This is a genomic window from Erythrobacter donghaensis (assembly GCF_002155425.1).
GTDB classification, from domain to species: domain Bacteria; phylum Pseudomonadota; class Alphaproteobacteria; order Sphingomonadales; family Sphingomonadaceae; genus Erythrobacter; species Erythrobacter donghaensis.
In genome coordinates this window covers 399,155-511,660 of the sequence record NZ_MUYG01000011.1, presented here as the reverse complement: position 1 = coordinate 511,660, position 112,506 = coordinate 399,155, and the positions used below count along the sequence as shown (strand labels likewise).

General features: G+C 66.7%; 105 protein-coding genes, 2 tRNA genes and 1 other annotated feature (2 of these 108 only partly in view). Of the genes, 59 read left to right on the top strand and 48 right to left on the bottom strand.

Features of this window, described 5'->3' with window-relative positions:
- The 3 genes from nusA to pspF form a co-directional block, all read right to left on the bottom strand.
- A protein-coding gene (gene nusA, locus BZF59_RS13990) for a transcription termination factor NusA (RefSeq protein WP_086608849.1) crosses the window boundary here: on the bottom strand, positions 1-712 show its beginning. Its footprint begins 917 nt before the window's first position; 712 of the gene's 1,629 nt are visible here — the first part of the coding sequence; it begins with the start codon at positions 710-712; its stop codon lies off the left edge, out of view.
- Entirely contained in the window at positions 709-1,275 is a 567-nt protein-coding gene (gene rimP, locus BZF59_RS13985) for a ribosome maturation protein RimP (RefSeq protein WP_086608848.1), read from the bottom strand. The genes nusA and rimP overlap by 4 nt, the downstream gene beginning before the upstream one ends.
- Before the next feature lie 215 nt (positions 1,276-1,490).
- Positions 1,491-2,549 (bottom strand): phage shock protein operon transcriptional activator, encoded by a 1,059-nt coding sequence (pspF, locus tag BZF59_RS13980; RefSeq protein WP_086608847.1) that lies wholly within the window; start codon positions 2,547-2,549, stop codon positions 1,491-1,493.
- A 159-nt stretch (positions 2,550-2,708) separates the two neighbouring features.
- On the opposite strand from pspF, the gene BZF59_RS13975 reads away from it, so the two are divergent.
- From BZF59_RS13975 to BZF59_RS13930, 11 genes are all read left to right on the top strand, one after another.
- Positions 2,709-2,894 carry a hypothetical protein gene (locus BZF59_RS13975; protein ID WP_086608846.1) on the top strand — a complete coding sequence of 62 codons (186 nt, stop codon included), beginning with the start codon at positions 2,709-2,711 and terminating at the stop codon, positions 2,892-2,894.
- 151 nt (positions 2,895-3,045) lie between these two features.
- Positions 3,046-3,885: a phage shock protein PspA gene (gene pspA, locus BZF59_RS13970; RefSeq protein WP_169712083.1), complete on the top strand. Its 840-nt coding sequence runs from the start codon at positions 3,046-3,048 to the stop codon at positions 3,883-3,885.
- A gap of 3 nt (positions 3,886-3,888) precedes the next feature.
- The gene (pspB, locus tag BZF59_RS13965; protein WP_086608845.1) at positions 3,889-4,194 is read left to right on the top strand and encodes an envelope stress response membrane protein PspB; all 306 of its coding nucleotides are present in this window, start codon (positions 3,889-3,891) and stop codon (positions 4,192-4,194) included.
- The gene (gene pspC / locus BZF59_RS13960) at positions 4,191-4,565 is read left to right on the top strand and encodes an envelope stress response membrane protein PspC (protein ID WP_086608844.1); all 375 of its coding nucleotides are present in this window, start codon (positions 4,191-4,193) and stop codon (positions 4,563-4,565) included. The genes pspB and pspC overlap by 4 nt, the downstream gene beginning before the upstream one ends.
- A gap of 35 nt (positions 4,566-4,600) precedes the next feature.
- Positions 4,601-4,912: a hypothetical protein gene (locus tag BZF59_RS13955; RefSeq protein ID WP_086608843.1), complete on the top strand. Its 312-nt coding sequence runs from the start codon at positions 4,601-4,603 to the stop codon at positions 4,910-4,912.
- On the top strand, positions 4,912-5,223 hold the full coding sequence (locus BZF59_RS13950) for a hypothetical protein (RefSeq protein WP_086608842.1): 312 nt from the start codon (positions 4,912-4,914) through the stop codon (positions 5,221-5,223). The genes BZF59_RS13955 and BZF59_RS13950 overlap by 1 nt, the downstream gene beginning before the upstream one ends.
- Positions 5,223-5,582, top strand: a complete 360-nt coding sequence (locus BZF59_RS13945; protein WP_169712075.1) for a hypothetical protein — start codon at positions 5,223-5,225, stop codon at positions 5,580-5,582. The genes BZF59_RS13950 and BZF59_RS13945 overlap by 1 nt, the downstream gene beginning before the upstream one ends.
- Entirely contained in the window at positions 5,582-5,896 is a 315-nt protein-coding gene (locus BZF59_RS13940) for a hypothetical protein (RefSeq protein ID WP_086608840.1), read from the top strand. The genes BZF59_RS13945 and BZF59_RS13940 overlap by 1 nt, the downstream gene beginning before the upstream one ends.
- Positions 5,893-6,144, top strand: a complete 252-nt coding sequence (locus tag BZF59_RS13935) for a hypothetical protein (protein ID WP_086608839.1) — start codon at positions 5,893-5,895, stop codon at positions 6,142-6,144. The genes BZF59_RS13940 and BZF59_RS13935 overlap by 4 nt, the downstream gene beginning before the upstream one ends.
- Complete coding sequence (locus tag BZF59_RS16320) at positions 6,141-6,317, top strand: hypothetical protein (protein WP_169712074.1); 177 nt, start codon at positions 6,141-6,143, stop codon at positions 6,315-6,317. The genes BZF59_RS13935 and BZF59_RS16320 overlap by 4 nt, the downstream gene beginning before the upstream one ends.
- Positions 6,318-6,361: 44 nt before the next feature.
- Positions 6,362-6,772: a SufE family protein gene (locus BZF59_RS13930; RefSeq protein WP_086608838.1), complete on the top strand. Its 411-nt coding sequence runs from the start codon at positions 6,362-6,364 to the stop codon at positions 6,770-6,772.
- 31 nt (positions 6,773-6,803) lie between these two features.
- On the opposite strand, the gene BZF59_RS13925 is transcribed toward BZF59_RS13930, so the two are convergent.
- The 6 genes from BZF59_RS13925 to BZF59_RS13900 form a co-directional block, all read right to left on the bottom strand.
- The gene (locus tag BZF59_RS13925) at positions 6,804-7,193 is read right to left on the bottom strand and encodes a hypothetical protein (protein ID WP_143738179.1); all 390 of its coding nucleotides are present in this window, start codon (positions 7,191-7,193) and stop codon (positions 6,804-6,806) included.
- Positions 7,194-7,211: 18 nt separating this feature from the next.
- Positions 7,212-7,751 carry a sterol desaturase family protein gene (locus BZF59_RS13920; protein WP_086608836.1) on the bottom strand — a complete coding sequence of 180 codons (540 nt, stop codon included), beginning with the start codon at positions 7,749-7,751 and terminating at the stop codon, positions 7,212-7,214.
- Positions 7,748-8,533, bottom strand: a complete 786-nt coding sequence (locus tag BZF59_RS13915) for a fatty acid desaturase (protein WP_086608835.1) — start codon at positions 8,531-8,533, stop codon at positions 7,748-7,750. Before BZF59_RS13915 ends, BZF59_RS13920 begins: the two co-directional genes overlap by 4 nt.
- Before the next feature lie 84 nt (positions 8,534-8,617).
- On the bottom strand, positions 8,618-9,283 hold the full coding sequence (locus tag BZF59_RS13910; RefSeq protein WP_086608834.1) for an HAD family hydrolase: 666 nt from the start codon (positions 9,281-9,283) through the stop codon (positions 8,618-8,620).
- 12 nt (positions 9,284-9,295) lie between these two features.
- Positions 9,296-10,123, bottom strand: a complete 828-nt coding sequence (locus BZF59_RS13905) for a hypothetical protein (protein WP_086608833.1) — start codon at positions 10,121-10,123, stop codon at positions 9,296-9,298.
- 50 nt (positions 10,124-10,173) lie between these two features.
- Complete coding sequence (locus BZF59_RS13900) at positions 10,174-10,590, bottom strand: acyl-CoA thioesterase (RefSeq protein WP_086608832.1); 417 nt, start codon at positions 10,588-10,590, stop codon at positions 10,174-10,176.
- A 141-nt stretch (positions 10,591-10,731) separates the two neighbouring features.
- Here BZF59_RS13900 and leuC point away from each other — a divergent pair, with 141 nt between their 5' ends.
- The 11 genes from leuC to BZF59_RS13845 all read left to right on the top strand — a co-directional run bounded on the left by leuC (position 10,732) and on the right by BZF59_RS13845 (position 22,196).
- Positions 10,732-12,162, top strand: coding sequence for a 3-isopropylmalate dehydratase large subunit (leuC, locus tag BZF59_RS13895; protein WP_086609228.1), 1,431 nt, complete (start codon positions 10,732-10,734; stop codon positions 12,160-12,162).
- A 20-nt stretch (positions 12,163-12,182) separates the two neighbouring features.
- On the top strand, positions 12,183-12,944 hold the full coding sequence (locus BZF59_RS13890; RefSeq protein ID WP_158094331.1) for a hypothetical protein: 762 nt from the start codon (positions 12,183-12,185) through the stop codon (positions 12,942-12,944).
- A gap of 27 nt (positions 12,945-12,971) precedes the next feature.
- On the top strand, positions 12,972-13,148 hold the full coding sequence (locus tag BZF59_RS13885) for an LPXTG cell wall anchor domain-containing protein (RefSeq protein ID WP_086608830.1): 177 nt from the start codon (positions 12,972-12,974) through the stop codon (positions 13,146-13,148).
- 8 nt (positions 13,149-13,156) lie between these two features.
- On the top strand, positions 13,157-13,759 hold the full coding sequence (gene leuD / locus BZF59_RS13880; RefSeq protein ID WP_086608829.1) for a 3-isopropylmalate dehydratase small subunit: 603 nt from the start codon (positions 13,157-13,159) through the stop codon (positions 13,757-13,759).
- Between the two features lie 24 nt (positions 13,760-13,783).
- Complete coding sequence (locus BZF59_RS13875) at positions 13,784-14,782, top strand: NADPH:quinone oxidoreductase family protein (protein WP_086608828.1); 999 nt, start codon at positions 13,784-13,786, stop codon at positions 14,780-14,782.
- Between the two features lie 89 nt (positions 14,783-14,871).
- The gene (locus tag BZF59_RS13870; protein ID WP_086608827.1) at positions 14,872-15,195 is read left to right on the top strand and encodes a DUF1476 domain-containing protein; all 324 of its coding nucleotides are present in this window, start codon (positions 14,872-14,874) and stop codon (positions 15,193-15,195) included.
- Between the two features lie 3 nt (positions 15,196-15,198).
- Positions 15,199-15,432, top strand: coding sequence for a BolA/IbaG family iron-sulfur metabolism protein (locus BZF59_RS13865; protein ID WP_086608826.1), 234 nt, complete (start codon positions 15,199-15,201; stop codon positions 15,430-15,432).
- Between the two features lie 41 nt (positions 15,433-15,473).
- Complete coding sequence (gene grxD / locus BZF59_RS13860; RefSeq protein ID WP_086608825.1) at positions 15,474-15,800, top strand: Grx4 family monothiol glutaredoxin; 327 nt, start codon at positions 15,474-15,476, stop codon at positions 15,798-15,800.
- Between the two features lie 607 nt (positions 15,801-16,407).
- Entirely contained in the window at positions 16,408-17,190 is a 783-nt protein-coding gene (locus BZF59_RS13855) for an NUDIX hydrolase (RefSeq protein ID WP_086608824.1), read from the top strand.
- A 249-nt stretch (positions 17,191-17,439) separates the two neighbouring features.
- Positions 17,440-19,968, top strand: a complete 2,529-nt coding sequence (locus BZF59_RS13850) for a glycoside hydrolase family 3 protein (RefSeq protein ID WP_086608823.1) — start codon at positions 17,440-17,442, stop codon at positions 19,966-19,968.
- 59 nt (positions 19,969-20,027) lie between these two features.
- Positions 20,028-22,196 (top strand): glycoside hydrolase family 5 protein, encoded by a 2,169-nt coding sequence (locus BZF59_RS13845; RefSeq protein WP_086608822.1) that lies wholly within the window; start codon positions 20,028-20,030, stop codon positions 22,194-22,196.
- A 22-nt stretch (positions 22,197-22,218) separates the two neighbouring features.
- Here the strand turns inward: BZF59_RS13845 and BZF59_RS13840 are convergent, their stop codons facing one another.
- Positions 22,219-23,865 (bottom strand): glycoside hydrolase family 43 protein, encoded by a 1,647-nt coding sequence (locus tag BZF59_RS13840; protein ID WP_086608821.1) that lies wholly within the window; start codon positions 23,863-23,865, stop codon positions 22,219-22,221.
- A gap of 88 nt (positions 23,866-23,953) precedes the next feature.
- Between BZF59_RS13840 and BZF59_RS13835 the strand changes: the two genes are divergently transcribed.
- The 5 genes from BZF59_RS13835 (at position 23,954) to BZF59_RS13815 (ending at position 29,623) form a co-directional block, all read left to right on the top strand.
- On the top strand, positions 23,954-25,078 hold the full coding sequence (locus BZF59_RS13835; protein ID WP_086608820.1) for a fumarylacetoacetate hydrolase family protein: 1,125 nt from the start codon (positions 23,954-23,956) through the stop codon (positions 25,076-25,078).
- 98 nt (positions 25,079-25,176) lie between these two features.
- The gene (gene xylB / locus BZF59_RS13830; protein WP_086609227.1) at positions 25,177-25,935 is read left to right on the top strand and encodes a D-xylose 1-dehydrogenase; all 759 of its coding nucleotides are present in this window, start codon (positions 25,177-25,179) and stop codon (positions 25,933-25,935) included.
- Positions 25,926-26,810: an SMP-30/gluconolactonase/LRE family protein gene (locus tag BZF59_RS13825; protein WP_086608819.1), complete on the top strand. Its 885-nt coding sequence runs from the start codon at positions 25,926-25,928 to the stop codon at positions 26,808-26,810. The genes xylB and BZF59_RS13825 overlap by 10 nt, the downstream gene beginning before the upstream one ends.
- Entirely contained in the window at positions 26,807-28,717 is a 1,911-nt protein-coding gene (locus BZF59_RS13820) for a sialate O-acetylesterase (protein WP_086608818.1), read from the top strand. The genes BZF59_RS13825 and BZF59_RS13820 overlap by 4 nt, the downstream gene beginning before the upstream one ends.
- A 60-nt stretch (positions 28,718-28,777) precedes the next feature.
- Positions 28,778-29,623 (top strand): aldose 1-epimerase, encoded by an 846-nt coding sequence (locus tag BZF59_RS13815; RefSeq protein ID WP_158094330.1) that lies wholly within the window; start codon positions 28,778-28,780, stop codon positions 29,621-29,623.
- Between the two features lie 210 nt (positions 29,624-29,833).
- Here BZF59_RS13815 and BZF59_RS13810 read toward each other — a convergent pair whose 3' ends face one another.
- Together BZF59_RS13810 and BZF59_RS13805 are read right to left on the bottom strand one after the other, a co-directional pair.
- Entirely contained in the window at positions 29,834-31,618 is a 1,785-nt protein-coding gene (locus BZF59_RS13810; protein ID WP_086608816.1) for an IlvD/Edd family dehydratase, read from the bottom strand.
- The gene (locus BZF59_RS13805; protein ID WP_086608815.1) at positions 31,615-32,739 is read right to left on the bottom strand and encodes a LacI family DNA-binding transcriptional regulator; all 1,125 of its coding nucleotides are present in this window, start codon (positions 32,737-32,739) and stop codon (positions 31,615-31,617) included. Before BZF59_RS13805 ends, BZF59_RS13810 begins: the two co-directional genes overlap by 4 nt.
- Before the next feature lie 193 nt (positions 32,740-32,932).
- Between BZF59_RS13805 and BZF59_RS13800 the strand changes: the two genes are divergently transcribed.
- The 3 genes from BZF59_RS13800 to BZF59_RS13790 are packed head-to-tail and all read left to right on the top strand — an operon-like array spanning position 32,933 to position 38,947.
- Positions 32,933-35,341 (top strand): glycoside hydrolase family 3 N-terminal domain-containing protein, encoded by a 2,409-nt coding sequence (locus tag BZF59_RS13800; RefSeq protein ID WP_425429581.1) that lies wholly within the window; start codon positions 32,933-32,935, stop codon positions 35,339-35,341.
- A gap of 29 nt (positions 35,342-35,370) precedes the next feature.
- Positions 35,371-37,725: a glycoside hydrolase family 3 N-terminal domain-containing protein gene (locus BZF59_RS13795; protein WP_086608813.1), complete on the top strand. Its 2,355-nt coding sequence runs from the start codon at positions 35,371-35,373 to the stop codon at positions 37,723-37,725.
- 1 nt (position 37,726) lies between these two features.
- Positions 37,727-38,947, top strand: coding sequence for an endo-1,4-beta-xylanase (locus tag BZF59_RS13790; protein ID WP_086608812.1), 1,221 nt, complete (start codon positions 37,727-37,729; stop codon positions 38,945-38,947).
- 162 nt (positions 38,948-39,109) lie between these two features.
- On the opposite strand, the gene BZF59_RS13785 is transcribed toward BZF59_RS13790, so the two are convergent.
- Positions 39,110-42,604, bottom strand: coding sequence for a TonB-dependent receptor (locus BZF59_RS13785; protein ID WP_245806167.1), 3,495 nt, complete (start codon positions 42,602-42,604; stop codon positions 39,110-39,112).
- 152 nt (positions 42,605-42,756) lie between these two features.
- Here BZF59_RS13785 and BZF59_RS13780 point away from each other — a divergent pair, with 152 nt between their 5' ends.
- From BZF59_RS13780 to BZF59_RS13770, 3 genes are read left to right on the top strand one after another with little or no spacing between them, the layout of a single operon-like run.
- A complete protein-coding gene (locus BZF59_RS13780) occupies positions 42,757-44,316 on the top strand; it encodes a tryptophan halogenase family protein (RefSeq protein WP_245806166.1) in 1,560 nt (519 codons plus the stop codon).
- The gene (locus tag BZF59_RS13775; RefSeq protein WP_086608811.1) at positions 44,313-45,851 is read left to right on the top strand and encodes a tryptophan halogenase family protein; all 1,539 of its coding nucleotides are present in this window, start codon (positions 44,313-44,315) and stop codon (positions 45,849-45,851) included. Before BZF59_RS13780 ends, BZF59_RS13775 begins: the two co-directional genes overlap by 4 nt.
- A 29-nt stretch (positions 45,852-45,880) precedes the next feature.
- Positions 45,881-46,870 carry a cupin-like domain-containing protein gene (locus tag BZF59_RS13770; RefSeq protein ID WP_086609224.1) on the top strand — a complete coding sequence of 330 codons (990 nt, stop codon included), beginning with the start codon at positions 45,881-45,883 and terminating at the stop codon, positions 46,868-46,870.
- On the opposite strand, the gene BZF59_RS13765 is transcribed toward BZF59_RS13770, so the two are convergent.
- The 3 genes from BZF59_RS13765 to BZF59_RS13755 are packed head-to-tail and all read right to left on the bottom strand — an operon-like array spanning position 46,848 to position 51,266.
- On the bottom strand, positions 46,848-48,317 hold the full coding sequence (locus BZF59_RS13765) for a tryptophan 7-halogenase (RefSeq protein ID WP_086608810.1): 1,470 nt from the start codon (positions 48,315-48,317) through the stop codon (positions 46,848-46,850). The two genes, BZF59_RS13770 and BZF59_RS13765, sit on opposite strands and share 23 nt — an antisense overlap.
- Positions 48,314-49,837 carry a tryptophan halogenase family protein gene (locus tag BZF59_RS13760; RefSeq protein ID WP_086608809.1) on the bottom strand — a complete coding sequence of 508 codons (1,524 nt, stop codon included), beginning with the start codon at positions 49,835-49,837 and terminating at the stop codon, positions 48,314-48,316. The genes BZF59_RS13765 and BZF59_RS13760 overlap by 4 nt, the downstream gene beginning before the upstream one ends.
- Positions 49,838-49,862: 25 nt before the next feature.
- The gene (locus BZF59_RS13755; protein WP_425429584.1) at positions 49,863-51,266 is read right to left on the bottom strand and encodes a sugar porter family MFS transporter; all 1,404 of its coding nucleotides are present in this window, start codon (positions 51,264-51,266) and stop codon (positions 49,863-49,865) included.
- Between the two features lie 121 nt (positions 51,267-51,387).
- Here BZF59_RS13755 and BZF59_RS13750 point away from each other — a divergent pair, with 121 nt between their 5' ends.
- Both BZF59_RS13750 and BZF59_RS13745 read left to right on the top strand, forming a co-directional pair.
- A complete protein-coding gene (locus BZF59_RS13750) occupies positions 51,388-52,956 on the top strand; it encodes an aldehyde dehydrogenase (NADP(+)) (protein WP_086608807.1) in 1,569 nt (522 codons plus the stop codon).
- A 22-nt stretch (positions 52,957-52,978) separates the two neighbouring features.
- Positions 52,979-54,175: a Gfo/Idh/MocA family protein gene (locus tag BZF59_RS13745; RefSeq protein ID WP_245806164.1), complete on the top strand. Its 1,197-nt coding sequence runs from the start codon at positions 52,979-52,981 to the stop codon at positions 54,173-54,175.
- 48 nt (positions 54,176-54,223) lie between these two features.
- Here the strand turns inward: BZF59_RS13745 and BZF59_RS13740 are convergent.
- Positions 54,224-54,300, bottom strand: a tRNA-Arg gene (locus tag BZF59_RS13740).
- 61 nt (positions 54,301-54,361) lie between these two features.
- Between BZF59_RS13740 and BZF59_RS13735 the strand changes: the two genes are divergently transcribed.
- Positions 54,362-55,237 carry a queuosine precursor transporter gene (locus tag BZF59_RS13735; RefSeq protein WP_086608805.1) on the top strand — a complete coding sequence of 292 codons (876 nt, stop codon included), beginning with the start codon at positions 54,362-54,364 and terminating at the stop codon, positions 55,235-55,237.
- Here BZF59_RS13735 and BZF59_RS13730 read toward each other — a convergent pair.
- From BZF59_RS13730 to BZF59_RS13680, 11 genes are all read right to left on the bottom strand, one after another.
- The gene (locus BZF59_RS13730; protein WP_086608804.1) at positions 55,234-56,781 is read right to left on the bottom strand and encodes a Ppx/GppA family phosphatase; all 1,548 of its coding nucleotides are present in this window, start codon (positions 56,779-56,781) and stop codon (positions 55,234-55,236) included. The genes BZF59_RS13735 and BZF59_RS13730 overlap by 4 nt on opposite strands.
- On the bottom strand, positions 56,778-58,922 hold the full coding sequence (locus tag BZF59_RS13725; protein ID WP_245806191.1) for an RNA degradosome polyphosphate kinase: 2,145 nt from the start codon (positions 58,920-58,922) through the stop codon (positions 56,778-56,780). The genes BZF59_RS13730 and BZF59_RS13725 overlap by 4 nt, the downstream gene beginning before the upstream one ends.
- 210 nt (positions 58,923-59,132) lie before the next feature.
- Positions 59,133-60,143, bottom strand: a complete 1,011-nt coding sequence (virB11, locus tag BZF59_RS13720) for a P-type DNA transfer ATPase VirB11 (RefSeq protein ID WP_143738178.1) — start codon at positions 60,141-60,143, stop codon at positions 59,133-59,135.
- A gap of 4 nt (positions 60,144-60,147) precedes the next feature.
- Complete coding sequence (locus tag BZF59_RS13715; RefSeq protein WP_245806163.1) at positions 60,148-61,278, bottom strand: TrbI/VirB10 family protein; 1,131 nt, start codon at positions 61,276-61,278, stop codon at positions 60,148-60,150.
- A complete protein-coding gene (locus BZF59_RS13710) occupies positions 61,278-62,093 on the bottom strand; it encodes a TrbG/VirB9 family P-type conjugative transfer protein (protein WP_086608802.1) in 816 nt (271 codons plus the stop codon). The genes BZF59_RS13715 and BZF59_RS13710 overlap by 1 nt, the downstream gene beginning before the upstream one ends.
- Positions 62,090-63,292, bottom strand: a complete 1,203-nt coding sequence (locus tag BZF59_RS13705) for a TrbL/VirB6 family protein (protein WP_086608801.1) — start codon at positions 63,290-63,292, stop codon at positions 62,090-62,092. Before BZF59_RS13705 ends, BZF59_RS13710 begins: the two co-directional genes overlap by 4 nt.
- Positions 63,289-65,727 carry a VirB4 family type IV secretion/conjugal transfer ATPase gene (locus tag BZF59_RS13700; protein WP_086608800.1) on the bottom strand — a complete coding sequence of 813 codons (2,439 nt, stop codon included), beginning with the start codon at positions 65,725-65,727 and terminating at the stop codon, positions 63,289-63,291. The genes BZF59_RS13705 and BZF59_RS13700 overlap by 4 nt, the downstream gene beginning before the upstream one ends.
- Entirely contained in the window at positions 65,717-66,001 is a 285-nt protein-coding gene (locus tag BZF59_RS13695; protein WP_086608799.1) for a VirB3 family type IV secretion system protein, read from the bottom strand. The genes BZF59_RS13700 and BZF59_RS13695 overlap by 11 nt, the downstream gene beginning before the upstream one ends.
- A 4-nt stretch (positions 66,002-66,005) precedes the next feature.
- Positions 66,006-66,317 carry a TrbC/VirB2 family type IV secretion system protein gene (locus tag BZF59_RS13690; protein ID WP_086608798.1) on the bottom strand — a complete coding sequence of 104 codons (312 nt, stop codon included), beginning with the start codon at positions 66,315-66,317 and terminating at the stop codon, positions 66,006-66,008.
- A 37-nt stretch (positions 66,318-66,354) separates the two neighbouring features.
- Positions 66,355-67,002, bottom strand: a complete 648-nt coding sequence (locus BZF59_RS13685) for a lytic transglycosylase domain-containing protein (protein ID WP_245806162.1) — start codon at positions 67,000-67,002, stop codon at positions 66,355-66,357.
- Between the two features lie 209 nt (positions 67,003-67,211).
- Positions 67,212-67,625, bottom strand: a complete 414-nt coding sequence (locus BZF59_RS13680; protein WP_158094329.1) for a tetratricopeptide repeat protein — start codon at positions 67,623-67,625, stop codon at positions 67,212-67,214.
- A 346-nt stretch (positions 67,626-67,971) separates the two neighbouring features.
- Here BZF59_RS13680 and BZF59_RS13675 point away from each other — a divergent pair, with 346 nt between their 5' ends.
- From BZF59_RS13675 to BZF59_RS13660, 4 genes are all read left to right on the top strand, one after another.
- Complete coding sequence (locus BZF59_RS13675) at positions 67,972-69,510, top strand: hypothetical protein (RefSeq protein WP_245806161.1); 1,539 nt, start codon at positions 67,972-67,974, stop codon at positions 69,508-69,510.
- A gap of 98 nt (positions 69,511-69,608) precedes the next feature.
- Positions 69,609-72,317 carry a TonB-dependent receptor domain-containing protein gene (locus BZF59_RS13670; RefSeq protein ID WP_086608796.1) on the top strand — a complete coding sequence of 903 codons (2,709 nt, stop codon included), beginning with the start codon at positions 69,609-69,611 and terminating at the stop codon, positions 72,315-72,317.
- Positions 72,318-72,552: 235 nt separating this feature from the next.
- Positions 72,553-73,500: a fatty acid desaturase gene (locus BZF59_RS13665; RefSeq protein WP_086608795.1), complete on the top strand. Its 948-nt coding sequence runs from the start codon at positions 72,553-72,555 to the stop codon at positions 73,498-73,500.
- Between the two features lie 117 nt (positions 73,501-73,617).
- Positions 73,618-73,672: a sequence feature (sul1 is cis-regulatory element that is thought to sense ions involved in sulfur or methionine metabolism; They are found in Alphaproteobacteria), on the top strand.
- Between the two features lie 37 nt (positions 73,673-73,709).
- Entirely contained in the window at positions 73,710-75,194 is a 1,485-nt protein-coding gene (locus tag BZF59_RS13660; RefSeq protein WP_086609219.1) for a SulP family inorganic anion transporter, read from the top strand.
- Positions 75,195-75,428: 234 nt separating this feature from the next.
- Here BZF59_RS13660 and BZF59_RS13655 read toward each other — a convergent pair whose 3' ends face one another.
- From BZF59_RS13655 to BZF59_RS13640, 4 genes are all read right to left on the bottom strand, one after another.
- Positions 75,429-76,103, bottom strand: a complete 675-nt coding sequence (locus BZF59_RS13655; protein WP_086608794.1) for a response regulator transcription factor — start codon at positions 76,101-76,103, stop codon at positions 75,429-75,431.
- A 95-nt stretch (positions 76,104-76,198) separates the two neighbouring features.
- Complete coding sequence (locus tag BZF59_RS13650; RefSeq protein ID WP_086608793.1) at positions 76,199-76,939, bottom strand: SDR family NAD(P)-dependent oxidoreductase; 741 nt, start codon at positions 76,937-76,939, stop codon at positions 76,199-76,201.
- Complete coding sequence (locus BZF59_RS13645; RefSeq protein ID WP_158094328.1) at positions 76,936-77,865, bottom strand: retropepsin-like aspartic protease; 930 nt, start codon at positions 77,863-77,865, stop codon at positions 76,936-76,938. The genes BZF59_RS13650 and BZF59_RS13645 overlap by 4 nt, the downstream gene beginning before the upstream one ends.
- Before the next feature lie 75 nt (positions 77,866-77,940).
- Positions 77,941-79,083, bottom strand: coding sequence for an acyl-CoA dehydrogenase family protein (locus tag BZF59_RS13640; RefSeq protein WP_086608791.1), 1,143 nt, complete (start codon positions 79,081-79,083; stop codon positions 77,941-77,943).
- Between the two features lie 154 nt (positions 79,084-79,237).
- Here BZF59_RS13640 and BZF59_RS13635 point away from each other — a divergent pair, with 154 nt between their 5' ends.
- On the top strand, positions 79,238-79,711 hold the full coding sequence (locus tag BZF59_RS13635) for a hypothetical protein (protein ID WP_086608790.1): 474 nt from the start codon (positions 79,238-79,240) through the stop codon (positions 79,709-79,711).
- 267 nt (positions 79,712-79,978) lie between these two features.
- Here BZF59_RS13635 and BZF59_RS13630 read toward each other — a convergent pair whose 3' ends face one another.
- The 4 genes from BZF59_RS13630 to BZF59_RS13615 all read right to left on the bottom strand — a co-directional run bounded on the left by BZF59_RS13630 (position 79,979) and on the right by BZF59_RS13615 (position 83,525).
- Entirely contained in the window at positions 79,979-80,347 is a 369-nt protein-coding gene (locus BZF59_RS13630; protein ID WP_086608789.1) for a hypothetical protein, read from the bottom strand.
- 80 nt (positions 80,348-80,427) lie between these two features.
- The gene (locus BZF59_RS13625) at positions 80,428-81,243 is read right to left on the bottom strand and encodes a ferredoxin--NADP reductase (RefSeq protein WP_086608788.1); all 816 of its coding nucleotides are present in this window, start codon (positions 81,241-81,243) and stop codon (positions 80,428-80,430) included.
- A gap of 144 nt (positions 81,244-81,387) precedes the next feature.
- Positions 81,388-82,437, bottom strand: coding sequence for a Fe(3+) ABC transporter substrate-binding protein (locus tag BZF59_RS13620; RefSeq protein ID WP_086608787.1), 1,050 nt, complete (start codon positions 82,435-82,437; stop codon positions 81,388-81,390).
- 68 nt (positions 82,438-82,505) lie between these two features.
- Positions 82,506-83,525 carry an ABC transporter ATP-binding protein gene (locus BZF59_RS13615; RefSeq protein WP_245806160.1) on the bottom strand — a complete coding sequence of 340 codons (1,020 nt, stop codon included), beginning with the start codon at positions 83,523-83,525 and terminating at the stop codon, positions 82,506-82,508.
- On the opposite strand from BZF59_RS13615, the gene BZF59_RS13610 reads away from it, so the two are divergent.
- From BZF59_RS13610 to BZF59_RS16265, 5 genes are all read left to right on the top strand, one after another.
- On the top strand, positions 83,525-85,237 hold the full coding sequence (locus BZF59_RS13610) for an ABC transporter permease (RefSeq protein ID WP_086608785.1): 1,713 nt from the start codon (positions 83,525-83,527) through the stop codon (positions 85,235-85,237). The two genes, BZF59_RS13615 and BZF59_RS13610, sit on opposite strands and share 1 nt — an antisense overlap.
- 69 nt (positions 85,238-85,306) lie before the next feature.
- The gene (bchI, locus tag BZF59_RS13605; protein ID WP_086608784.1) at positions 85,307-86,308 is read left to right on the top strand and encodes a magnesium chelatase ATPase subunit I; all 1,002 of its coding nucleotides are present in this window, start codon (positions 85,307-85,309) and stop codon (positions 86,306-86,308) included.
- Positions 86,305-88,026: a magnesium chelatase subunit D gene (locus BZF59_RS13600; RefSeq protein ID WP_086608783.1), complete on the top strand. Its 1,722-nt coding sequence runs from the start codon at positions 86,305-86,307 to the stop codon at positions 88,024-88,026. Before bchI ends, BZF59_RS13600 begins: the two co-directional genes overlap by 4 nt.
- A complete protein-coding gene (bchO, locus tag BZF59_RS13595) occupies positions 88,023-88,895 on the top strand; it encodes an alpha/beta fold hydrolase BchO (RefSeq protein ID WP_086608782.1) in 873 nt (290 codons plus the stop codon). Before BZF59_RS13600 ends, bchO begins: the two co-directional genes overlap by 4 nt.
- 10 nt (positions 88,896-88,905) lie before the next feature.
- On the top strand, positions 88,906-89,073 hold the full coding sequence (locus tag BZF59_RS16265; protein WP_158094327.1) for a hypothetical protein: 168 nt from the start codon (positions 88,906-88,908) through the stop codon (positions 89,071-89,073).
- On the opposite strand, the gene BZF59_RS13590 is transcribed toward BZF59_RS16265, so the two are convergent.
- Genes BZF59_RS13590 through BZF59_RS13580 form a run of 3 tightly spaced genes read right to left on the bottom strand, consistent with a single transcriptional unit; the run spans position 89,070 to position 91,689 of the window.
- On the bottom strand, positions 89,070-89,615 hold the full coding sequence (locus BZF59_RS13590) for a GNAT family N-acetyltransferase (protein WP_086608781.1): 546 nt from the start codon (positions 89,613-89,615) through the stop codon (positions 89,070-89,072). The genes BZF59_RS16265 and BZF59_RS13590 overlap by 4 nt on opposite strands.
- A gap of 13 nt (positions 89,616-89,628) precedes the next feature.
- Positions 89,629-90,807, bottom strand: coding sequence for an amino acid aminotransferase (locus tag BZF59_RS13585; RefSeq protein ID WP_086609218.1), 1,179 nt, complete (start codon positions 90,805-90,807; stop codon positions 89,629-89,631).
- A 60-nt stretch (positions 90,808-90,867) separates the two neighbouring features.
- Entirely contained in the window at positions 90,868-91,689 is an 822-nt protein-coding gene (locus BZF59_RS13580) for a DUF1134 domain-containing protein (protein WP_086608780.1), read from the bottom strand.
- A gap of 278 nt (positions 91,690-91,967) precedes the next feature.
- Between BZF59_RS13580 and BZF59_RS13575 the strand changes: the two genes are divergently transcribed.
- Positions 91,968-92,058: transfer RNA gene (locus BZF59_RS13575), tRNA-Ser, on the top strand.
- Positions 92,059-92,116: 58 nt separating this feature from the next.
- Here the strand turns inward: BZF59_RS13575 and BZF59_RS13570 are convergent.
- Both BZF59_RS13570 and crtD read right to left on the bottom strand, forming a co-directional pair.
- On the bottom strand, positions 92,117-92,932 hold the full coding sequence (locus BZF59_RS13570) for a hydroxyneurosporene dehydrogenase (RefSeq protein ID WP_086608779.1): 816 nt from the start codon (positions 92,930-92,932) through the stop codon (positions 92,117-92,119).
- Between the two features lie 23 nt (positions 92,933-92,955).
- Entirely contained in the window at positions 92,956-94,518 is a 1,563-nt protein-coding gene (crtD, locus tag BZF59_RS13565) for a 1-hydroxycarotenoid 3,4-desaturase CrtD (RefSeq protein WP_086608778.1), read from the bottom strand.
- Between the two features lie 98 nt (positions 94,519-94,616).
- Between crtD and BZF59_RS13560 the strand changes: the two genes are divergently transcribed.
- The 9 genes from BZF59_RS13560 (at position 94,617) to pufM (ending at position 103,300) form a co-directional block, all read left to right on the top strand.
- The gene (locus BZF59_RS13560; protein ID WP_086608777.1) at positions 94,617-95,741 is read left to right on the top strand and encodes a methyltransferase; all 1,125 of its coding nucleotides are present in this window, start codon (positions 94,617-94,619) and stop codon (positions 95,739-95,741) included.
- A 125-nt stretch (positions 95,742-95,866) separates the two neighbouring features.
- Positions 95,867-96,814 (top strand): chlorophyll synthesis pathway protein BchC, encoded by a 948-nt coding sequence (gene bchC / locus BZF59_RS13555; protein ID WP_086608776.1) that lies wholly within the window; start codon positions 95,867-95,869, stop codon positions 96,812-96,814.
- On the top strand, positions 96,814-97,803 hold the full coding sequence (locus BZF59_RS13550; RefSeq protein WP_086609217.1) for a chlorophyllide a reductase iron protein subunit X: 990 nt from the start codon (positions 96,814-96,816) through the stop codon (positions 97,801-97,803). Before bchC ends, BZF59_RS13550 begins: the two co-directional genes overlap by 1 nt.
- On the top strand, positions 97,800-99,347 hold the full coding sequence (gene bchY, locus BZF59_RS13545) for a chlorophyllide a reductase subunit Y (protein WP_086608775.1): 1,548 nt from the start codon (positions 97,800-97,802) through the stop codon (positions 99,345-99,347). Before BZF59_RS13550 ends, bchY begins: the two co-directional genes overlap by 4 nt.
- Positions 99,344-100,789, top strand: coding sequence for a chlorophyllide a reductase subunit Z (gene bchZ, locus BZF59_RS13540; RefSeq protein WP_086608774.1), 1,446 nt, complete (start codon positions 99,344-99,346; stop codon positions 100,787-100,789). Before bchY ends, bchZ begins: the two co-directional genes overlap by 4 nt.
- 174 nt (positions 100,790-100,963) lie before the next feature.
- Positions 100,964-101,113 (top strand): light-harvesting antenna LH1, beta subunit, encoded by a 150-nt coding sequence (gene pufB / locus BZF59_RS13535; RefSeq protein ID WP_086608773.1) that lies wholly within the window; start codon positions 100,964-100,966, stop codon positions 101,111-101,113.
- Between the two features lie 93 nt (positions 101,114-101,206).
- Positions 101,207-101,392 carry a light-harvesting antenna LH1, alpha subunit gene (pufA, locus tag BZF59_RS13530; protein ID WP_086608772.1) on the top strand — a complete coding sequence of 62 codons (186 nt, stop codon included), beginning with the start codon at positions 101,207-101,209 and terminating at the stop codon, positions 101,390-101,392.
- A 97-nt stretch (positions 101,393-101,489) separates the two neighbouring features.
- On the top strand, positions 101,490-102,314 hold the full coding sequence (gene pufL / locus BZF59_RS13525) for a photosynthetic reaction center subunit L (RefSeq protein ID WP_086608771.1): 825 nt from the start codon (positions 101,490-101,492) through the stop codon (positions 102,312-102,314).
- 14 nt (positions 102,315-102,328) lie between these two features.
- Positions 102,329-103,300 (top strand): photosynthetic reaction center subunit M, encoded by a 972-nt coding sequence (gene pufM, locus BZF59_RS13520; protein WP_086608770.1) that lies wholly within the window; start codon positions 102,329-102,331, stop codon positions 103,298-103,300.
- A gap of 102 nt (positions 103,301-103,402) precedes the next feature.
- Here the strand turns inward: pufM and BZF59_RS13515 are convergent, their stop codons facing one another.
- The 7 genes from BZF59_RS13515 to BZF59_RS13485 all read right to left on the bottom strand — a co-directional run bounded on the left by BZF59_RS13515 (position 103,403) and on the right by BZF59_RS13485 (position 110,346).
- Positions 103,403-103,696 carry a hypothetical protein gene (locus tag BZF59_RS13515; protein ID WP_245806159.1) on the bottom strand — a complete coding sequence of 98 codons (294 nt, stop codon included), beginning with the start codon at positions 103,694-103,696 and terminating at the stop codon, positions 103,403-103,405.
- A gap of 21 nt (positions 103,697-103,717) precedes the next feature.
- Positions 103,718-104,200: a TspO/MBR family protein gene (locus tag BZF59_RS13510; protein ID WP_211277401.1), complete on the bottom strand. Its 483-nt coding sequence runs from the start codon at positions 104,198-104,200 to the stop codon at positions 103,718-103,720.
- Between the two features lie 54 nt (positions 104,201-104,254).
- Positions 104,255-105,448, bottom strand: a complete 1,194-nt coding sequence (locus tag BZF59_RS13505) for a geranylgeranyl diphosphate reductase (protein ID WP_086608769.1) — start codon at positions 105,446-105,448, stop codon at positions 104,255-104,257.
- On the bottom strand, positions 105,445-106,803 hold the full coding sequence (locus BZF59_RS13500; RefSeq protein WP_086608768.1) for a BCD family MFS transporter: 1,359 nt from the start codon (positions 106,801-106,803) through the stop codon (positions 105,445-105,447). The genes BZF59_RS13505 and BZF59_RS13500 overlap by 4 nt, the downstream gene beginning before the upstream one ends.
- On the bottom strand, positions 106,803-107,735 hold the full coding sequence (gene chlG / locus BZF59_RS13495) for a chlorophyll synthase ChlG (protein ID WP_425429580.1): 933 nt from the start codon (positions 107,733-107,735) through the stop codon (positions 106,803-106,805). The genes BZF59_RS13500 and chlG overlap by 1 nt, the downstream gene beginning before the upstream one ends.
- 303 nt (positions 107,736-108,038) lie before the next feature.
- Positions 108,039-109,460, bottom strand: a complete 1,422-nt coding sequence (ppsR, locus tag BZF59_RS13490; protein ID WP_086608767.1) for a transcriptional regulator PpsR — start codon at positions 109,458-109,460, stop codon at positions 108,039-108,041.
- 13 nt (positions 109,461-109,473) lie between these two features.
- Positions 109,474-110,346 carry a cobalamin B12-binding domain-containing protein gene (locus BZF59_RS13485; protein WP_086608766.1) on the bottom strand — a complete coding sequence of 291 codons (873 nt, stop codon included), beginning with the start codon at positions 110,344-110,346 and terminating at the stop codon, positions 109,474-109,476.
- A gap of 268 nt (positions 110,347-110,614) precedes the next feature.
- Here BZF59_RS13485 and bchF point away from each other — a divergent pair, with 268 nt between their 5' ends.
- The 3 genes in view from bchF to bchB are tightly spaced (at most 3 nt apart) and all read left to right on the top strand, a layout consistent with a single transcriptional unit that may run on beyond the window.
- Positions 110,615-111,163 carry a 2-vinyl bacteriochlorophyllide hydratase gene (bchF, locus tag BZF59_RS13480; protein ID WP_086608765.1) on the top strand — a complete coding sequence of 183 codons (549 nt, stop codon included), beginning with the start codon at positions 110,615-110,617 and terminating at the stop codon, positions 111,161-111,163.
- Entirely contained in the window at positions 111,160-112,464 is a 1,305-nt protein-coding gene (locus BZF59_RS13475; protein ID WP_086608764.1) for a ferredoxin:protochlorophyllide reductase (ATP-dependent) subunit N, read from the top strand. Before bchF ends, BZF59_RS13475 begins: the two co-directional genes overlap by 4 nt.
- 3 nt (positions 112,465-112,467) lie before the next feature.
- Positions 112,468-112,506 carry the start of a ferredoxin:protochlorophyllide reductase (ATP-dependent) subunit B gene (bchB, locus tag BZF59_RS13470; RefSeq protein WP_086608763.1) on the top strand. Its footprint extends 1,533 nt past the window's final position, so the window shows 39 of its 1,572 coding nt (coding positions 1-39); it begins with the start codon at positions 112,468-112,470; the stop codon falls past the right edge of the window.

Genomic DNA, 112,506 nt, shown 5'->3' with positions numbered 1-112,506 from the left:
TGCCCGGGTCGCGGGCGGCGGCCTTGATCTCGATGATGTTGTCGTAGATTTCGGGCACTTCCTGCGCGAACAGCTTCTTCATGAAGTCGGGGTGCGCGCGGCTGAGGAAGATCTGCGGGCCGCGGTTGTTGCGTTCCACCTTGGTGATGAGCGCGCGGACACGCTCACCGGTGCGGGCGGCTTCGCGCGGGATCTGCTGGTCGCGGCGGATCACGCCTTCGGCACGGCCGAGGTTGACGATCACGTGGCCGAATTCGACCGACTTGATCACGCCGGTGATGACTTCACCCTGACGATCCTTGAATTCCTCGAACTGGCGCTCACGCTCGGCATCGCGGACCTTCTGGAAGATCACCTGCTTGGCCGACTGCGCATCGATGCGGCCGAGATCGACCGGGGGCAGCGGGTCGACGATGAAGTCACCGACCTTGGCACCCGGCTGCAGCTTTTCGGCCTGCTTCAGATCGACCTGCTTGAAGTAGTCCTCGACCTCTTCAACCACCTCGACCACGCGCCACAGCGTCAGATCGCCGGTCAGCGGATCGAGCTTGGCGCGGATGTCGTTTTCAGCGCCGTAGCGGTTGCGCGCGGATTTCTGGATCGCTTCTTCCATCGCCTCGATGACGATCGACTTGTCGATCATCTTTTCCGAGGCGACCGCGTTGGCGATCGCAAGCAGTTCGGCCTTGTTGGCGGAAATGGCACTCATCAGTCGTCTGCCTTCTCTGTATCTTCTTCGATGAGTTCGTCAGCCCCACTGGTATCCAGCGGGCGGGTGGCGGCGATGAGCGCGTCGGTAAGGACGAGCTTCGCGGAATGAATATCTGCAAGCGGCAGGCGGACATCGCCCGCCTTCACTTCCTTGACGAGGACCATACCATCCTCAAGCCCGCCGAGCACGCCCTTGTTGACGCGCTGGCCATCATAGGACTTGTCCATGACGATGCGGACTTCGTGGCCGGCCCAGTTGGTAAAGTCCGTTTCGCGGGTCAGCGGTCGGTCGATGCCGGGCGAGCTGACTTCGAGGTGGTAGGCCCCTTCGATCAGCACGTCGCCCGCTTCTTCGGCGGCGTCGATCACGTCCGACACGCGGCGCGAGAGCGCGGCGCACTGGTCGATCACCAGCTGACCGGTGGCGGGGTCTTCGGCCATGATCTGCAAGGCCATGCCGCCATCGCCCGCTTCGGACGGAAGCATCGCCACGCGCACCAGTTCAAAGCCCAAGGCAGCAGCCTCGGGTTCGATCAACTGGGTCAGACGCGCAATATCGGCCATTCATGCTCCGTAGCGAATCGGCATTGCGGAAACGCGGTTTCGGGCCGGCCCCCGCAGGCGCCAGCACCCTAACCTTGTCGCGACAATGTCGGGATTGGCGGGTCAGTTAGTCGCTCGGGCCGGATTTGGCAAGAGCGAAGCGGGGCAGGCTGACGGCAAGGCCACTTTTCTCCGGCAACCAATGCTGCATCGTTTCCGGAGCCATGGTCCGGTGTTCAGGCGCTTTCTTCCTCGCCCTCCATCAGCCCGTGCTTGCGAATGCAGTGGCGCAGCTGATCATAGGTGAGGCCCAGCGCCTTCGCGGTCTGGCGCTGGTTCCAGCGGTGCTTGCCCAGCGCATGGGCAAGGATCGCGCGTTCGTGCGCGTCGACCGCGGCGCGCAGGTCTTCGATGGTGTCGAAATTGACGCTGGCGGGCCCCGTCGCCGCCGGGCCGCCGGGTGCGGGAGCGGCATGGGCAGCGGGCGCGCTGTTGCGGCGATGTTCGGGCGGACGCGGGCGCCAGGGGCTGTCGAAAGGATCGAACTGGACATGCGCAATCGGCATGTCCGGCACGTCCCAGCGATAGACCGCGCGCTCCACCACATTGCGAAGCTCACGCACATTGCCGGGCCAGAGGTGATCCTCCAGCGCGTCCATCACATGCGGCGCGAAACCCGGCCAGCGTTCCCAATCGAGCTCGGCCGCCATGCGCCGCCCGAAATATTCGGCCAGCACACCGATATCGCCCTCGCGCACGCGCAACGGGGGGAGCGTGATGACCTCGAAACTCAGCCGGTCGAGCAAGTCGGCACGGAACTCTCCGCTCGCGGCGAGCGCGGGCAGATCGTCGTTGGTCGCCGCCACGATCCGCACATCGACCCGGATCGGACGCGAGGCGCCGATGCGGGTGATCTCGCCATATTCGACCGCGCGCAGCAGCCGCTCCTGCGCGCCCATGCTGAGCGTGCCCAGCTCGTCGAGAAACAGCGTGCCCCGGTCGGCCTCTTCAAAGCGCCCCGCGCGGGCCTTGGTGGCGCCGGTAAAGGCCCCCGCCTCGTGCCCGAACAGCTCGGCCTCGATCAGGGTTTCGGGAAGCGCGGCGCAATTCATGGTGACAAGCGGCTCGTCCCACCGGGTCGACAGGCGATGAAGGCGTTCGGCGATCAGTTCCTTGCCCGTCCCGCGCTCGCCGATCACCAGCACCGGGCGGTTCATCGCAGCGGCACGCGAGGCCCGTTCGACCGCGTCGAGGAAGGCCCCGGATTGGCCGATAAACTGGCTCTCGAACTTCATGTCCGAACTTATAGTGAAAATCCCCAATGCTTGGCAATAGAGACCAACGCCCTCACCTCACCACACCGCAAGAATGGCCGATTTCCGCCATTTCCGCAGTTTGGCACGGCCCGTGCAAAATCATTGGCAACACCACGGACACCTTTTGGGAGGCCCACTATGATCAACCGCACCGTCGCAAATGCCAGCTTCTGGAACAGCAAGCTCGGCCACGCCGCCATGGCCAGCATCGCCGCGATGGTGATGATGATCGCGATGTCCTCGCAGCTTCAGCCGGGCGCGGCCTACGCCGCTCCCGTCGCCCATCCCGCTGGCGCAGCCGGCGCGATGATCGAGATCGCCTGAAGTGGCCGACCGCCACACCAACCCCCTCGGGCCGGAGCGCTCTCTGCGGGATGCCCCCCCCGCTGCCGCTGACCGCATCGCGACACCCACGCGCGCTGCGTTCGACAGCGAAGCTCCGGCCCACCTTTCGCCGCTGCTGTCGCCGACCGGCCTGTCGCGGCTCGATGCCGAAATCGAGGCCTTGCGGCAGAGCCCCGGCAAAGCGCAGTCTCGGCCTTACACCACCCCCACCCGCGAGGAGCGAGTCGCTCCGCTCGACCGGGTCAATTCGTTTCTCGATGGAGTAGCCTTCATGGGCATTTTCAGCCGCACCCGCGATATCATCGCTGCCAATTTCAACGACATGCTCGACAAGGCGGATGATCCGTCGAAGATGATCCGCATGATCATCCTCGAAATGGAGGAAACCCTGGTCGAAGTCCGCGCCAGCGCGGCGCGCACCATCGCCGACCAGAAGGAAATGCACCGCCATTGCGTAAAGCTCGACCGGCTCCAGGCCGACTGGGGCGAAAAGGCGCAGCTTGCGCTCAGCAAGGACCGTGAGGATCTCGCCCGCGCTGCCCTCGTCGAGAAGAAGAAGGCAGGCGACATGGCCGATCAGCTCAAGGGCGAGATCGCCGTGCTCGACGATGCCCTGCGCGCCTACGAGGAAGACATCGCCAAGCTGCAGCACCGCCTGCGCGAGGCCCGCAGCCGCCAGACCGCGATCGCCGCGCGCCTCGAAAGCGCCGAGAACCGCGTCAAGCTGCGCACCCTGATGAGCACCGAGCGCACCGACGAGGCGCTGGCCCGCTTTGACCAGCTCGAACGCCGCGTCGACTATGCCGAAGGCCGCGCCGATGCGCTGCAGATCGCCGAGAACAAGGCACCGTCGCTCGCCGATGAAATTGCCGCGCTCGCCGGTTCGGACGCGATCGACGACGAACTTGCCGCCATGAAGAAGGCGCTCGGCAAGGCCGACGACAACGCCAATGCCAAGGGAGGGGAATAAGCCATGGATTTGGAAGTCATCATGGTCGTCGGCATGCTGTTCATCGGCCTGCCCTGGGTGATCCTCCACTACATGACCAAGTGGAAGACCGCCGCCACCATCACCTCCGACGACGAAGTGCTGCTGGAAGAGCTCTACAACCTCGCCAAGCGCCTCGATGAACGCATGGACACGGTTGAACGGCTGGTCGCCAGCGACGATCCGGCCTTCACCCCGGCCCGCCGCCTGATGGCCGATCAGGAGAAAGACAACCAGCAGCTACGCGAACTCGAAGCGCTGCTCGCCGAGAAGAAGGGAACCCGCGCATGAACAGCCCCCGCACCACGCTTTACCGTGACAAGCACAACGCCAAGCTGATGGGTGTTTGCGCGGGGATCGCCGATTACACCGGGATCAATGTCTTCTGGTTCCGGATCGGCATGGTGATCCTTGCCATCACCATGGGCTGGCCGATCCTCGCCTACTTCGTCGCCGGGTTCCTGCTCAACAAGAAGCCGCCCTACCTCTACCGCGACGCAAGCGAGCAGAAGTACTGGCAATCCGTGCGGCAGAGCCCGAAGCGCACCGCCCGCGAAATCCGCTCCAGCTTCCGCGATATCGACCGCCGCCTCGCCGCAGTCGAAGCCCACTATGTCAGCAGCAACCCGCGCTTGACCGCCGAGATCGAGCGGCTGCGCTGAACCAACCCGAATTTGTTTGAAGGGGGAATACCGTCATGGAAGGCTACCTGGCTCTCATGATCCCGATCATCGCGCTGATGATCCCGGTGATCGCGCTGTGGACCAAGCACCAGCAGAAGATGGCCGAAATGCAGGTCGGCGCCGCCGCCGAGCAGACCGCCGAAAAGGCCGCACAATATGTCGGCCACATCCAGCGGCTCGAAGCCCGGGTGCAGGTGCTCGAACGGATCGTCACCGACCGCGGTTACGACATTGCCACCCAGATCGAAGCGCTGCGTGACCAGCGCCGGGTCGATGAGGATGCCGCCGGCGTGCCGCTCGGCATCGAGAAGAAGGAGCGCGTGTGATGGATTTCGGTGGACCCGCTTTCGTAATCGCCATCATTGCGCTGAGCACTGGCGGCTGGCTGATCAACAACTGGATCCGCGCCAAGCACGGCTATTCGCTCGAAGACGAATGGGGCGGCAAGACCGACCGTTCGGACACCGCAGAGACCCAGCGTCTCAAGGCCGAGAACAAGGCGCTGCACGACAAGCTCGACGCCATGCAGGACCGCATGATCGTGCTCGAGAAGATCGTCACCGACCGCGGCTATTCGCTCTCCGCCGAGATCGAGGCCCTGCGCGATACGCCGGCCCTGGGCAAGGAGCGCGTGTGATGGGAGAGTTCAACGCCATTTTGCCCTATGTCGGGTGGATCATCGCCGGGGCCTTCACCCTCGGCGCGGCCGGGATCGCCGTCTCGTTCCAGACGACGCGGATGAAGATCAAGAACGGCTATCCGCTCGAAGGGATGTGGGGCCAGTCATTGAAGCCGGGCTCCGACAAGCAGACCGCCGAACGCGTGGTGCTGCTGACCCAGGAAAACGCGCAGCTGCGCGCCGAGCTGGGGGCGATCAAGGATCGGCTGGCCAATGTCGAACGCATCGTCACCGACGGGGGCTACCACCTCGGCGCGGAAATCGATGCCCTGCGCGACCGCGCGCTGACCAGTCTCAAGGACAAGGGAGAAGCGTAATGAGCGGCTGGGCCATAGTCGCGCTGGTGGCGGTGATCGTGTGGGGCGTGGTGGAATATGCCAAGGCCCGCGCCGGGATCGTCACCGACGAATACGGCAACGAAAAACTCGCCCCGCGCGACGATAGCCGCACTATTGACGCGCTGGAAGCGGCCACCGCCGAGATCGCCAATCTCAGGGAACGGGTTGAGGTGCTCGAACGCATCGCCACCGACGCCAACACCGGCGATGCGCGCGAAAGAGCGCGGATCGCCGCCGAAATCGAAGCGCTGCGCGCCGTGCCCGCAGCCATCAAGGAGGAGCAGGCCCAATGACGACTGTCTTTCTCGATCCCACCATCGTCCTGACCTTCGGCCTCTTGGTTGCGGTGATCGTGATCGCGGGAGCCACCTTGCGCGCCTGGCAGGGATGGCTCGAACTCAAGCGGCAGGAGCTCGACCGTTCGGGCGGACGGGCCCATGCGGAGGAAGGCTCGGGGCTCGGCACCGCGCGCATCGAGCTGGCCGACCTCAAGGAACGCATCCGCAAGCTTGAAGCCATCGCCAGCGGGGTGGAGCTGTGAGCAGCGCCAAGGGCACCGCCACGCAGGCCGGGATCGGCCTCGGCAGCGCGATCGCGGTGGCAATCAGCTGGAGCCTGCACCAGTCGATCATCTGGGCGATCGTCCACGGTTTTCTGGGCTGGCTCTACGTGATCTGGCACGCCTTCACCCGGCCCGGCGGTCTCGGCGGGTAATTGCCCCCTTCCGTTTCGCGCCGCGCCTGCGTAACTGCGCCGCCATGCGCACACTTTCCGACATTCTCGAAGAATATGAATTTCTCGATGGCGATGACCGTTACGGCTTGCTGATCGAACTCGGCCGCGCGCTGGAGCCGATGCCCGATGCGCTCAAGACCGATGCGACGCTGGTGCGCGGCTGCTCGGCGGCGGTATGGGTCTATCCCGCCGCGCAGGAGGAGGACCGGCTGCATTTCCTCGCCGACAGCAACGCCGCGATCACCAAGGGCATCGTCGCCCTCGTCATCGCCGCGGTGCAGGACCGGCCCGCCGCCGAGGTCGCGCAGATGGACGTGATGGGCGCGCTCGCACCCTTCGATCTCAAGAATCAGCTGTCTAGCAACCGCACCCAAGGCGTGCCGAACATGATCGCACTGGTGAAGGAACACGCGGCACGGCTGGCCGCAGGCTGAGCGGCGCGCCGGCCCCGCCGCAGGGATTGCCTCACGGATCGACTTCGACTTCCGCCAGCGCCTCACTCGCGGTTGTGACCTCGATATGGCGTACCATCTCGAAGGTGCCGCTCCATTCCGCCATGATCCAGCGTCCGGTAATGACATTGCCGTCATCGCTGAGGCTGCCGGAATAGACGACCGGTTCGTCATATTCCTCGCCAGCCCCGTGGTAGATCTTGAGGAAATCGACCTTGCTGTCGGAGCGCATCCCTTCCAGCGTCGCCCGGGCGGTCTCCGGGCGGAATTCGTTCGGCTCGATGATGGTCCCGCTGAGGCGCCCGGCGACGTCGGCAATCTCGGCGAGGAAGGGCGTCACCGGCCCAGCACCGGGAATGGGCGGATAGGCGTAAGTGCCGTCCCATTTGCCCGAAAGGTCCAACCCGGTGCTCCCGTCCCTTTACAGGTTGCGGCCCACGACCTCGAAGCTGTCTTCGCTCGCAGCGCCGACACTGTCGCGCACCACCGCGACCCCCGCTTCCTTCTGCGCCTTCAGCTCGGCCTTGAGCTTGGCCGGATCGCGCGCGAAGACGAAGCCGAAGCTGACCCCGCCTTCCTTGCCGATGGTCGCATGGTGGAGCTTGTGCGCCTGCACCAGCCGCTTGGCGTAGCCCTTGCGCGGCACCCACTTCCAGTAGCGCTGATGGACGAGGCCATCATGCACCAGTGTGTAGATCACCCCGTATAGGGTTATCCCGACCGCGAACCACCACAGCCAGTCCCAGTAGAGCGAGCCGTAGATATACATCGCGGCGTTGATCGTGCCGAAGACGACCGCGAAGAGATCGTTCTTCTCCAGCACGTTATTGTGCGGTTCGTGATGGTCGCGGTGCCACGCCCAGCCCCAGCCGTGCATGATGTATTTGTGCGCGTACCAGGCGAACAGCTCCATCCCGATCAGCGAGGACATGACGGTCAGGAATATTTCGAGCCAGCTCATGCGGGCACCTTCTTGGTCAATTCAACACGGCCCACCCCGGCCCGGCGCGCGGCCGGGAGCGCCCACCATGGCACGTCAGGGCGGCGGTGATGTTCGAGATGATAGCCGAAATGGAAGCACGAAGCGAGGCTCGCCAGCGTGCCGAAATCCTCCGAGCGCGTGTTGTGACGGTCCGCAAAGGCGCTCGCGTCTTCGCCCGGCATGTGCCGGTGCGGGCGGAAGGTACCGAAGTAGAACAGCTGAAGCGACGATCCCAGCGCCGGAAGGCCATAGAGCAGCACGATCTGCACCATCGGAATGTCCAGCACCAGCCAGTAGATGCCGACCACGGTGTGCACGAAGAGCAGCGAACGCCAGCCGAAATAGCGTCGGAAGAAGGTGCCGTACCAGCGCCAGAAATTGTCCGGGTGATGCTCGTCGAAATCGGGATCGCCCGCGCGGCCCGCGAGCTTGTGATGCGCGAAATGCGCGTCCCGCAGCTGCTTCCACGCAAAGCCCGCATAAAGCGCCAGCAGCACCGCGCCGATCGCGCCGTTCACACGCGGATGGCCGGGCACCAGACTGCCGTGCATCGCATCGTGGCAGACGATGAACACGCCGACGCTGAGCCAGCACTGCACCACCGCCACACCCAGCGCGAGCGGCCAGTTGCTCCAGCTGATCTCGAAGACGAACATCCCCCAGGCGTGGATTGTCAGCCAGCTTCCGGCAATAGCCAGCGCCAGCGCAAGGCCGGCAGCGCGCTGGAAGCCACGCTCGGGAAGGGCGAAATGCGGGTTCATGCCGAAAGGGTTACGCGCGCTGCGGGCATGGGGATGCGTATAGGCTTGCGGCGGAAAACGGCAATCGGCTTTGCGCTGTGCCGATCAGCCCCCGTGCACCAGTTGGACCGCTTCCTCCCATGAAGGCACGAGATGATCGGCCCCGGCGGCGCGCAGCCGCTCGGAATGGCCGGATTTGATGTGACTGCCCGCGAGAAGCCCGATCACCTGCATCCCCGCCGACTTGGCCGCCGTCACGCCCGAGGGGCTGTCCTCGATCACCAGACAGGTTTCCGGGCTGACGCCGATGCCGCGCGCGGCGAGCAGGAAGATATCGGGGTGCGGTTTGCCGCGCTCGACCATCTCGGCGCTGAAGACGTGCACGCCGAAGGCCTCGCCCAGTCCTAGCACTTCCAGACATAGCGCTAGCCGGGCGGGCGAACTGGACGAGGCGATGGCGCGCGGGCGCGTGCCCAGCCCGGCGATGAAAGCCCCCGCCCCCGGCACCTCGGTCAAATCCCGTTGGAAGCGCGCCATCATGGTGTCGGAGAGATGGTCGCCCCACCCGGCGGGCACCGGGCGACCCAGCTGCCCCTCGATCAGCGCGATCATCTCGCCCCAGCGGGTGCCGACATAGCGGGCATAGCTTTGCTCGAGCGTGGTCGGCAGGCCCAGCCGGGTCAGCTCCTCGGCCAGCACCCGGTTGGCGAGCATCTCGCTGTCCGCGATCACGCCGTCGAAATCGAAGATGATCGCGGCGGGATCGCGCATCGCGGGCCGCGCTTACCGGACGATGCGGATGCGCGGGCGGCCGCCGGACACCTCGACCGCCCAGACCCGGTCGTTGTCCGGCGTGATGACATAAACGGACATGTTGGCGGCATAGGCCGAAAAGACGTGCAGTTCGGTCGGAGTAGCATCAAGAATGTGCGACACCGTGAGCCCGACGGGCCGTTCGCCCTTTTTCCCGGTACTGGCGGGCAAAGTGATACGGGATTTCGTGAACTGGCGGCTGTCCGTGATCTTGCCGTCAACGATCTCGAAGCGGTGGTGCCCGCCAAACGGAATCTCGCCAACCTTTTCCTGCGGGGTGAGCAGATAGGCATAAAGCCCGCCATCGGGCTTGCCGGTGGGAAAGATCACGCTGTTGAACGGACTGGCGGAGCAACGCTCGGGCCGCTGGCGGCGCAGCAGCAGATTGGCCTCGACCAGCGCCACCTCGTCCGGCACCAGCGCCCGCTCTCCCGGCGCGTAGGTGGTACGACGGATGACCTTTCGGCCATTATAGACCCCCGCCCATGCCGCCTCGAAACCGGCATCGGTGGGGCGGAAGAACACCGTCTCCCAGCCGTCCGCGATGTCGTTGACGATCCACCCGGCGATCCCCCGCTCGCTCGCGTCGGGAAGGTCTTCGAGCATCGCGTCGGTGCCGTGCCAGGCGGCCTGATCGTAGGAATAGACGCGCCACCCCAGATCGACGGCCTGCTGCACCCCGGCCTGCTCGGCCTCGGTCATCTCCGGTTTGGGCGGGGCCGCGTCCTGCGCAGCCAGCGGCGTTGCGGCGAGCGCATAGCTGCCGGCGAGAATGGCAAAGCCCTTGAACCTGTTCACGATTGCGTCCCTCCCGTCCCCGTCATCGGGACGCGAAAGAGACTATCGGCTCACTCGCCCTTGGGGAAGAAGAATTCCCGCAGGTGCTCGCCGATCCGCGCGGGGCGCAGGGTTTTTGCGTCGATGCAGCACCAGGATGATTGCACCTCGGCCAGCACTTCCTCGCCGCGCTTGATCAGCGTCGAGTAGAATGCCCGCGCGCCGTTGAAGCGTTCGAGCACGGTCGATGCGATCACGTCGTCATCGAGGAAAGCGGGCTTGCGATAGGTGATCTCGTGCTTGAGCGCGACCCACGCCTTCGTGGCGATATCCTCTGCCGGGGCGAGGTTGTTCCAGTGCGCCAGCACCGCGTCCTGAACCCAGTTCAGATAGCGCGCATTGTTGACGTGGCCCATGAAATCGATGTCAGCCGGTTCGACCGTAATTGGGTGCAGAAAGGCAGGCGAAGAGGATTCGTTTGCTGACATGCCTTTAAGCTAGCGCAAGATTATGACAAATTCCACTACGGCCTGCCCATAAATCGCCGCAATCTTGCAACGGCTCGGCAAAGATGATTAGGGAACGTGACAAAGGGGCATCACCCCTCCCCCCCAATAATGGATTCCGCCATGGCCAGCCGCCCCCGCACGCTCTACGAAAAGATCTGGGACGCGCATGTCGTCGAAATGCGCGATGACGGCACGGCGCTGATCTATATCGACCGCCATCTGGTGCATGAAGTGACCAGTCCGCAGGCGTTCGAGGCGCTGAAGGTGGCGGGTCGCCCGGTGCGGCGGCCCGAATTGACCCTCGCCGTACCTGACCACAACCTGCCGACCACCGCGCGGCGCGATGCCAACGGCCTGCCGATACCCATCGCCGATCCCGAAAGCGCCGCGCAGCTTGCCGCGCTCGAGGCCAACGCGCCCGCTTTCGGCATCCGCTACATCCCCGCGACCGCCAAGGAGCAGGGGATCGTCCATGTGGTGGGGCCGGAACAGGGCTTCTCGCTCCCCGGCACCACGATCGTCTGCGGCGATTCGCACACCGCCTGCCACGGCGGGCTCGGCGCGCTTGCCTTCGGGATCGGGACGAGCGAGGTGGAACACGTATTGGCGACGCAGACGCTGCTGCTTCAGCAGTCACGCCCGATGGAAGTGCGGGTCGAGGGCGATCTCGGCCCCGGCATCAGCGCCAAGGATCTGATCCTCCACATTATCGGCACCATCGGTGCGGCGGGCGGTTCTGGTTATGTGATCGAATATCGCGGCAAGGTGTTCGAGGCGATGACGGTCGAGGAACGCCTCACCGTCTGCAACATGAGCATCGAGGCCGGCGCGCGTGCCGGGCTGATCGCGCCCGACGATGTCACCTTCGCCTATCTCAAGGGCCGCCCCATGGCCCCCAAGGGCGCCGAATGGGACGCAGCGGTTGCCTATTGGCGCACGCTCCATTCGGACGAGGGCGCGGTGTTTGCCAAGAGCGTGACCATCAACGCCGCCGATGTCGAACCCAGCGTCACCTGGGGCACTTCCCCTGAGGACGTGGTGCCCATCGGCGGGCGCGTGCCGCACCCCGAAGACTTCGCCGACGAGAGCAAGCGCGTAGCTGCGCAGAAGAGCCTTGATTACATGGGCCTCACCCCCGGCACGCCGATGACCGAGGTGCCGATCGAGAACGTCTTCATCGGCAGCTGCACCAACAGCCGCATCGAAGACCTGCGCGCTGCCGCGGCCGTGTTGAAAGGCCGCCACAAGGCAGACAATGTGCGATGGGCGATTGTCGTCCCCGGATCGGGTTTGGTCAAAGCACAGGCCGAGGAAGAGGGCCTCGACCGCATCTTCACCGAAGCGGGCTTCGAATGGCGCGAGCCGGGCTGTTCGGCGTGCCTCGGCATGAACCCCGACAAGGTCCCGCCGGGCGAACGCTGCGCCTCCACATCGAACCGCAATTTCGTCGGTCGGCAGGGGCCGGGCGCGCGCACCCACCTCGTCTCGCCCGCGATGGCGGCGGCGGCGGCGGTGGCCGGGCGCCTCGCCGACGTGCGCGAGCTGGTGTGAGGATGGGACGCAGAGGGCTCTTGAGTGGCGGTCTCGGCGCGCTGCTGGGCGGGCTGTTTCGCCCCGGCAAGGCACAGGCGAGCGAACAGGCCCAGCCCGGCATCATCACCCTCGACGACCCCCGCTACGAACGCTTTTTCGCGGCCAGAGCGCAGGTGTGGTCCACCATCGGGACGGTCGATGACGATGTCATAGCCTATCTCATCAGCCCGGAATTCCAGGGCGCGCCTGCATGGCCTACCAACCGCCAAGCGTTCCGCACGGTTCGCCCGGCAGGAAGCCTGATCATCGTCTCGGACGGCCTGAGCGACCTGTTTGTCGACACCGACAGCCAGGAACCGGGCTTCGGCTGCGAGGTCTTCATCGAGTGCCCCGATCTGGCAGGCGCGCAGTTCGCGGATATCCGCAGTAGTTGGCAATTCGACCTGATCGAAACCCTTGCCCGAAACGTCGCCCATCTCGGCGGGATACAGGCGCCGATCAGGCAGCACGGGATATTCTCGATGGAGTTGCCCGCTCCCGCCACCATGCCTGCACATTGGCTGACACAGCGCGGCACTGTCGGCGCGCTGATCAACGTCACGGTGCCGGGCCGGCCATCATACATCGAGATCGATCAAGACGTGGAAATTCGCCTCGTCGCGCTCACCATTCTGCTGCCCGACGAAACCGAATATGTGGTGGCGGGCGGGGCTGAGCGGCGGGCTGACATCGCGCAAAGGCTCGTTTCATCGGGAACCGGTCTGGCATCGCCTGCAAATCGCCGCTCGATGCTTGCGTAACGCGGCAGTTGGGACCATCTGGAAATCATGACCGACAAGCCCAAGAACAACACCGCCCGCAACGCCGCGCTCGCTGCGGCGGGTGCCATCGGATCGGCCGCCGTGGCCGCAGCGCTGCTCTATGCGGGCAAGCGCAAGAAGAAGCCGAACGAGCCGACCCAGCCCGGCCCGATCCCCTCGGGCGAGCCGCCCGAAACCGACTGAGGAACCCCATGCAGCCCCTCACCCGCGTCGAAGGCCGCGCCATTCCGCTTGGCCTCAAGAATGTCGATACCGACATCATCATCCCGGCCAAATGGCTCAAGACCATCAGCCGCGAAGGTCTGGGTGCGGGGGCGTTCGAGACGCTGCGCGCGGAACCCGGCAATGTCTTCGACGATCCCGCCTACAAGGGCGCGCCGATCCTGATCGCGGGCGACAATTACGGCTGCGGATCGAGCCGCGAACACGCCGCCTGGGCGATGCTCGATCTCGGCATTCGCGTGGTGATCGCGCCGAGCTTTTCCGACATTCATTCGGGCAATGCGGTCAAGAACGGCATCTTGCCGGTCGTGCTGCCGCAGGACGCGGTCGACCGGCTGCTGGAAGTGGCGCGCGAAGGGCTGGCAATCACCGTCGATCTCGAAGCGCAGACCGTCACCACCCCCTATCAGGACCGCTTCACTTTCGAGATCGACCCGTTCCGCAAGCACTGCCTGCTGAACGGGCTCGACGAGGTCGGGCTGACCATGGCGCGCGGGGAGGCGATCGGCGGGTTCGAGGCGCAGCGCACCGCTGCCCAGCCGTGGCTGATGCGCGGCACCGAAGCCGCATAAAACGACCATACCGGGAGAGACACCATGAAAGCCATTCGCACCCACCAGACCGGCGGGCCCGAAACCCTGACGCTCGACGAGATCGACGCGCCCACCCCCGGCAAGGGCGAGGTGCTCGTCGCGGTCAAGGCCTGCGCGATCAACTATCCCGATGGCCTGATCATCCGCGACATGTACCAGTTCAAGCCCGCCCGCCCCTTCTCGCCCGGCGGCGAGATCAGCGGCGTGGTCGAGGCGCTTGGTGAAGGTGTCGAAGGCTTTGCCGTGGGTGATCGCGTGCTCGCCGGGATCGGCAATGGCGGGCTGGCCGAGAAGGTCGTCGTGCCTGCCGGACGCATGTTCAAGGTGCCCGATGGCGTGCCCTTCGAGAAGGCTGCCAGCCTGCTGATGACCTACGGCACCACCATCCACGGCCTCAAGGATCGCGGCCATATCAAGCCGGGCGACACCGTGCTGATCCTCGGCGCGGCGGGCGGCGTGGGCCTCTCGGCCGTCGAGCTCGCCAAGGCCTTCGGTGCGCGCGTGGTTGCCGCCGTCTCGTCCGAGGCCAAGGGTGAAGTCGCCCGCAAGGCCGGAGCCGACGAGGTGGTGATCTACCCGCGCGAGGCAATGGACAAGGATGCCTCCAAGGCGCTCGCCGAGGCTTTCAAGAAAGCCTGCGGGCCCGAGGGCGCGAACATCGTCTACGACATCGTCGGCGGCCAATATTCCGAGCCTGCATTGCGCTCGATCGCGTGGGAGGGCCGCTTCCTCGTGGTCGGCTTCCCGGCGGGAATCGCCAAGATGCCGCTCAATCTCACCCTGCTGAAGTCCTGCGACATCTGCGGCGTGTTCTGGGGCGCCTTCACCGCGCGCGACCCGAAAGGCTTCCATGCACAGGTGAACGAGCTGTTCGACCTGATGCGCGAAGGCAAGATCGACCCGTTGGTGTCCAAAACCTTCCCCCTCGCCCGCGCGGGCGATGCCATCGCCAAGCTTGAAGCGCGCGAGGCGGTGGGCAAGCTCGTGGTGACGATGGATTAAGAACTTGTGTGCGCGGCTTCCCGCTTGAAGCCGCGCGCCCACCCCTCTATCGCTGCCCCAAGGATCGTATCCGAAGGGACACACAGCACATGACCGATTTCAAGGACCGCGAACGCGCCGAGGAGGCCCATTTCGCGCTCGAGGGTGAAACCGCCTTCCGCATCGCCGCACGCCGCAACAAGCTGCTCGGCGAATGGGCGGCGGGCCTGATGAACCTCACGCCGGAAGAAACCGACGCCTATCGCAAGGCGGTGGTGCAGGCCGATTTCGAGGAATCGGGTGACGAGGACGTCGTGCGCAAGCTGCTGGGCGATCTCACCGCCGCGCAGACCGACATCACCGAGGCCGATATCCGCGCCAAGCTGGAAGACATGACGGTCGAGGCGCGCCGCCAGCTGTTCGGCGAGGTCTGAGCCATGCCGATGACGGCGACCCAGATCGAAGAGGCGATCCTCGCTGCCCTGCCCGGCGCGACCGTGGAACTGCGCGATCTGGCAGGCGATGACGATCACTGGGCCGCCACCGTCACCGCCCCGCAATTCGCCGGTCTGAGCCGGGTTGCTCAGCACAAGCTGGTCTACAACGCGCTCGGCGGGCGGATGGGCGGGGTGCTGCACGCCTTGCAAGTCACCACCGTGGTCCCCAAGTAACCTTGCATAGTCACCCACACGCATCAGGGGCTCAAGCCGCCATGTCCGACGCCAATTCCCGCATTTCCGATCTCGTCACCAGCAATGACGTGGTGCTGTTCATGAAGGGCACCCCGCTGTTCCCGCAATGCGGCTTTTCCAGCCGCGCGGTTGCGATCCTCGATCATTGCGGCGTCGCCTATGAAAGCGTGGACGTGTTGCAGGACATGGAAGTGCGCCAGGGGATCAAGGCCTTCTCCGACTGGCCGACGATCCCGCAGCTTTATGTAAAGGGCGAATTCGTCGGCGGCAGCGACATCATGATGGAGATGTTTGAGGCGGGCGAATTGCAGCAGCTGCTCGATCAGAGCGGCGTGAAGACTGCCTGAGTTTTCGCACCCCCATCCGGGGGTGCGTCCTCGTTTTTTGTTTGAGCCCTCAGACGCCGGGCGGCGGACATCCGTCCGCCTTGGCTTCCGCGCCATAAGGCGCGACGGCCGGTCGGCCTTGCGGTCGCTTCGCGACCGGAATCAGCACATCCTTCGATTGGGGCGCTTTTTCGGCCCGCAGGGCCGCAAGCGCGACCGCGCGCCCGGAGGGGTGGCCCTGAAAGGGCCGGGCCCCCGTAGGAAGGCCAAGCGGGCCGGATGGCCCGCGCCGGCGCCTGAGGCTCTAACAAAAACACCCCACAAACAAAAAAAACGCTCCGCAGGACCAGTGCGGAGCGTTTTTTGTTTTTCGCGGTTGGCGCAACCCGGAGACCAGGAAGGGTCGCGCCTCGCGTCGAAGACCATTTGGGACCGCTCCATCCAATGCACAGCGCGTGCCAAACGCGAGAAACCACGGAAATCCGCCATTTTTCGACTTCAGCCTGAGGTGAACGAGGAGGCATGTGTAAAGCAGCCCGACACATCTTCGCACTTCCGGGACGATGAAGCGGCAGGAACGCGCCTTGGCTCTTGGCAAGGGCGTGCCGCAGGGCCATTCTTTGCCGCAATGACCAGCGATTCCGGCCGAGAGGGCATTCCCGCCGCCACCATCATCATCTTCCGCAACGCGCCCGACGGGGCCGCGCCGGAAGTGCTGATGACCGTGCGCTCTCGCAACATGACCTTTGCGGGCGGCATGGCAGTGTTTCCCGGCGGGCGCGTCGATCCAGCGGATTATGCGCTGGGTGAGACGGTTGCGACAGTCGCAGGCCTCTCGCCGGATGAAGCCGCGCACCAGATCGCCGCGGTGCGCGAGACGCTGGAGGAGACCGGCCTCGCGCTCGGCCTCGCGGGCGACATCACCGCTGCCAGCGCCGCCGCCGCGCGGGCGATGCTGGCCGAGACCGGCGCGCTGGCCCCGGTGCTCGCGGCGTTCGGCTGGCAACTCGATCTGGCGCAGATCACGCCCTTCGCGCGCTGGTTTCCCAAGAATGAGAACATCGGGCGCGTCTATGACACCCGCTTCTACCTCGCCAATCTCGGCACCGGCGACGTGGACGTGTCGATCGACCATGCCGAGAACACCCACTTGTTCTGGACGACCGCGCAGGGCGCGCTCGATGCGGCGGCGCGCGGCGAGATCAAGCTGATCTTCCCCACCCGCCGCAATCTCGAACGGCTTGCGCTTTTCGCCAGCTACGAAGAAGCGCGCGCGCAGGCCGAGGCGATCCCCGTTCGCACGATCATGCCGCAAGTGGTCGAAGAAGGCGGGCAATCCTGGCTGACGATCCTCGGCGATGCTGGCTATCCGGTCACCGCCGAACTGCTGGAGAACGTCGCGCGGGGTTGAAACGGGCGAATCGCGGGAGGCGCGCGGCAGCATATGGTATCGCTATCATTTTATCATCCAACACGCTGCATTCGTATTTCTCTCGCGCGCATTCCTCTGTTTACACGAACCTTTTGTGGAATGCGCTGCGCGTAACGTAAGATGCTCTCGCGCAGCCGCATTGACTTCGCGGGCGAGATTTTCCAACATTGATGTTAGCGTTAGCAAACAGCGCGGGCATGGCGGGCATCGCCGCCACGGGAGAGGGATATGACGGGCCATTCGGGTCGCACACAGCTGCGCCTTGTTGCGGGATTGCTCGCTGCGGCGAGCATCGCTCCGGCCGCGCTGGCCGAAACGGCGCATCCGCACGCCTCGGAGCCAGCCACGCCTGAAGCGCCGGGCACGGCCCATCCCGAACTATGGCCAGCCTACACCTACCCCGTCCCCACCCGCCCCGCTGCCGAGGCGCGCATCGCCGATCTGATCGCGCGCATGACGATCGAGGAGAAGGTCGGCCAGTTGGTGCAGGCCGATCTGTGCTGCGTCACGCCGGAGGATTTCCGCAAGTACAAGCTCGGCTCGCTGCTGGTGGGCGGCAATTCCGGGCCCAACGGCAATGACCTGTCGCCCGCGCCCGACTGGCTGAAGGCGGCGGACGAATTCTACCTCGCGTCGGTCGACCGCTCGGACGGCGGGGTCGGCATACCGATGATCTGGGGCACCGATGCGGTGCACGGCCATTCGAACATCATCGGGGCGACGATCTTCCCGCACAATATTGGCCTTGGCGCGATGCGTGATCCGGCGCTGATCGAGCGGATCGGCGCGGTCACCGCCAAGGAAATCCGCGTCACCGGGCAGGAATGGACCTTCGCGCCGACCGTCGCGGTGCCGCAGGACTTCCGATGGGGCCGCGCTTATGAGGGCTATTCTTCGGACCCCGATCTCGTCGCCTCCTATGTCGGGGCGATGGTGCGCGGGCTTCAGGGGCCGCCGACGGGCGACAACCTGCTCGCCGGGCCTTATGTGATCGCCTCGACCAAGCATTTCCTCGCCGATGGCGGCACCGACCGGGGCGTGGATCAGGGCGACAGCTCGATCAGCGAAGAGGCTCTGCGCGACATTCATGGGCGTCCCTATGGCCCCGCGATCGCCGAGGGCGTCTCGACCGTGATGGTCAGCTTTTCGAGCTGGCAAGGGGTCAAGATGACCGGCAACCACTCGCTCGTCACCGGCGTGCTCAAGGAGCGGATGGATTTCGGCGGCTTTGTGGTGTCGGACTGGAACGCCCACGGACAGGTCGCAGGCTGCACCAACGAATCCTGCCCGCAGGCGCTGATGGCGGGGGTCGACATGTATATGGCGCCCGATACGTGGAAGCCGATCTACGAGGATCTGCTGGCACGCGCCAAGGCGGGCGCGATCCCCATGGCCCGGATCGACGAGGCGGTGGCGCGGATCCTGCGGGTGAAGGAACGGCTCGGACTGTTCGAGGCGGGCAAGCCGTCTGATCGGGCTTTCTCTGGCCAATACGAGTTGCTCGGCGCGCCCGAACATCGCGCCGTGGCGCGCGAGGCGGTGAGGAAGTCGCTGGTGTTGCTCAAGAACGAGGGCATTCTTCCGCTCGCGCCGGGCAAACGGCTGCTGGTCGCGGGCGACGGGGCGGACGACATCGCGCGCCAATCGGGCGGATGGACGCTGAGCTGGCAGGGCACCGGGGTGGACAACAGCCACTTCCCCGGCGCGACCTCGATCTGGAGCGGGCTGAAGCAGACGGTTGAGGCGGGCGGCGGCAGCGCGGTGCTCTCCCCCGATGGCAGCTACGCCGAGAAGCCCGATGCCGCCGTGGTGGTGTTCGGCGAGACCCCCTATGCCGAATTTCAGGGTGACCGGGCCGCGCTGGTGCTCGATCCCGAACTGACCAAGCCCTACGACACCATGAAGAAGCTTCAGGCCGAGGGCATTCCGGTGGTCGCGGTGATGATCACCGGCCGGCCGCTTTATGTGAACCCCGCGTTGAACGCCGCCGATGCCTTCGTGGTCGCTTGGCTGCCCGGCAGCGAGGGCGGCGGGGTCGCCGATGTGCTGGTGGGCGATGCCAGCGGCAAGCCGCGTTTCGACTTCACCGGAAAGCTCCCCGCTGCATGGCCGCGCACCACGCAGATTGCGGAAGGGACGCTCTATCCCTTCGGCTACGGCCTCGATTACGCGGTGCCATCAGGCAGATGGACGCCGCTGCCCGAACTCGATGCCAGCGCCGTTGGCGGTGACAGCCGCCTGTGGTTCAACGCCGGAAACCCGGCGGCGCGCTGGTCGCTGTGGGTCGCGGGTTCCGCGCAGGAGGTCGAGACCCGCGTCACCACCCTCCCCGCCGATGCACTCGGCGGGCGGGCGCGGGTCACTGCGGAAAACTTCAAGGTTCAGGAAGGCGCACGCCGCTTTACCATCGCGGGCGGCACGGCGAGCGTGCAGCTTGGCAATCTCGATCCCGTCGACGTAGCGCGCGAGACCAATGCCGATGTCATGGTGCTGGTGACGATGCGGGTGTGGGATGCCCCCGCCACCGCCCGGATCGGCGCACGCGGGCCGAAGGGGAATGGCTACGCGGCCGTCACCCTGCCCGCGACCGAAAGCTATGTGCGCTACGGCCTGCCGCTCAAGTGCCTGAGGGACAAGGGCGCGGACGTGACCGGGCTCGATCGGCCCTTCGTGCTCGAAACCGAGGGCCGGGCCGATTACGCCATCGCCGAAGTGCGGCTCGGCAGCGATGCCGAGCAGGTCTTGCCGTGCCGCTGACCGCTTAGACGAGGATCGACAGGCAGGCTGGACAAGCGGCTGCCAAGAGGGAGAGAGAGATGAAACGCAAACTGCTCACCGCTTTGCTGCCGGTGGCCGCGATCACGCTGGCGCCGCTGGCCTCGTCCGCCGCCGTGGCACAGGCCGTGCCTGCCGCAAAGCCCCTGCCGGTGGGCACCTGCATCAACATGGGCAACACGCTCGAACCGCCGACCGAGGGCGCGTGGGGCGGCAAGCGCGCCAGCAAGGCCGATTTCGCGCGGATCAAGGCGGCGGGGTTCGACACCGTGCGCATCCCCGTGCGTTGGCACAACAAATCCTCCGACAAACCGCCCTACACGGTCGATCCCGACTGGATGAAGCGGGTGCAGCAGATCGTCGACTGGGCGCTGGCCGAGGATCTCAACGTCATCCTCAACAGCCACCACTTCGACCCGATCCACGATGATCCGCTGGCCGTGGCCGCGTGGCATGGGGGCGTGTGGAAGCAGATCTCCGAACGCTTCAAGGGCTATCCCGAGGACACGCTCTGGTTCGAGCTCGAGAACGAGCCGCACAAGAACTTCACACACGCCAATCTCTTGCAGACCCTCGCTCCGTCGCTGGCCGAGGTAAGGAAGCTCCACCCCACCCGCGCGGTGATCATCGGGGGCGAGAACTGGAGCGGGATCAAGTCACTGGAAACCCTGCCGCTGCCGGATGATCGCAACATCCACCCGACCTTCCACTACTATGACCCCTTCGCCTACACCCATCAGGGTGCGGAATGGACCGCGCCCGACATTCCGCCGGTCGGCCGCAGCTTCCCCACCGCCGAAGACCGCGCGCAGCTGGAGCGGGACGTTGCCAGTATCGAGGCCTATATCGCCCGCACCGGCAAAACCCCATTCATGGGTGAAGTGGGGGCCTATGATAAGCACATCCCGCTCGCCGACCGGGTGACCTATCATCGCATGATCACCGAAGCCTTTGCCCCTACCGGCATTGGCATCTGCATGTGGGCCTATAGCAACACCTTCCCCTTCTATGATTCCAACAAGAACCGCTGGCTGCCGGGGCTGCTCGGCGCAGTCGGGTTAGCAGAACCGGCGGGCGGATCGGCAGCGCCTGCCCCTGCTCCTGTTGCCGCGCAGGCACCCGCGCCCGCTGCATCGTCAGGCAGCAAGGCCAAGCTGCCGCCCGAACTCGCCGCGCTGGATGCGCAAATCCCGGGCGATCTCATCAACGATCCCACCCGCATCGACTGGGCCAGCTACGGCCCCGAACTTGAAGGAGGGACGCGGCAATCGGCGGATATTCCCGGCGGCGGCGCGGCGCGGGTGTTCGATGTGAAGGCAAAGGGCGCGTTCCCTTACACCGTCGCCACCAACATTCCGCTGCTCGACGAGATCAAGTCCGGCGATCAGGTGACGGTCGGCTTCTATGCCCGCGCGGTCAGCACCGAGCGGTCGGACGGCAAGGGCGTGATCGGCGTGCGCTTTCAGGAAAACGCTGCGCCCTATGGCGGGTTCGGCGACACCAATGTCCTCGTCGGCACCGATTGGGAGTGGTACGAAGTCACCGCCCGCGCCGACAAGCGCATCCGCAAGGCCGATGCGATCGTGACGCTGCAACTGGCAGGCGCGAAGCAGGTGCTGGAGATCGGCCAGACCATCGTGGTCAAGGGCGCATCGAGCATCCAGTCCACCACGACCACCGCTGCCGCCAAGCCTGCGCCGAGCCTCAAGGATCCGGCCAGCATCGAAATGCCCGATGCGCTGCGCAGTGTCGGCCAGCTGGTCAATGATCCCACCAATCGCGCCTGGGCGCATGGCGGGACCGCCGGGCGCTGGGAGGGGCTCGATATCCCCGAAATCTGGCTTCAGAAAGCGACCCGCTTCACCACCACGGCGGTCGGCGAAAACCGCTGGGATCTGACCACCGCGATCCCGATCCTGCCCGAAGTGAAGGAAGGCGAGCAGTTCATGGTCGCGGTGGTTGCGCGCACGATCAGCGCCCAGACCGACGACGGCAAGGGCCTGATCTACGCGCGGATGCAGAGCGCGACCCCGCCTTACGAGGGCTTCGGCGACAAGGTCTTCAAGATCGGCGACAAGTGGCAGATGGTGAACCTGCCCTTCACCGCCACGCGCGGTTTCGGCGCGGGCGATGCGACCGTCACGCTGCATTTTGCCGGCGCAGCGCAGAACGTCGAGGTGGGGCCGGTCTACATCTTCAAGACCAATTGAGGCCCCGCCCCCGGCGCGGCCCCTATCCCGGCGAAAAGGCATAGGGGCCGACCACCAGCCCGGTGAACAGCCCGGCATGGACCGACGCGAGCGGCTCGACATTGATCGGGCCGCCGACCGGTTGCCATGCCTCGGCCCCCTCGGCGCGCCAGAACACCGCCGCGCTCCCGCCATCAAGCGCGAGGCGCAGCTCGATCGGGCCGTCGGTGGGCAGTGGGGCCGAGGCGACCTCCCGGCCGGAAGCCCCTTGCTCCGCGCTGTCGCGCAGCCGCACCACGATCCGCCCCTGCTCCTTGCCTGCGGCGAGGAAGTGGCTTTCGTCCATGAAGGCTAGCAGCCCGGCAAAGTCTCCGCGCCGCTCAGGCGTGAAGGCGAGCCGGGTGGTGATGTCGGCGGTATGGTGCCGCAGCCGTCGCCCGGTAAAGGCGGGGCGGCCGAGGCTCCCCGCCGCTGCCGGGCCTGCCGTGACGTGCAGCGCACCATCTGCGACCTGCCACAGCGCCCCCTGCCCCGGCGTGCGCAAGCCGATCCATTCATCGGACAAGGCACCGTCGAACTCCTCGCGCCAGCTCTGCCAGGCAGAGGCGGGCGAGGCGGGAAGCTTGGGCGCCGTGGTCACCATCGGCACCGCCTCCTGCCGACCCAGAAAACGCGGCCAGCCATCGACCCAGCGCAAGGGCAGCAGAAAGGTCTCGCGCCCCAGCAGCGTCGATTGCCCGGCAAAGGGCCGCGTGGCGAGGAAGACGCCCCACCAGCTACCATCGTCAAGCTGCAGGATATCGGCATGGCCGGTCGCCTCGACCCGGTCGGCGCGCTCCGCCGGCAGATCGCGCTGGGTGAGGATCGGATTGAACGGCCCCGGCGCATAGGGCCCGGTCACCGCGGGCGCGCGGTAGATCGTCTGCGAGTGCTGGTCCGCTGTGCCGCCCTCGGCGGTCAGGAGGTAATACCAGTCCCCCACCTTGTAGATATGCGGCCCCTCGGCCCAGATCGGCTTGGTCGAAGGGTCGACGCCCTTGTCGACCAGCAGCGTGCGCTGCGGCAGAACCGTCATCGCCACCGGGTCGAAAGCCTGAAGCCATAGTGCGCGGTGGCCCTCGTATTCCGGCTCACCCGGGGGCGCATCATTGTAGACGATCCACGCCTTGCCATCGGCGTCGAAGAACAGCGAAGGATCGATCCCGCCGAAATCGAGCCACACTGGATCGCTCCACGGCCGCGCCGGATCCTCGGCGGTGATGACGAAATTGCCGCCGCATTCGATGCAGGTGTTGACGATCCAGAACTTGCCATCGTGATGTGTGATCGCAGGCGCAAACAGCCCGCGATTTGTCCCCAGCCCGCTGAAATCGAGCTGCGTCGGGCGGTCGATCGCGTTGCCGATCAGCCGCCAATTAACCAGATCGGTCGAATGCAGGATCGGCAGGCCCGGAAACCAGCTGAAGGTCGAGGTGACGGCGTAGAAATCATCGCCCACCCGCACGATCGAGGGATCGGGGTGGAAGCCGGGAATGACCGGATTGCGATATTGCCCCTTGGCCACCGGCGCCTCGGCAGGGGCCTCGTAGGCGAGATAATCGAACCGCGCGACCACATCGCGCGCCGCCGCCGCCGTGCCCGTCGCTGCCAGCACACACGCGCCCGCCAGCGCCGTTAGATGCCTCGTCATCGCCTCTCCTCCCGTGTTTTTGGGGGCTTGTCGGCCCGCCATTGTGCTCTTATGGTAGCGCTATCAGAGCGGAGGGCAAGAGCCAGAAATGGCCGAGAGGATACTGGAAAGTCTGCCGGCGGATTACCGCGAGGGGCACTTCATCGGCCGGGCGTTGTCGCCCGAGGGGCCGTGCGTCATCACCATTGCCGAAGGTCAGATCCACGATCTCACCGGCGTCGCCAGCACGGTGGCGGGCGCGGTCGCCCGGCGCGCCTTTGCGGGTGGCCGCGTGATCGGCTCGGTGGAGGACGGCCTGCCTGCAGGCTGGTCGCTGCTCGCCCCGATCGATTTGCAGGCAATTAAGGCCAGCGGCGTCACCTTCGCGCTCTCCGCGATCGAGCGCGTGATCGAGGAGCGTGCGCGGGGTGACGCCTCCGCCGCCGCCAGCATCCGTGCGCAGCTCGAAGACAAGGTCGGCAGCGGCATCCGCTCGGTCGTCCCCGGCAGCGCGGCCGCCGCGCAGTTGAAGGCGGCGCTGATCGAGGAAGGGATGTGGTCGCAATATCTCGAAGTCGCGATCGGCCCGGATGCGGAGATTTTCTCCAAGGCGCCCACGCTTTCGGCGGTCGGCACGGGCGCGCAGGTCGGCGTGCGCTCGGATTCGGACTGGAACAACCCCGAACCCGAAGTCGTGCTGGTATGCGATGCACATGGCGCAGTGGTCGGAGCGACGCTCGGCAATGATGTGAACCTGCGCGATTTCGAAGGCCGCTCGGCGCTGCTGCTGTCCAAGGCCAAGGACAATAACGCCAGCTGCGCCATCGGCCCCTTCATCCGCCTGTTCGACGACACCTTCACCATCGACGACGTGCGTCGCGCCGAAGTGGAGCTCGTCATCGAAGGGCCCGAAGGCTACCGCCTCGAAGGGCGCAACGACATGAGCCAGATCAGCCGCGATCCGCTCGATCTGGTCGCGCAGTGCCTCTCGGAACATCACTACCCCGATGGCTTCGTGCTGTTCTGCGGCACGCTGTTCGCGCCGACGCAGGACCGCGACACGCCCGGCGCCGGTTTCACCCACAAGGTGGGCGATGTCGTGACGATCCGCTCGGCCCGGCTGGGCACACTTACCAACACCGTCACCACGTCGCGCGATGCGCCGGCCTGGACGATGGGATTCACCGCTTTCGCTCGCAATCTGGCCGAACGGGGCCTGATCGCGGCGATGTGACCGGCTTATAAGAATTGACACAGGCCGCCGGAGGGGGATCATCCCGGCCGCCACAGGGATGGGGAATGGACTTGGACGCGCAAACCAGCAGCGCCGGGGTGCACAGCGCGCTCTACCCGAGCTTGACGGGCAAGCGGGTGATCGTCAGCGGTGGCGGCTCCGGCATCGGCGAAGGAATGGTCGAGGCCTTTGCGCGTCAGGGCGCGATGGTGGGCTTTGTCGACATTCAAGAGCACCCCAGCGAAGCGCTGATCGGGCGGCTGGCGGGCGCGGATCATCCGCCGCACTTCCTCCCCTGCGACATCACCGATTGCGAGGACTACACCGCCAAGATCGGCGCGCTGATGGATCAGATCGGTGGGTGCGATGTGCTCATCAACAACGCCGCCAGCGATGACCGGCACAGCCTCGATGACGTCACCCCTGCCTATTGGGACGAGCGGATGGCGGTGAACCTCAAGCACCAGTTCTTCGCCGCACAGGCGGTGGTTCCCGCGATGCGCGCGGCGGGCGGCGGGTCGATCGTCAACATGGGCTCGATCAGCTGGCATCTGGGGCTGAAGGATCTGGTGATCTACCAGACCGCCAAGGCCGCGATCGAGGGGCTGACCCGCAGTCTGGCGCGTGAGCTGGGTCGCGATAACATCCGCGTCAACACCATCGTGCCCGGCAACGTCCAGACCCCGCGCCAGATGCGCTGGTACACGCCCGAAGGCGAGGCCGAGATCGTCGCCTCGCAATGCCTCGACGGGCGCATCCAGCCTGCCGATATCGCCGCGATGGCGCTGTTCCTTGCGTCCGACGATGCGCGCTTCTGCACCGCGCATAATTACTGGGTGGATGCCGGATGGAGATGACACTTCCGGTCAAGGCGGTGCTCGCCGCCGACAGCCTGCTGGGCGAAGGCGCGGTATGGGATGCGGGTCGCCGCATCCTGTGGTTCGTCGACATCAAGCGCCACCGCTTGTGGCATTTCGATCCGACCAACGGCAGCAACGGCTTTGCCGAAGCGCCCGACCAGATCGGCTGGGCCGTGCCTGCCGAGGGCGGGCTGCTGCTGTGCGGCTTGAAGGACGGGCTCTACACCTTCGCGCCCGAGACCGACACCTTCACCAAGCTTACCGGCATACCGGGGGAACCGGCGACCAATAGGCTCAACGATGTCTGCACCGATCCGTGGGGCCGGGTGTGGTTCGGATCGATGGACGATGGCGAGCGCGAGGGCTCGGGCCGGTTCTACGTCTTCGACCGGGGCTCGATCCGCCCCGCCGGGCCGAGCGGGATCACGATCACCAACGGCCCTGCCGTCAACGCTGCGGGCACCCGCATCTATTTCACCGACACCGGCGCGCAGAAGATCTTCGTCGCCGACCTGTCGGAAGACAGCGTGGGCGAGGCGCGGCTGTTTGCCGATACGGGGGCGCTGTTCCCCCATGCCTATCCCGATGGTCCGGTGGTCGATGCCGAGGATTATCTGTGGACCGGGCTCTATCTCGGCTCCTGCGTCGCGCGGTTCTCGCCCGAAGGCGCGCTGGTCGCCACGGTGCCGATCCCGGCGCGCGACGTGACCAAGCTCGCTTTCGGCGGGCCTGACCTCGGCACCGCCTTCGTCACCACCGCGATCAAGAATATGACCGACGCTGACATGGCGCAGATGCCCCTGTCGGGCAGTCTGTTCGCCTTCCCCGCTCCGGTGGCAGGAGTCGCCCAGACCCTCGCGAAACTGGGATGACGCGCTGGCCGATCATGGCCGTGCCGCTCGCCGCGGTGATGGCGGTGCCGGCTGCGGCGCATCCGGTGCTCGATCCCGGTTTCGGCGACAACATGGTGCTTCAGGCCGGCCACCCGCTGGTGCTCTCCGGGCAAACGCAGGCGGGGGTGACGGTCACCGCACGACTGGGCGCGAGCGAGGCGCGTGCGGTCAGCGACCCGGCGGGCGACTTCGTCATCACCCTCCCCGCGCAGAACACCGCCGCCGCCCCGAGCGCGCTGACGGTCAGCGACGCGACCGGCACGACGACCTATGCCAACATCCTGATCGGCAATGTCTTCCTCTGCGGCGGGCAGTCCAACATGGAACTGCCGGTGACGCGCGCGCTCGATATCGACAACCAGCTCCGGCAGGCGGCGGATGACGGCATCCGCCTGCTGATGGTGCCGAAATCGACCGCGCCGGTGCCGCAGGCGCGCTTCGCTGCGCCGACCGGGTGGAAGGCCGCCACCGCCGAGACGGTCGCGCCCTTCTCCGCAGCCTGCTTCTACATGGCCAAGGCGCTGCGCCGCAAGGATCCCGCAACGCCAGTTGGGCTGATCCACGCCAACTGGGGCGGCAGCGCTGCGCGGGCGTGGTACGATCCCGCAGGTGGCAAGACGATCGAAGGCGCCGAAGCGCTGGAACTGCTCGCGCTCTACAACCGCGATCCCTATGCCGCCACGCAGGCCTTCGTGCCGGGCTGGTTCGATTTCTGGCGCGCGCGCGACGGGGGCCGCGAGCCTTGGAAAAACCCGGCGCTGCTCGACTGGAAGCCGATCCCCAAGTTCACGATGTGGAACGAGTGGGAAGGCACCGGGCTCGACACCAATCCGCGCGCCAATGTGTGGCTGAAGCAGACCATCACGCTCACCGCCGAGCAGGCGCGCGGCGACGGCAGCCTCGCGATCGGTGCGATCGACGACATGGACCTGACCTTCGTCAACGGGCATCCCGTCGGCTACACCTTCGGCTGGGGGGTGGAGCGCACCTACCGCGTGCCGGCCAAGCACCTGAAGGCGGGCGAGAACGTCATCCTGATCGCCGCCAACAACATGTGGGACACGGGCGGCTTTTTTGCCGGGCCGGAGCGCCTCGCTTTCACCGCCGCCAATGGCGAGATGGTGCCGCTGGGCGCGAACTGGCAATATGCCACCACCACCGTCACCGACATTCCTCCGCGCGCGCCGTGGGATGCCAATGCCGGGATCGGCGTGATGCACAATGCGATGATCGCCCCGCTCGGCCGGATGCGGCTCGCCGGCGTGGCCTGGTATCAGGGCGAGGCCGATGCGGGGCAAGGCCCCTACCATCCCAAGCTCGCCGCGCTGTTCGCCGGGTGGCGGCGGCAGTTCGGCCCGCAGGCGCGGATGCTGGTGGTGCAGCTCGCCGACTGGGGCGAGCGCCGCTCCGAACCCGGCGAATCCGGCTGGGCGCAGCTGCGTGACGAGCAGCGCCGCGCCGTCGTGGCCGATGCCAACGCCGCGCTCGTCACCGCGATCGACATTGGCGAGCCCACCGACATCCACCCCGCCAACAAGAACGACCTCGGCAAGCGCCTCGCCCAAGCCTTCGATGGCCGCGCCATGCCCATGCCCGAGCGGGCAGAGCGTGATGGCGCGGCGGTGACGATCAGCTTCACCGGGATCGCGGGCGCGCTTCAGGTGCAAGGCGGACCCTACCCTCTCGGTGTCGAGCTGTGCGCGGCGGGGCTTGGCACCTGCCGCTTCCTACTCGCCCGCGCCGAGGGCGACCGCCTGATCCTCCCTGTGCCCGAGGGCATGGCCCCGACCCGGGTGCGATATGCCTGGGCCGATGCGCCGGTGGTCAATCTGGTCGACGGCGAAGGGATGCCGGTTCCGGGCTTCGGGCTCGACATCGCGCCATGACGATCCCGCGCCGCGATGCGCTGGCGGCGGCAGCCTGACCGCGGTGAGGCTCCGAAGTTCATGACCGACATCCTCCTCCAATCCGGCGCGTGGCAGGCGCGGCTGCTTCCCGAGGCGGGCGGGTTGATCGCCGCGCTGACCTGCGGCGGCCTGCCGATCCTGCGCACGATGCCGCCGGGCGCGACCGACCCGCTGGCGGCGGCCTGCTTCCCGATGGTGCCGTGGTGCAACCGCATCGGCGCGGGCCGCTTCGGCTGGGAGGGCCGCGTCGTCGCGCTCGCCCCCAACTTCCCGCCCGAGCGCCACGCCATCCACGGCCACGGCTGGCAATCGCCGTGGCAGGTCGAGAGCCAGACGCCCGAGGCTTGCGTGCTGCTCCACCGCCACGACGGTGCCGCACCCGGCTGGCCCTGGGCCTACGAGGCGCGGCAGGCGGTCGCTCTCACCGACGCCGGCTGCCGGATCACGCTGTCGCTCACCAACCGTTCCGAGCGGTTTATGCCGGGGGGGATCGGCCTCCACCCCTATCTGCGCCGCCGCCCCGAAAGCCGCGTGACCTTCAGCGCCGAGCGCGTGGTCGATGTGGGCGCGGACATGTTGCCGACCGGCGCGATGCGCGCTGCCGACCACTTCGCCGACTTCGCCCGCGGCGCGCCGCTGCCCGAGGCGACGATCGACCACTGCTTCACCGGCTGGGCCGGGCGGGCCGAGGTGCGCGACGACCTCGGCACCATCACGCTGGCCGCCGAGGGAGCGGAGCATCTCCACCTCTACGCCCCCGAAGCGCCCGACATCCTGTGTCTGGAGCCGGTCAACCATGCGCCCGACGCGGCCAATACCGGCGCCATGCCGCTATGCGCGCCGGGCGAATCGATCAGCCTCACCCTGCGAATCACCGCCACCTGACACCCCCTGCCAGATCCGCCCGCGCCTCCGTGTTGGAGACACATGAGACACTGTCCAAAAGCAAAACTCCGGCCCGCGCAAAAGCCCCCCGCAACGGGCGGAATAGTACGGAGCGGATGGCGAAAGACGCAGGCATGGCGGCGATCCTGTCAGGTCGCAGCGCAGCAGGAGAGCCATCTCAGGGCGCGGGTGCCGTGACCTCGGCCTGCGTCAATGATTATGCCGCGGCAGCTTCCTTGCGGTTCCGCGATATTTGAGCGCGAAGTCCATTACGCCGCCTTCGGCCAGTTGCCCGGTCTTCTCGCGGTAGAGTTCCTCCCACGGGGTCTGGCTTTCGGGCACCGGCGGGCAGGTTTCCTCGGCGCGGCGGCGGGCGATTTCCGCTTCGTCCACCAGCGCGTTGCAGGTGCGCGCATTGAGATCGACGCGGATCACATCCCCGGTGCGCAGCCACGAGAGGCCTCCGCCGACCGCGCTTTCGGGGCTGACGTTGAGGATCGAGGGGCTGTCGCTCGTCCCCGATTGCCGCCCGTCGCCCAGCGTCGGCAGCCACGGCTTGCCGGCGCGGATCATCGCATCGGGCGGCTGCATGTTGACGACCTCGGCGCTCCCCGGCCAGCCGATCACGCCCGAGCCGCGGATCACGAGAATGCAGTCCTCGTCGATGGCGAGCGCGGGGTCGTTGATGCGGTGGTGGTAATCGTCCGACCCGTCGAACACGATCGCACGGGCTTCGAACACGCCTTCCATGCCGGGGCGCGAGAGGTAGCGCGCGCGGAAGGCGGGGCCGATCACGCTGGTCTTGAGGATCGCGAAGTCGAACAGGTTGCCCGACAGCACCATGAAGCCCGCCTTGTCGATCAGCGGATCGGCGAAGGGGCGGATCATCTCGCGGTCGGGGCTTTCAGCGTGTGCGAGGTTTTCGGCCATTGTCTTGCCGGTGCAGGTGACCACATCGCCGTGGAGCCGTCCGGCGTTGAGCAGTTCCCACAAGGCCGCAGGCACGCCGCCCGCGCGGTGAAAGCGCTCACCGAGATATTCGCCCGCGGGTTGCATGTTGACCAGCAGCGGCAGATCGTAGCCGTGGGTCTGCCACACATCCGTTTCCAGCGGCACGCCCGCGTGGGCGGCCATCGCCATGATGTGCGGCTGAGCGTTGGACGAGCCGCCGATGACGCTCACGCAAGCAATTGCGTTTTCAAAGGCTTCGCGGGTGAGAATGTCGGAGGGCTTGAGGTCTTCGAGCACCATCTCGACGATGCGGCGTCCCGTGCGATAGGCCATCTGCCCGCGCTCGCGATAGGGCGCGGGGATCGCGGCGCAGCCGGTGAGCGACAGGCCCAGCGCCTCGGCGACCGCGTTCATCGTGCTCGCCGTGCCCATCGAATTGCAATGGCCCGCAGAGGGCGCGCTGCCGGTGGCGCGCTGGAGGAATTCCTCCTCGTCGATCTCGCCTGCCGCCAGCTTGCGGCGGCTGCGCCAGATCACCGTGCCGGAGCCGACCAGCTCGCCTTCATGCCAGCCGTCGAGCATCGGTCCGCCACTGAGGACGATGGCGGGAATATCGACCGTCGATGCCGCCATGATCTGCGAGGGCGTGGTCTTGTCGCACCCCGTCGTCAGCACCACGCCATCGAGCGGATAGCCGTTGAGCAGCTCCACCAGCCCCAGATAAAGCAGGTTGCGATCGAGCGCGGCGGTCGGCCGGCGGCAGTTCTCGAAGATCGGGTGGACCGGAAACTCGATCGGAATCCCGCCCGCATCGCGGATCCCGTCACGGGTGCGCTGGGCCAGATCGACATGGATGCGGTTGCAGGGGGAAAGGTCGCTGCCCGACTGCGCGATACCGATGATCGGCTTGCCGCTTTGCAGTTCCTCGGGCGTCACCCCGTAATTCATGAAGCGTTCGAGATAGAGCGCCGTCATGTCCATGCGTTCGCGGTTGTCGAACCAGTCGCGCGAACGCAGGCGGCGGGGAGAGGCTTGGTCGGTCATGTATTCCCGGGTGGTTTGCTGAAAGAGGAGGCGAGGCTGGGCCCCGCGTCGGAATTGCGGCGGATCAGCTGGTAGGCGAGCGTCAGCTGTTCGGGCTTGGCGCGCGCGGTGCGGCCCTTCTGCTTGTGGACGCGCGCGATCATGGCGACAGCCTCGGCGGTCATCTCGCGGATCGGCTGGCGGATGGTGGTGAGCTCGGGCCAGATCGAACTGGCAAGCTCGGTATCGTCGAAGCCGCAGACGGTGATATCGTTGGGCACGTCGAGATGGCGACGGTGCGCCATGGCGACAGTGGCGGCGGCCATGTCGTCGTTCGAGGCGAAGATCGCGGTCGGCGGCTTGGCAGCGCCCAGCAGCTTCTCTGCCGCGACCATGCCCGAACGGTAAGTGAACTGGCCCTGCGCGATCAGGCCTTCGTCGATGGTCAGCCCGGCATCCTTCATCGCCGAGCGATAGCCCAGCAGGCGGCGGCCCGAGGCGACCTGATCGGGGTTGCCGATGATGAAGCCGATGCGTTCATGACCCAGCCCGATGATGTGCCGGGTCATGTCGTAGGCGGCCTGAAACTCGTCGATCAGCACCGCGCCGTGGCTGCCCGTCGCGCGACCCGGCCCGACCGCAACCGCGATCCCGCCGGATGAGCGGATCAGATCGAGCACGCTCTGGTCGTCGCACAGCGGCGGGGGGAGGATGAAGCCTTCGATCCCGCCATCGAGCAGTTTCTTGATCACCTTCTGCGCGTCGGCCACGTTCTCGCAGGCCTGCACCACCAGATAGATGTCGCGACGGCTGGCTTCTTCCAGCGCGCCCATCAGGAATTCGCTGAGGTAGGAGGCCGAGGGGTTGTCGAACAATAGCGCGATACGCAGCTGCGATCCCGCCGCGAGCGAGCGTGCCGCGCGGTTGGGGACGTAATTGAGCTTGGCGATCGCGCCCAGGACCTTCTGCTTGGTGTCCTCGCGCACGTTCTCCTCGCCGTTGATCACGCGGCTCACCGTCATCGGCGAACATTGCGCCTCCTTGGCGACATCGGTGATGGTGGGCGCGGCGTTGCTGCGCCGGGCGGCGCGCTTGCGGCCGGAGGTGGCGGGCGGGGCGAGGGTTTCGGCCTTGGTGCTCATGCCACCCGCCATACTGCGACGAGCCGAGTGTCAGCAAGCGCGTTCGTAGCCGCGGTGAGACCCGCTACCATCGCCCCCTGTGACCCAGCGGCCATGATCGCAAGCCGGTTGACAAGCCCTCTCCCTCTCATCATGGTAGCGCTACCACAAACATGGCGACAGTCAAGCGGCCGTGCAGGGAGAGGGACATAGCATGAGAGGGATCAAGCGGGCCGCGCTGGCGGCTGGCGTGTGTCTGGCGGCATTCGGGATGGTGGCTGCCGAATCGGGCCATGCGCAAACCGTCGCGGTCGAGCGCGCGATGAAAGACGCGCCCTACTGGAACGCCAACCTGCCGGTCGAACAGCGCGTCGAAGACCTGCTGGCGCGCATGACGCTGGAAGAAAAGGTCGCGCAGATCATCACCATCTGGGACTCCAAGCCCAAGATCCAGAGCGAAGGCGATGTCTTCGATCCCGCCAAGGCTTCGGCCATGTTCCCCGACGGGATCGGCCAGATCGCGCGGCCATCCGACCGCTTGGGGCCCTCGTCCCCGCGGGTCGTGCAGCGCCGCTCGATCGAGGATTCGATCCAGTATGTGATCGACGCGCAGCGCTGGGCGATGGAAAACACCCGGCTGGGCATCCCGATCCTGTTCCACGAGGAATCGCTCCACGGCCTCGCCGCCAAGGATGCAACCGCCTTTCCGCAGGCGATCGGCCTCGCCAGCACATGGGACCCGGCGCTGGTGCGCGAAATCAACGCCCTGATCGCTGACGAGACCAGTGCGCGCGGCGTGCATTCGGTGCTCTCTCCCGTTGTGGATGTCGCGCGCGATCCGCGCTGGGGGCGGATCGAGGAAACCTTCGGCGAAGACCCCTTCCTCGTCGGCGAGATGGGAGTCGCCTCGGTCGAAGGGCTGATGGGCACGGGCACCGCGCGCAAGCTTGCGCCGGGCAAGGTGCTGGCGACGCTGAAGCACATGACCGGCCACGGCCAGCCCGAAAGCGGCACCAACGTGGGCCCCGCCCAGATCAGCGAGCGCACGCTGCGCGAAGCCTTCTTCCCGCCCTTCGAACAGGTGGTGAAGCGCACCAAGATCGACGCGGTGATGGCGAGCTATAACGAGATCGACGGCGTGCCCTCCCACGCCAACCGCTGGCTGCTGGAAGACGTGCTGCGCGGGGAGTGGGGCTACCGCGGCGCGGTTGTGTCCGATTACTATGCGATCGAAGACATGGCGCGCCTCCACAACATCGCGCCCGACAATGCCCGCGCGGGCGAGATCGCGCTGCTGGCCGGGGTCGATGTCGACCTGCCGGAAGGCGCAGGCTTCAAGGATCTCGCCACAAGCGTGCGCGAAGGCCGCGTATCGCAGGCGGCGATCGACACGGCGGTGCGCCGGATGCTGACCAGCAAGTTCAACGCCGGGCTGTTCGACAATCCCTGGCCCGATCTCGCCAAGGCCAAGACCTCCAATGGAGCCGAGGGCGTGGCGCTGGCGCGGAAGGCGGCGGAAAAGTCGCTGGTGCTGCTCAAGAACAACGGCGCGCTGCCGCTGGCGGTGCCTGAGAAGGCTGGCGGCAAGACGCCCACCATCGCGGTGATCGGCCCCAATGCCGATGTGGCGCGGCTGGGCGGCTATTACGGCGAACCGCGCACCAGCGTCACCCCGCTCGCGGGCCTTCGCGCCGCAGTCGGCAACCGGGCGAACATCGTCCACGCGATGGGCGTCGACATCGTCAAGGGCGACAGCGACTGGTGGGACGATCCGGTCGAACTCGCCGACCCGGAAGAAAACCGCCGACGCATCGCTCAGGCCGTCGAGGTGGCGAAGGGTGCCGACACCATCGTGCTCTTCATTGGCGACACCGAGAAGACCAGCCGCGAAGGCTGGGCCACCGGGCACCTCGGCGACCGCACCAGCCTCGATCTCGTCGGCGAGCAGAACGAGCTGTTCGCTGCGATGAAGGCCTTGGGCAAGCCCGTGGTGGTGGTGCTCGTCAATGGCCGCCCGCCGAGCTATCCGACCATTGCCGCCGAGGCCGATGCGATCCTTGAGACGTGGTATGCGGGCGAACAGCAGGGCACCGCGATTGCCGATGCGCTGCTCGGCACAGTCAACCCCGGCGGCAAGCTGCCGGTGACGGTGGCGCGCAATGTCGGGCAGCTGCCGATGTTCTACAACCACAAGCCGAGCGCGCGGCGCGGGTATCTGTTCGACACGACCGCGCCGCTGTTCCCCTTCGGATACGGGCTCAGCTACACAACCTTCCAGCTCGGCGCGCCGCAGCTGTCGAAGGCGACGATCCGGCCCGGCGAAGGCGTGACCGTAACGGTGCCCGTGACCAACACCGGAAAGCGCGCGGGCGATGAGGTGGTGCAGGTTTACCTGCGCGACGACATCAGCTCGGTTACGCGCCCGGTGAAGGAGCTGGCGGGCTTTAGCCGCGTCACCCTCGCCCCCGGCGAGACGCGCAATGTCGCCGTCACCCTGCGCCCCGATGCCTTCATGCTGTGGAACACCGACATGAAGCAGGTCACCGAGCCCGGCACCTTCACGATCATGAGCGGCGCGAACTCGGCGGAGGTGCAGAGCGTAACGCTGACGGTGGCGGAGTGAACCTCTCCCGCCGTCATGCGCTGCGCCTGATGGCGGGTGGCAGCCTCGCTGCGCTGGCGCTGGGATCGGGCCCGGCGGCATGGGCGGCACAGGATCGCCTGATCTACAAGGACGCCGCCGCCCCCATCCCGCTGCGGGTCGCCGACCTGATGGCGCGCATGACGCTGGAGGAGAAGGTCGCGCAGATCCGCACCGCATGGGCGGCGAAGGGTGACATGATCGACGATCTGGCCTTCAATCCGAAAAAGGCCAGCGCCGCCTTCCCCGACGGGATCGGCCACGTCACCCGCCCCAGCGACAAGCGCGGCGTGCCCGGCATCACCGGCGCGGCGGGCGGCACGGCGGCGCGCTGGCGCACCCCTGCCGAAACCGTGGCGTTTATCAACGCGCTGCAACGCTGGGCGCTGGAGGACACCCGCCTCGGCATCCCCGTGCTGCTGCACGAGGAATCGCTCCACGGCTACATGGCGACCGAGGCCACTATGTTCCCGCAGGCGATAGCGCTCGCGGGCAGTTTCGACACCGATCTGATGCGCCGGGTGCAAGGCCAGATCGCCCGCGAGGTGCGCGCGCGCGGCGTGCCGCTGGTGCTTTCGCCCGTGGTCGATATCGTGCGCGATCCGCGCTGGGGGCGGATCGAGGAGACCTGGGGCGAAGACCCCTACCTTGCCGCCGAAATGGCGGTCGCGGCAGTCGAGGGTCTGCAAGGGCCGGGCAAGTTCGAACGCCTTGGCGATGGCAAGGTCTTCGCAACGCTCAAGCACATGACCGGTCACGGTCAGCCGGAAAGCGGCAACAATGTTGCGCCCGCGCAGATTTCCGAGCGCGAGCTGCGCGAGAATTTCTTCCCCCCGTTCCGCGAGGTCGTGCAGCGCTGTTCTGTCGGCGCGGTGATGCCGAGCTACAACGAGATCGATGGGGTGCCCTCCCACGCCAATGTCTGGCTGCTGGGCGAGGTGCTGCGCGGAGAATGGGGCTTCGACGGGATCATCGCCAGCGATTACGGCGGCGTGCACGAGTTGGCGACGCTGCACCATGTCGCGCGCGATCTGGAGGATGCGGCGCATCAGGCGCTGCTGGCGGGTGTGGACAGCGAACTGCCCGAGGGGCTGGCCTTCGCCACCCTGCCTGATGCCGTGCGCGCGGGCCGCATCCCGCAGAGCCTTGTCGACACCGCCTGCGCGCAAATGCTCGCCCTCAAGTTCCGCTGCGGGCTGTTTGAGAACCCCTATGGCGATGCCGCGTTGGCGGAACGCATCACCGGCAACAACGAGGCCCGCGCGCTGGCGCTAGAGGCGGCGCGCAAGGGCGTGTGCTTGCTTACCAATAACGGTGCGCTGCCGCTGAACCGGGCCACGATGGGCCGCGTCGCGGTGATCGGCCCCAACCATGCCATCGCCCGCCTTGGCGGCTATTCGAGCGTGCCCAACCAGACCGTCAGCCTGATCGAAGGGCTGCGCATGGTCGCACCGGAGGCCGACTTCATCACCGCGCAAGGCGTGTTCATCACCACCAGCGAAGACCGTTCGGCCGACGAGATCACGCTCGCCGACCGTGCCGAGAACCTGCGGCTGATCGCGCAGGCGGTGGAGGTCGCACGCGGTGCCGACACGATCATCCTCGCAATCGGCGACACCGAGCAGACCAGCCGCGAGGGCTTTGCCAAGAACCACCTCGGTGACCGCACCGGGATCGACATCATCGGCGAACAAAACGAACTGGTCGATGCGCTGGCGGCGCTGGGCAAGCCGCTGATTGTCGCCGCCTACAATGGCCGCCCGCCCAGCTGGCCCAACGTGGTCGCCAAGGCCGATGCCGTGCTGGAATGCTGGTATCCGGGGCAGGAAGGCGGACAGGCCGTCGCCGAGGCGCTGCTGGGGGACATCAACCCCGGCGCGAAGCTGCCCGTCAGCGTGGTGCGCAATACCGGCCAGATCCCGCTGTTCTACAACCACAAGCCCTCCGCGCGGCGCGGCTATCTGTTCGACGACGCGGCCCCGCTGTTCCCCTTCGGCCATGGGCTCAGCTACACTAGCTTCGCCATCTCCGCCCCGCGCACCGCCAAGCCGCGCTTTGGCCGTGAGGAGGATGTCCGCGCCGAAGTCACGGTCACCAACACCGGCGCGCGCAGCGGCGACGAGGTGGTGCAGCTCTACATCACCCGCACCGGCCTGTCGGTCACGCGCCCGGTGCTGGAGCTGAAGGGCTTCCAGCGCGTCACGCTCCAGCCGGGCGAGAGCCGCACCCTCACCTTCACCATCCCCGCACGCCATCTGGCGGTGTGGGACGACACCCTCACCGAGACCAATCCGCCCGGCCCATTGCGGCTGTGGGCGGGGAGCAGCTCGGCCAGCCTTGCCCCGCTCGACGTGGAGATCATCTGACATGGACCCCAAGACCTTCACCCTCTCGCGCCGCGCCGCGCTCGCCGGGATCGCCGCATTGCCGCTGGTCGGCTGCGGCGGCGGATCGTCGGGGACGACGCCCGCACCCGTCGCCAGCCCTCCCCCGCCCCCGCCCAGCGCCGGCCCCACAGGCGTGCCGCAGCCCGGCCTCAACACCATCGCCGCGCGCGGTGGGCGCAAGTTCGGCAGCGCCATTGCTTCGACCCCGGGCAACACCAATGCCGGGTCGGTCCAGAACCCGGCCTACACCGCCATCGTCAAGGGCGAGTGCGGCATCGTCGTGCCCGAGAACGAGATGAAGTGGCAGGCCGTCCGCCCCTCGCCCACCGCCTACAATTTCGACCGGATGGACGAGATCGTCGGCTGGGCGCAGCGCGAAGGGGTGGCGGTGCGCGGCCACACCCTGCTGTGGCACCGCCCGCAGTGGTTCCCCAACTGGCTCAACACCTATGACTATGGCGCCAATCCGGTGCAGGAGGCCGAGCGCCTGCTGACCGAGCATATCCAGACCGTCACCCGCCGCTACAAGGGCGTGATAACCTCTTACGACGTGGTCAATGAGGCGATCGACCATGATCGCAACGCCCCGATCGAGACCAGCATGAGCCGCGCGATGGGCAGCCCCGAAGCCGTGCTCGACCTCGCCTTCCACACCGCGCGCGCCGAACTGCCGGACGCGCAGCTGGTCTACAACGACTACATGAGCTGGGAGCCGCAGCATCAGCGCCACTGCGCGGACGTGCTGCGCCTGCTGGAAGGCCTCAGGAAGCGCGGCACCCCGGTCGATGCGCTGGGGATCCAGTCGCATATCGAGATCTTCGCGATCGATCCCGCCAATGGCGTCGGGCCCTATGCGGAGCGCGAATGGCGCGCCTTCCTCGATGAAGTGACCGGCATGGGCTACCGCCTGCTGATCACCGAATTCGACGTGAAGGACAAGGCGCTCCCCGCCAACATCGCCCAGCGCGACGAGAAGGTGGCGGACTTCGCGCGGCGCTATTTCGAACTGATGCTCGAATACAACGCGCATCTGGGCGATGTGCTCGCCTGGGGCATGGTTGACCGGTTCAACTGGTTGCAGGGCTTCGATCCCGCGAAGCGCGCCGACGGGCAGGAAGTGCGCGGCACACCCTATGATTCCCAATACCGCGCCAAGCCGCTTCGCACGGCGCTGGCCAATGTCATGGCTGCTGCCGGCTGATCCTCGCGCCGGCTAGCGCCTCTTGTGGCCCGGGCAGCGATGCCCGGGCCCTTTTTTGTGCCTCACTCCCTGCCCGCCCCGCAACGGAAAAGGGCCCTCCGACCGAAGCAGGAGAGCCCTTTCCCTGGGGAGCCCATGCGCCGGGAGAGGTCGGCTCGCAGGTTAGAAGTTGCCTCTGACGATGAAAGAGAAGCGCCGGTCGTTCATGAAGAACGAGCGTGGAGCCAGCACGTCCGGATCGCCGGTATAGGCCTGCGTGGTGCGGGTCACCTCGTTGAGCAGGTTCACCCCCTGCACCCCGACACGGATCTGGTCGGTGACGTTGAAGAAGATCGACGCATCGAGCTGCCCGGTCGATTCGTTGAAGATCGAATAGTACGGGAAGATCACGTCCGCCGGGGTCAGCAGGAAGCGCGAGCGCCAGTTGTAGGCGGCACGCATGCTGATCGGCCCCTTTTCGTAGAACACCGTCGCATTGACGTTGTGCTTCGACAGCTGCTCGAGCGGGAGGTTGCCCGGCGGCACGGTGGACTGGTCGACCGGCTCTCCGGTGTTGAGGAAGGTGTTCGGCAGCCCCTTGCTCTCGATATAGGTGTAGTTGGCCGCGATCCCCAGGCCATCGAGCGGCTTGGGCAGGAAGTCGTAGGTCTGCTGGTAGGCCAGCTCGAAGCCCTTGATCTTGCCGTTGTCCTCGAAGTTGGCCGGACCGCGGACCAGCACTTCCTTGGTGATCCCGTTGCTGGTGATCTGCCGCGAGAAGATGTCCTGGAAGAAGAAGTCCTTCACATCCTTGTAGAAGGCGTTGAAGGTCAGCGATCCGACCGTGTCGAAGTACCATTCGGCGGTGAGGTCAAACTGCCAGGCGGTGGCCGGCCTGAGGAACGGGTTGCCCGCGGTCGCGGTCAGCTCGCTGCCCTCAAGGCCGATGTTCAGGAAGTTGCGGATATTGGCATTGTCCGGCCGCGTCAGCACCTTCGATGCTGCGAACCGGAAGATCACGTCCTCGGTCACGCCAAGCTTGAGGTTGAAGCTGGGCAGCCAGAAGTCGTAATTCGTGTCCGCCACGCTGCGCTGACCGCCATCGGCTGTCCCGGTCCCGGCGAACTGCTGGAGATCGGCATAGCCCTGCGGCCCGAGGTTGCAGACCCCGCCCGGCGTGGTCGGCGGCGTTCCGGGAGGCGCACCGTCGGGCACGCCCGCCTCGCAGCGGCCGGGCGTGATGATTTCGCCCGTGTTCGGATTGACCACGTTGAAGAACGGCTGGTTAATCCCCAGCGCCTGCTGGCTCGGCACGCCGAGGAAGCCTTCGGACCGCACCCGGGTGTCGACATAGCGCACGCCGATATTGCCCGAAATGCGCATCGACGAGCCGAAAATATCATCCGCGCCGAAATCGAGCTGGAGATAGGCCGCGGCGTCCTGCTGCGTCAGCGGCTGGATATCCTCGCGCAGATAGGGCGTCCCCGCGATGGCACCTTGCCGCCCTGACAGCGGCACCCAGTTCGGCGAGCTGCCGAAAGTGCGCGAGACATCCTGCACCGACTGGAAGTCGGCAATCGCGCCCTCATAGTCACCGATCAGATCGCCGCTGTAGTAGAACCCGCCCGGAGGCCCGGCGACCTGACCGCGGAAGAAGTTGGGGAATTCGTAGCGTTCCGAAAGCTCTGCGGGCGTATCGGCGAAGTTGGTCGGGCGCGAGCCGGACCACACCTCGCTCAGCATCCCCCAGTTATAGGTGGTGTAGCGCACCGTCTGGTCACGGTCCTGATAGCGCGCGCCCCACTTTGCCCGGCGAATGAAGGAATCGTCGTCGAACTCGTAGGCCATGTCGGCCTGGAAGGCATATTGCTTGCCGGTCGAATCCTCGATGTGGTCCATCGCCGCGCGCCAGAACTGGAAGCGCGGATCGCTGAAATACTGCTCTTCGGTCGCGCTGCCCAGCGCATCGCTCGGGGTCGACCAGTTGTAGCCCAGGAACTGCGGCTTGCGCGGCACGATGACCGGCAGATCGCCGGAAATGTCGAGCTCCTGATCGGCGAAGATCGAACCGAACACGCTGAAATCGAGGTTCTGCTTGCGCGATGTGGCATATTGCGCGTCGAGCCGCAGCGAGAGGCGATCGGTCAGCTCGGTCTTGAGGTTGAGCGAGTAATCCTCGTTGGTGATCCGGTCATCGACCTGTCGCCGCGCGAGCGACTGCTGCAAGCCGCCGATCGGCACGAAGGGCGACCCGCCGCCGAACGCGTTGCCATCGCCATCGATACCCGCCGGGCGGGGATCGAAATTGTTGACCGGCCCGCGCCAGCCATTGTTGGCGTTGACGATATAGCCCGACTGGAACAGCCCGGTGTCGTTGTAGATGTAATCGGTGAATCCGCCGACCGGGCACTGCGCGCGCGCGGTGGGATCGCCCAGCGCACCGCCGGGGTTGATCACGTTGGGGCCATTGCCGTTCTGCTGGCAGCCAATCGGATAGGTGTTGTATTCCGCCTGATCGGGGGCGGTTTCGTAGGTGTATTCGCCCCACTTGTTGGTCGAGGCCGAGCGGATGAATTCCGCGGTGATCACGGTCTTCTCGTCGATCGATTCGAACTGGGCCGAGACCGCGAGGCCGTTGCGTTCACGGTCGAATTCCTGCGTGCGGAACTGCCCGCCGACCGGTGCCACGCGCGAGGCGGCGTAATCGGCGAAGCCATCGGCGCCCGCCGCGCCGAAATTGCCGCAAAGCGATCCGCCCGGCGGCAAGGTGAAGTTGTCCACACTGCTCGGCAAGGGATTGCGGCACACCAGCACACCATCGGTGTTGGCAGCGTTCACCAGCTGACCGTCGCGCGTCTGATAGTTGGCGACCTGAAGACCGTCAGCACGGCTCTTGATGCGCGAGTAGGAAGCACTCGCCAGCAGGCCGAAGCGCCCCTTGTCGGTGTCCCAGGTGTTGCTGATCAGGCCTGAAAGCGTCGGCGTCCATTCCTTGCGGAAATCGCCATAGTTCGCCTCGGCGCTGAACGCGATCTTGAGGCCGTTATTGTCGAACGGCTTGCGGGTGTTGAGATTGACCGTGCCCGCAAGGCCCCCTTCAATCATCTCTGCCGTGGAGTTCTTGCTGATCACCACCGAGCCGAGCAGTTCGGCGGGCACGTCGGCAAAGTTCAGCGCCTGCCCGCCCACGCCCGAGGAAAAGGCGGTGCGACCGTTGAATTCCGAACGCACGAAGTTGAGACCGCGAATCACGACGCCCGAACCTTCGACCGAGAAGTGGTCGGGATCGTTCGAACCGGCGAAGCGGTTGATGGCGATGCCGGGCACGCGCTGGAGCGCTTCGGTCACCGAACGGTCGGGCAGCGCGCCGATATCCTGCGCGGTGATCGCGTCAACCACGGTGTCGGAGTTCTTCTTGAGGTTCTGGGCGTTGGCGAGCGAAGCACGCAGGCCGGTGACGAGGATCTCGTTGACGTTGGCGTCTTCGGCGGGAGCCGCATCCTCGACATCAGGGTCCGGCTGCTCGGCATCCTGCGCGGCGGCCAGCTGACCACTCAGCGCACTGCTGACCACCAGCACCGAAGCCCCGGCGCGCAAGGCCCCCTTCAACCAGCCGCTCTGGCCCCCAGCCTGAACGACACGGTGCTGCATCGCGATGCGCATAAGATCCCTCCCCATGTTAGCGCTATCATTTATAGTCAGATAGCTTGCCCTGTTGTGGGGGTATGGATTATCGGTGGCTGAGCCGCTTGACAATAGGCCTTCGCATTTTTGCAGGGACAGTGTGGCAATTTGCCAACAATGGCCGAACGCGGTAGGATCGGGAGAGGATGATGAGGGGCCATGGTATCGGTAACGTAAGCCGCCTTGCGCGGGTCGTGATCGTCGGCGGTGGCACCGCCGGATGGATGGCGGCGGCCGCTTTGTCGCGGTTCTTCGACGATGGCCGCCGGACGGTCACGCTGATCGAATCCGACGCGATCGGCACGGTCGGCGTGGGCGAGGCGACCATTCCGCCGATCCGCAGCTTCAACGCCATGCTCGACATTCCCGAGGCCGAATTCCTGCGCGAAACCCGCGGCACCTGCAAGCTGGGGATCGAATTCGTCAACTGGGGCCAGCAGGGCGACCGCTATTTCCACCCCTTCGGCACCTATGGCCAGGACCTGCACGGCATCGCCTTCCACCAGCTGTGGCTGCGCGAACAGGCGCGCTCGGGCACTGCGGGGGCAGGCCCGATCGGCGCCTATTCGATGAGCACCGCAGCCGCCGCCGCGGGCCGCTTCGCCCGCCCCGCAGCAGGCGCGCAGTCGGTGGTGCGCGAGATCGCCTATGCCTATCATTTCGACGCGGGGCTCTATGCCGCCTATCTGCGCCGCCTCGCCGAACGGCAGGGCGCGGTGCGGATCGAAGGCACGATCACCAACGTCACCCGCGACGGCGAGACGGGCGATGTCGCCAGCGTCACGCTGGCAAGCGGCGCGACCGTTGCGGGCGATCTCTTCATCGACTGTTCGGGCTTTCGCGGGTTGCTGATCGAGGAAGCGCTGGAAACCGGATACGAGGACTGGAGCCGATGGCTGCCAATGGATCGCGCGCTCGCCGTCCCCTCGCGCTCGCCCGGCCCGCCCGATCCCTTCACCCGCGCCACCGCGCACAGCGCCGGGTGGCAATGGCGCATCCCGTTGCAGCACCGCACCGGCAACGGGCACGTCTATTCGAGCGCTTTCATGGACGAGGACGAGGCGCGGCGTATCCTGCTCGCGAACCTCGAAACCGAGCCGCTGGCCGAACCGCGCGGGCTGAAATTCCTCACCGGCATGCGGCGCAAGGCGTGGAACCACAATGTCGTCGCGCTCGGCCTGTCCTCAGGCTTTATCGAGCCGCTCGAATCGACCTCGATCCACCTCATCCAGAACGGCATCCAGCGCCTGTTCGCGCTGTTCCCCGACCTGCCGATCAGCCCGCTGGAGCGCGACGAGTATAATCGCGGGATGCACGAGCTGTATCAGGACGTGCGCGATTTCGTGATCCTCCACTACAAGGCGACGCAGCGCGAGGACTCCGAGTTCTGGCGTTACGTCAAGCACATGGAGGTGCCCGACAGTCTCGCACGCAAGATCGCGCTGTGGCAGCACCGCGGCCGCGTGTTCCGCGAGAATGCCGAGCTGTTCAGCCTGCCGAGCTGGGTCGCGGTGATGCTGGGGCAGAACATCTGGCCCGAGGCGCATGATCCCATCGCCGACACGCTCGATCCCGACAAGGTCGCCGCCGCGATGGCCCAGATGCGCGCGGCCTATGCCGATGTTGCCGCGCGCCTGCCCGGGCATGGCGATTTCCTGCGCCAGTCGGGCAGCTGGCATTTGGCCGCTGAGGCGGCGGTCGCATGAGCGCAGCTCCGCCCGTCACCAAGATCGTCATCGTCGGCGGCGGCACCGCCGGGTGGATGACGGCGGCCGCGATGGTGCGCGTGCTCGGCCAGATGCCCGGCCTTTCTGTGACCCTGATCGAGAGCGAGGCGATCGGCACGGTCGGCGTGGGCGAGGCGACCATCCCGCAGATCATCGGCTTCAACCGCCTGCTCGGCCTCGACGAGATGACCTTCATGCGCGAGACCCGCGCGACCTACAAACTCGGCATCGAATTCGTCGACTGGCTGCGGCCCGGGCACTCTTATGTCCACCCTTTCGGCAGCTTCGGGATCGACATGCTGGGGATCGAATTCCAGCATTTCTGGCTGCGCGGGCAAGAGGTGGGCGATAGCTCGCGGATCGACGATTATTCGATCGCGGCGGTCGCGGGCAAGGCGGGGCGTTTCGCCTGGCCGCGGCCCGACCAGCCCAAATCGCCGCTGTCGAAGCTCAGCTACGCCTTCCAGTTCGATGCGGGCCGCTATGCCCGCTTCCTGCGCGGTTATGCGGAAAGCGCGGGCGCGGTGCGGGTCGAGGGGCGGGTCGTCTCTGTCGCGCAGGACGGTGAAAGCGGCTTTGTCACCGGCGTAACGCTGGAAGACGGACGCGAAGTGGCGGGCGAATTGTTCATCGACTGTTCGGGCTTCCGCTCGCTGCTGCTCGGGCAGACCTTGGGCGTGCCTTTCACCGACTGGAGCAAGTGGCTGCCCTGCGACAGCGCGGTCGCCATCCCCTGCACGCTGGGCGGGGCGAACGAGCCGCTCACCCGCTCGACCGCGCGAACCGCAGGCTGGCAATGGCGCATCCCGCTCCAGCACCGGATCGGCAATGGCCACGTCTTTTCCTCCGCCCATATCGACCGGCAGGCGGCGACCGATCTGCTGCTCGCCAATCTCGACGGCGCGCCGCTGGCCGATCCCAATCATCTGGCGTTCAAGGCCGGGCACCGGGCGCGGGCGTGGGACAAGAACGTGGTGGCGCTGGGGCTGGCGGCGGGCTTTCTCGAACCGCTCGAATCGACCTCGATCCACCTCGTGCAATCCGGCATCGCGCGGCTGCTCGCGCTGTTCCCCGACACGGGCTTTGGCGCGGTGGAACGCGACCGCTTCAACGCCGAAACGGAGCGCGAATATATCAACATCCGCGATTTTCTGGTGCTCCACTACCGCGCGAGCGAGCGCGACGATTCGGAATTCTGGCGCTATTGCCGCCATCTTGAAGCGCCCGAGGGGCTTGCCGAAAAGCTGGACATGTTCCGCTCCTCGGGCCGGATCATCCGCGAGAACAACGAGCTGTTCACCGAAGACAGCTGGCTGTCGGTGATGCTGTCGCAAGGCGTGACGCCTCAAGGGTATCACCCGGCGGCGTGGATGCTCGACGAGGCTGAAACCCGCCAGCGGCTGGCGCATATCCGCGGGGTGATCGCCCAGACGGCCCAACAATTGCCGACGCAGGCGGAGTTCCTGCGCCAGAACGGCGGAGCAATTGCCGCGGCCGAGCACCTGACCGCGTGACCGCCGCCGCGCTCCCACCGCCCGCTCCGATGAAGGAGATCGCAGGCCCGCTCACGGAGGCGGGGCTCGCATCGCTTCGGGCGGAAGGGCAACCGGTTGTGCTACGCGGCCTTGTCGCCGATTGGCCCGCGGTTGCGGCGGCGCGGCAAGGCGATGAAACGATAATCGCCTATCTCGGCCGCGAGCCGACCACGCGCCCCGTCGGAGCGATCGCCGCTGCGCCATCCGAGCAGGGGCGGTTCTTCTATACGCCCGACGCCACGAAGCTGAATTTCGTGCGGGGGAACGGGCGGCTGGAGACCTTCCTTGCCGATCTGCTGCGTGCGGCGGCCATGCCCGATCCCCCCGCGATGGCGGTGCAGTCGGAAATGATCGACGACCTGCTCCCCGCCTTCGCGCGCGAGAACCGGCTGGCGGCACTGCCCGATGTTCGAGCGCGCATCTGGATCGGCAACCGCATCCGCGTCGGCACACATTGGGACGCCAAGGCCAATGTGGCCTGCTGCGTCGCCGGCCGGCGGCGCTTCACGCTCTATCCGCCCGACCAGATCGCCGCGCTCTATCCCGGCCCTTTCGAAGTGACCCCGGCGGGCGTGCCGGTCAGCATGGTCGATCCGCACGCGCCCGATCTGGAAAAATATCCGCGCTTTGCCGAGGCAGCGCAGCATGCCAGCACCGGGACGCTGGAGCCGGGCGATGCGATCTACATTCCCTATGGCTGGTGGCACGGGGTGGAATCGCTCGAGTCCGTCAGTATCCTCGTCAATTACTGGTGGACACCCGACTGCCCCGAGGGGATCGGCAGCCCCTATGATGCGCTGATGCACGCGATGTTCGCCTTCCGCCATATGCCCGACGATCAGCGCGCCGTGTGGCGGGGGCTGCTCGATTACTATGTCTTCGGCGCCGAAGGCGATCCGGGCGCGCATCTGCCGGCGCAGGCAAAGGGCGTCCTCGGCCCGCCTTCGCGCGAGAACCTCGCGGCGATGCGCGATTTTATCCGGAAGGTGCTCGGCTAGCGACGCGCGACAACCATTGATCGTAGGGCGGCGCGAAGGCGAGTGCGGCGCGGGCTTCGGCCTCGAACGCGGCGCGCGCCGCGCCTTCGCCCGCAGCATCGGCGGCCTGCGCGGCGGGCGGCATTCCAGGTGTCCAGCCGAGCGCCACCAGCAGCGCGAACTGCTCCTGCCCCAGCAAGGGCAATTCCTCGCGAAAGGGGATGCGGCCGCGCCGCAGGAACTGGTCGATCACTGCCGCCACCCGGCCCGGCAGAGGCGGCGCGCCGAACACGCGCTGGGCTTCGATTCCGGCAAAGTGCAGCGCCAGCACCTCGCGCACCCCTTCCATCATCAGTCCCGAGCGGCGGTTATATTCCTTCCGCTCGAGCGGCGAAATGTCGCGGCCCGGCAGCATCTCGAGCAGCAGCGCGAGCTGGCGGTGGGCGAGGTCGAGGTGCAGCGGCCCCAGCGGCTCGAACCGCGCAGCGGCATCGCCCAGAGCGATGATATTGCCGATCCACGGGCGCTCGGCGCGCCCCGGCGTCAGCGCGATCACCGTGCGCGCAGGGAGACGCAGCAGCGCCAGCGCATCCTCGCGCGGGACATGGGCCGGGGTGCCGAGCATGATCTGCAACCCGTCCCGCCCCGCGATCTCGCTGACCCAGCCGAGGCCGGTCAGCGTGATCCGGTCCTCCAGCGCCGCCATCGGCGCGCCGGGCTGGCTGCAATAGATGCGGCGGGTGGGCAGGCTCGCCGACCAGTCGGTAAAGGCAAAGGCCGGGTGCGCGGCGATCAGACTGGCCTCGGGGCCGGAGCAGTCGAGAAACAGATCGGCGGGGATCATCCCTCCGCCCGCCAGCCCGACCGCGGCAATGTCCTCGCCCTCGCCCGGCTCGATCCGGTCGATCATGCCTTCGACATAGCCGACCCCGAGCGCCTCGGCACTGTCGATCAGCAGCCCGCGATAGGCTGCCGGATTCCAGCGCAGGGCATAGTCGACAGCCGACAGCGGCGTTGGCTCGCCCGGTGGCGGGGGCGCGAAGCGGCCGGCCTCGGCAAGCACCTGCGCAAGACTGCCCACTGGCGGCGCCCCCGCACCCGGCAGGCGCACCGCGCCCCAATCGCGCGCGAAGGCGGTCTTGAGCGCGGGGTCGAGCGTCTCGCCATAGGCCACCGCACCCGCCTGCCCCTGCCCGCCCCATCCGGAAAACCGCGTGATCAGTCGATAGGAGCCCCCGGCGCGGGTGACGATATCGGCCTCGGCCAGCCCCAGCCGATCGTGCAGCTTGTTGGTGAAGGGCATCGCGGTGGCGGCGGTATCGGCGAAGGCAGCCGGGCTCGGCGGCGTGCCGATCACCAGCACCTCGCAACCCGGAAGCGCGCGGCGCAGCGCGATGGCGGCGAGCACGCCAAGCTGGCCGCCGCCGACCACGACGACGCGGCGCAGCGGCTCGCGCGGGTTACTCACGCCGCCTCGGCGAGCCGGGCGGCCTCGCGCATCAGATAGTCGCGGTGGCCGGGCATGGCCGCAACCTCGCCGGTCACCGCCATCCGCAGCCGTTCGGTGGCGCGGGCGAGCGCATCGGGCGCAATCATCGCTGCGCGCGGATCGTGGGCTTCGGGCAGCATCCCCTGTCCGACATAGACCGCGATCCAGCTGGCATCGTAGAACAGCCCGTCGGAATATTTCTCGACTCGGCCCGCGCGCCGCCACAGTTCGAGCTTGCCGGCAAGGCTATCGGGCACCTGCATCGTGCGCACATGGTTCCAGAACTCGGAATCGTCGCGGGTGGTGGCGTGATAGTGCAGGATCAGGAAATCACGCACGCGGTCATATTCCATGTCGACCAGCCGGTTGAACTCGTCGCGGTCGCGCGGGTCGACCGCGCCGGTGGTGGGGAACAGCTCGATCAGATAGGTGATCGCCATCTGCGCGAGATAGATCGAGGTGGATTCCAGCGGTTCGAGGAAGCCGCTCGCCAGCCCGACGCCGATGACATTGTGGCTCCACGATTGCGCGCGGCGGCCGGGGCGGAACTTGAGGATGCGAGGATCGGCCAACGGCGTGCCCTCGGCGGCAGCGATGATCGCCTCGCAGGCCTGCTCCTCGGAGATATGCGCGCTGGAGAAGACGTAGCCGTTACCCATCCGGTGCTGGAGCGGGATCTGCCAGCGCCACCCGGCGGGCATGGCGGTGGCGGTGGTGTAGGGGCGCAGGTCTTCGGTCGCATGGGTGCAGGGCATGGCCGCCGCACGGTCGCACGGGAGCCAGTGGGTCCAGTCCTCCCACGCCACGCCCAATTCCTGCCCAAGCAGGATCGAGCGGAAGCCCGAGCAATCGACGAATAGATCGCCTTCGATCCGCCGCCCGTCGGCGAGGATCAGCGCGGTGACATCGCCGCTGGCTCCGTCACGCTCGACCGTGACGACGCGGCCCTCGTGCCGCTCCACCCCGATCCCGCGTGCGAACTCGCGCATGAAGGGGCCGAACAAGGTGGCGTCGAACTGGTAGGCATAGCCATAGGTCGAACCGAGGCTGTCATCCTGCGAGGGCGGGCGGAAGCGGTTGGCCTTGGCGGCCGCCACCGCCAGCGAATAGTCGCCGATCTCGCGCGCCTTGCCGTGCCGGGCAAGCTCCAGCCACCAGTGGTGGAAGCCCACCCCCTGCACTTCCTCGCCGAAGGAGCCGAAGGGGTGAATGTAGCTTTCCCCGATCCGCCCGAAGTCGCGGAAGTCGATCCCCAGCTTGTAGGTCGCGTGGGTCGCCTTCATGAAGGCTGCCTCGTCGATTCCGAGCCGTTCGACAAAGCCGCGGATGTGCGGCAGCGTCGCCTCGCCCACCCCGACGATGCCGATCTCCTCGCTCTCGACCAGCTGGACACTGGCGAGACCGGGGAGCAGCCGGGCGATCCCCGCGGCGGTCATCCACCCCGCCGTGCCGCCGCCAAGCACGACGACACGGACGGGGGAGGATTCGGGTGCAGTCATGCCGCCCACGCTATCACCGCTCGCCTCAGCCGACCATCTCCTCCAGCTCCTTGCCCTTGGTTTCGACGATGAAGCGCTGGACGAGGAAGAAGCTGATCGCGGCACTGACCGTGTAGAACAGGTAGGTCGGCGCAAGGCCCAGCCCGCTTGCCATGCTGGGGAAGCTTTGCACCACGGCATAGTTTGCGCCCCACTGCGCCAGCCCCGCGACCGCGAGGGCGGACCCGCGCATCTGGTTGGGGAACATCTCGCCCAGCATCACCCACATCACCGGGCCCCAGCTGAAGTTGAAGAAGATCACGTAGAGATTGGCTGCGACCAGCGCGACCCAGCCGGCACTCTCGCTCAGCATCAGGTTGCCCGCTGCATCGGTGCCCGCGCCCGAGAAGGCCCAGGTCATCGCCCCCAGCGTCGCCGCCATTCCCGCCGAACCGATCAGCAGCAACGGCTTGCGTCCGATCTTGTCGATCAGCAGCAGCGCCGCGAACACCGCGGCAATCGAGGCGAGGCCGGAGATGATGTTGCGCTCCAGCGCGACTTCCTCGGACACGCCCGCGAGCCGCCACAGCGTCTCGCCGTAGTAGAAGATCACGTTGATGCCGACGAACTGCTGGAAGGTCGCAAGCAGGATGCCGGCCCACACGATCGGGCGGAAGATCGTGCCCGGCGCGAGGACATCGGACAGGCGCGGGCGGTGGTCGTCGGCGAAGGAGTCGCGGATTTCGACCACCTTGCGCTCTGCCTCGTCGGTACCGAACAGGCGGGTCAGCACGGTGCGCGCTTCTTCCTCCCGGCCACGGTTGATGAGGTAGCGCGGGCTTTCCGGGATGAAGAGCAGCGCGACGAGGAAGACCGCCGCAGGCACGGCCTGGGCGAGATACATCCACCGCCAGGCGGGCATGCCGCCCACCTCACCCAGCGAATCGCCCGCCGCCTGCGCGAGGAAATAGTTGACGAGGAACGCCGCGGTCAGCCCGGTGATGATCATCACCTGCTGCACCGTCGTCAGCCGCCCGCGGATCTTGGCCGGCGCCACTTCGGAGATATAGAGCGGCGAAAGGACCGAGGCCGCCCCCACCGCCATGCCGCCCGCGAAGCGCGCGATCACGAACAGCGTGTGGCTGTCAGTCTCGCCCTGCACGATCGCGCCGATCAGGAACAGCAGCGCGGCGACAACCATCACCCGCTTGCGGCCCAGCGCGTCGGCCAGTCGCCCGGCCAGAAACGCGCCCGCCGCGCAGCCGATCAGCAGCGAACCGACGGTGAAGCCCAGCCCCTTGTCGTCGAGCGCGAAAGCCTCCTTGAGGCCCGCCTGCGTCCCGTTGACCGCCCCGCTGTCATAACCGAACAGCAGCCCCCCGATCGTTGCCACAGCCACGATCGCCGAAATCAGCACCATGTTGGTGCCGCCACGCGTTGTTTCCAAGATCCCTCTCCCGGTTGCGTTGTTGCAACCCTCGCCATTTATGGTAGCGCTACCTTTGACTGAAAATCGCGCCATGGCAAGCCGCGTTTTCACAGACGAGATTCGAAAGTTCAGGAGAGTGACGATGTTGACGGGCAAGAACCTGATTGCAGGCGAATGGCGCAATGGCGCGGCGCAGTTCACGGCAGTGGAAGCGGCGAGCGGTGCGGCGCTGGAGCCTGCCTTTGCGCAAGGCTCGGCGCAAGACGTGGCCGACGCCTGCGCTGCGGCGGCGGCGGCGCAACCGCTCTACGCTGCCCTCCCCCTGTCACAGCGCGCGGCCTTCCTGCGGTCCATGGCGGCGAAGATCGACGCGCTGGGCGATACCCTCACGCAGCGCGCCATGCTGGAAAGCGGCCTTCCCGAAGCGCGCCTCAATGGCGAGCGCGGGCGTACCGTGGGACAGCTTCGTCTGTTTGCCGAGGAGGTCGAGAACGGCGGCTGGCAGGGCCTGCGCATTGACCACGCGCAACCGGATCGCGCGCCGCTGCCCAAGCCTGACCTGAGGATGCGCAAAATTCCCGTCGGCCCGGTCGCGGTGTTCGGCGCGTCGAACTTTCCGCTCGCCTTCTCGGTCGCGGGCGGAGACACCGCGTCCGCGCTCGCCGCGGGGTGCTGCGTGGTGGTGAAGGGCCACCCGGCGCACCCCGGCACGTCGGAGCTGGTGGCAGGCGCGATCCTTGCGGCGATACACGAGGCCGGGCTGCCCGAGGGCGTTTTCAGCCTCGTGAACGGCACCGAAAATGCGCTGGGCGAAGCGCTGGTGAAAGACCCGCGCATCGCTGCGGTCGGCTTCACCGGATCGCGCGCCGGGGGCCTCGCGCTGATGGGCCACGCCGCCGCACGGCCCGTGCCGATCCCGGTCTATGCCGAGATGAGCAGCGTCAACCCGGTGGTGCTGATGCCCGCCCGGATGGAAGAAGCCGCCGAGGCGCTCGGCAACGCCTATGTCGGGTCCCTCTCGCTGGGTGCGGGGCAGTTCTGCACCAATCCGGGGATCGTGCTGGCGATCGAGAGCGCGGCGACCACCCGCTTCATCGCCACCGTCGCCGAGGCGCTGGCCGCCATCCCCGCGCAGACCATGCTGACGCCCGGCATCCAGAGCGCCTATGCCAAGGGCATCGCCGCCATCGCCGGGCATGGTGCGACACTGGTCGGCACCGGCGCGGAAGGATCGGGCACCTGCGGGCGCGCGCAGGTCTTCACCGTCAGCGGCACCGATTTCCGCGCTAATCCGGCCTTGGGGCACGAAGTGTTCGGGCCCTCCTCAATCATCGTCACCTGCGCCGACATGGATGAAGTCGCCGCGATCCTCGCCGGGATGGAGGGTCAGCTGACCACCACCCTTCACATGGCCCCCGGCGATTACCCCGCCGCGCGCGATCTGATGCCGATCCTCGAAGGGCTCGCCGGACGGATCATCGCCAATGCCTGGCCGACGGGCGTGGAAGTGACTCACGCGATGGTTCACGGCGGCCCCTTCCCCGCGACTTCGGACGGTCGCAGCACCTCGGTCGGCACGCTCGCGATCGATCGCTTCCTGCGCCCGGTCAGCTATCAGGACTTGCCAGCCGCCCTGCTCCCCAAGGCCTTGCTCGACGGGCCGAGCACGGTACTGCGGCGGGTGGATGGGCGCTTCGAGACACAGGGGTGAGGGCCGGATGGGAAGGAAAGGCATGACGCGCCGACAGGCGATCGAAGCGGGCGCGGCGACCGCAGCAGCCGTGGCGGCAAGCGGCGCGCTGGCGCAGGGCGCGCGGCCCATCGCGGAAGGTCAGCCGATGCCCGATGGCGTTACGCTCCCCGCCTCCCCTCCCCCCGCGCCGCACCCCGGCAGCGTGGGCTTCGCGATCATCGGCCTCGGCGATTATGCCTTGAAGCAGATCATGCCGCGCTTCGTCCAGTCGGGGCGCTGCCACATCGCCGCGCTGGTCTCGGGCAATCCCGAGAAACTGGCGCGTGTGGGAGATGCCTACGGCGTGCCCCCCGAAGCGCGCTATTCCTACGACAATTTCGCCGCCATTGCCGCCAATTCTGCGGTCGAGGCGGTCTACATCATCCTTCCCACCGGGCTCCATGCCGATTGGGCCGAACGCGCCTTTGCCGCCGGCAAGCACGTGATGTGCGAAAAGCCGATGGCGCTCTCGGCATCCGAATGCGAACGGATGATCGCCGCCAGCGAGCGTGCGGATCGCAAGCTGATGATCGGCTATCGCTGCCATTTCGAGCCCTACAATCGCGCCGCGATGGAGCTGACGGCGACCAAGGCGCTGGGCGATTTGCGGCTGATCCGCACCGAGCATTCCTATCGCCTCGGCCCGGCGACGCCTGCGACCAATTGGCGTATCGCCCGAGCCCAGACCGGCGGCGGCCCGCTTGAGGATTACGGCATTTATGGGCTTCAGGCCGCGCTCTACCTGTCGGGCGAAATGCCCGAACAGCTGAGCGCTTCGGCCTTCCGGCCCGAAGGCGACCCGCGCTTTGCCGAAGTGTTCGCCCATGTGGCGGTGCAGATGCACTTCCCCTCCGGCACGGTAGCGCAGATTGTCACCTCCTACGATTCGGCCGGGATCAACATGGTCGAGGCACGCGGGACCACGGGCGCGCTCAGGATGCATCCGGCGACCGGCTATGGCGGCAACACGCTGGTGCTGGAGACCGGGCGCGAGCGCCGCGCGATGGAGCCGGGCGATCCCGAGGTGCAGTTTGCCGCGATGCTCGATCACCTCGCCGCCGCGATCCGCGAGGGCACGCCGATCCTCACCCCCGGCGAAATGGGCCTGCGCGACGTGCGCCTGATGGAAGCGATCTATGCCTCAGCCGCGAGCGGGCGCAGCGTGGTGCTGAAGCCGGACGGGACGATGCGGGGATGAACCGGCGCGCCCGCCAATCCACCCCACCCCTGCGGGGATGGAGTGGCTTGGCGCGCCCGGCAGGACTCGAACCTGCTGCCTCAAGATTAGAAGTCTCGCGCTCTATCCAGATGAGCTACGGGCGCGCGCCGGGTGCGTCATTAGCGCGCTTTGCGGGCCACGCAAATCGCGCTAACCGTCCCGGCGATGGAAAACACCGATCCCGCCGCCGCTTTCGATCGCGATCCGACCGACGGGATCGTCGCCACCAGCCACGCGCCGGTGACGTTCCGCTACTATGATCTGGTGATGGCGGCCTTCGTCGCGATCCTGCTGCTGTCGAACATCATCGGTGCGGCCAAGCTGACCTTTGTCGACGTGCCCTTCTGGCCGCAGGGCTGGTGGCCCGCGCCCGACGGCGTGTTCATCTATGGCGCGGGGATCCTGTTCTTCCCGCTTGGCTATGTGATCGGCGACGTGCTCACCGAAATCTACGGCTTTGCCAAGGCGCGCCGGGTGATCTGGGTGGGGACGGGAGCGATGATCTTCCTCGCCTTCATGTCCTATATCGTCACCGCCCTGCCCCCGTTTGGCGGGTGGGAATGTGCCGCGAGCGGCTTTGGCGGAGAGCGTCCGCTCACCTCGACCGGCGATCCCACGATCCCCGGCGGCGCGATCTGCCAGATGACTTACGAGAGCGTGTTCGGCAGCACCTGGCGCATCGTCGTCGCATCGATCACCGCCTTCTGGGCGGGCGAGTTCGTCAATTCCTTCGTCATGGCCAAAATGAAGGTCTGGACCAAGGGCCGCGCCCTGTGGACGCGCACCATCGGATCGACCTTCGTCGGGCAGGGTGTCGACAGCCTGATCTTCTACCCCGTCGCCTTCTACGGCATCTGGACGACCGAGGCGGTGCTGACCGTGATGGTCACCAACTGGGCGCTGAAGGTGGTGTGGGAAGCGGTGCTGACCCCTGTCACCTATGCGGTGGTGAACAAACTGAAGGCGGCAGAAGGCGTCGACCTGTTCGATCTCGACACCGATTTCTCGCCCTTTGCGAAAGGCGACCCGAAAGCCGCCTAGAGCGCGCTTTCCGGCACCACGTCCAACCGCCAGCCCAGCCCCAGCCGCTGGCTGAGCAGCTTCATGTCCTTTTCGGTCGGCTGGCCGAACAGCGCAGCGTGGCTTTCGGCAAGGCGCAGCACCAGCGTGTCATCCTCCACCATCAGCCGGCTAACCTCCAGCGAGCGGGGCGATTGCGCACCCAACCTGCGCGCCAGCCGCAGGGCGAGGCCCCAGCGCACGGCTTCCTCCAGCGCCTCGGCACTGGTGAGCGCGCGCACTTCGGCGGGCAGGCCCAGCTGGTTGCCATTGGCCGCGATCGCCGCAGCGAGCATCGCGCGGCCCTTGCCGTCGATCCCCACCCAGCGCTTGTGCAGCGCCCAGTTGATCGCCTGCGGCAGGCGGATGTTGGGCTCGATCTGCATCGCCGCGAGCGCCAGCATGGTCGCGGCCAGCCGCAGCCGCTCGCTGCCATGTTCGCGCGCTGGCGCCGCATCGAGCGTCCAGGCCGCCATCCGGGTCGCCAGCGTCGCTTCCGACCCGCGATGCGTGGCGAACACCGCCACCCCGGCGAGCAGCGGATCCTGCGTCCGGGTGTGCCCGGGCAGGCGATCATAGAGCAGCCCTTCGCGCAGGCCCCATGACGAGAACACCACCTTTTCGGGCGCAAGCCGCACCAGCAGCGCCTGAAGCAGCACCGCCGCATCGGGGAGCTTTTCGGCGCGCATTGAGGAGATGCGGTCGCGCGACTTGATCGTGTCCGCATCGGTCGCCGCCAACGCCGCGACCAGCTGGCGGGCGGTCGCCGCGTCGACTTCGAAACCGTGCGGATCGCTCAGCGGATAGCGCTGAACGGCCATCGCGAAGACCGCCATCGCGCGCCAGGTGCCGCCCACCAGATAGAGCGTGCCGTTGGCCTCAGGCGGATTGCCGGACAGGTCCCACCCGCCCTTGCGGATCGCCTTGTCGAGCGATTTCATCATGTCCGCCCGCGCGGCGTCGCCCTTGCGACCCGCGGGGCGATAGTCGGGCAGCCGCAGCGTGCCGAGCGGCAGGCTGGTGGCGCTTTCGGTGACACCCGCGGCCACCTTGACGAGTTCGAGACTGCCGCCGCCCAGATCGGCCACGATCCCGCGCGCGTCGGGGAAGGCACCGATCACGCCATGCGCGCTGAGCAGCGCTTCCTCCTCGCCCGATATCACGCGCGGCTTCAATCCCAGCGCGCGCAGCTGGTCGACGAATTCGCCGCCATTGGCGGCATCGCGCACCGCCGCTGTCGCCACGGTGTCGATATCGGTCACGCCAAGGTCGGCGAGCAGCAGTGCAAACCGCTTCAGCCCCCGCAATGCGAGCGCCATCGCCTCATCCGCGAGCCTGCCGGTGGCGGCAATCTCGCGCCCGAGCCGGGCGGTCACCTTCTCGTTGAGCAGCACCGTGGGCGCGCGCATCGTGCCGCCATAGATGACGAGCCGCACCGTGTTCGACCCGATGTCGATAATCGCGCGTTCGCCCGCAGCGCCGCCCAGCCCGCCATCGCGCCCTTCGCGCCGCCTGCGCCAGATCATGCCGACGCTCCCCGGCGCAAGCTGAGCTTGGGCACGGCGCCTGCCTCCAGCGCCCCGCCGCGCCCGGAGAGCGAGGGGTTGGTCATGAAATAGCGGTGACAGTTGAAAGGCCGCGCGCCCTCCTCGGTCTCGACCCGCGAATAGCTGCCGTCGGAATGCAGCCACCAGCTCTGTTCGGTGTCGAGCATGTTGGCGAGCAGCACCTGCTGCAACACCTGATCGTGCACCGTGCGGTTGAGGATGGGGATCAGCGTCTCGATCCGGCGGTCGAGGTTGCGGCTCATCATGTCGGCAGAGGCGATGAACACCGCCGCCTGCGCGCTCGGCAAGCCGTGGCCGTTACCGAAGGCGTAGATGCGGCTGTGTTCGAGAAAGCGCCCGATGATGGATTTGACGCGGATGTTTTCGCTCATCCCCGCCATGCCCGGACGCAGGCAGCAGATGCCCCGCACCACCAGTTCCACCCGCACCCCGGCATTGCTCGCGGCATAGAGGCGGTCAATCACGCCTTCGTCGGTCAGCTGGTTGCACTTCATCCAGATCGCCGCCGGCTTGCCCTTGCGGGCATGGGCGATCTCGGCGTCGACGCGGTTGTAGATTTCCTGCCGCAGGTCGATCGGCGCGATGTGGATGCGCTCCAGCTCGTGCGGTTCGACATAGCCGGTGATGAAGTTGAACATCTTGGCCGCATCGCGCGCCAGCTTGGGATCGGCGGTGAAGAAGCTGAGATCGGTGTACACCCGCGCGGTGACGGGGTGATAATTTCCGGTGCCGAAGTGGCAGTAGCTACGAAAGCCATCGCCCTCGCGCCGCACCACCATCGCCACCTTGGCGTGGGTCTTCCAGTCGGTGAAGCCGTAGATCACCTGCACCCCGGCACGTTCGAGCTTGCTCGCCCATTTGAGGTTCTGTTCCTCATCGAAGCGAGCCTTGAGCTCGACGACGGCGGTCACCGATTTGCCCGCCTCGGCCGCCTCGATCAGCGCGCCCACCACCGCCGACTGCGAGCCCGCGCGGTAGAGCGTCTGCTTGATCGCGACCACGTCCGGGTCGAGCGCGGCTTGCCGGATGAAGTCGACCACCACCTCGAAACTTTCATAGGGGTGGTGAATGATGATGTCCTTCTCGCGGATCGCCGAGAAGGCATCGCCGTCATGCTCGCGGATACGTTCGGGAAAGCGCGGGGAATAGGCATCGAACTTGAGATCGGGGCGATCCTCGCCGACGATTTCTGCGAGGCCGTCGATCCCGATCATGCCATCGGTCTTGATGACGGCGGCCTCGTTGATGCCGAGCTGTTCCAGAAGCAGCGCCTCGGCGGCGGGATCGAAATCCTCCTCCAGCTCGAGCTGGATCACCTGACCCCGGCGACGGCGCTGAATCGCGCTGCGGAAGGTGCGGACGAGGTCTTCAGCCTCTTCCTCGATCTCGATATCGCTGTCGCGCAGCACCCGGAACAAGCCGTCGCCCTCGATCGCGAAGCCGGGAAACAGCGCGGCGGCATAGCGCTGGATCAGGCTGGCGATCGAAATGTAGAGCGCCCCGCTGCCGCCCGTCACCTCGTCAGGCACGCGCACGAAGCGCGGCAGGGCGCTGGGGATCAGCACCATCTCGATCAACTGTTCGCGCGTGGCATCGCGGGTCAGGGTGAAAAGCAACCCCAGCCCGCGGTTCTGGACGAAGGGAAAGGGGTGCGCCGGATCGAGCGCCTGGGGCGTGATGATCGGCAGAATCTCGTTGAGGAAATAGCCCTTCAGCCACTTGTGCGCCGCCGCGCTGACGCGCTGTTCATCGGCGATGTGGATGTCCGCGCCCGCCAGCCCGTCACGCACCTTGCGCCAGATTGTCTGCTGGATGCCGCTGAGTTCGGTCAGCTTTTCGCGGATCGCGGCAAGCTGCTGCGTGGGGCTGCGCCCGTCGATCGAGGGCGTCGCCAGCCGCCGCTGCACCTGCCCGACCAGCCCGGCGACGCGGATCATCATGAATTCGTCGAGATTGCTGCCCGAAATCGACAGGAACCGCAGCCGTTCAAGCAGCGGATAGGCGGGATTGTCCGCCTCGGCCAGCACGCGCTGGTTGAATTGCAACCAGCTCAATTCGCGGTTGAAATAGGGGGATTCGTCAGGCCCGAGTTCGGCCATCGGCACCGGCCCTGCAATGGCTGATGCGTCCATGCTGCCCTTGGGTGACGTGCTCATCGCTTTCCTGTTCTGCCATGCCCGCCAAGCGGGCGCGCGTGGTCCCGCCTGTGTTCGCTTGGCGCGAAGGTGTAAATCACCAAGCGGTGCTTGTCACACCAATGTCAAGCGGCGGGGCGGGCGGTCTGCGTCGCACACCAGCACGACACCAAATCAGAAAAGCGTCTTGCTGTCCGCGATTGCGGTGATCCCGCGCTTGCCATTGGCATCGCGGCCCAGCTGCACGATCACGTCGATCACGCCTGCGGCATAGGCGATGGTGTCCTGCCGGGTCAGCCCGATCCCGGTCTGCATCACCATCAGCGAGAGCTGCTCGAGCGCGCCGCGCAGCGAATTGGCGTGGATCGTCGAGAAGCTGCCGGGGTGGCCGGTGTTGATCGCGCGCAGGAAGCTGACGCTCTCCGCGCCGCGCAATTCGCCCAGCACGATGCGGTCGGGGCGCAGGCGCAGCGCGGCTTGCAGCAATTCGTTGGCGGTGACCTTCGCCTCCCCCAGCTCGCCCTTCACCGCGACCAGCCCCACGGCATTGGCGCCGGGGAACTTCAGTTCCGGCGTATCCTCGACCAGCACCACGCGCTCCTGCGGCGGAATTTCGCCGAGCATGGCGTTGAGGAAGGTGGTCTTGCCGGTGCTCGTCCCGCCCGAGATCAGGATCGTGCGCCGCGCGCGGATCGCGGCGCGCAAGAAGGTGATGGGCGAGGCCTTGGGATCGGGCAGGTCGGGCACGGCCTCGCCCGCCAGCGGGCCGGTGTCATAGGCGTCGAGCGGCAGGTCCAAGCGGCGGTGGCGGCGGATCGCCATCACCCAGTGCTTGCGCGCGGCGGGCGGCCCGCAGAACTGCACCCGCGCGCCATCGGGCAGGGTCGCGCCGAGCAGGGGATGCTCGCGGTTGATCCCTTGGTGCGAGACGCGCGCCACCTGTTCGGCCAGACGCTGCACCAAGCGGTCGTCGATCTCGGGCGTGTCGATCCGCTGCATGCCGGGGCTGGCGGCATCCTCGATCCAGACCTCGCCCGGGCGGTTGACCATGATCTCGGTCACCGTGTCGCGCTCCAGCCAGCGGCGGAAGGGCGCGAGATAGGCGTCGAGATAGACACTGCGCTCCGCCGTCAGCGGCAACGCCGCGCCCTCGTCGCCCCCCAGCCGGTGGATATCCGCGCTCATCGGATCAGCCGCCGGCCTTGCTGAAATCGAGATCGCGGGCCACGAAGATCTTGATCGGCTCGCCCATCGGCACGCGGATCGTCGGCGGGATCTGGCCCTGCGACTGCACCGCCGAATTGGCCGCACCCTGCGCGCCGCCCGCCACGATCACGCCGCCCACACCGCCGGTCGCAATCGCGCCGAGGCCGCCGACGACCGAAAGCAGCAGGCCCGAGCCGAAGCGCTGGAGGAAGTGGGTATTCACGTCACCCGCAAGCCCCGTTGTGCCGTCGAAGCCCACAGCAGGCGAGGCCAAGTCGACCGACACGCCATCGGGCCGGATCAGCCGCGTCCAGATCACATAGGCGCGGCGCTGGCCCTGCTCGACCCCGGCCTGATACTGACCGATCAGACGCGAGGAGCGCGGGATCAGCACGCGCTTGCCATCGAAGCTTTTCACGTCTTGGCTCACCACCGCACGCACGAAGCCGGGCACATCGGTGTTGATTGCGGTTTCGAGCACGGCAGGGATCAGCGTCCCCTGCGTCACCGTGGTCGAGGGGCTGGTCATCGGCCGCGCCTGTGCAGGCGCGCCGCCCACGCCTCCGACACGGCTGGCAAAAGCCGCCGCGCTGCCCGTGCCTGCCACTTCACCGGGCGCACCGGGCACAGGCACCGGAGCGGCACCCTCGGCCACGCGTAGGCTCCGCCCCTGACTGGCATCGAACACCAACTGCGGGGTGGCGTAGGGGTTCATCATCTGCGCCGGCATCCCGGCAGGGTTGGCGGCATAGACCGGCGAGGGCGCGGGATTGGCGGGCACCACGCCGGGCTGCGCGGCGGGATCGGCGACCGGCTGCACCGTCACAGGCGCGGGCGCTGCGGCAGAAGGCGGGGCCACCGCGGGATTGCCGATCCCCTGCGGTTCAGGCGTGCGCGCGGAATTCATCGCCCAGAAGGTCACCGCGCCTAGCAGGCCGACGACCGCTACGCCGGCGGCAAGGCCCAGCCCGTCACCCTTCGCCTTGCGGTCGGTGACGGCGGGAAAGGCCGCGCGGCTGGCGAGATCGATGATCTCGGCGCTCTCGCGCTCACGCGGATCGCCGCTCTCGGCGGCTTCGCCCTTCTTCGGCGGCAGACGCATCGCGGTGCGCATCAGTTGCTCTCCCTTGCAGGCTTGGTTCGATCGAGGCCCGCCTGCCGCGATGACACGCGCGCGGGGCCGATGTTGGTGAGGGTGGCGGTGTCGCGTCCGTTGCGCAGGATCAGCTGCGCCGGAACGCCGTCCACCACCACGGTATCGCCGCGCACGGTGAAGTTGACCGGGCCCTCGTCACCCTTCTCGTTGGTGATCAGGATCGCGGGGATCTCCGCGCCTTCGGCCCAGGTCAGGAACACGCCCTCGCCATTGTCGAACACGCGTTTGGGCAGCAGGGCGGAGCGTCCGGCGCTGGCCCATTCGAAATTGAGCTGCGCGGGGTCGCTGGTGGCATAGGGATCGGCATCGGCGAGCCGCTGCTCTGCGGGCGCGGCGGCGGCGCGGGCAGCTTCGGCCTCGGCTTCGATGATGGCGGCAAGGCGCGCTTCCTCAGCCGCCCGTTCCAGTTCGGGATAGCGAAACTGCATCACGTAGACGGCGGAGTTCTTCGGACTGGCGACCAGATCGAACAGGTAGGTGCGCTTGTCGGTCACCACGGTCATGTTGGTGCGCGCTACCGGGTCGAGCGGCTTCACGAACAGGATCGACTGCGCCTTGTTGGGCTGCACCTGCCACGCGGCGGAATCGCCGATCGCGACATTCTCGATCACCTCGTCGGGGGCGAACTTGATGGTGGTCTGCACCTTCACCTTGCCCTCGATCCGCACCACGGCGTTCTCGTCAAAGACAAGCGTTTGCAACCGGCTGTCCTGCGCCGCGAGAGGCGCGGCAAGGCCGAGAGCGAGCGCGGCGAGCAGCACGGCGCGGGTCATTGGTAGGTCTCCGGAGGGGGGGATTTGGGGACAGGAACAGGCTTGGCGGAAGATGCGGTGCGGAAGCGGTTGCCAATCCCTCGGGTACGCGACGCCCCGGCACCCGGCGCTTCGACCGGTCCGCCGCCGCCGCTGGTCGCGAGCACCCGCGTCTCGCGTGCAGTGGAACCGCCCGGCCCGGTGTCGTTGGCGACCACCACGGGCTGGAGCGCGGCGATCTCGGCCCGGCGCGGCGCGGCGGCGGCACCGGGGGTGAGCACCGCAGTGCTGCGCGGCATGGTGGCAGCGCCCGGCTGCGGCACGGGCACGGGGCGCGGGCCATCGTCGCTGCGGCTGCGCTCCTTGGAGGGCACCAGACCGAACACCTGCCAGCCCGACACCATCGTCGCCGCGACCTTGAGCGAAAGCAGCATCAGCGCCATGTGCACCGCGCCGATCAGGAAAAACGCCATCGCCGCCTGCTGATCGATCTGTCCCGGCACCGCCACCAGCGCGGCGAGCACAGGCACTGCCATCTCGAGCATGATCGTGCCGCCGAGCACCGCGAAGAGCGGCGCCAGCGCCATCATGGTCAGCCCCTTGAGCCAACCGGTGAACAGCCCGCGCGTGCCCTCGAACAGCGCCAGCACCACGAAGATCGGCCCCAGCGCCAGCAGCAGCGCCAGCGCGATCCGCGCGGTGACCAGCAGCCCGACCGTGCCCAGCAACAGCAGCATCGCGCCGATCCACATCATACCGGGCGGCGAGAAAGCGCTGATATCCTTGGTGTCCCCACTCGCCTGCTGGATCGCGAGGAACACCACGTCGAGCTTCTGCGCGAAGACCCGCGTGGCGCTTTCGCCCTGCGTGCCGGTGAGGATACCCGCAATCTGGTCGGGCCCGCCGATGAAGATGTTGTAGAAGATCGTCGAGAAGGCGACGAAACTGGTCGCGAAGGTCAGGATCAGCCCCAGCGTCATCATCTTGGGCAGCAATGCGCGCACGCCCAAGTTCGAGCGGCCCAGCATCAGCGAAATGCCGAAGCCCGCGACATAAAGCCCCAGCAAAACCGTCAGCGCGAGAGCGAGTTGCCCCTCGGTGCCGAACAGGCGGTTGAAGGCCTGCTCACTGACACCGCTGGCGATGCAGTCGACCGCCGACAGCGCGGCGGCGACGCCGGTGCCCATCGACTGGGCGGCGGTATCGCAAGCGGCGGTCATTCGGCGGCCTGCCAGATGGGGTCGACCTCGCTCGCCGAACCATCGGGCCACACCCGACCGGTGAGCGAGGGGAACCAGGCCGAAGGCTCATCGCCCACCGCTTCGCGCAGCAGGTCGAGCCTGCGAACCACGCTCTCGCGGCCCGAGAGGATCGTCAGCACCTCGGGCGCGCCCGAAAGGTCGAGCCGCACCACCACGCTTGCATCGGGCTGACGCACGAGGAAGCAGCGCGAGTGCGCGGGCAGCGAGCGGATCAGCGCGAATTCATGTGGCGTCAGGCCGAAGCCGTCGCAATAATCCTCGGGGCGAGCGCGCGAGTTGGGCATGAACACCATCGTCGCGGTCTGTTCGACCAGCGCGGTGGAGATGCGGCTGTCGAGCGCATCGCGCGCGGATTGCGTCGCGAAGCCGACCAGCGCGTTCCTTTTGCGCAACGTCTTGAGCCAGTCGCGGATGCGCGCGGCGAAGACCTCGTCGTCCAGCGCCTTCCAGCCCTCGTCGATCAGGATCATGGTCGGCTGCCCGTCCAGCCGCTCATCGATGCGGTGGAAGAGATACATCATCGTCGGCGTGCGCAGGCGCGGGTTTTCGAGCAGCGCGGTCATGTCGAAGCCGAGCACGCGCTCCGACAGGTCGAGCCGGTCACGCTCATTGTCGAACAGCCAGGCGTGTTCGCCGCCGTCCCCGCCGGGCGCGCCGATCCACGCCGCCAGCCGGTCCGCCAGATCACCCGGCTGCGGGCGGCGGGTGCCCGAGAGCAGCTCCTTGAAATGGCGCAGCCGCCGCAGCGAGGGATCGTTGGCATAGGTCGCATCGACCGCCGCACTGATCGTCGCAAGCTCCTCGGGCCCCTCGGCCTTCAGCAGCACACTGAGCCAGTCGCGCAGGAAGGCGCGATTGGCGGGGCTGTCGGGCAGGCTGAGCGGGTTGAACCCGGTCGGATCGCCCGGTGCGATGCGGCTGTAACGCCCGCCGATGCCGCGAATGAACAGCTCCGCCCCGCGATCCTTGTCGAACAGGATGGTGCGCGGTTTGAATTTCTGGGCCTGCGCGGCGAGGAAGTTCATCACCACGGTCTTGCCCGAACCCGACGGCCCGATGACCGAGAAGTTGCCGAGGTCGCCGTGGTGGAAGTTGAAGAAGAACGGCGTGGCGCTGGTGGTTTCCAGCAGCGTCACCGCATCGCCCCAGTGATTGCCGCTCGCCTGCCCCAGCGCAAAGCCGTGGAAGCTGCCGAAGCCCGCCATATTGGCCGAGGAGATCAGCGCACGGCGGACGATATATTCCTCGTTGCCGGGGAACTGCGCCCAGAAAGCGGGTTCGAGATTGGTGTCCTCGCGCACCGCGATCGCGCCGGTGTCGGCGAGCGCGGCGGCGCAGGCGGCCATCGCGTCGTCGAGCCGGGGGAGCGTGGTTTCGCGCACCAGCACGGTGAGGTGATGGTCGCCGAAGCCCACTGCGCCGTTGCCCAGCGCATCGCGGGCCGACAGCATCTCGGCGCGTTCGGCGGCGGCTTCCTCGTCCACCGAGCGCGAGCGGCGCAGCGCAAGATCGATCCGCTCCTTGGCCGTGGTGCGCTCGTTGGGGGCGTAGCTTTCGCTCACGACCATCTCGAACGGCAGGCGCAGGAGGTTATCGAGCAGGCCGGGCGAGGTCGCCTCGGGGTAATCCTTGAGGCCAAGGATCGCCGCAAAGTCCGGCGCGGCGCTGCCCCGCAGCTCCATCGCATCGAGCCCGAAGCTGGCGCGGCGATAGGGGAGCATATGGCCGATGTCGGTATCGTCAGACGGGCGACGCACCGGGCGCATCTCGCCGTTGTAGAGCGCCGAGAGCAGCTCGAGCATTTCCGAATTGGTGCCGCTGCTGCCGGGCACCTGATAATCGCCCAGCACCGCCGCGCCGTAATTCTGCAAGCTGGCGACCAGCCCGGTGATCGCTGCCTTGAGGCTGCGCAGATCGCGCGGATCGGCCTCGAGCTCGTCGGCCCCGGCGCGGCTGAACCGCTTGCTCATCCGCTCGGGCAGCCCGGTCTTGCCGCGCGCGGGGCGGCGGATCAGGGTCACGAACTGATCGTTGATGAACAGCGATCCGCCCGCCAGCCGCTGCTTCCAGCGCGCATCGATATGGCGCGACAGGGCATCGGGGAATTCGGCGTCGAGCTCCACCTCCACCCGGCGGCGGATGACGTGGTGATACATCACGAAGCGCGCATCGAGCGTCGAGCGCAGCATCACCTCGCGCGTGGCGGCGTGGGCGTTGAGGGCGTCGCTGTCCTCGGTCTCGAACAGCAGGCCGGGCACCTGGATCGCGCTCATCACGCTGCCGTCGCGCAGCAGCACGGTGTTCTCGTCGATCAGCCGGGCATAGGGCAGCCGGTCGCCGACCTTGGCTTCCTTTGCGCTCCACGCGGCGGCGCCGATCCATTTACGGGGCATAGGAATTGCACCCCCAGCGCTTGAAATTGGGCACCCGCGGGCATTTGGAGACCTTGGTGATCCACAGGTCGAAAATGCGCGGCTCGCGCAGCGACGCGAAGTAGCCGATCACGTGCATCACCACCGGCACCGGCAGGATCCACCAGCTCTTGAGGATCAGGAAGGCGATCGTCGTCACCATCAGGTTGATGATGAAGAAATTCATCGTCACGCCCGCGAACATCTGCGGCCTCGTGAGCGCACGGTGGACAGGGTGGCGGACGAGATCGCTCACGCGCTTAGCCCGCTGCCGACTGGATGCCGGCGACGATGGTGGTCGCACCGAACAGGATGAACACGCCGACGATCACGGTCGCCCCGAAGCGCCAGTTCATCCGGCCGGTCAGCATCATGAAGCCGATCGCGGCGACCGCCATGACGGCGATCGTGGTCGCCACGGTGCCCAGCAAGGTGCCCTGCAGCCACAAAAGCGCATTGTTGATCGGGCCCGAGCCCGCCGGATCGGCGCTTTGCGCAAAGGCAGCGGAGTGGGCGGAGACCAGCGCAAGCGCGGCGGCGATGCGGGCGGGAAGGCGGAACTGCGACATCATTGCTTCGATCAGACTTTCTTGTGCAGCGCGCGGCGGATCATTGTCCGGCCACGCGCGAATGGTTGGCGAGCCGCTCCATGATGGCGGCAACATATTGCTGAGTCTCGCGGATTCTGGGGATACCCCCCGCCCGCTCGACCCGTCCGGGGCCGGCGTTATAGGCCGCGAGCGCCTTTTCCAGATCGCCGCCGAAACGGTCGAGCTGTTCGCGCAGGTAACGCGCCCCGCCCTCGAGGTTCTGGAAGGGATCGCGCGAATCGACCCCGAGATAGCGCGCCGTGCCGGGCATCAACTGTGCCAGCCCCTGCGCGCCGACCGGCGACACCGCGCTCTCGCGCCAGCGACTCTCCTGCCACACCAGCGCTTCCAGCAGGCTGGGCGAAAGATCGTAGCGCGCCGACAGTTCGGCAATCTTGGCCTGATAGCGCACCGGCACAGCGGCGGCGGCACGGGCCGGATAGGCGACCGCATCTTCAGGCAGCACCCCGCCGCTGTCGATGTCGGCGAGCGGTGCGGGCGCGGTTGCTGCGGCGGCGGGATCGACGACGGGCGATTGCCCGGCCAGCGGCCCAGTCACCCAGCGCGCGCCATCGGCCCCCAGCTCGAGCACATCGGCATGCGCCTCGACCGCCAGCGAGAATGCAGCAGCAACAATCATGACGCGGCAACCCGCGGCGAGAATCATGTCTCGGCCCTCCAGAATGTCCCCCTTTGTCTATCCTAAATGACAAGCGGGTGACAGCCTTGCGAAAGTGCCCTCTCGCGCAGCCGCCGCGCCTGCGGGATTCGGCAGAACGGGCGGGAGCACCGCCTGGTGCCGCCCGCCCGTTCGCGAGGCTCGGGTGCGACCCGCGGGCCGCGGTTATCGAATGGGGGCGATCGCCCCGGCTTGCGTCAATCGCGCAGCGTCAGCTGCCCGGCGCGGGCCGGAGCAGGGCGAAACTCGCCGCGCGCCAGCATCTTGAGCGCCTTGCGCGCCAGCCGCCGCGAATCGGTGGTCTGGCCATCGGCGGTGTCGAGCTCGACCACCTCGTCGCAAGCTGCCGCGGTTTCGAAGGCGGCGCGCGCCTTGGCGTCTTCACCGGCCTGAGCATAGGCAATGCCGAGATTGATCAGCAGCGCCGGGTCCTGCGGATCGGCAGCGCTGGCACGTTCGAGCATGGTCAGCGCCTGATGGGAACGACCGGCCACCAGCGGCTGCACTGCAAGCTCGCTCGCTTCGGCAAGCATGGCAGGCGGCACGACAGCGGGCGCGCCCGGCAGGGGGGTCGCAGCGACAAGCGCAAGTGCGAGAGCGGCAAAGGACATCGGTAACTCTCCTCCAAGTTCGTGGAGCATGATGACTCACCTCGAAGGACGATGCAACAAAACCGTAACATTGTCATTTATCTGCAATCTAGAACGCTAGATCGCTGTTTCATAGGCATTCTTTTGTTACACTGCGACGCGGAACGTCCAATCCGGTGCCGTTCGATTTTGTCATATTTGTCTTTCTTCGGTCATAATGACCGAACTGCAACATCACTGTCATGATGCAAGAATTCTGACACGACGCCCCCCTAGCGACCCTTCAGCGCAACGCTTTCGCGCCTCAATCGATTCTCGGACCAATAGGGGACCATCGCTCGTGAAAAATCTTCAACGCACCTTGATCATGGGATGCAGCCTGGTTGCCCTCGCGGGCTGCGGCGCGGATGAAATCGTTTCGCCGGGCACCGGCGGCGACATCATCATCAACAACCCGCCGCCCTCGCCGACCCCGACCCCGACCCCGACGCCCACGCAGGCGCTCGTGACCCCGGCAGGCGGCTGCCCCACCATCGCCACCGCGGGCGGGTTGATTGATCGCCAGACGCTGTCCGGCCCGACCGGCACCTACCGTGTGTGCGAACTGCCGGCGCGCTTCACCGCCAGCGACACCCTGCCCTATGTCCGCGGCCTCGTTTACCAGATCAACGGCCGCGTCGAAGTCGGCGCGGATCGCGGCTTTTCCAGCACCGGCACCACTGTCACGCTGACGGTCGAGCCGGGCGTGATCTTCTTCGCGCAGCAGGACTCCTACCTGGTCGTCAACCGCGGCAACGCGATCCAGTCGAACGGCACCGCCGATCGCCCGATCATCTGGACCAGCCGCGACAACATCGTCGGCGTGGCCAACGACAACAGCCAGCAGCAGTGGGGCGGCGTCGTGCTGCTCGGCCGCGCGCCGGTGTCGGATTGCTCGAGCGGGGTGTTTAACACCTCCGCCGCGCCGAACGCCAACCCGACCTGCGAAGGCCGCCTCGAAGGCGCGGCGATCGCCACCCCGTTCGGCGGTGCTAATGCCGCCGACAGCTCGGGCTCGTTCCGCTTCAACCAGATCCGCTTCTCGGGCTTCGAACTGGCGCCCAACAACGAACTCCAGTCGCTGACCACCGGCGGCGCGGGTTCGGGCACCACGATCGAAAACCTCGTCTCGTTCAACAGCTCGGATGACGGCGTCGAATTCTTCGGCGGCGGGTTCAACGTCCGCAACATGGCGATCATCGGCGCATCGGACGATTCGCTCGATGTCGACACCGGCGCGATCGTCAATGTCGACACCATGATCGCGGTGCAGCGTTCGACCACCGGCGACCGTCTGATCGAACTCGATTCGCCCAACGTCGCCGACCGCACGCCTTCGAATGCGATCCCCCAGACCCGCCTGCAGGTGAACAACTTCACCTTCGTGCAGCGCGATGGTTCGCCGCAGGTGATTCAGGCCCGCGGCGGCGCGGCGCTTGGCCTCACCAACGGCGTGATCAATTCCGGCAACAGCCATTGCTTCCAGATCGACGAGCCCACCACGCTGGCGGCGCTGATCGGGGTGGACTCGGTGGTCGGCGATTGCCCGGCGGTCGATCCGATCCGCGGCGGCGGCGGCAACTCCAACGCCGATGTGGCGGCGGCGATCAACGCAGGCACCAACAACAACTTCGCCTTCGCCATCACGCTGACCAATAATGTGGTCAACGGCACGGGCGAGACCGGGCGCACCGCCTTCAACGCCAATGGCCGCTCAATGTTCTTCCCGACCCGCACCTATATCGGCGCGGTCCAGAACGCGGCGGCGCTGACCACCACGTTCGGCAACTGGACCTGCAATTCGTCGATCCAGAACTTCGGCAGCAGCACCGGGGCCTGCATCTCGCTGCCGGTCTACCCGGTCTAAGCGGCGATCTTTTCGACCAACGGGGGAGACGCCGCTTCATTGCAGCGCCTCCCCCATTTTCGCATCCAGACTGATTTATTCCCGAGGGGGTCCTCACTATGTCGACCGGCACGCGCCTGGCAGGCCTGCTGCTTCTCACCACGTCGCTGACCTTGCCGTCTGTCCTCAACGCGCAAGAGGCGCCGCAGGAGGATGAGGCCATCAGCGAGACGGCGGAGGACGAACTCCCGGCGGAAGACTTGCAGGAGACCGACATCTCCGTCCCCGGCGGCGGGATCATCGTAACCGGCCGTCGCAGCCGCGATCCGGCGCGGTCTTCGGGCCAGGTGCTGAGCGTCTTGTCGGAAGCCGACATCGCCCGCACCGGCGAAGGCGACATCGCGGGCGCATTGTCGCGCGTGTCGGGCCTGTCGCTGGTCGGCAATGGCCGCGTCTTCGTGCGTGGTCTGGGCGATCGCTATTCGCTCGCGCTGCTCAACGGCCTGCCGCTGCCCAGCCCCGAACCGCTCAGCCGCGTCGTCCCGCTCGACATCTTCCCCACCAGCGTGATTGCCTCGTCGCTGGTGCAGAAGACCTATTCGGCCAACTTCCCGGGCGAATTCGGCGGCGGGGTGATCAACCTCACCACCAAGGCGATCCCGTCGGAGGATTTCCTCACGCTCAGCGTCGGCGGCAGCGGCGATACCGAAACGACCTTCCAGAACGGCCTGACCTATTTCGGCAGCCGCTATGACACCTTCGGCTTCGACAATGGCAACCGCGACTTCCCCAGCGCGCTGCAAGGCCTGATCGGCAGCGGCACCCGCATCAACGATGCGCCAGCCGATGTGCAGCGCCAGCTGGCCGGGCAGATCATGCCGCTGAACCTCGTGACCTTGCAGAAGAACGACGTTCTGCCGATGAACTTCTCCGCCAACCTCACCGGCGGGGCCTCGTTCGAGGTGGGTGACGGCAATTACCTCGGCATCATCGCCACCGCCGGGATCACCAACACCTGGCGCAACCGCAATGTCACCAGCCAGCAGTTCGGCGACGCGGAAGCCGGGCAGATCCTGTTCGATTCGCAGAACTTCATCACCGACAACAAGGTGCTGGTGAACGGGATGCTGGCCTTCGGGCTCGACATCGGCGAACACACGATCCGCTGGACCAACCTCTACATCCGCGACACCCTCAAGACCGCGCGGCTGGCGCAGGGCACCGACAGCTTCACCGATGTCGCGCGGCCCTTCGATTTCCAGACCCAGCAGACCGGCTGGTTCGAACGCCAGCTGATGGATTCGCAGATCGTCGCCGAATTCGATTTCGACAGGTTCGATATCGACCTGCGCGGCGGCTATGCCCGCACCGATCGCGAGGCGCCCTACAACGCGATCGTCCCCTATATCCGCACCAACATCCCCGGCGACCCGTTCGGCGACAAGTTCGTGGTCGATGTCGGCGCGCTGGTGGGCGGGACCGAGCGGATTCAGGTCGGCTTCGAAGACCTTCGCGAAGAGCTGTGGTATGGCGGGGCGGACGTCAGCTTCGATGTCACCGACAATCTCTCGCTGACCGCGGGCTATGCCTATTCGGACACCACCCGCCGCTCGATCAGCTTCATCATCCGCCCGCTCGTCGGCTCTTCCGCCGAGCTCACCACCGCGCTGCGTGCGCTGGGCCTGCGGCGTCCGGGCGACATCATCAACGGCGCGGTGCTGGCAACCGATGCGCAGGGCAACGGGCTGTTCAACGTGACCGTCTCCGACCCGACGCCCTTCCCGGTGTTCGACGCAGCGCTGACGATCCACGCGGGCTATGGCCTTGCGCGCTATCGCCCGACCGACCGGCTCAGCCTCGAAGCGGGCGTGCGCTACGAGGACGCGCTGCAGCTGGCCGCGCCCGATCCGACCTTCGGCGGCACCAACCTTGCCAACCCGACCCGGATCGCCAACGACTACTTCCTGCCCTCGGCGACCATCACCTGGGAGGTGATCGACGATCTGCAACTGCGCCTCGCCGCATCGCAGACCATCGCCCGCCCGCAGTTCCGCGAGCTGGTGGAGCAGACCTATTTCGATCCGGAATCGAACCGCCGTTTCCGCGGCAACCCCTTCCTGCAGGACAGCGAGCTGATCAACGTCGAAGCGCGCGCCGAATATTACCTTGGCGGGCCGAGCAAGGTCAGCCTCGCGGGCTTCTACAAGAAGATCGACAACCCGATCGAAAACTTCCTGATCACCGCGCCGGGCATCATCGAAACGAGCTACGCCAACGCACCCTCAGCCGAGCTTTACGGGGCCGAGCTCGATCTCGCTTACGGGATCGACCTCGCCAATTGGGGTGGGTTCTTCGAGACCAAGCAGTTCCTGGTGATCGCCAACTACACCTACACCCAGTCGTCGATTTCGGTCGGCGCGGCGGACCTCGCCCCCATCCCGGGCGCGACCGGCCAGCTGGCGAGCCAGCTGTTCGACGATGGCGCGCCGCTGGTGGGCCAGTCGGATCACGTCGCCAACCTGTCGCTGGGAATCGAGGATCTCGACAAGGTGCAGCAGCTCACCGTGCTGTTCAACTACGCCAGCGAGCGCGTGACCCTGCGCGGCGGGGCGCTGCCGGACGTGGTGGAAGACCCGGGCCTGACGGTCGATCTGGTCGGGCGCTCGGAAGTGAAGCTGGGCGGCCTGCCGCTGGAGCTGAGCTTCGAGGTGCGCAACATCTTCGGCCGCGACAATTTCGAGTTCCAGCAGCTCGGCGCCAACCGCGCGGAGATCAACACCTTCGACGTCGGCACCAGCTTCTCGATCGGGGTGAAGGCGGAATTTTAAGACACAGCGCCATACACGCAAAAGGGCCGCTCCTTCACGGGGGCGGCCTTTTTTGTCTGGCGGGGGGTTGTCCGCCCTGAGCGTGCCTTATCGAGTTGCGCATGGCCGCTTATGCTGCCACTCTGTTTGCCAATCTATCGTTCCGAAAAGAAAATCATTGCTACATCAAAATATTACGCCAGCTTCAACCGAGCTGGAGCCGCGCAAGCTGATCGCAGCGCTGAAACAATTCTCCATGCCGCACGCAGGAAGAAGCATCTGGGAGCTGGCGACGACGCTGGTTCCCTTCGTCGCCGTTATCGTGGTGATGCTTGTCGCGGTCGACCGGGGCTATGCTGCGGCGCTCATCCTCACCCCTGTGGCGGGCCTGCTCTTGCTGCGGACCTTCATCATCCAGCATGATTGCGGGCACGGTGCCTTTTTCCGCAAGCGGACGGGCAATGACTGGACCGGTCGCGTGCTCGGGGTGCTGACCTTCACGCCCTATGATTGCTGGAGCCGCTCGCACACCCTGCATCATGCCAATACCGGCAATCTGGACGCGCGCGGATTTGGCGATGTCGATACCTTGACCGTCAAGGAGTTCCGCGAACTCAGCCCGATGAAGCGGCTGTTCTACCGCGCCTATCGCCATCCGATCGTGCTGCTCGGCATCGGCCCTGCCTACCTGTTTCTCCTCCGCCACCGGCTGCCAATCGGCCTGATGCGGGCCGGATCGAAATACTGGGTCAGCGCGCTTGCCACCAATGTCGCAACGGCTGTCGTGCTGGGCGGCCTGATTTACCTGTTCGGCCTCGTCACGACGACGCTGGTCGTGATCCCGACCTTGCTGATCGCCGCCTCGACGGGGGTGTGGCTGTTCTACATCCAGCACCAGTTCGAAAATGCCCATTGGGACAAGCGCCCGGACTGGTCGTTTCACGAAGCGGCGTTTCGCGGAAGCTCCCATCTCGACCTCGCGCAGCCGCTGCGCTGGTTCACCGGCAATATCGGCATCCACCACGTTCACCATCTGATGAGCCGGATCCCCTTCTACCGCCTGCCGGAGGTGCTGCGCGCCTTTCCCGAGCTGCGACAGATCAACCGTTTCACCGTGCCCCAGACCTTGCGCCCCCTGATGCTTGCCCTGTGGGACGAGGACGCGCGCAGGCTGGTCACCTTCCGGGAAGCCGCCGGGCGATAATCCGAGGCCGACACGCGGCTTTGACCCTTACGGAGCAAAAACCGGCAGACAGGCGGGTTTCTGCCACCGCGCCTGAGGCTTGTGTTTCTGCGCGCCTGTGCCCATAGCGCCCGCATCGACGGACCCGCGCATTCGCGGGTGGCTCGGCCCGGCGCCTATCCCCGGGACAATCCGGCAGCATCCTGCCGATGACCGATCTGGACTTCATCATGACATTTGCCGCCACGCTTCGCCGCGATTGGCTCTCGAACCCTCGGGCTGACATTCTCGCGGGGATCGTTGTTGCCCTTGCGCTGATCCCCGAGGCGATCGGCTTTTCGATCATCGCCGGAGTCGATCCGCGCGTCGGGCTTTATGCCTCGGTCGCCATCGCGATCGTGATTTCCTTCACGGGCGGTCGTCCCGGCATGATCTCGGCCGCGACCGCCGCGGTGGCGGTGCTGGTGGTGCCGCTGGTGCGCGATCATGGCGTCGGATACCTGTTTGCCGCGACGATCCTGATGGGGATCATGCAGATCGCAGCGGGCTTGCTGCGGCTCAATCTGGTGATGCAGTTCGTATCACGCTCGGTCATCACCGGCTTCGTCAATGCGCTCGCCATCCTGATCTTCATGGCGCAGCTGCCGCAGCTGACAGGCGTGACGTGGCAGGCCTATGCGATGGTCGCAGGCGGGCTGGCGATCATCTACCTGCTGCCGCGTCTGACCACGGCGGTCCCACCGCCGCTGGTGGCGATCATCGTGCTGACCATCCTTGCGGTTGGAACAGGTGCGCCGGTCAACACCGTCGCCGACATGGGCAATCTGCCCGAAGGTCTGCCCAGTCTGGTCTGGCCCGATGTGCCGCTGACCTGGGAAACGCTGCGGATCATCGCGCCCTACTCGGCGGCGATGGCCGCGGTCGGCCTGCTCGAATCGCTGCTGACCGCACAGATCGTCGACGACATGACCGAAACGGGCAGCGACAAGCGCCGCGAATGCGCCGGGCAAGGCACCGCCAATATCGCCGCTGCGCTGGTCGGCGGCATGGGCGGCTGCGCGATGATCGGGCAATCGGTGATCAACGTCACCTCGGGCGGGCGCGGGCGACTTTCGACCTTCACCGCAGGCGCGTTCCTGATGTTTCTGCTCGCCGTGCTTGGCCCCTACGTGGGACAGGTGCCGATGCCCGCGTTGGTGGCGATCATGATCATGGTGTCGATCAGCACCTTCAGCTGGAATTCGATCCCCAACCTGCGGCGCCATCCGTGGCCTTCGTCGGTCGTCATGCTGACCACGGTCGCGGTGGTGGTGGGCACGCATGACCTTTCGCTGGGCGTGCTGGCGGGCGTGCTGTTGTCGGGCATCTTCTTTGCCGGCAAGGTGCAGCGGATGTTCGGGGTGGAGCGGACGCTGTCGGAGGACGGGCAGACCGCGCATTACCGGGTCAGAGGCCAGATCTTCTTCGCTTCGGTCGAGCGGTTCGTGGCCGCGATGGACGTGCCGGAAACCGCGCCCAATGTCGCCATCGACATGACGGGGGCGCATTTCTGGGACATCTCGGGCGTTGCGGCGCTCGACAAGATCGTCGCCAGATTGCGGCGCGACGGGCGCAATGTGGAGGTGGTGGGCTACAACCGCGCCAGCGCCGACATCGTCGACAAGTTCGCGCTGCACGACAAGACCGGGTTCGAGCTGGGGGTGAGCCCTCACTAGGCCCTTGCCGACATTTCCTACGCGTCTTCCCGCCGCTATCGTCAGGGCTTGCTCTTTCCCATCGCTGTCAGGGTGGTCGCGGGACCGCCGGGGTCGAACAAGCCCCCTCCCCCCCTGTCCGTCCGCTTGATGAATGCCAGTCTTGCTGTCTGAAAAATCAGGGAAACTCGGCAGGCACATAAGCGGACACGGTGTCCGCTTTGTAACGCTTAAGGGCGCCTTCAGGCCGCCCCCTCACCCCAGATCGAAGACATAGCCCAGCGAGCGGACGGTGCGCAGCGGGTTGCCGCCGCCTGCGGCCTTGATCGCGCGGCGCAACCGGCCGATCCACACGTCCACCGTGCGCTCGTCGATCGGCGGTTCGCGCTTGCCGAGGCCGTTGATCAGGTCCTCGCGGGTCAGCACGCGGTTGGGGTTTTCGGCGAGGAAACGCAGCAGCCGGAATTCGTTGGGGCGCAAAGTGATCGGCTCGCCCGCCCAGCGCGCCTGCAACGCTGCCATGTCGATGGTGAGCGCGCCCATTTCAAACCGCTGGGTCGCGTGACGCTCCAGCCCGCGCGATTGCAGCGCCAGCACGCGGTCGAGCACGGCGGTGCGGGTGAGCGGCCCGATCACGTAATCGTCGGCCCCGGCCCTCAGCGCCCGGCGGCGATCCTCAGCGTCGTCCTCTTCCAGCACCATGGTAACATGAGCGTCAGCGGTGCGCGGATCGGCGCGCAAGCGGCGGCACATTTCGAGGCCTGCGAGGTCGGGCATCACCCAGTCGACAAAGGCCCACATCGGCCCCTCGACCAGCCGCCGCGGGCCTTCCGCGCCCAGCCTGTCAAAGGTGAAGCGGCGCTGATCGTGCACGAAATCATCAAGGCTCTCGCCCAGTTCGCCGGTCAGGAAGATATTGACGACATCCATGCGCTGCTTGCCCCGATTGCCAAGGGGGAGTGGCGCAGGTGTGTGACGCGTTTATGACGGGATTACAGGCGGGAGTCGCAATCCTTGCGAGGGCCTCAGGACAGCGTCAGTCCGCCATCCACCACCAGCGTCTGTCCGATGATGTACGCGGCGAGCGGCGAGGCGAGGAACAGCGCCGCGCCCGCCATGTCCTCGGGCGTGCCCATGCGGCGCAGGGGGATCGCCCTGAGGCTGGCTTCCAGGCGTTCGGGATGGTCGGTGGTGACGCTGGTAAGCTTGGTCGGCACCAGCCCCGGCGCGATGCCGTTGACGCGGATACCGTCGCGCGCCCAGGCCTCGCCCAGCGTCTTGGTAAGGCTCGCCGCGCCCGCCTTGGAGGCAGCATAGGCGGGCGTGCCGATGGTCGATTTGAACGCGGCGACGCTGGAGACGATGATCATCACCCCTCGCGTCTCGGCCAACCCGGCGTGGAAGGCGCGGGCGACGTCCATCACCGAATTGAGGTTGACGTCGACCACCGAATCCCACCCCTCGCGAGTGAATTCGGCCCGCTTGTACCGCACCGCGCCCTGCGACTGGACAATGACATCGAAGGGCGCGACCAACCCCGCCAGCCGGTCGGCCGCGAGCCTGTCGGTCAGGTCGAGCTGGCGGTAGTCGAGCCCTGTGAAATCAGAGTCCTCGGCCTCGAGATAGTCCCCCGCATCGGGCCGCGTGCCCGTGACGGTCACATCCGCGCCGCGCTGGCGGAAGCCGTGGGCAATGCCATTCCCGATCCCCGACGATCCTCCGATGACGAGAACGCGGCGGCCGGTGAAGTCGAGGGGGTCGGTCATTTGTCGGTATCATTGGGGAGCATATAAATCGCTTGTCCTGTGGCGTCGAAGATGAACGGGTACTGCGTAAAGAACGCGTAGCCCAGAACTACCGGCGTCGCCCAATCCGTGTCGGGATACCGCAGAGCGCGCGCCGTGATCGTTGCACGCTCGATGGCAAGGTTGGCATCTTCGATCTTGACCGTTTCGGTAATGACCCCGCCAGCAGTGCGGATCGGTTCGGCTGCCACAACGGCCTTGCCGGCAAAATAAGTGTCCCAAGCACCATCCTTCACCAACATCGGCTCGTTCACGCCCGTGTCCAGCATCATGCTGACGGTCTGCCCTTCCAGCATTCCGGCGATCCTGTTGTCGATCCAAGGAATCTTAATATGCGGTTTTTCAATAGGCTTGAGGCGTCCGCTCGGCAGAAACGCGATGCGCTTCTTGGGATGGTCTACGAAAACCGTCATCGACTTGAATGCCGTCATGCCGAGAATCAGCTCAAGCTTTAGCCCCGGTTCACAGATCAATTCAGGCCAAGGCGTTGCTATCAATGATCCTGTATAACGAAATTGCGAGGGAACTTCGACTTCAACCGGCGATGTGAGATAGCCTGAAATGTCGACAGACGGTGTCTCCACCCCGTTCAAGAAAAGGAGCTTGTCGAGCCGCAAGCGCGCCGCCAATTCGATACTGATCACGGTGTGTGAAGCACCCGTATCGACCGTCGCGCACACCTCTTCTCCGCCAACGTTCGCGCGAAACAGCGGCAGGCTGGCATTGAAAAGCGGGTGGAAGTTTATTGCACCTTCAGAACGCTCGAATGCGATGGTGACTGGGCGCTCCCATGCTTTTGGCTCGGTGAGGCTTGCGCTGCCTTCGATATTGTCCTGTGCAACGGCGCCCGCCACAGCAGATCCCAAGGCTGCGGGAATGAAGATCAAAATGCATTTTCGAAACATAGCTGCGACCCCTGTTTCATGGCTGGCGATTGGTCGGCAGATGAGCGACCTTATGGCTCAGATCGACCGCGAGATCACTTCCTTCATGATCTCGTTGGTGCCCCCGAAAATGCGGGTCACGCGCGCATCGCGCCACAGGCGGGCGATGGCGTATTCGTTCATATAGCCCGCTCCGCCGTGGAGTTGCAGCGCGGTGTCGCAGCATTCCCATTGCAGGTCGGTGTGCCACAGCTTGGCGGCGCTCGCCTCGTCGGTGGTGAGTTCGCCTGCCAAGTGCTTGCGGATCGCCCAATCGAGGTGCGCCCAGCCCACTTGCAACTTGGCCTTGAGGTCGGCGAGCGTGAACTTGGTGTTCTGGAATTCGAACACGGTCTTGCCAAACGCCTTGCGGTCCTTGGTGAACTTGACCGCTTCGTCAAACGCTCGCTGCGCCGCCGCCTGCGCGCCGACCGCGATGCCGAGGCGTTCCTGCGGCAGCTCTTCCATCAGATGCACGAAGCCCATGCCCTCGCCGCCGAGGATATTGGTCATCGGCACGCGGCAATCGTTGAAGAACAGTTCCGAGGTATCGGCGGCGTGCTGGCCGATCTTGTCGAGATTGCGTCCACGCTCGAAGCCGGGGGTCTCGGCGTCGACCAGCACCAGCGAAATGCCCTTCGCGCCCTTCTCGGGATCGGTCTTGGCGACCACGATCACGCAATCGGCGTTCTGGCCGTTGGTGATGTAGGTCTTCGACCCGTTGATGACGAGGTGGTTGCCGTCCTTCTTCGCCGTGGTGCGGATGCCCTGAAGGTCGCTCCCCGCGCCCGGTTCGGTCATGGCGATCGCGGTGATGACGTCGCCGCTGACCATGCCCGGGAGATACTTGGCGCGCTGTTCGGGGGTGCCGAGGCGTTCGAAGTAGTTGGCGGTGATGTCGTTCTGCAGCGTGAAGCCGGCGGACGAGCCGAGGTAGGACAGCTCCTCGGTGAGCACGCAGTTGAAGCCGAAATCGAGCCCGAGGCCGCCGTTTTCCTCCTTCACCGTCATGCACAGCATGCCCGCATCGCCCATCTTTTTCCACACGTCGCGCGGCACGATGCCTTTGGCCTCATGCTCGTCCATATGCGGCGTCAGCGCTTCGGCGAAGACCTTGCGGACCGTGTCGCGGAAGGCCTCGTGGTCTTCGTTATAGGCGGTGCGATAGGAGGTCGCGAGCATGAGGGTTCTCTCCGGCAAATGGGTTTTGATTTGCCATGAGTGAACAGTGCAGGCGGGCGTCGGTCAAGCGCGAAAGTGGGGGTGTCGAACACACGACCCGCCGTCCTGTCGCTAGCTTGCGCTGAACGTGACCGGCGATTAGGACTGCAGTTCCATGCAAATCGAGCATCTCCTGATCTTCGCGCTCGGGCTTAGCTTGCTCGGCTGCACAGATGGCCCCGTACGCTCGCCAGTATGCGATGCGTTCGAAAGCCCCGGGAAGCATCTTGGCGAACCTATGAAGTTCGAGGCCCTCGTTGTCTATCGGGACGGCGCATTCATCTCTCCGGCAACTGACTGCGGCACCAAGGGTCTCGGCGTTCGGGCCGACATTCAGCAGATTTACAGCGCCCCGATATTTTTGAGATCGCGGGATATGAGCACATCCGAGAAGCCATATGCAGTGAGAATGAACGTCGAGGGTGTGTTCAGACCGGGAAACCCCGACCAACTTCATGGCAGTGACTTCATATTCGAGGTCGCCAGTTACGAAAGCGCAAGGCTCGTCGTATCCGAACGCGCTTATGATTGGCTCGAAGAACCGCCGCCAGCACCCGCTACCTACGATACGCCAATCAACTCGCGCTAATCCTCATTCCAGCGGAAGCTGGGACCTAGGGCGGCAAGCGCTGCCCCGTGAGGCACTAGGCCCCAGCTTTCGCTGGGTGACGGGGGAGTTGAGGGGGGCGGTCGATTGCCACCTCCGTCTTCCCGGGCTTGACCCGGGATCCCGCTTCTTCTTCGATCAAGAGCGCAAAAGGCAGCGGGGCCCCGGATCAAGTCCGCGGAGACGAGTGGGCTAGAGCCTTACCCCACAAACGCGCGTTCGATCACAAACGGGCTGCAGGGCGTCACATCAGGCCCGACTGCAAACCACCAGCACGTGCAGCGTCTCGCCATCCTCGCTCAGCACCGGAGTGGCCATGCCGTTCGGCAGGCTCTTGAGCACCGGGCGAAGCTGCGGGGGTAGTTCTGTGTCGTGCACGAAGCGCTTGCGCTCCACCTTGGCGTCCATCGCCTTGCCGAGCTTCACCGCTTCGCCGCACGAGCTGATCGCCATCGTCCGCGCCTGGAATTCGTCCGCCGAAACCGCGTTGGCAGCAACCGACAGCTGGACGAGGTTGTAATTGGGCAGCGTCGAGGTTTGCTCGGCCTGAGCGGTCGCGGCAGTTGGCGCGAGCGCGGCGGCGAGCATGGCGGCGGCGGCGGCAAGACGGTAAAGCATGGCAGTCTCCCTGTTTCGGAGAGGCTGCCAATCCGTTGCTGAACTGCCTGTGAACGCTGCGGAATGCTCCGCTGCGGCGCTTACCCCACGAAGGCGCGCTCTATCACGAACTGGCCAGGCTTGTTGTTCGCGCCTTCCTCGAAGCCGCGCTTTTCGAGGTCAGCCGCGTGGTCCTTGATCATCGCCATCGAGCCGCACAGCATCACGCGATCTTCCTCGGGCACGAAGCGCTGCGGGCCCTTGGACTGTTCGAACAACCGGCCATCGTCGATCAGTGCCTGAATGCGGCCCTGCGTGCGGAAGGGTTCGCGGGTGACGGTGGGGACGTAGATCATCTTGGCGCGGTCTTCGTCCTCGAGCAGCGGGTCGCCTTCGAGCTTAGATTCGAGCAGCTCGCGATAGGCCAGCTCGTTCACGTTGCGCACCGAGTGGACGACGATCACTTCCTCGAACATCTGGTAGACCTCGGGATCGCGCACGAGGCTCATGAAGGGCGCAAGGCCGGTGCCGGTCGAGAGCATGAACAGCCGCTTGCCCGGCAGCAGCGCGTCGGTCACCAGCGTGCCGGTAGGCTTCTTGCCGAGATAGATCGGATCGCCCGGCAGGATGTGCTGAAGCCGCGAGGTCAGCGGGCCGTCCTGCACCTTGATCGACAGGAACTCCAGCTCCTCGGCATAGGAGGGCGAAGCGACCGAATAGGCGCGCAGCAGCGGCTTGCCGTTGTCGCCCGGCAGACCGATCATCACAAACTCTCCCGAGCGGAAGCGGAAGCTCGCGGGGCGCGTCATCTTGAGGCTGAATAGCCCCTCGCACCAGTGGTGCACATCGGTGATGGTCTCGACAGAGAGCGCCGCGCTTTCGGTGAACTCGTCGCGGTCGATGATGGGCTGGTTCAAAGCGGGCCTCGGATACAGGTGTGCGCTGCCCGGGACGGGCGGCAGGAACGGGGGCGCAAATGGACGAGTCCTGCGCGCCCTTCAAGACAGATTAGCGATAGGACGTGAAAGCGGGCCTTGATCGGCGCCCGATCCGGCGCGCCATCAGTTCCAGCCGGCGGCGTTGTAGATCTGGCTCGCCTTCGCCTCGTTCTCGCCGATCTTGGCGGCAGGGAGCGGATCGGCCTTGAAGGTGCCGAGCGCCTGCACCGCCGAAGTGGGCGCGATGCCTTTCACCGCCGGATATTCGTTGTTGCCGTTGGCGAGATATTGCTGCGCGCTTTCGGAGGTGAGGTATTCGAGGAACTTCACCGCATTGGCGCGATTGGGCGCGGTCTTGACCACGCCCGCGCCGCTCATGTTGACGTGGGTGCCAGTGGTCGCCTGATTGGGGAAGATGATCCCCACCGCATCCAGCACCTTGCGCTTTTCGGGCGTGTCGAAGCGGGCGAGGTAATAGGTGTTGACCAGCGAGATGTCGCACTCGCCCGCGGCCACGGCCTCGATGTTCGACATGTCGTTGCCCTGCGGCGGGCGCGCGAAATTGGCGACGACGCCCTTCGCCCAGGCGTTCGCCGCCGCCTCGCCATCATGCGCGATGATGCTGGCGAGCAGCGCGATGTTGTAGACGCTGGAAGACGACCTCATGCAGATGCGCCCCCGGAATTCGGGCTTGGCGAGATCGGCATAGGTCGCCAGCCCCGCAGGCTTGCCCTTGGCCTTGTTGTAGATGATGATCCGCGCCCGCGTGGTCAGCGCGAACCAGCGGCTGCGCGGATCGCGCAGCTCTGGCGGGATTCGCGCCGCCAGCACCTGCGATTCGACCGGGGCGAGGATTCCCGCCTCCTCGGCGCGCCAAAGGCGACCGGCATCGACGGTGATGAAGAGGTCGGCCGGGCTGAACTCGCCCTCGGCCTCGATCCGTTCGAGCAGTGCGTCGGCATCGGCCTCGATCCGGTTGACCTTGATCCCGGTGTCGCAGGTGAAATCCTCGTAGAGCGCCAGATCGGTGTCATAGTGGCGCGAGGAGTAGATGTTGACGTCGCCCGCAGGCGCCGCGCAATCGCGGCGGGGCGCATCCGCGCTCTGGTCCGCACAGGCGGAGAGCATGGCAAGGGACGCGACGGCGACGGCGGCAAACACGAGATGTTTCATGACAGGAGGGAGGCTTTCGCAAGGTTTCTTGCGAATGACTTGCAATATTATTGTCGTCTGCGCAAGCGCTAAACGCGCAGGAAAGCCCGCACGCTCTCGGGGTCTGGCATGACGCTGTAGGTGCGTGCCGGATCGACGGCGAGAGCGGTTTCGACCGTGATCGTCGCGCCATCGGCTCCGTCGATCAGCACCCGCGCCCGCGCGCCCAGCGGGTGCACATCGCGCACCCGGCCGCCGCGCACATCGGCGACGGGCACCAGCCGGTCGGCCTGCACCAGCAGATCGAGCGCGGGGGTATCGGGCAAGTCGCCTGCGAGGCTGGCGAGCGGCCACAGGCCGAAGGGCGTATCCAGCCCCTCCTCGGCGCGGGTGCCCGCAATGACCTGCGCGCCCGAGAAGATCGCGCCCACCGCTGCGGTAGCGGGCGAGCCGTGGAGTTCGGGCGGTGTGCCGAACTGGACGATGCGCCCTGCCTCCATCACCGCAATCCGGTCGGCAATGTCGAGCGCCTCGGCCGGGTCGTGCGTGACGAGGATGACGGTCGATCCGGCCTCGCGCAGCAGGATGCGGCAATCGCGGCGCAAGCTCCGGCGCAGCACGATATCGACGCTGGCGAAGGGTTCGTCCATCAACAGCACGCGCGGCTCGGGCGCCATTGCCCGGGCAAGCGCGGCGCGCTGTTGCTGCCCGCCGGAAAGCTCGTGCGGATAGCGCGCGCCCATCCCCGCCAGCCCGACCTTGGCGAGCCATGCCTCGGCCTCGCCGCGCCGCGCGCGCGGTAGGCCGAAGGCGACATTGGCGGCCAGCGTCATGTGCGGAAACAGCGCGCCGTCCTGGAACACCAGCCCCACCGGCCGCGCCTCGGGCGGGGGGTTGTAACCGGGCTCCGCCAGCAGCTCATCGCCCAGCGCGATGCTGCCCTGCTGCACCCTCAGCAGCCCCGCCGCGAGGCCGAGCAGTGTTGACTTCCCGCAACCCGACGCGCCAAGCAGACAGGTGATCTCTCCCGCGGGCGCGGTGAGGCTGATATCCTCGAGCGCCCGCACCGCACCGTAAGCGTGGGCAATATGACGAAATTCGAGGCTCAATGGCGCTGTCCGAAGGGTTGAAGGTGAGCCGCCTTAGGCAATTTGCGGGCGCTCCTGCAAGCGAAGCCGCGCGGACGGCATCGCGCGCGGGCCGCGAGGGCGCGGGCTGGACGCTTGCCGCGCTGGCGCTCGCGGCGCTGGCGGGCCTGCCGCTTGTCGCCATCGGCTGGGCCGCGCTGGCAGGCGGGGGCGAGACGATCGGCGCGCTCGCGGCGACGGTGCTGCCGACCTACATCGCCAACACCATGCTGCTGATGCTGCTGACCGGCGCAATCGCGGCGGTGACGGGCACCGGCTGCGCCTGGCTGATCGCCGCGACCCGCTTCCCCGGACGGCGCATCCTCAGCTGGGCGCTGGTGCTGCCGCTGGCGCTGCCCGCCTATCTCTCGGCCTATATCTATGCCGACATACTCGATTTTGCCGGCCCGGTGCAGAGCGGCTTGCGCAGCGCGACCGGATGGGGGGTGGACGATTACTGGTTCCCCGACATCCGCTCGCTTGGCGGGGGCGCGATGGTGCTGGGGCTGGTGCTGTTTCCCTATGTCTATCTGCTCGCGCGGACGGCCTTTGCGACCCAGAGCCTGACCCAGTTTCGCGCCGCGCGCAGCCTTGGCGCAGCGCCCTCCCGCGCCTTCTGGCAGGTCGCCCTGCCCGCCGCACGCCCGGCCATCGCCGGGGGCCTCGCGCTGGTGCTGATGGAGGTGCTGGCCGACTTTGGCGTGGCCGAATATTTCGCTATTCCCACCTTCTCCACCGGCATCTTCCGCAGCTGGCTGGCGATGGGCGACAAACCGGCGGCGCTCAAGCTTTCGGCGGTAATGCTGATCTTCGTGATCGCGCTGGTGGCGTGGGAGGCGCAATCCCGGCGCGGGCGCAGCGACAGCCGCGATGGGCTGGCGGGCCGCGCCTACGAAGAGCCGCTGGTGCAGCTTTCGCCGACGGGCAAGGCGCTGGCGTGTCTCGCATGCGGCGTGCCGGTGCTGCTCGGCTTTGTGCTCCCGGCAGGCTACCTCGTCAGCCTTGCCCTGACCCCGACGGCGCAGGCCGCTGCGGGCGAGCTGGGGACCTATCTGCGCGGGAGCCTGTGGCTGGGCGTGGCGACGGCGAGCCTGTGCCTTGCCGCCGCGCTGCTGCTCGCCTTCGCCCGCGCGCGCTCGGCCTCGCGCGTCACGGCCAGCGCGATCCGGCTGGCGACGCTCGGCTATGCCCTGCCCGGCGCACTGCTGGCGGCAGGCCTGCTGGCGCCGCTCGGCGCCTTCGACGTGACCATGACCCGCTTTGCGCGTGATAGCCTGGGATGGAGCGGCGGGCTGCTGCTGACGGGGACGAGCGCGGTGCTGGTCTATGCGCTGTCGGTGCGGTTCCTGACGGTCGCCTACAATGCGGTCAGCGGTGGCCTTGCGCGGATTCCCCCCGGCCTCGATGCCGCAGCGCGCAGTCTCGGCGCGGGGCCCTCGCGGGTGCTGGCGCGGATCTATGCTCCGTTGCTCGCACCCAGTCTGGCGGGCGCCGCCGCGCTGGTCTTCATCGATACCCTGCGCGAGCTTCCCGCGACGCTGATCCTACGCCCCTTCAACCTCGAAACGCTGGCAACCCGCACCTACCGCCTCGCCAGCGACGAACGGCTGGTCGAAGCGGCGATCCCGGCGCTGATCCTGCTCGCGGCGGGCCTGCTCCCGGTGCTGGTGCTGAACCGGATTGGGAAGCGCTGAAAGAAACTGTCCAGTCAGCCTGTCACACGGCTTGTCCGAAGCGATTGAACCGTTCACAAGACGCTCGACATGGCACGCTTCCCCTTCTCCGCAATCGTCGGTCAGGACGAGATGAAACAGGCGCTGCTGATCGCGGCAGTGGACCCTTCGATCGGCGGCGTGATGGTGTTCGGCGACCGCGGCACGGGCAAGAGCACCGCCGCGCGCGCGCTCGCCGGGCTGCTGCCGCCGATCATGGCGGCAGACGGCTGCCCCTATGGCGCCTCGAAAGAAGATCAGGCGCGCTATCCCGAGGTCTGCGGACAGGGCAAGCTGGTGAAGCGCGCCGTCCCCTTCGTCGACATGCCGCTGGGCGCGACCGAGGACCGGGTGATCGGCAGCCTTGATCTGGAGCGCGCGCTGCGGTCGGGCGAGAAGGCGTTCGAGCCCGGCCTGCTCGCCAAGGCCCATCGCGGGTTCCTCTATATCGACGAGATCAATCTGCTCGAAGACCATCTGGTCGACCTGCTGCTCGATGTCGCCGCCTCGGGCGAGAACGTGGTCGAGCGTGAAGGGCTTTCGGTGCGCCACCCGGCCAAGTTCGTACTGATCGGCAGCGGCAACCCCGAAGAGGGCGAGTTGCGCCCGCAGCTGCTCGACCGCTTCGGGCTTTCGGTCGAGGTGCGCACGCCCAAGGACATTGAGACCCGCATTGCGATCATGAAGCTGGTCGCCGAGAACGAGGCTGACCCCGAAGGCTTCGCCGCGCGCTGGGCGGGCGAGGACGAGGCGATCCTCAAGCGCGTGGCCAAGGGCAAGGCGAAGTTGCCCAAGCTGACCCCCGGCGATGACGTGCTGCGCGATGCCGCCAACCTGTGCCTTGCGGTGGGCGCGGATGGTCTGCGCGGCGAGCTGACCCTGATGCGCGCCGCTCGCGCGCTGGCGGCGCTGGAGGGGGCCCGAGCCGTCACCCGCAAGCATCTGATCGCCATCGCCCCCTCCGCGCTGCGCCACCGGCTGCGGCGCGACGTGCTCGACGAGACCGGCTCCACCACGCGCATCAACCGGGCGATGGCCGAGCTGTTCGGATGACGACGCCGCCCGCCGCCGCCGCCGACCCGCTCGACGATGCGGTGCTGGCGGCGCGGCTGTTTGTCCTTGCACCGAGCGTCTTCAAGGGCCTGACCCTGCGCGGGAGCAGCCCGGCGCGCGAGGCGCTGGGGGCGGCTCTGGCCGAGGCGATTCCGCTGCGCCGCCTGCCCGGCCATGTTGATGACGAGCGGCTGCTGGGCGGGATCGACCTTGCCGCGAGCCTTTCGGCAGGCAAACCAATCCGCCAGACCGGGTTGATCGAGGAGGCGCGCGGCGGGGCCCTGATCGCCGGCATGGCCGAGCGGATGGAGGCGGGTGTCGCGGGGCGGCTGGCACAAGCGCTCGACGACCCGCTCGACGAGGGACAGACCGCGCTGGTGCTGCTCGACGACGCGGTCGAATCCGACGATGCTCCGCCTGCGAGCCTGACCGAGCGCCTCGCCTTTGCCTGCGACCTTTGCGCCTCGCGCCGCTGGCAGGGCGTGGAGCTTGCCCCAGCGGCAGGCTCCCTCGCCGATGTCGCACCCCTCGCTGACGCTGACCTGCGCGCACTGGCCGCCACAGCCGAGGCGCTGGGGGTGGAAAGCTTGCGCGCGCTGATCTTCGCCGGAGAGGCCGCGCGCGGGCTGGCGGCGCTGGCGGGGCGGGATGCGGCAGAGAAGGCGGACCTGTCTGGCGCCGTGCGCCTCGTCCTCGCGCCCCGCGCCACCCGCCTGCCGCCGCAGGAACAGGATGCCCCGCCGCCCGAAGAACCGCCCCCGCCCCCCGATGGCGAGCGCGACGACCCGTCCGACAGCGACCGGCAGCAGCAGGAACCCGACCTCTCCGACATCCTGGTCGAAGCCGCGCGGGCCGCGATCCCGGCGGGGCTGCTGGAGCAGCTTGCCCAAGGCAAGGCCCCGCGCCGTTCATCCTCGAGCGGCACCGGGCAGAAACGCAAGGCGGTGACGCGCGGCAAACCGCTGGGCGCGCGCCCCGGAATGCCGCGTGGGGGCCACAAGCTGGCGCTGATCGATTCCCTGCGCGCCGCGGTGCCGTGGCAGGCGGTGCGCCGCAGAGAGAAGGGCGCAGACCCCGACGCGCCAATCATCATGCGCAAGGAAGACCTGCGCATCCGCCGCTTCGAAGAGCGCGCCGCGCGGGTCACGATCTTCGCAGTCGACGCCAGCGGCTCGGCGGCGGCGGCGCGGCTGGCCGAGGCCAAGGGCGCGGTCGAGCTGATGCTGGGCCAAGCCTACGTCACCCGCTCCGAGGTCGCGCTGGTCGCCTTTCGCGGCACCACCGCCGAGCTGATCCTGCCCGCCACCCGCAGCCTCACCCGCGCACGCCGCACGCTGGCGGAACTGCCCGGTGGCGGCGGCACCCCGCTTGCGCTGGGCCTCAATGCCGCGCGCGAGGTGGCAGAGGCCGTCATCGCCAAGGGGCGCAGCGCCGCGCTGGTGATCCTCACCGACGGGCGCGCCAATATCGCCGTCGACGGCTCCCCCGGTCGCCCGCAGGCTGCCAAGGACGCCGAGACCGCCGCCAAGGCCATCGCGGCGCGCGGGATCGACAGTCTGGTGATCGATATCTCCGCCCGCCCCGGCCCGGAGGGTGCGAGCCTCGCGCAGGCGCTGGGCGGCCGTTTCCTCGCCCTGCCCCGCGCCAATGCGCGGATCCTGCAAGCGGCGATCAACGCCGTGCAGGCTCCACCATCACGGGCGGCCCGGGCGGCATGAGCGCGCTCGACTGGCACCGCGAAGGCCTGATCTGGCCGCACCGCGAGGCGAGCGACTTCATCACCGTGGGTGGCAAGCGTTGGCACGTACAACGCATGGGAGAAGGCCCTCCGCTGCTACTGCTCCACGGCACCGGGGCCTCGGTCCATTCCTGGCGCGGGCTGATGCCGTTGCTGGCCGAGAGCCACAGCGTGATCGCCCCCGATCTGCCGCGCCACGCCTTCACCACCGGGCACGATGCCTATGCCATGAGCCTGCCCGCGATGGCGCGCGAGATCGCCGCGCTGCTGCGGGAACTGGACGTTCAGCCCGCCGCGATCATCGGCCACTCGGCGGGAGCGGCCATCGCGCTGCAACTGGCGCTCGACCACCAATTCACTGGCCCGATCATCGGCCTCAGCGCGGCGCTGCGCCCCTTCCCCGGCGCGATGGCGCAGATCTTCCCGGCGATCGCCAAAACGCTGTTCGTCAACCCGCTGGTGCCGCGCATCTTCACCCGCAGCATCGATCTCGTCGGCGGGGCGGAGCGCTTCCTGTGGCGCTCGACCCATTCGCGGATCGATCGGCAGGGGCTCGCCTGTTACGCCAAGCTGCTCAAGCACCCCGCCCATGCCGGCGGCGCGCTGGCGATGATGGCGAACTGGGATCTTCCGGGCCTGCGTGCGCGGATGGACGCGGTCGCCAATCCCGTGCTGCTGGTCCACGGCATGAACGATCCCGCGATCCCGCTCGACTGGGCGAAGGATGCCGCCAGTTGGCTTCCCGATGCGCGGCTGGAACCGCTTCCCGGCCTCGGCCATTTGGCCCATGAGGAAGCGCCCGGCGAAGCCGCCGCGCGGATTGCGGCCTTCCTCGCCGAGACTGGATAGGGAGCGCGCCATGGACGGCGGCAATTACGGCTGGATCGAGATCGCGCTGTTCTACGGCATCGCGATCGGCTTTGGCGCGTGGCAGTTCTGGTCGATGGACCGCAAACTCAAGCAGACCCGCGCCGAAAAGGCCGCCAAGGAAGCCGCCGAGCGCGAAGCTGTGCCACCCGAAGGCTAGGCCAGCGGCCCGGCGGCAAAGCTGTCACGGGTGATGACATAGGTGAGATGCGGGATAATCGCGCCGCCCGCCATGATCCGCTCCTCGCGCCGGTCGGTCAGCTGCGCGCCGATCTGCTCCAGCGCGCGGCGCGAGCGCAGGTTGCTCTCCCCCACCAGAAACCGCACCTCGGCCACGCTGGCGAGCGCATGGGCGAGCATCAGGCGCTTCATCGCGTGATTGTAGGTGCCGCCCCAGTGCGAGCGCGCAAGGAAGGTCCAGCCGATCTCGATCGATCCGCCGCCTGCTTCCTCCAGCCCCTGAAAGCGGGATGAGCCGATCACCGCATCGCTCGCGCGGTCGATGGCGACCAGCGCGCCGCCACCTTCCAGCGCATCGTCGAAAAAGGCGCGGAACACCGGCTCCTGCCAGCGATCATGCGCCGGATGCTGTTCCCAGATCAGCGGGTCGGATGCGACCGCGAACAGCGCGTCCCAGTCGCTCTCGCGCAGCGGTCGCAGGCGGATATGCTCGTCCTCCAGCTCCGGTTGGCGATCGAGCACCCTCGCCCCTTCCTCAGACTGCGACCGCGCCCAGCGCGGCGATGAACTTGGGCAGGTTGGCCTGCGTCAGCCCGGCGATGTTGATCCGGCCGGAAGCGGCCATGTAAATCCCGTGCTCTTCGCGCAGGGTCGCAACCTCGTCCTTGGTGATGGGGAGCATCGAGAACAGGCCGTTCTGCGTGCCGAGCGGGGTCAGATCGACCCGGCCTGCCGTGCCCGCCGCAGCCAGCGCATCGCGCACCTCGCGCATCCGCGCGCGCATCGTGTCGAGCTCGTCCTGCCACTGCGCGGTCATGTCGGGGTCGCGCAGGATGATCCGCACCGCCGCGCCGCCGTGATCGGGCGGCATCGACCATGCCGCGCGGGCCAGCGCATTGGCGTTGGAAAAGGCGGTGTCGAGCGCACTGCTCTCGCGCGCCATCACGTAGAACGCGCCGACGCGGTCGCGATACTGGCCGAAATTCTTGTCGCAGGAATAGGCGACGAAGGCCTCGGGCACAGCGGCGAGAACGCTGCGCATCCCGGCGGCGTCTTCCTCCATCCCGTGGCCGAGGCCCTGATAGGCCGAATCGATGATCGGGAAGGTGCCGGACGCGGCAAAGGCCTCGGCAATCGCGGCCCATTGGTCGGCGGTGTAATCGATGCCCGTGGGGTTGTGGCAGCAAGCGTGGAGCAGCACGGCCTCGTCATCGGCGGCGCCGTTGATCGCGGCGAGCACCGCATCGAGGTTGGCGGTGCCATCGTGGTTGGCGTGGTCGAAGGGCACCAGCTCCATGCCGAGATCGGCGAGGATCTGCGCGTGGTTGGGCCAGCTCGGCACGCCCATGTGGATGCGCTTCGCGCCCGCCTTCTGCGCCAGCGCCAGCGCGAGGCGCACCGCGCCGGTGCCGCCCGGGGTCTGCATCCCCGAAATCCGCCCGCCCATGGTCGGATCGCCCGCGCCAAAGATATAGGGCATCAGCGCATTGACGAAGCCCATGTCGCCTTCCGGGCCGAGATAGGACTTCGACGTCTGGCTATCGAGCAGCGCCTGCTCGGCCGCCTTGATCGCGGCGAACACGGGGGTCGCGCCATCCTCTGTGCGATAAACGCCGACGCCGAGGTCGATCTTGTCCTCGCGCGCATCGGCGGCGTGGAGGCGGATCAGGGCGAGCAGCGCATCGGGCGCCTGGGGACTGAGTCGGTCAAGCATCATGCCGCGCGACATGGCCTGCCAGCCGCGCCGCCGCAACCGGGTTTTCGCGTGGTGGCCTCAGAAAGGCAGCCAGCGCTGCTGCTTGGAGAACTTCATGTAGCCGGCATTGACCCCGAGCCGCAGCCCCGCGCCGACCCGGATCGGGATCAGCACCACATCGCCCCGGCGCATGTAGCTGGCATTGAGCCCGCCGACGAAATAGGCCTGCCCCTCGCCCGCCGGGAAGCGCTTGAACAGCTCTTCGGTGTCGTGGAGATTGTAGACCAGCACAAAGGTGTTGGCGGCGTTGGCCCCGGCATCAAAGCCGACCGAAGGCCCGGTCCAGTAGACCTGCTGCTGCCCCTCGATCTTGTGATGCAGCGTGCCCGAGCCATAGCGTGCGCCGAAGATGAAGGCCCCGCCTGCCTCGCGCCCTACGATATATCCATTAGGCTCGCCCTGATCCTTGAGCAGGTCCTGGATCAGCTTGGCGAGGCCTTCCGCGCCCTTGCCGAACACGCCCTCGGCCGCACCGATCAGGTCATCCTCGGCATAGGTCGCGCCCTGCGTGGTGGCGGCAGGGGTCACCGGCGCGGTGTCGGCTGGCAGCGGTGCGGTGGCATCTGCGGGGGCAACATCATAATCATCAAAGGTGCTGTCGAAAGTCGGCTCGGCCGGCTGGGGAGCCACCGGCGGGGCGGTCTGCGGACCGGCCAGATCGGCATCGATCTCGCCGCTCGGCGCGGCCCCGCTCTGCTGGTCATACGCCGCATCGGGATCGAAGGTCTGAAGATCCTGCGCGGCGGCAGGCGCCGTCAGCGCCAGCGCGGCCAGCACCGGCAGCGCGAGCGCGGCGAGGCGGCGACCCATATGGGAGAAGCGGGCGGTCATAAAACTCATCTTGCGGCCTTTCGCAGCGACGTGTCAGCCCCGGATTGTTGCGCATCGTACCAGAATCGCTTTGCCAAGGCGCTGCAACCACTCGTCGCCGGAGCGAATCGGATTCGCGACGAGCCGTTCCCGGCGCTAGTCCCGCGCGCCTGAACCCCCGCCGAACCGCGCGCTCAATACGGGGCAGCCAGAGACCTCCCGCAGGCCGAGCGATTTTTGTTCAAGCCACCTTGCCGCTCGCCCAAGTGCCGACTATAGCCGCGCCCTCGCAGCCAACGCTGTTGCCCGGAGACGTGGGTGAGTGGCTGAAACCAGTTCCCTGCTAAGGAACCGTACTCTATCAGGGTACCGAGGGTTCGAATCCCTCCGTCTCCGCCACCGGCCCTTCCCGCGATCAGCACAAGCCCCTCGGGGCACCCCTGCCCCGCCCGCCCGCTCAGCGCTTGCGGCGCGGCATGCGGTAGGGGAGCATGAACTGCACCAGCTGGGAGGAGAAGCGCCGCATGTCGAGGCTTTCCTGCACCGCCACCACGTCCTCGCCCAGAAAGCGTGAGGCAAGCTCGGAGCGGGCGTAGAAGGGCGTGTCCTCCCACGTGCGGCGCACCTCCGCGACACCAATGTCCGAGCGGGTGCGGCGGCCGATGCCCCACTTGCTGTCCGGCAGGCCCGCGATCGGCGGCAGATCGACCGGCTCGGGCACGCCCGAACGGTCAAACCTCAGCGCACTTGCGAACAGGGAGCCGTCACCGCGCTCGCCCTCGTAACAGACCAGCGCGCCGGATTTCAGATGCGCGCGCGACCAGTGCCAGGTGTTGAAGCCGGTCTCCAGCGGCTCGGCACCGCGGTTGTGATCGAGATAGGCCTTGCCGCCCCAATGGATGCCGGGCGAGGTCATCTCGACCTCGATCCGCGCACGCGGGGCGAGGCAGTGCCAGATATGATTCTCGCTCGCATCGAGCGCGAAGGCGACGCGGTTGAGCGCCTCGGGGAAGACCCGCACCCGGCCAATCACCGGGCGCTGCCACGGCACGAACAGGCGCGTGTCGCCTTCATGGATGTCGATGGTGAGCGCCCCGTCCTCCCAGCGCACGGAACTCGGCCCGATCACCAGATTGCTCGCATCGCGCGAAACGGCCGGGCGGCCGCGCTCGGTCATCGCCCAGCGCGCATTGGGTCCGTAAAGCGCAACGTTGAGCGAGCAATGATCAAGCGGATCGCCCCGCCCGCTCTTCTTGTAATAAGGTGAGAACACGCTCCCGAGGAACGCGATGATCGTCAGCCCGTGCTGCCCGTCGTCGCTGATCGCGTCGACATACCACCAGGAATAGCCGCCGGGCGGGATGTCCTCATCGAAGCGAGGTCCTTCGCGATCACCCGCGCGGCCAGCTGCCCGGACAAGGCTGCCATGGGCACCCCAGCCGCCGGATGGGTCGCCCCGCCCGTGCAATAGAGACCGGCGAGCCGGGTCTTCGGCCCCTGCCGCTGGAAGGAGGCCGCCCAGCCGTGCGACGCTCTGCCATAAAGGGCGCCGCCCGTGGCCGGGAAGAGGCCGTCCCAATCCTCGGGCGTCATGAGCTGATGCGGCATCGGATCTTCCAGCCTCAGTCCGCAACGACTCAGCGTTGCCATCATGGCCTGTGTGCATCGCTCTCTCTCCTCGGGTGTGTAGTGGTGAACGTCTCCATTGGCGGGGGCGTTGACGATGATCTGAAGGCGCTCGCGCCCGGTTGGCGGGGCGGCGTGCTCGCCGGCGCCGCGGTCGATGGCGCAGACATAGACGGTGGGCTCGGAAGGGGTCCGGCCCGCGGCGATCTCGCGGAATTCTTTGGGATAATCGCGCGAGAAGAAGACGTTGTGGTGGGTGAGGTTGAAGGCGCCGCCGGTGTCGGCATGGGCATACCAGACCAACGCCGAGAGCGAGCGCTTGGCGCGCGGGATCGCGGGCACGGCACCCGCCGCGCTCTCGCCGAAGCGCCCGGTCGCCAGCGCGCCGGGGTCACCGTTGCAGATCACGATATCGGCGGGGATCATCTCGCCGCTTGCCAGCCTGACGCCGCTGGCCTTTCCGGCTGCGGTCAGCACCTCGGCCACCGGAGCTGTGGTGCGCACCCGCGCGCCCTGCCGTTCGGCGAGGGTTGCGAGCGCCTTGGCCAGCGCATGGATTCCGCCCTCGATCAGCCACACTCCGCGCGCCTCGACATGGGCGATCAGCATCAGCGTGGCGGGCGCGCTGAAGGGGGAGGAGCCGCAATAGGTGGCATAACGCCCGAACAATTGCTGGAGGCGGGGGTCGCGGAAATGCTGGCCCAGCGCCTTCCACATCCCGTCGAACGGGCGCATCGCCAGCATGTCGCCGATCCGCGCGGGGCCGATCCGCCACATCATCGGCAGCGGCGTGCTGGCCTTGCCGCCGCGCAGGAAGGGCTGTTCCAGCACCTCGAAGATGCGCTGCGCCTCCTCGGCAAAGGCGCGATAGCCGCGCCCCGCCTCGGCTCCAGCGAACTCCCCGACGGCGGCGACGCTGCGTTCGCGATCAGCATAGAGGTCGAGCGTGCCGGTGTCGTCCCAGGCGTGGCGGGCGATCACATCGGCACGGGCGATGGTGACGTGATCCTCCATCTGCGCCCCGCAGACGGCGAAGACCTCGTCGAAGACCGCGCGGTAGGTGAAGACCGTGGGCCCGCCATCGATCTCGGCCCCGTCCACGCTCACGCGCCGCGCCTTGCCGCCGACCCAGCGCTCTTTCTCGAGCACGGTGACATCATGCCCTGCAGCCGCCAGCAGCGCGGCGCTGGTGAGCCCGCCTATGCCTGCTCCGATGACGGCGACTCGCGCCATGACCCGCCCTCCCGACTGCGATCCAACGCGATTATCATTGACCTTACGCGGCGATCTGTCCAATTATTTAGACATATGGCCTGTCAATCATCCCGTTCATGAGCAAGTGGGCCGCTTTCAAGCTGGGTTATGTGGCGCGCCGCAACCGGGTTTTTGCCTCGCCGAGGTTCCAGCACTGGGCCGCGCGCCTGCCGGTTATCCGCTGGATTGCGACAAGCCGCGCGGCGGGGGCCTTCGACCTCTTGGCAGGCTTTGCCTATTCGCAGGTGCTGCGCGCCTATGTCGAAGGCGGATTGTTCGATATTCTGAAGGACGGCCCCCTCGCCGCCGCCGATATCGCCAGCCGCATGGGCCTGTCCGAAAGCGCCGCACTAACCCTGCTGCGCGCCGGCCGCCCACTGATGCTGTCGGAGGAACCCGCCCCCGATCACTGGATGCTGGGCGAACAAGGCGCTGTTTTCGCGTCCAATCCCGGTGTCCAGGCGATGGTGCGCCATCACCGCCTGCTCTACACCGATCTCGCCGACCCGATCGCGCTGCTGCGCGCTGACCGGGCCGATCCGACCACGCTGTCGCGCTTCTGGACCTATGCGGGCGCCTTGCAGGGGGCGACCGAGCGCGGGGCCGACACCGCCGAATATTCCGAGCTGATGGCCGCATCCCAGCATTTCGTCGCCGACGAGGTGCTGGCGAGTGTCGGCTTGGGCGATGTGCAGCGCCTGCTCGATGTCGGCGGCGGGCATGGCGCTTTCCTGCGCGCGATCGGCACCGCGCACCCGCATCTGGCGCTTGGCCTATTCGATCTGCCCGAGGTCGCCGAAACCGGGGCCCGGGTGCTGGGCGAGGCGCTCGGGGCATCCCGCGTGACCGCGCATCCGGGCGATTTCTTCAGCGATTCCATACCGCAAGGCTATGACATGGTGTCGCTGATCCGGATCCTGCACGATCACGACGATGCGCCCGCCGCTGCCCTGCTCGCCAATATCCGTCGCAGCCTCGCCCCCGGCGCGCGGCTGCTGATCGCCGAGCCGATGGCCCGCATCCCGGGGGCCGAGGCGATGGGGGAAGCCTTCTTTGGCCTCTATCTGTGGGCGATGGGATCGGGCCGCCCGCGCAGCCCGGCCGAGATTGCGGCCATGTGCCGCGCCGCCGGCTTTGCCAGCGCTCGCTTCGTCGCAACCGCGCAACCGGTCAACGCAAGCGTGGTCATGGCCACCGCCTGAGCACAACTTGTCCAAGTTGTTTGACAGTTGGATGCGTAAGGCGTAGCACACAGTCGGGAGAACGTAGCTGCGGTGTTTCGACTCGGCGTTCGCGCCTCGAAACCACCCGGGGGAGAACCGAGATAATGCTTACACTGGCCGTCATCCTCGAAGCACCGGAGCGTCTCGCTCTGCGGGCGCTTGAGATGAAGCCGGTCGAAGCGGCGGATGTTCTCGTGGAGATCGCCTGGAGCGGAATCAGCACCGGCACCGAAAAGCTTCTCTTCACCGGGCGCATGCCGCCCTTCCCGGGCCTCGGCTATCCGCTGGTGCCGGGATATGAATCGGTTGGCCGGATCGTCGACGCAGGGCCCGAAGCCCGCGGGCGAATCGGCGACTGGGTGTTTGTCCCCGGTGCCAATTGCTACACCGATGCGCGCGGCCTGTTTGGCGGCACGGCGCAGCGGGTCATCGTTCCGTCGGCGCGAGCGTTGCCGATCCCTGAGCACCTCGGCGATGCCGGGGTGCTGTGCGCGCTCGCGGCGACGGCACTCCATGCGATCAAGGGCGGCTTCGCCCGCCGCGAATCGCTGCCCGACCTCATCATCGGCCACGGCGTGCTCGGCCGCCTGCTCGCCCGGCTGACGCTGGCGCTGGGCGGCGCGGCTCCCACCGTGTGGGAAACCAACCCCGCCCGCCGCGTTGGCGCTGCCGGTTACAACGTGATCGACCCCGCGGCTGACGAACGCCGCGATTATCACGCCATCTATGACGCCAGCGGCGATGCGGGCCTGATCGACGATCTGATCATGCGCCTCGCCAAGGGCGGCGAGATCGTGCTGGCAGGCTTCTATTCCGAACGTGTCAGCTTCGCCTTCCCCGCTGCCTTCATGCGCGAGGCGCATTTCCGCGTCGCCGCCGAATGGCAGCCCGGCGATCTCGCCGAAACGCGGGCGCTGATCGAATGCGGGCGACTGGACCTCAAGGGTCTCGTCACCAACCGGCGTCCTGCCGGAGAGGCGCTCGACGCCTACCCCCAAGCCTTCAGCGATCCCGATTGCCTGAAGATGGTTCTCGATTGGAGCGAATGCTGATGTCCGTGCTTGATACCCAGGCCGCCGACCTTCGCGAGGAAGCGAACCACGAGCCCGATCCGGTCCACACCGGCGAGGTGAAGAGCGAAACGCAGGTCATCGCGATCTACGGCAAGGGCGGCAGCGGCAAGAGCTTCGCGCTTTCCAACCTCAGCTACATGATGGCCCAGCAGGGCAAGCGCGTGCTGCTGATCGGCTGCGATCCCAAGAGCGACACCACCAGCCTGCTGTTCGGCGGCAAGTCCTGCCCGACCATCATCGAAACCTCCAGCCGCAAGAAACTGGCCGGAGAAGAGGTCAAGATCGAGGACGTGTGCTTCCAGCGCGACGGTGTCTTCGCGATGGAATTGGGCGGCCCCGAAGTCGGGCGCGGCTGCGGTGGTCGCGGGATCATCCACGGCTTCGAACTGCTCGAAAAGCTCGGTTTCCATGACTGGGGCTTCGATTACGTCCTGCTCGATTTCCTCGGCGACGTGGTGTGCGGCGGCTTCGGCCTGCCGATCGCCCGTGACATGTGCCAGAAGGTCATCGTGGTCGGATCGAACGACCTGCAATCGCTCTATGTCGCCAACAACGTCTGCCAGGCGGTCGAATATTTCCGCAAGATGGGCGGCAATGTCGGCGTCGCGGGCATGATCGTCAACAAGGATGACGGCACCGGCGAGGCCAAGGCCTTTGCCGAAGCGGTCGGCATCCCGGTACTCACCGCAATCCCGGCCAACGAGGACATCCGCCGCAAGAGCGCCAATTACCAGATCATCGGCATCCCCGGCACCGAATGGGCGAGCCTGTTCGAGGAACTGGCGATCAACGTCGCCGAAGCCCCGCCGCTGCGCCCCACCCCGCTCACGCAGGACGGATTGCTCGGCCTGTTCAGCGCCGACCAGACCGGCGGCAATGTCGAACTCGTTCCCGCGACTCAGGCCGACATGCGCGGCGGTGTCTACGAGACGAAGCCCACGCTCGAAGTGATTTACGACGAGGCATGAGCGACCATAACGCCTTTGACGCCGTCCCGCGCGCTGCTGACCGGATCGACCTCGATTCTCCGGCCGCTCCCGTGAGCGAAGGGGGCGCCTGCGCGTCGAAGGACACGATGAACGAGGCCGCCCGCGCCGCGGGCAAGAGCGAGATCCTCGATCAGTATGCAGCCGACTATCCGGTCGGCCCTCACGATCAGCCCCAATCCATGTGCCCCGCGTTCGGGTCACTCCGGGTGGGCCTGAGAATGCGGCGCACTGCGACCGTGCTCTCAGGTTCGGCCTGCTGCGTCTATGGCCTGACCTTCACCTCGCACTTCTACGGCGCGCGGCGGACGGTGGGCTATGTGCCTTTCTCTTCAGAAACGCTGGTCACCGGCAAGTTGTTCGAGGACATCAAGGAAGCGGTCGAAGGCCTCGCCGATCCCGAAAATTACGACGCGATCGTGGTCACCAACCTGTGCGTCCCCACCGCCAGCGGCGTGCCGCTGCGGCTGCTGGGCAAGGCGATCAACGGGGTGCGGATCATCGGGATCGACGTACCGGGCTTCGGCATCCCGACTCACGCGGAAGCCAAGGACGTGCTCGCCGGCGCGATGCTCGCCTATGCCCGCGAAGAAGTGATGGCTGGCCCCGTGGCCGCGCCACGCGAACGCACCGACCTGCCGAGCGTCGCTCTACTTGGCGAGATGTTCCCGGCTGACCCCGTGGTGATCGGGCAAATGCTCGCCCCCCTCGGGCTTGCCGCAGGCCCGGTCGTCCCGACCCGCGAATGGCGCGAGCTTTATGCTGCGCTCGATTGCGCGGTGGTCGCCGCGATCCACCCCTTCTACACCGCCTCGATCCGCGAATTCGAAGCCGCGGGCCGCCCGGTGATCGGCTCGGCCCCCGTGGGCGCGGACGGCACCGCCGCCTGGCTGCAATCGCTCGGCGATGTGATGGGCTTGCCGCAGGCCAAGGTCGATGGCGTCAAGGACGCAATGATCGCCGCCTGCAAGGGCGCGCTTGCCAACATGCCGATCAAGGGGCGCATTACCGTCTCGGGCTATGAAGGCTCCGAGCTTTTGGTCGCCCGCCTGCTGGTCGAAAGCGGCGCCGATGTGCGCTATGTCGGCTCGGCCTGCCCGCGCACCAAGTGGTCGGATGCTGACCGCGAATGGCTCGAAGCGCGCGGCGTGCAGGTGCAGTTCCGCGCCAGCCTTGAACAGGACATCGCTGCGGTCGAGGAATATCGCCCCGATCTCGCCATCGGCACGACGCCGGTGGTGCAGCACGCCAAGGCGAAGGCGATCCCCTCGCTCTACTTCACCAATCTCATCTCGGCCCGGCCGCTGATGGGCCCTGCGGGCGCAGGCAGCCTCGCGACCGTGATCAACGCGGCGATGGGCAACAAGGCGCGCTTCGATGCGATGCGCGATTTCTTCGAGGGCGTCGGCACCGAACACGCTGCGGGCGTGTGGGAAGAGCTTCCCGTCGACCGGCCCAAGTTCCGCAAGAAATACGCCGCCCTCAACGAGGCCGCGCGCAAGGCATCGGAGGCGATCGGATCATGACGCTCGTCCTCGACCATGATCGGGCAGGCGGCTACTGGGGCGCCACTTACGTCTTCACCGCGGTGAAGGGCCTGCAGGTGATCATCGACGGCCCGGTCGGCTGCGAGAACCTGCCCGTCACCTCGGTGCTGCATTACACCGACGCCCTGCCCCCGCATGAACTCCCCATCGTCGTCACCGGCCTGGGCGAGGAAGAGCTCGGCAAGACCGGCACCGAAGGCGCGATGAAGCGCGCGTGGAAGACCCTCGATCCCGAGCTGCCCGCCGTGGTGGTCACCGGCTCGATCGCCGAGATGATCGGCGGCGGCGTCACGCCCGAAGGCACCAATATCAAGCGGTTCCTGCCGCGCACCATCGACGAAGACCAGTGGCAGAGCGCCGACCGCGCGCTGACCTGGCTGTGGACCGAATTCGGCCCCAAGAAGATGCCGCAGCGACGCGAGCGTCGCGAAGGCGAAAAGCCGGTCGTGAACATCATCGGGCCCAGCTACGGCATGTTCAACATGCCATCCGATCTGGCCGAGATTCGCCGTCTGGTCGAAGGCATCGGCGCGGAGGTCGGCGTGGTTTTCCCGCTCGGCACGCACCTTGCCGACATTTCCAAGCTGGGCGCGGCGGACGCCAATGTCTGCCTCTATCGCGAGTTTGGCCGCAACCTGTGCGAAACGCTCGAGCGGCCCTATTTTCAGGCGCCCGTCGGCCTCACCCAGACCACCAAGTTCCTGCGCGCGCTGGCCGCCGAGCTCGGGCTTGACCCTGAGCCCTTCATCGAGCGTGAGAAGCACACCACGATCAAGCCCTTGTGGGATCTGTGGCGCTCGGTCACGCAGGATTTCTTCGGCACGGCGAGCTTCGGCATCGTCGCCAATGAAACCTACGCGCGCGGCATCCGCCACTTCCTCGAGGACGACATGGGCCTGCCCTGCGCCTTCGCCTTCTCGCGCTGCGCAGGCGTCAAGCCGGTCAACGAAGAGGTTCGCGCCGCGATCCGCGCCAATCCGCCGCTGGTGATGTTCGGCAGCTATAACGAGCGCATGTACATGGCCGAGTGCGGCGCGCGCGGGATGTACATCCCCGCAAGCTTCCCCGGCGCGGCGATCCGTCGCCACACGGGCACGCCCTTCATGGGCTATTCGGGCGCGACCTATCTGGTGCAGGAAGTGTGCAATGCGCTGTTCGATGCGCTGTTCCACATCCTCCCGCTCGGGACCGAGATGGACAAGGTCGAAGCGACTCCGGCCCGGAACGAAGCGCAATTGACCTGGGACAATGACGCCAAGGCCAAGCTCGACCAGCTTGTCGAAGCCCAGCCGGTGCTCATCCGCATTTCCGCCGCCAAGCGCTTGCGCGACGCGGCCGAGCGGACCGCGCGCCAGCGCGGCGAGACCACAGTTACAGCAGATTGCCTCGCCGAGGCACTGCTCGAAGGAACGGGAGCATGATGATGCGCACCGCCCTTCACACCAGTTTGTCGCTGCTGCGGGTAACCCCTGCATCGGCGCCATCCCATGCCCCCATCCAAAAGGGGGCTCTCCAATCCACGTGGGGGATCACGCGGGGATGCCGACGGGGGCTTTCGGGCTCTCATTCACACCCAACTGAACGGAGAAAACCCGATGAACGAACGTATCGGAACTCACCTGACCCCTGAAGAGGCTCAGGAAATCCACAAGGGCTTCATGGGCACCTTCACCATCTATGTGGTGATCGCGCTCGTCGCCCACGCGCTGATCTGGGCCAACAAGCCCTGGCTGCCGCTGAGCTAATCGAAGACATGATCCCAGGCAAACGGCGCGGCTAACCCCGCGGCCGCTGGCTGGAACCTGTGTCATTCAAGCAAACTTTCAAAGGAATTCACCATGTGGAGACTTTGGTTCTACTTTGACATTCGCCGCACCCTCGTGGCGCTGCATGTTGGTCTCGCCGTTCTGGCGTTCACCATCCACTTCATCCTGCTGAGCACCACCAACTATAACTGGTTGGAAGATGGCGCTGCGCCGGCTGCTGCAGCTGTCACTTCGCCGGAAGCTCCGGCGCAGGGATAGAAGCAACGAAATGTGAGGGGGCAGGTTCGCCTGCCTGCCTCCTAACACTCGTCGAACAACTCATAGCACCCGCCCTTGTGGCGGGGAGGATGGACCTATGGCGCTCCTTAGTTTCGAGCGGAAATACCGCGTCCGCGGTGGCACATTAATCGGCGGCGACCTTTTCGACTTCTGGGTCGGGCCGTTTTATGTCGGATTCTTTGGAGTGACGACGGCCATCAGCGCCCTTCTGGGCACCATGCTGATCTTCGCCGCCGCTACACAGGGCCCGACCCTCAACCCGTGGCTGATCTCGATCAACCCACCACCGGTCGAATACGGCCTGTCGCTGGCTCCGCTCGCTGAGGGCGGCTACTGGCAGATCATCACCGGCTGCGCCGTCATCGCCTTCACATCGTGGGTGCTGCGGCAGGCGGAAATCTCCCGCAAGCTCGGCATGAGTTACCACGTGCCGATCGCCTTTGCGGTGGCGGTGTTCGCCTATGTCACGCTCAACGTCATCCGTCCCTTGTGGATGGGCGCGTGGGGCAATGGCTTCCCCTATGGCATCTGGACGCACCTCGAGTGGGTCTCGGGCGTCGGCTACGCCTTCGGCAACTTCCACTACAACCCTGTGCACATGCTCGCGATCACGTTCTTCTTTACGAACTGTCTCGCGCTCGCGCTGCACGGCGGCCTGGTGTTGTCGGCGGTCAATCCGACCGGGGGCACCGACGTCAAGTCGCCCGAATACGAAGACACCTACTTCCGTGACTTCATCGGCTATTCGGTCGGCACGCTCGGCATTCACCGGGTGGGTCTGTTCCTTGCGCTGAACGCAGCGTTCTGGAGCGCCATCTGCATCGTCATCTCCGGCACTCTGTATGTCGGCAGCTGGATCGAATTCTGGGATTTCTGGAAGAAGATCCCGATCTGGTCGTAAGGAGCACCTGAATCATGGCGACTTATCAGAACATCTTTACGCAGGTGCAGGTGCAGGGGCCGCCCGAAATGGGCATCCCCCTCCCGCCAGCGGAAGATATCCGCATCCCGTTCCTGGGCCACACCTACTGGCTCGGCAAGATCGGTCAGGCGCAGTTCGGGCCTGTCTATCTGGGCATACTCGGCACGCTCTCGATCTGCTTCGGCGGGATCGCGATCATGATCATCGGCCTCAACATGGCGGCCGACGTCAACTGGAGCCCGCAGGCTTTCATGCGGGAATTCTTCTGGCTTTCGCTTGCCCCTCCGGGGCCGGAATACGGGTTCAGCCCCTTCGTTCCGCTGAGGGAAGGCGGCTGGTTCATCATGACCGGCGCGTTCCTGACGATCTCGGTGCTGTGCTGGTGGGCGCGCACCTACCGGCGGGCCAAGGCGCTGGGCATGGGGATGCACATTCCCTGGGCCTTCGCCTCGGCGATCTGGCTGTTCCTGGTGCTGGGCTTCATCCGTCCGATGCTGCTGGGCGACTGGTCGCAGGCGGTGCCCTACGGCGTCTTCCCGCACCTTGACTGGACCAACAACTTCTCGCTGGTCTACGGGAACCTGTTCTACAATCCGTTCCACGCGCTCTCGATCGTCTTCCTTTACGGGTCGGCGGTGCTGTTCGCGATGCACGGGGCGACGATCCTGGCACTCGGCCGTTACGGCGGCGAGCGCGAGATCGAACAGATCACCGACCGTGGCACGGCGGCAGAACGCGGCGCGATCTTCTGGCGCTGGGTGATGGGCTTCAATGCCACCTTCGAATCGATCCACCGCTGGGCCTGGTGGTTCGCAGTGCTGACCACCCTCACGGGCGGCATCGGCATCCTGCTGACCGGCACCGTGGTCGACAACTGGTACCTCTGGGCGCAGGAGCACCACTACGCTCCGACGACCGAGAACTACGATCCGAGCGGCGCGATCGGCGCGGCCTCGGGCCAGTAAGAGCGCAGCCGGGCCCGCCACGGCCCGGCTTCCTCTTCGAAGACACAAGAAAACCCGGTCGGGCCACGCAGGCCCGGCCGGGTTTTCTTATGCCCTCAAGGATCAGGGATCGGCGCGGTCGGGGCGTTCGGGGGTGAGGCGGGTGCGCAGGTCCATCAGATGGAGCGGGAAAGACGCGGCCAGTGGCAGCGCGATCCACCACCAGTCCGCCCCCACCATCGCTGCGCGCAGGCCCAGCACGATCAGCGCGGCGGGGCCGAGCAACCCGGCAATCGCCCGCGCGCTCCAGCTCTGCCGCCCGCCCAGCCACAGCGCCTCGGCCGCGAGCACGGCAAGGATGAGGTCAGCGGCATGACCACGCTCGAACAGGAATGCGATGACGCCCTCGATTGCCACTGCCGCCTCCCCGCCCCGGCCTCAGCCGAACGGCGCGTTGAGCTGGACCACCGACCAGTTGAGCGCCGCGGCAAAACCCACCCACACGAGATAGGGCACCAGCAGCGCCGCAGCGCTCTTCGAGAAGCGTCCGCAAAACACGATCATCGCGAGGATCGACAGCCACAGCGCGATCACTTCGTAAAAGGCCCAGTCGGGGCGCTGGAAACGGAAGAACAGGATCGACCAGCTGATGTTGAGAAAGCCGTTGAGCGCGAACAGGGCGATCACCCATTCCGCCTGCGCCGCGGTGCGCGCCGCCCGCCAGGCGGTGATCCCGGCCACGGTGATCAGCGCATAGATCAGCGTCCATCCCATCGGGAAGACGACATCGGGCGGATTCCACGCAGGCTTGGCAAGACCCTGATACCACGGGCCAAGGTCGGTCACCGTCGCGCCCAGCGCTGCCACGCACAGCGCCGCCACGGTCGCGACCGCTACCGGAATGATGATTGTCGGCTTCATGACGGCAAGCTTAGGTGCGCGCCCGCCAACCTGCAATGGCCCTGCATCCCCGCGTCAGGTCGCGGGGCGCAATCCCAGCAGGTGAGCCGTGTCCTTGAGGAAGATCTTGATGTGCGCCAAGGGTTTGGCGCGCACCAGCTTCTTGTGCATATAGGCCTGCCAGGTCAGCTCCTGCACGTCCTTGTCGTCGCACATGGTGACAAAGCGTTCGCGGCGCTTGTCGGACGAATACCAGAAATACTGCATCATCCCGAGCACCCAGAACACCTTGCCGTGCTCCTTCATGAAGCGTTTGCGCGCGGTGCGAAGCTGCTTGGCCTCGCCGGTCTTGAGGAAGGCCGCAGCGGCCTCTCCCACCAGTCGGCCGCCGACCATGGCATAATAGATCCCTTCGCCCGAAGCCGGCGCGACGACGCCCGCGGCATCGCCCGCGACGATCACGTCCGCGCCGTTGTCCCAGCGCTTCAGCGGCTTCAAGGGGATCGGCGCACCTTCGCGCCGCAGCGTCTCGCAACGTTCCAGCCCCAAGTCGTCGCGGATGGTGGCGATCGCGCCCCGCAGGCTGAAGCCCTTGTTGGCGCTGCCGACCCCGATGCTCGCGGTCTCGCCATGCGGAAAGACCCAGGCGTAGAAATCGGGCGACAGGCGGCCCTGATAATAGACGTCGCAGCGCGAGGCATCGAACTGGTCGGAGTTGCGCGGCGGCGACTTGATGATCTCGTGATAGGCGAAGACGCAAGGGATGCGTTCCGCGCCGGGCAGGCACTGCTTGGCAACCGCCGAGCGCGCCCCGTCCGCGCCGATCACCACGCGGGCGCGCACGCTTTCGATCGGCCCCCCGCGTGAGCGGCGGAAGGTAACAATGGGGTGCTGCTTGTCGTCCCGCTCGATCTTCTCGAAGGTCGCGGTGAGGCGTTCGGCACCGGAATGGCGGGCGCGTTCGCGCAGAGCTTCGTCGAAGTCCTCGCGGTCGACCATGCCGACATAGCCGATTTCGCCCACCGGCATGTCGACCGCCCGGCCAGACGGCGCGATCATCCGGGCCGAGCGCGCCTTGGCGACCAGCAAGCTTTGCGGAATGTCGAAATCCGCGAGCAGCCGCGGCGGAATCGCGCCGCCGCAGGGCTTGATCCGCCCGCCGCGCTCGATCAGCAGCACGGAATGGCCGGCCAGCGCAAGGTCAGTCGCGGCCGTCGCGCCCGAAGGTCCGCCCCCGATCACGACCGCGTCGTAGATTGTCTGGTTCATGCGAACACCTCCCTGTCCTGCTGGATCATGCCGGCGCGCATCGCCGCGCCGCCGGTTGCCTTGACCGCCAGAATGGCGGCGATCACGAAGGCGATTGCTTCAATGGCGAAGACCAGCTGGAACGCCGGTCCATCCGCGCCGAGTGCATGGCGCGCAAAATCGACGCCGACTGCGCCGAGCAATCCGCCCAATCCGAAGGCGATCGCCTGCGAGGCGCCCCACACGCCCATGCGCACACCTTCGCGCGTGGTCTTGCCCGCGCCCGCCAGCCCCATCATCGCACCGATCGCGGCGACCGCGAAAATCCCGTTGCCAAAACCGAGCACGAAAACATTGAGCCCCAGCGGCCAAGGCGGTCCAGTGACCGCCGCCAGCCCCAACGCTGCGAGGCCCACCGCCGAGAGCAGGCACCCGCCGATTACCCAGACGCGCAGGCCATCGGGGCGCTTGCCAGTGAAGGCGCTGCCGCCCACCCCGGTCAGGATCATGCCAATCAGAATGCCGCCCTGATGCTGCCCGCCCATCTGAGTCGATTCGCCCGGCGTCAGTCCGAAGATCAGCCCGGCAAAGGGCTCGAGGATCAGGTCCTGCATCGAAAAGGCGATCATCGAAACGAAGATGAATATCGTGAACCGCCGGGCCGCCGTCTCGTGCCAGATCTCGGCCAGCGCGGCGCGCAAATCGGGGGCGGCCTCACCCTCGGCGGCGTGGCCAAAGCGCCCCGCCTGCCGCTCCAGCCGCCAAGTGGCGAGCACGGTCAGCGTCACCGTCACCAGCGCAAGCCCGGATGCGACTGTCATCAGCCGCTCGGGCGAAAAGGGTTTCAGCAGCTGGCCGACCGTGATTGCCGAGACCACGATCCCGGCGACCATCATCGTCCATGTCACCGCCGCGGCGGCCGCACGCCGTTCGGGCGCGACTCCGCTGGCGAGCAGGGCCAGCGCCGAGGTTCCGCCCGCACCCACGCCCGCGCCGATCAGCGCATAGGCGAATATGGCCAGCGCAAGCGCCGGGCCGAGGCTGGCTTCCATCATCAGCGTCGCCTGCGTCGCCAGCAATCCGCCCGCCGCCAGCACCACAAGTCCGCCGACGATCCACATCGTCCGGCTGCGTCCCTTGTCGGAGGCATGGCCCCACAGCGGGCGCGCGAGCTGCACGCCGTAATGCCACGCCACCAGCCCTGCGGGGATCGCCGCCAGCAGCCCCAGCTCCACCACCATCACCCGGTTGAGCACGGTCGAAGCGAGCATCACCAATGCGCCGATCGCCGCCTGCACCAGTCCGATGCGGATGATCGCCAGCCAGCCGAAGCCTTCCGGGCTGACCGTGACCGGCGAGGCGAGCGGCGCGTGCATCAGATATAGCCCCCAAGGCCCAGTGCCGCCGCCAGCATCCCGAGCACATAGAGCGTTACGCCGACGCCATTGTACCATGGCGCATATTTCGCCGGATCGCGCAGCAGCCGCGGCATGGCCGCAATCTGCGCGGCGAGAACGCCGGTGACGACCATGGCGGAAATTGCATAGCCCCAGAACGCCAGCAGGCCGATCACCACCACCTGCGCGGCGGCCATCGTGAGGCAGGCGAGCCGCGCTGCCGCGCTCACCCCGAGCACCACTGGCAGCGAGGTCATCCCGGTCTGCCGGTCGCCCTCCACCGCCTTGAAATCGTTGAGCACCATGATCCCGTGCGCGCCGAGCGAATAGAGCACCAGCACCGCCATCACCTCACCCGAGGGCATCGCGCCCAGCATCACCGCCGCGCCGGTGAACCAGCTCAGCCCTTCATAGGTCAGCCCGCACACCAGCGGGCCAAGCCAACCATGGGCCTTGAACCGCAGCGGCGGGGCCGAATAGGCCCAGGCAAAAGCAAGGCCGACCAGCCCGGCGATGAACACCAGCGGGCCGAGCAGCCAACCGATGCCGGCCGAGATCAGCGTGGCGATAATCGCGATATAGAGCCCCCAGCGTCCCGGAATCCGGCCCGAGGGGATCGGGCGATCCGGCTCGTTGATCGCGTCGACATGGCGGTCGAACCAGTCGTTGACCGCTTGGCTGGTGCCGCACACCAGCGGTCCGGCCAGCAGCACGCCCCCGGCCACAAACCACCAGCGGCCCTCCAGCCCCGCGCCCGAAGACACGGCGCCGCACATGAAGGCCCACATCGGCGGGAACCAGGTGATCGGCTTGAGCAGCTCGAGCACATCGCGAGGAGCCGGTCGGCGATGCGATCCAGTGGGCGGTGCCGGAGGAGGCACGACGCGAGTCGAAGAAACCGAGTGCTCCATATATTGAGGCTATGCCTGACAGGCATAAGCGTCAAATTGTTTTGACACTTTAATTCCGGTAGACCACGATTTTGTCGTTCAGAATCGGCTTTGTGACCAAGCCATGTCCATTTGGGACATATTCGGGGATTGGACAGTTGGGCTTTCGGCGGACTGCGCGCGGCAACAGGTCAGGTCGCTGTCAGGCTGATGTCGGGTCGGGGGCGTGCCCCGGTCATTGTCGATTCATCGGAGGGTCGTTGCGTCACTTGGGACATGAGCGACAGCGCCGCTGTGGCCGGCCTTCGGGCTATCGGCCGCCGATCACTCGTCCCCGCCAGCCAGGTTGCCGAGGCCGTAGCGGTGCAGCTTGGAATAGAGGCTCTGCCGCGACAGGCCAAGGATTTCCGCCGCAGAGGCGCGGTTGTCGGAGGTGTAGCTGAGCGCCGCCTCGATGCACAACCGCTCGATCAGGTCGGTGCTCTCGCGCACGATGTCCTTCAGGCTCATCCGTCCGACCAGTTCGGTGAGCTGCTCGACCGAGCGTGGCAGATCCTGCTGACCCGGCGGCAGATCGCGCAGGCGGCGGCCGATGGGGCGGATCACGAAGGCATAGTAGCCATCCTCGCCCGAGGTACGAACCGCTGATAATTCAACCGGTTCGCCTTCAATGTCATGGCCCACGCGCAGCACTGTCGCAACATTGCGGGCCGCGCCATGCTGGTCGATCTGGCCTTCGATCAAATCGAGATCGATCCCCGGCCGCCCGATCGATTCCGACAGGTGGCGCCCGCGCAACTGATCGACGCTGGCGGCCTGCAACATCTCGACGAAGGCGGCGTTGGCGGTGACGATTTCGAGGTTGCTGTCGGCCACCACGAAGGCATCGGGCATCTGGTCGACCAGCGCGAGAACGGGGGAAAAGTCCGCGCCCGGACGATCGCTCGCCGGCACAAGGCGCGCCAGCAGGAACTGGCCGCGGTCCTGGGTAAAGCCGCTGATCGAGGCCATGACCTCGCGCGAACCGCGGGCGATGCGAATGCGGCCCGGGCTGACGGTGTCGGACACCAGCGCCGCGCCGACCAGCGACTGCACGGCGTCGTGCGAGTTTTTGTCGATGAATGTCAGCAGCTTCTTGCCCGGCAACCCGCCCGGCCTCGCGCCCACCAGCACATGCGCGGCGGGGTTCGCCTCGCGAATGCGCAGCGTCCCGGCCTCGACGATCATGACCGGCTCGGTCGACCGTTCGAACAGCATCCGGTAGCGCGCTTCGAGCTGGCGCATCCTGAGATAATCGCGCTCCAGCGACTGCTGGACTTGCAGCAAACGCTGCTGAAGCTTGCCCGCTTCGCGCAGATCGCGGCCAAAGGCGATGCGGTGCTCACCCCCGTTGACGCTGAGCACGGCATAGCGGATCGGCACGTCGCCATCGCGCGAGGGGTGGTTGACCTGCCGCCAGTGCTGCACCTCGCCCTTGCGGGCGGCGGCGAGCATTTCCATGATCTTGGGGCGGGATTCGTCAGTGACGGTCTCGATCCAGTTGGTGCCCACCAAATTGGAAAAGCTGGGGAAATCGCGCGGATCGAAGGCCGCGTCGAGGATCGTTCCGGTGTCGTCGAGCACCAGCGTGATATCGCCCGCGACCATCGCCAGCTTCATCGCCGCGTCGGCATCGAGCGTGTCGAACAGCTCTGCTGCCCGTCCAAACGGGTGCTTGCCTTCGATGCTGTGCTTTCGGGTGAGCATGAGCTGGCCGAACCTACCCGAGGTTCAGATCGCTGGGTGCGACAGCCTTCACGAGTGAGTTGGCCAGTTCGAGCGCGGCCAGCGCATCAGCGCCCGTTCCATCCGCCCCCACTTCCACCGCAATCCCCGGGTTTTCGTTGATCATTCGTCCGCCGACAAGTACGGTGATATGAGGGTTGGCCGATACGTTGCGCACCGCCTTGATAAGGTTAGCGAGGGCCGAGCTAGGACAATCGCGTGCGAGCGTCAATCCGAGCAGATCGAAGGGCTGGCGCGCCAGCCGATCGAGCAGTTCGCGGCGTTCAGGCTTGACCAGCGCCTCGCTCCGCCAGCCGCCGCGCGCGAACACTTCCTCAATCATCAGCGTGCCGAAATTGTGGTGATCGCCCGGCATGGGTGAGAACAACGCGCTGCGCGGGGTGGCAAGGCCACCATGTTCGACCGGGGAGCGTGCGGCAACTTCGCGCATCACTTCCTGAAGGCGCCACAAACCCATTGTAACATCGAGAAAATCGCACTCGTCGCTTTCCCACATCTCGCCCAGCTTGCGCGCCGCCGGGGCGAGCAGATCGAGGCAGATGGATTCGACCGAGGCGCCCTTGGCGATGAAACCGTCAACCTCTTCGAGCAGATTGGCCGCTTCCAGCTGCAAGGGCAGCATGGCGAAGCGCGAGGCATCTTCGGGGGTGATGGAGCGCAGCAGGCGCGACTTGGTCCGCTGTTCGGTCCCGGAGTGGGCCATAAGCAGGCGCGGGATGATCTCGTTTTCGATGACGCTGTTGACCGAGTCGTTCTGGTCGCAATCGGCAGCGACGTTGAGGCGGCGCACGCGTTCGAGCGGGGCGGTGATTACGCCGCGCAGCACGGCCGAACCTGCACCAAACATCCCGGAAGCCTTGGAATCTGCCATTCGTCGAACCCTCCCAGGTCTTGCGGACGAACCCTCCGCAGGAGGTAGTCACCGTCCTCCAAGAACGGCCCCGACCTCGATCCCGAGAGGTCAGCATCATTTGCATACGCTCTTTTGAGGGCGGGCGCAAATGACCTTACCCGGGAACGAACAATCGTCAAGCAAACTAAACGTCCAATTCAGTTGACACTCATGTTGGAACGGGCGTAATCTCCGAATCTGAGAGAAAAGGCTAACGCAACATATGACACGGACGGATCACGCATCCCCGGTCGAACCTGGAACCACGGTGAAGGGGGCGGGCCATGAGAGAGGCCAGAATCGCGCGCTCTACACCCCCCAGGAGCGGGAGCGGCGTGACCAATCCGTCTGGACGCTGGTTCAGGGTGTGCTCGCACCGCTGCAGTTTTGCGTATTCATTGTCAGCCTTGGACTTGTGATCCGCACCCTCACCACCGGAGAAGGCGCTTTTGCCGCCGATGTCTCGGTCGTGATCAAGACGCTGGTGCTCTACACCATCATGATCACCGGCTCGATCTGGGAGAAGGTGGTGTTCGGCAAATGGTTGTTCGCGCCGGCGTTCTTCTGGGAAGACGTGTTCTCGATGCTCGTGCTGGCGCTGCACACCCTCTATCTGGTGATGCTGCTGGGCGGATACGGCACGCTTGAAGAACGGATGCTGGTCGCTCTGGCGGGTTATGCCGCCTACATCATCAACGCCGGACAGTTCCTGTGGAAGCTGCGCATGGCGCGGCTTCAAGGCGCGGCCACAGGCAAGGCGGTGGCGGCATGAGCCCCCTCGCCACCCTCGATGGCTGCGCTGCCGAGCTCGCCCGCCCCGAGGCCGAAGCGCAGCGCCCGGTCCTACGTGAACGCGGCCAGCGCGAAGTATTCTGCGGGCTCACCGGGATCATCTGGCTGCACCGCAAGATGCAGGACGCCTTCTTCCTCGTGGTCGGCTCGCGCACCTGCGCCCACCTGCTGCAATCGGCAGCGGGCGTGATGATCTTCGCCGAGCCGCGCTTTGCCACGGCGATCATGGAAGAGCGTGACCTTGCCGGCATGGTCGATGCGCAGGACGAGCTTGACCGCGTGGTCACCCGCCTGCTCGAACGCCGCCCGGACATCCGCACGCTGTTCCTTGTCGGGTCATGCCCCTCGGAAGTGATCAAGCTCGATCTCGCCAAGGCCGCACAGCGCCTCGGCGCGGTGCATATGCCGCGGGTGCGCATCCTCAACTATTCGGGCAGCGGGATCGAGACGACCTTTACGCAGGGCGAAGACGCCTGTCTCGCCGCGCTGGTGCCGGTGATGCCCGCCCTTCCCGCCGATAGCGCGCAGGAGCTGCTGATCGTCGGCAGCCTGCCCGACATCGTCGAAGACCAGTTCCTGCGGCTGTTCGCCGACATGGGCATCGCCAAGGTCGGCTGCCTGCCGGCCCGCAACGCCCGCGATCTGCCGAGCGTCGGCCCGAACACGCGTTACCTGCTGGCCCAGCCCTTCCTCGGCGAGACTGCGATGGCGCTGGAAGGCCGCGGGGCGAAGCGGATCGAAGCGCTGTTCCCCTTCGGGGTCGAGGGCACCTCGGACTGGCTGCGCGCCGCTGCCAATGCCTTTGGGGTCGACAAGGCCCTGACCGAACAGGTCATCGCCCCGGGCCGCGAGCGTGCTCGCATCGCGCTCTCCAAGCTGCGACCGCAGCTGAAAGGCAAGCGCATCACCTTCCTGCCGGATTCGCAGCTGGAAGTGCCGCTCGCCCGCTATCTGCAGGACGAGCTGGGCATGGAGCTGGTCGAAGTCGGCACGCCCTATCTCCACCGCGCGCATCTGGCGCGCGAGCTGGAAAGCTTCGGCCCCAACGTGCGCCTGTCCGAGGGCCAGCATGTTGAGCGCCAGCTTGACCGCGTGCGCGCTGACAGGCCCGACATCACCGTTTGCGGGCTTGGCCTTGCCAATCCGCTCGAAGGCGAGGGGCTCACCACCAAGTGGGCGATCGAGCTCGTCTTCTCGCCGATCCACGGCTTCGACCAGGCCGCCGATCTCGCTGAACTCTTTGCCCGGCCGCTGCGGCGCCGCGACATGCTGGAGATCTAGGCGATGCAACTGGCAGTCTGGACATATGAAGGCCCCCCGCAC

What these genes read in the sequence shown, in the direction of transcription:
- BZF59_RS13675 (WP_245806161.1), top strand. Translation starts at nt 67,972, where the DNA reads ATGGGATGCAGCCTGGTTGCCCTCGCGGGCTGCGGCGCGGATGAAATC.
- BZF59_RS13875 (WP_086608828.1), top strand. Translation starts at nt 13,784, where the DNA reads ATGAAAGCCATTCGCACCCACCAGACCGGCGGGCCCGAAACCCTGACG.
- BZF59_RS13700 (WP_086608800.1), bottom strand. Translation starts at nt 65,727, where the DNA reads ATGCCCCGTAAATGGATCGGCGCCGCCGCGTGGAGCGCAAAGGAAGCC.
- BZF59_RS13935 (WP_086608839.1), top strand. Translation starts at nt 5,893, where the DNA reads ATGACGACTGTCTTTCTCGATCCCACCATCGTCCTGACCTTCGGCCTC.
- BZF59_RS13690 (WP_086608798.1), bottom strand. Translation starts at nt 66,317, where the DNA reads ATGATGTCGCAGTTCCGCCTTCCCGCCCGCATCGCCGCCGCGCTTGCG.
- leuD (WP_086608829.1), top strand. Translation starts at nt 13,157, where the DNA reads ATGCAGCCCCTCACCCGCGTCGAAGGCCGCGCCATTCCGCTTGGCCTC.
- BZF59_RS13840 (WP_086608821.1), bottom strand. Translation starts at nt 23,865, where the DNA reads ATGACGAGGCATCTAACGGCGCTGGCGGGCGCGTGTGTGCTGGCAGCG.
- BZF59_RS13735 (WP_086608805.1), top strand. Translation starts at nt 54,362, where the DNA reads ATGGAAAACACCGATCCCGCCGCCGCTTTCGATCGCGATCCGACCGAC.
- BZF59_RS13585 (WP_086609218.1), bottom strand. Translation starts at nt 90,807, where the DNA reads ATGCTTGACCGACTCAGTCCCCAGGCGCCCGATGCGCTGCTCGCCCTG.
- BZF59_RS13810 (WP_086608816.1), bottom strand. Translation starts at nt 31,618, where the DNA reads ATGACCGACCAAGCCTCTCCCCGCCGCCTGCGTTCGCGCGACTGGTTC.
- BZF59_RS16265 (WP_158094327.1), top strand. Translation starts at nt 88,906, where the DNA reads ATGGACGGCGGCAATTACGGCTGGATCGAGATCGCGCTGTTCTACGGC.
- leuC (WP_086609228.1), top strand. Translation starts at nt 10,732, where the DNA reads ATGGCCAGCCGCCCCCGCACGCTCTACGAAAAGATCTGGGACGCGCAT.
- BZF59_RS13730 (WP_086608804.1), bottom strand. Translation starts at nt 56,781, where the DNA reads ATGATCTGGCGCAGGCGGCGCGAAGGGCGCGATGGCGGGCTGGGCGGC.
- BZF59_RS13635 (WP_086608790.1), top strand. Translation starts at nt 79,238, where the DNA reads ATGCAAATCGAGCATCTCCTGATCTTCGCGCTCGGGCTTAGCTTGCTC.
- virB11 (WP_143738178.1), bottom strand. Translation starts at nt 60,143, where the DNA reads ATGAGCGCGGATATCCACCGGCTGGGGGGCGACGAGGGCGCGGCGTTG.
- BZF59_RS13835 (WP_086608820.1), top strand. Translation starts at nt 23,954, where the DNA reads ATGGCCGAGAGGATACTGGAAAGTCTGCCGGCGGATTACCGCGAGGGG.
- BZF59_RS13795 (WP_086608813.1), top strand. Translation starts at nt 35,371, where the DNA reads ATGGCGGGTGGCAGCCTCGCTGCGCTGGCGCTGGGATCGGGCCCGGCG.
- BZF59_RS13620 (WP_086608787.1), bottom strand. Translation starts at nt 82,437, where the DNA reads ATGAAACATCTCGTGTTTGCCGCCGTCGCCGTCGCGTCCCTTGCCATG.
- BZF59_RS13485 (WP_086608766.1), bottom strand. Translation starts at nt 110,346, where the DNA reads ATGTTTGGTGCAGGTTCGGCCGTGCTGCGCGGCGTAATCACCGCCCCG.
- BZF59_RS13680 (WP_158094329.1), bottom strand. Translation starts at nt 67,625, where the DNA reads ATGTCCTTTGCCGCTCTCGCACTTGCGCTTGTCGCTGCGACCCCCCTG.
- BZF59_RS13845 (WP_086608822.1), top strand. Translation starts at nt 20,028, where the DNA reads ATGAAACGCAAACTGCTCACCGCTTTGCTGCCGGTGGCCGCGATCACG.
- bchZ (WP_086608774.1), top strand. Translation starts at nt 99,344, where the DNA reads ATGACGCTCGTCCTCGACCATGATCGGGCAGGCGGCTACTGGGGCGCC.
- BZF59_RS13910 (WP_086608834.1), bottom strand. Translation starts at nt 9,283, where the DNA reads ATGCGCGATCCCGCCGCGATCATCTTCGATTTCGACGGCGTGATCGCG.
- BZF59_RS13785 (WP_245806167.1), bottom strand. Translation starts at nt 42,604, where the DNA reads ATGGGGAGGGATCTTATGCGCATCGCGATGCAGCACCGTGTCGTTCAG.
- BZF59_RS13920 (WP_086608836.1), bottom strand. Translation starts at nt 7,751, where the DNA reads ATGAGCTGGCTCGAAATATTCCTGACCGTCATGTCCTCGCTGATCGGG.
- BZF59_RS13900 (WP_086608832.1), bottom strand. Translation starts at nt 10,590, where the DNA reads ATGTCAGCAAACGAATCCTCTTCGCCTGCCTTTCTGCACCCAATTACG.
- BZF59_RS13945 (WP_169712075.1), top strand. Translation starts at nt 5,223, where the DNA reads ATGGGAGAGTTCAACGCCATTTTGCCCTATGTCGGGTGGATCATCGCC.
- pspB (WP_086608845.1), top strand. Translation starts at nt 3,889, where the DNA reads ATGGATTTGGAAGTCATCATGGTCGTCGGCATGCTGTTCATCGGCCTG.
- BZF59_RS13510 (WP_211277401.1), bottom strand. Translation starts at nt 104,200, where the DNA reads ATGAAGCCGACAATCATCATTCCGGTAGCGGTCGCGACCGTGGCGGCG.
- BZF59_RS13815 (WP_158094330.1), top strand. Translation starts at nt 28,778, where the DNA reads ATGACCGACATCCTCCTCCAATCCGGCGCGTGGCAGGCGCGGCTGCTT.
- bchF (WP_086608765.1), top strand. Translation starts at nt 110,615, where the DNA reads ATGACACGGACGGATCACGCATCCCCGGTCGAACCTGGAACCACGGTG.
- BZF59_RS13805 (WP_086608815.1), bottom strand. Translation starts at nt 32,739, where the DNA reads ATGAGCACCAAGGCCGAAACCCTCGCCCCGCCCGCCACCTCCGGCCGC.
- BZF59_RS13650 (WP_086608793.1), bottom strand. Translation starts at nt 76,939, where the DNA reads ATGACCGACCCCCTCGACTTCACCGGCCGCCGCGTTCTCGTCATCGGA.
- grxD (WP_086608825.1), top strand. Translation starts at nt 15,474, where the DNA reads ATGTCCGACGCCAATTCCCGCATTTCCGATCTCGTCACCAGCAATGAC.
- BZF59_RS13725 (WP_245806191.1), bottom strand. Translation starts at nt 58,922, where the DNA reads ATGGCCGAACTCGGGCCTGACGAATCCCCCTATTTCAACCGCGAATTG.
- BZF59_RS13505 (WP_086608769.1), bottom strand. Translation starts at nt 105,448, where the DNA reads ATGAACCAGACAATCTACGACGCGGTCGTGATCGGGGGCGGACCTTCG.
- BZF59_RS13885 (WP_086608830.1), top strand. Translation starts at nt 12,972, where the DNA reads ATGACCGACAAGCCCAAGAACAACACCGCCCGCAACGCCGCGCTCGCT.
- crtD (WP_086608778.1), bottom strand. Translation starts at nt 94,518, where the DNA reads ATGGCGCGAGTCGCCGTCATCGGAGCAGGCATAGGCGGGCTCACCAGC.
- bchY (WP_086608775.1), top strand. Translation starts at nt 97,800, where the DNA reads ATGAGCGACCATAACGCCTTTGACGCCGTCCCGCGCGCTGCTGACCGG.
- BZF59_RS13560 (WP_086608777.1), top strand. Translation starts at nt 94,617, where the DNA reads ATGAGCAAGTGGGCCGCTTTCAAGCTGGGTTATGTGGCGCGCCGCAAC.
- pufA (WP_086608772.1), top strand. Translation starts at nt 101,207, where the DNA reads ATGTGGAGACTTTGGTTCTACTTTGACATTCGCCGCACCCTCGTGGCG.
- BZF59_RS13600 (WP_086608783.1), top strand. Translation starts at nt 86,305, where the DNA reads ATGACGACGCCGCCCGCCGCCGCCGCCGACCCGCTCGACGATGCGGTG.
- BZF59_RS13870 (WP_086608827.1), top strand. Translation starts at nt 14,872, where the DNA reads ATGACCGATTTCAAGGACCGCGAACGCGCCGAGGAGGCCCATTTCGCG.
- BZF59_RS13665 (WP_086608795.1), top strand. Translation starts at nt 72,553, where the DNA reads ATGCCGCACGCAGGAAGAAGCATCTGGGAGCTGGCGACGACGCTGGTT.
- BZF59_RS13685 (WP_245806162.1), bottom strand. Translation starts at nt 67,002, where the DNA reads ATGATTCTCGCCGCGGGTTGCCGCGTCATGATTGTTGCTGCTGCATTC.
- BZF59_RS13940 (WP_086608840.1), top strand. Translation starts at nt 5,582, where the DNA reads ATGAGCGGCTGGGCCATAGTCGCGCTGGTGGCGGTGATCGTGTGGGGC.
- BZF59_RS13770 (WP_086609224.1), top strand. Translation starts at nt 45,881, where the DNA reads ATGAAGGAGATCGCAGGCCCGCTCACGGAGGCGGGGCTCGCATCGCTT.
- BZF59_RS13705 (WP_086608801.1), bottom strand. Translation starts at nt 63,292, where the DNA reads ATGACCGCCGCTTGCGATACCGCCGCCCAGTCGATGGGCACCGGCGTC.
- BZF59_RS13800 (WP_425429581.1), top strand. Translation starts at nt 32,933, where the DNA reads ATGAGAGGGATCAAGCGGGCCGCGCTGGCGGCTGGCGTGTGTCTGGCG.
- BZF59_RS13760 (WP_086608809.1), bottom strand. Translation starts at nt 49,837, where the DNA reads ATGACTGCACCCGAATCCTCCCCCGTCCGTGTCGTCGTGCTTGGCGGC.
- pufB (WP_086608773.1), top strand. Translation starts at nt 100,964, where the DNA reads ATGAACGAACGTATCGGAACTCACCTGACCCCTGAAGAGGCTCAGGAA.
- bchC (WP_086608776.1), top strand. Translation starts at nt 95,867, where the DNA reads ATGCTTACACTGGCCGTCATCCTCGAAGCACCGGAGCGTCTCGCTCTG.
- rimP (WP_086608848.1), bottom strand. Translation starts at nt 1,275, where the DNA reads ATGGCCGATATTGCGCGTCTGACCCAGTTGATCGAACCCGAGGCTGCT.
- BZF59_RS13950 (WP_086608842.1), top strand. Translation starts at nt 4,912, where the DNA reads ATGGATTTCGGTGGACCCGCTTTCGTAATCGCCATCATTGCGCTGAGC.
- BZF59_RS13500 (WP_086608768.1), bottom strand. Translation starts at nt 106,803, where the DNA reads ATGCACGCGCCGCTCGCCTCGCCGGTCACGGTCAGCCCGGAAGGCTTC.
- BZF59_RS13955 (WP_086608843.1), top strand. Translation starts at nt 4,601, where the DNA reads ATGGAAGGCTACCTGGCTCTCATGATCCCGATCATCGCGCTGATGATC.
- BZF59_RS13610 (WP_086608785.1), top strand. Translation starts at nt 83,525, where the DNA reads ATGGCGCTGTCCGAAGGGTTGAAGGTGAGCCGCCTTAGGCAATTTGCG.
- BZF59_RS13710 (WP_086608802.1), bottom strand. Translation starts at nt 62,093, where the DNA reads ATGACCCGCGCCGTGCTGCTCGCCGCGCTCGCTCTCGGCCTTGCCGCG.
- BZF59_RS13850 (WP_086608823.1), top strand. Translation starts at nt 17,440, where the DNA reads ATGACGGGCCATTCGGGTCGCACACAGCTGCGCCTTGTTGCGGGATTG.
- BZF59_RS13640 (WP_086608791.1), bottom strand. Translation starts at nt 79,083, where the DNA reads ATGCTCGCGACCTCCTATCGCACCGCCTATAACGAAGACCACGAGGCC.
- BZF59_RS13915 (WP_086608835.1), bottom strand. Translation starts at nt 8,533, where the DNA reads ATGAACCCGCATTTCGCCCTTCCCGAGCGTGGCTTCCAGCGCGCTGCC.
- BZF59_RS13855 (WP_086608824.1), top strand. Translation starts at nt 16,408, where the DNA reads ATGACCAGCGATTCCGGCCGAGAGGGCATTCCCGCCGCCACCATCATC.
- BZF59_RS13750 (WP_086608807.1), top strand. Translation starts at nt 51,388, where the DNA reads ATGTTGACGGGCAAGAACCTGATTGCAGGCGAATGGCGCAATGGCGCG.
- BZF59_RS13670 (WP_086608796.1), top strand. Translation starts at nt 69,609, where the DNA reads ATGTCGACCGGCACGCGCCTGGCAGGCCTGCTGCTTCTCACCACGTCG.
- BZF59_RS13580 (WP_086608780.1), bottom strand. Translation starts at nt 91,689, where the DNA reads ATGAGTTTTATGACCGCCCGCTTCTCCCATATGGGTCGCCGCCTCGCC.
- BZF59_RS13825 (WP_086608819.1), top strand. Translation starts at nt 25,926, where the DNA reads ATGGAGATGACACTTCCGGTCAAGGCGGTGCTCGCCGCCGACAGCCTG.
- BZF59_RS13930 (WP_086608838.1), top strand. Translation starts at nt 6,362, where the DNA reads ATGCGCACACTTTCCGACATTCTCGAAGAATATGAATTTCTCGATGGC.
- BZF59_RS13715 (WP_245806163.1), bottom strand. Translation starts at nt 61,278, where the DNA reads ATGCGCACCGCGATGCGTCTGCCGCCGAAGAAGGGCGAAGCCGCCGAG.
- bchO (WP_086608782.1), top strand. Translation starts at nt 88,023, where the DNA reads ATGAGCGCGCTCGACTGGCACCGCGAAGGCCTGATCTGGCCGCACCGC.
- chlG (WP_425429580.1), bottom strand. Translation starts at nt 107,735, where the DNA reads ATGGAGCACTCGGTTTCTTCGACTCGCGTCGTGCCTCCTCCGGCACCG.
- BZF59_RS13655 (WP_086608794.1), bottom strand. Translation starts at nt 76,103, where the DNA reads ATGGATGTCGTCAATATCTTCCTGACCGGCGAACTGGGCGAGAGCCTT.
- BZF59_RS13550 (WP_086609217.1), top strand. Translation starts at nt 96,814, where the DNA reads ATGTCCGTGCTTGATACCCAGGCCGCCGACCTTCGCGAGGAAGCGAAC.
- pufL (WP_086608771.1), top strand. Translation starts at nt 101,490, where the DNA reads ATGGCGCTCCTTAGTTTCGAGCGGAAATACCGCGTCCGCGGTGGCACA.
- BZF59_RS13975 (WP_086608846.1), top strand. Translation starts at nt 2,709, where the DNA reads ATGATCAACCGCACCGTCGCAAATGCCAGCTTCTGGAACAGCAAGCTC.
- BZF59_RS13775 (WP_086608811.1), top strand. Translation starts at nt 44,313, where the DNA reads ATGAGCGCAGCTCCGCCCGTCACCAAGATCGTCATCGTCGGCGGCGGC.
- BZF59_RS13745 (WP_245806164.1), top strand. Translation starts at nt 52,979, where the DNA reads ATGACGCGCCGACAGGCGATCGAAGCGGGCGCGGCGACCGCAGCAGCC.
- BZF59_RS13660 (WP_086609219.1), top strand. Translation starts at nt 73,710, where the DNA reads ATGACATTTGCCGCCACGCTTCGCCGCGATTGGCTCTCGAACCCTCGG.
- BZF59_RS13865 (WP_086608826.1), top strand. Translation starts at nt 15,199, where the DNA reads ATGCCGATGACGGCGACCCAGATCGAAGAGGCGATCCTCGCTGCCCTG.
- BZF59_RS13630 (WP_086608789.1), bottom strand. Translation starts at nt 80,347, where the DNA reads ATGCTTTACCGTCTTGCCGCCGCCGCCGCCATGCTCGCCGCCGCGCTC.
- pspC (WP_086608844.1), top strand. Translation starts at nt 4,191, where the DNA reads ATGAACAGCCCCCGCACCACGCTTTACCGTGACAAGCACAACGCCAAG.
- bchI (WP_086608784.1), top strand. Translation starts at nt 85,307, where the DNA reads ATGGCACGCTTCCCCTTCTCCGCAATCGTCGGTCAGGACGAGATGAAA.
- BZF59_RS13790 (WP_086608812.1), top strand. Translation starts at nt 37,727, where the DNA reads ATGGACCCCAAGACCTTCACCCTCTCGCGCCGCGCCGCGCTCGCCGGG.
- ppsR (WP_086608767.1), bottom strand. Translation starts at nt 109,460, where the DNA reads ATGCTCACCCGAAAGCACAGCATCGAAGGCAAGCACCCGTTTGGACGG.
- BZF59_RS13780 (WP_245806166.1), top strand. Translation starts at nt 42,757, where the DNA reads ATGATGAGGGGCCATGGTATCGGTAACGTAAGCCGCCTTGCGCGGGTC.
- BZF59_RS13475 (WP_086608764.1), top strand. Translation starts at nt 111,160, where the DNA reads ATGAGCCCCCTCGCCACCCTCGATGGCTGCGCTGCCGAGCTCGCCCGC.
- BZF59_RS13820 (WP_086608818.1), top strand. Translation starts at nt 26,807, where the DNA reads ATGACGCGCTGGCCGATCATGGCCGTGCCGCTCGCCGCGGTGATGGCG.
- pufM (WP_086608770.1), top strand. Translation starts at nt 102,329, where the DNA reads ATGGCGACTTATCAGAACATCTTTACGCAGGTGCAGGTGCAGGGGCCG.
- pspF (WP_086608847.1), bottom strand. Translation starts at nt 2,549, where the DNA reads ATGAAGTTCGAGAGCCAGTTTATCGGCCAATCCGGGGCCTTCCTCGAC.